Raw genomic sequence first — 113237 nt, 5'->3', positions numbered from 1 at the left:
ATGACGAAGACTGGATGACGAGGGTGCGACGAAAAGGGCCTGCGGATGTTTTGTTGGAGTGCCCCGTGGGCTTGTGTGTTGTTGTTTAGACTCCAAGTGCTTGGCGGTGTTCGGCGATGGTGGCATAGCCGTTGCCTAGCGTCGACTTCAGCCTGGTGTGGGTGTAGAAGTCGATGTAGTTGTCAATATAGTCTCGCATTTGTGCCACCGTCATCTTTTTGGTGGCGGGTCTGCCTTTGAGCAGTTCTTGTTTCATCGTGCCGAAGAACCCCTCGGTGCGCGCGTTATCACCACTTGTGCCTTTCCGTGACAGTGACGGGATGTATCGCCACCGCCTCTGGCACCATTCCCCTGTGGCGCATGCCTTGCACCCGGTGATGTTGTGGGCGTGGTCGGTAATCAGGTTGACCCAGCGTGTGCTGCGGTAGAGCCCTCCACGATCCGAGTGCAGGATCGGTTGCGCATCAGCAGGTTTTACCGCGTCGATCCGTTCAATCATCCCGGCAACCAGCTCATGGTTTGGCGTTTGTGACATGGTCACAGCAATGGGCATCCCGTCGAAGAAGTCGATGGCTGCTGACAAGTAGAGCCTGCCGTCACTGCAGCGGATTTCGCTGACATCGGTACCAATTTTCTGCCAAGGTTGATCCGCGTGAAAATCATGGGTCAACCCCTTACTGTGCGCATACCGGGTGAAATACTGCGAGTGCGCCACCTCAGGGCGGGCAAGGGTATGTGTCTCATTAGCAGGGCGCTCGTTATCGCCAATGAGCAGCAGGTTTGCCGGGCGGTGCGCGGTCTCGCCGGTGTATGAGGAGTACTTCGTGGATGCTTTTGCTGGTGGGTGGCAGCCGAGTGTGTCCATCAGCTCACGCACAATTTTTTCCGATATGCGATGCCCACCGCGAACAAGCCACGCGTGGATGCGCCGGTAGCCGTAGCTTTGCCCGCACTCATCGACTGCCTGGCGGATGAGTACTTTGTACTTGTCGCGGCGTGCCTTGCGTTTTGCCACACTGCGTTGGTGTTTGCCCTGGTGGTGATAAAACGATGACTCCGCGAGNCGCTTGGCGTTCGCGTTCCTGGGCGAGGAGTTTCTTTAACTCTGCAGGGTCATCAGGCAGCGCATCCATATCAGGGACAGGACCTGGGCCTGGCAACCAGGAATCTACCGGTGCCGGACGGGTTGCGGCGTTGTGCTTATCAGCGATGCGCTGTTGCTGTTTGGTGCGTTTGTTTCTGCGATCTTTGCTCACACGTTCCATTGTGATCGCGTAGACCTCGTCGAACGGCAGCGACGCGGCAGCGGCAACCTCTTGCGCGTCGGGCCAGTACCGCGAAGTCCATTTCCGCACTGACCCACTGGCGACGCCAACTTGGTCGCCGATAATTGCAAACGACTGTGTTGAGGTCACACGACGTGCAACCGCATCAGCGACTGTTTCCGGGGCATGCATACCCGGCTGCGGGCTAAGAGGGCGACCGTGACGTCTTTGCCTGACCCATAACCCGACCGTTGACCGAGAAGGGCGTTGGCCATAGCTTTCTTCCAGCCAATCGCCGATGCGCTTGTACGGCATGCCTTCAAGAAACTTATCAACTGCTTGCTCCCGGATCTCACGGGGAAAATGCGCGGACATCAGAAACCCTCTCCGCCCCCGGGGACACTCCAACTATTTGTCCGCGGTCCCAAATTCCGCGTCTTCGTCATCGCGTTCTCGTCAAACAGGCCAAAGCGCACCCCAACGGCACACCGAGCCGGGCCCGTGATCCCAGCGAACGCCGCAGCAACGCAAAACGCCCCGGGAAACCCGGGGCGTCAAGAGGGGAAGGAAGGTCTTAGAGCGAGATGCCGCGCTCTGCCAGCCAAGCGGCCGGGTCGACGGGCGTGGTGCCGTCCGGGTGGATCTCAAAGTGCAGGTGCGAGCCGGTGGAGAAGCCCATGCTGCCCATGCCGGCGATGTTCTGGCCGGCATGAACGCGCTCGCCGACTGCCACGTTGAGGGTCTGCATGTGGCCGTAGACGGAGACGGAGCCGTCATCGTGGCGCAGGCGAATCCAGTTGCCGTAGCCCTGCGCCGGGCCGGAGTCGATCACGGTGCCGTCCATAACGGCGAGGATCGGGGTGCCCGGGGAGTTTGCGATGTCCACGCCGTAGTGGAAGGAGCCCCAACGCGGGCTGAACGGGGAGGTGAATGCGCCCTCTGCTGGCTTGACGGTCTGCGGTGCGCGGGCGGCCTCGTCGGCCTTTGCTACCTCGTCGGAGTGTGCAACGGCCTTGTCCAGCTGGTCGGTCAAGTTGGTGACCGGCTTGTACTCGGAGATGGCCAGCACCTGCGGGGAGGAGGCGAGGGCGTCGGCGGTGGCGACGGCGTCGTCAACAAGCTGGTTGGTGTCCGCAGCCAGCTCGATGTCAACGTTGGAGGTCTGCGGGCCGTCTGCGGCCAGGGTTGCGGCGGCGGCGCCGGAGAGGCCGGCGGTGGAGACTGCGCCGGTGGTGACGGCGACCATGGCGACGCGACCCTTGTTCGGGGTCTGCTTGCGGTGCTTGCCGCCCTGCTTCGATGCGTTGTACATGTGCCCTCTTTGAAGCGTTCCGTTGGTCTGCGTTCCGCAACCTTCCCGGTAGCGGATCGTAACCTTCCTGTTATCTACGAGAGGCCACTGTAACGAATTGGTCTCGGCATGGCAAGCTGGATTCTAAAATTTTCTTAATCGTTTTCAGGTTGTTGATTCGTTACATAAATGCGCTCGCACGCGAGCGTGTAGCGCCTCATGCCCGGGCGGGCCCAGGACGTTGCATTTTGTTGGGAGTCGTCCGGGTATTTTACCGCCGCTGCGCGGGTACGCGGGGGAGTGTTGGACATCGGGCAGCGGCAATTCAGTGGCAAAGTTAACGACGATGAGCACCAATTCAAGCCCCCAAACAGGGCCCTCCTCGAGGCCGCAGCGGAGCCGCCCGCGCGTTACCTTGCGTGAACAGCGAGAATACAGTGAAGCAAGTGCGACGAGTGAGCCGAGTGAGCGCAGTGATGCCGACGGGCGCGGGCAGGCTCGCCGACCGCGTGGAGGCGTCGAGAAGCGCAAACGGCTGCGACAAGGCAACCGGACGCGTCGCACGCAGCAGCTGCGAGGCCGTCCCGAAAAGGCGGATGCGGTCCCGCAGACGTGGGGCGAGCGCATCCGCCACTACCTTGGCTTCGTGCTGGTCCCCAACGCGGTACTCGGGCTCGGCGCGATCGCGCTGTGCTTCGCGGTGCTGCTGATCGGTGGTTGGCCACTTTCGTACCTCCCGATGGCTATCGGCGAGACGTGGCTGGTCGGCCACGGCGTCCCGTTCGAGTTCGATGGCGTGACCCTCGGTGCGGTCCCGCTGCTGCCTGCGCTCGGCGCGATCGCCATCGTGGCTGCTCGCGTCCGCGCCGCGACCGCCCACCGGGTGAGCATCCTCGACCTGGGGGTGCTGCTCGCGCTCACTCTCCTCATCCCGCTCACGCTGTCCGGCATCGCCCTGTTTATGGTGTCGGACGCCTCGGCGGTCTACCCGGTCAGCAGCCCGCCCGCCGCGTTAGCGCTGCTCCTGCCGCCAGCGCTGCACTTCATTGGCTTCTGCTTCGGCCTCCGGACCGTGCTGTGGCGCGCGCTGGCCAAGCGAGGCGGGGTGCCGGAAGTGCTTATCGACGCCGCGCTCACCGCCCTCAACGCCATCCGGAACCTCGCACTCGCCGGCGGCGTCGTTGCCTTGGTCGTGCTGGCGCTGCACTACCAGCGGGTCGGCGACCTGGTCGCCGCCTACCCCAACCTCGGGGCCGCGGGTGGGTTGTGGCTGACGCTGCTGTGCCTGCTCTACCTGCCCAACGCTGCGGTGACGTCGATGGCGGTCCTGCTCGGCGGGTCCTTCGACTACGCCGGGGTGTCCACCTCGCTGTTCGCCTCCGGCAACGTCGCCCTGCCGCCGCTGCCGCTGCTGGCCGCGGTGCCGGAGAGCGTGTCGGCGTGGGCGCCGGTGTGCATGCTGATCCCGGCCGGCGTGATCCTGGCGTCGCTCTGGAAGGTCCGGCCGACGCTGGCGCAGGCGGGTGCGACAGGCGTCTGGGGCGGCGTGATCGGTCTGGTCCTCGGTGTGCTCACCTCCGGCGAGGCCGGCGCCTACGGGACCGTCGGCCCCACCGCGTGGAAGCTGGGAGTCCTCCTGCTCGGGTGGCTGGCGGTACTGAGCTTGCTGGTGTGGGCGGTTGCCGTGTTCCGCAGTGCGAAGCAGGATGACTAAGCTATGCCCCGTGAGTAGCCAATCATTGTCCGTTGCTGTGCTGGTTTCCGGCACAGGCAGCCTGCTCAAGGCGATTTTGGACGACATCCAGAGTCCGTACCGCGTCGATCTCGTCGTCGCGGACCAAGTGTGTCCCGGCATCGAGCGCGCGAAGAACGCCGGTGTGCGCACCGGGGTCGTGCCTGTTGGCGATGATCGCGCTGCCTGGGATAGGGAGCTCGCGGCGACCGTGGCCAAGGCACAGCCTGACGTGGTCGTTTCCGCGGGCTTTATGCGTATCTTGGGCAGCGCGTTCCTGGATGAGTTTGAAGGGCGCACAATTAACACTCACCCCTCCTTGCTGCCCGCGTTTCCGGGCGCGCACGCCGTCGAGGACGCGCTGGAGTACGGCGTGAAGGTGACCGGCTGCACCGTCCACTACGTGGATGCTGGGATGGATACCGGCGAGATCATCGCTCAGCGCGCGGTGCGCATCCAGGAGGGCGACACGAAGTCCACTCTGCACGAACGAATCAAGCAGGCGGAGCGCGAGCAGATTGTGGGTCTGCTGCGCGGCGCCACCATCTCCGACGGGAAGGTACTGTTCAATGGGAATTCAGATTAAGCGCGCGCTGATCAGCGTGTACGACAAGACTGGCGTGGAGGATCTCGCCCGCGCGCTCGGCGAGGCCGGCGTAGAGATCGTCTCCACCGGCTCGACCGCCAAGCGCATTGCCGACGCCGGCGTGCACGTCACCGAGGTCGCCGAGCTCACCGGGTTCCCCGAGGTGCTCGAGGGGCGCGTCAAGACCCTGCACCCGCGCGTGCACTCCGGCATCCTGGCGGACCTGCGCAAGGACGCCCACGCCGAGCAGCTCAAGGAGCTGGGCATCGAGCCGTTCCAGCTCGTCGTGGTGAACCTGTACCCGTTCGAGGAGACCGTCGCCTCCGGGGCGGATTTCGACGCTTGCGTGGAGCAGATCGACATCGGCGGCCCCTCCATGGTGCGCGCCGCCGCGAAGAACCACCCGTCCGTCGCCGTCGTGACCAACCCGTCCCGCTACGCGGACGTCATTGATGCTGTGAAGGGCGACGGCTTCGAGTTGGAGGACCGCAAGCGCCTCGCGCTCGAGGCGTTCACGCACACGGCGCAGTACGACGCCGCCGTTTCCTCCTGGTTCGCCGAACAGCTCGGCGCCGAGGGGGCTGCCGAGGGCGACGCACTGCGCTACGGCGAGAACCCGCACCAGGCAGCCCGCCTGGTCAACGAGGGCTGGGGCATTGCCAACGCCACCCAATTCGGTGGCAAGGAGATGAGCTACAACAACTACCAGGACGCCGACGCTGCGTGGCGCGCCGCCTGGGATCATGAGCGCCCCTGCGTGGCCATTATCAAACACGCCAACCCGTGCGGCGTCGCGGTGTCGGACGATTCTATTGCCGACGCGCACGCGAAGGCGCACGCCTGCGACCCGGTCTCCGCGTACGGCGGCGTCGTCGCCGCGAACCGCGAGGTCACCGTCGAGATGGCGGAGCAGGTCAAGCCGATCTTCACCGAGGTCATCCTGGCTCCGTCCTACGAGGACGGGGCGATCGAGGTGCTTCAGGAGAAGAAGAACCTGCGCATCCTGCAGGTCGAGCCGAAGCAGCCCGGCGAGGAGCGGAAGCAGATCTCCGGCGGCTGGCTGGTGCAGGACCGCGACGCCTACCAGGCTGAGGGGGACGCCGCCTCGAACTGGAAGCTGGTCGCCGGCGAGGCCGCCGACGAACAGACCCTGACCGACCTGGAGTTTGCCTGGCGCAGTGTGCGTTGCGTGAAGTCCAATGCGATCTTGATTGCGGCCCAGGGGGCGTCGGTAGGCATTGGCATGGGCCAGGTCAACCGCGTCGACTCGGCGAAGCTCGCCGTCGACCGCGCCAACACCCTGGACGAGGGCAAGAACCGCACCAACGGGGCCGTGGCAGCCTCCGACGCGTTCTTCCCCTTCGCCGACGGTTTCCAGCTGCTCGCCGACTCGGGCGTGAAGGCTGTGGTGCAGCCGGGTGGCTCCATCCGCGATGAGGAAGTCATCGCCGCCGCCAAGGAGGCCGGTGTGACGATGTACCTGACGGGGACTCGCCACTTCGCTCACTAATTTGCGGGGCACAGAATGGTATCCTACGTATACTTTTAAGGTCAGCCGTAAATAAACGGCAGTAACGTGACGTAGGGAGCGCAGATTCGTGTCCTCGCAACTTTCTTCGCAGCCGTGGGCGAAGCAAATTACCGCGGCGCTGATGGCCATGGGGATCTCCCTGCCGGTGATGCCGGCGGTGGAGGATCTCCCCGTCATCGGCGATGCGTACGTGCAGGCCTACAACGGCCTGCCCGACAACATCAAGCAACAGGTCCCGCCGCAGCTGCGGCCGAAGCAGCCCGGCCAGGCGGGGCAGCCGTCCCACGCGCCGGGCGCCGCCGCGCAGCCCGCCGTTGACCACCAGGCGGCCCTTGACGGGCTGGTACGCGCGGTGGAGGGGCACCACAACGGCCGCGTCGCCGTCTCGGTCGCGGGCAACGGCGCGCAGATCACCGCCGGAGACAACGCCGCTTACCCGGCGTTTTCCACCATGAAGGTGCCGCTGGCCATCGCCGCCCTGCGCCAGAGCCCGGGCTTTGCCAACGACGCCCGCCTGGCCATCACGGTCTCCGACAACGACGCCGCCTACCGCATGTACAACCAGGTCCCTGGCGCCGAGTCCGTCAAGGTGATCCAGCAGGCGGGTTCCGCCACGACGACCTCCGCGGCGTACGGGATGGATACCCTCTGGAACACCTCCGGCCAGGCGCAGTTTGCCTCCGGGCTGCGCTGCGTCGCGGGCCACGAGCCGGTGCTGGACCTCATGGGGCAGATCACCCCGGACCAGCGCTGGGGCCTTGGCCAGATTGGCGGTGCCCGCTTCAAGGGCGGCTGGAACACGCACGAGGACGGCTACGTGGCCCGGCAGTTCGGCCTGGTCCCGGGCCCGAACGGCGATGTCGCCGTGGCGATCACCGCGTTCAGCCACGGCGGCTACGCGGAGAGCACCCAAATGCTCAGCGAACTCGCACGCGGCCTTGACGGGATGCGCGGGACCCTGCCCACCGCGCGCTGCTAACCTCTTGTGAAACCTGCACACTCTGCAGGCCGAAATAAGAAAGGCGGTAGTGCGTGGTCGACCGACAACGCGAGTACGAGCGTGACCAGGAGGTTGACCCGCCTACCCAGGTCCTTCCCGCGCAGCAGGTCGATGAATATCAGGACGAGACTCAGGACGACGACCGCCGCGGGGCGGTTGGTACCTGGCTCGTCGGCGGTCTGGTCGGGGCGGCCGCGCTCATCATGGGGGCGCTCTTTTACACCTCGGTGAGTGGCCTCGCGCAGGGCGCGAAGCAACCCGAGAGTGTTACCAGCACCATGGTCGTGACGTCGACGCAGGTCACGGAGGTGACGACGACGAGGGTGGCGCCGGCTCCCGCGCCGACGAGCACGACGGCGCCGAAGACGTCGAAGACACCGAAAGCCTCAAAGACGTCGAAGAAGTCCTCGGCTGTGGCGTCGTCGAAGGCGAGCATGGGGGCGTCGACAAGCACTGCAACGGCGAGCAAGACGAAGAAGTCACAAGCCTCGAAGACGACCAAGACCAGCCCGACGACGAGCCGGTAGCGCACCCAGCTTGCGGTGAGGGAAATGCGCGGTGAATTTCAACATTTTGGCAGATGTTGATTTATCATTTCCCAGAACCCCCAATTTGCATACATGACCCTCGGCGCGCCCCCGCGCCTCGGGAAAGGCGCGACAATGAGCAGTAAGTACGGCCAAGGCGACGTGAACCCCAGCACGGAGCAGTGGGCCGCCGCGGACACCGAGACGGTACAGTTCTCGGGCCAGTACCCGCAGCAGCCCCAGCAGCAATACGCACCGCAGCAATATCCACCACAGCAATACGGACCGGCGTATGGCCAGGGGCAGTACCCGTACGACGAGGAGAATCGCCGAAACTGGACCCCGTGGCTCATCGCCATCATTGGGGTCCTGCTCGCGGCGATAGTGGGCGTGCTTGCGTACCTGTTTGGTTCCGGGGCGTTCAGCGGCTCGAGCGAGCCGGTGACCATTACGGATGTGGAGACCCAGACGCTCCAGCAGGAGGCGCCCGCCCAGCAGCAGGCCGAGGAGCCCGCCCCGGCAGCACCGGCGCCCTCGCGTCACACGTACTCGCATTACGCGGCCGATACCGGGGTGACCACCGGGCCGTTTGCCGCGAACGTGTACAGCGAGTTCGTCGACGCGTACAACAGTTCGGGCAGCACGAACGTCACGATCTCTGCGTACAGCCCCGCGGACGGGATACACCTACACCATGTCGTGCAGCGGCGGCAGCACCGTGTACTGCTCCGGCGGCAATAACGCCAGGGTCCGGATTTGGTAGCCCCTCTCCGGCTCGGCGTTGCGCTCGCCGCGTCCGCCTGCGTCTTGTCGTCCTGTACCGTGCCGACTGGGCCGCAGCAGGAACCACCGACAGTCGTGGTGAAGTCCACCGAGTTCGTCACGCCTCCGCCCGCGCCCGCACCTGCCCCGTCCACGACTGAGCACAGCGCAGCGACCCCAGACGCGCAGTCGCTTCTCGACGCCACCGTGCAGGCCGCCTCCGCCTGGGGAACCGCCGGCGCCGCCGTCTCCGGGCCGAACGGAGTAGTGGCCTCAGGGGAGCAGGGGGCGACCGCGGCGTGGTCGACGATCAAGGTGCCCATCGCGATCGCCGCGCTCCGCGCCGATCCCGCTGCCTCCGGCGACGTCGCCGCCGCCATCACCGCCTCGGACAACGCCGCTGCGGAACGGCTCTACGCCACCGCAGGTGCCGACGCGGTGGATGCGGTGCTCAGCGAGTCCGGCCTTACCGTGCCCGTAAATACGGCGAAGACTCGCCCGGAGTTCTCCACGTTCGGCCAGACCGCCCTCACGGTCAACGATGAAGCGCAGCTCGCTGACTCGCTCGCGTGCATTGCTGGCGCCGAGCAGGTGCTCCAGCTCATGGGGCAGGTCGACCCGGGCCAGTCCTACGGCCTGGGGACGCTTGGGGCCCTGTTCAAGGGTGGGTGGGGCCCGGACACAGCCGGCATGTATCAGGTGCGGCAGTTCGGGCTTGTGCCGCGCGCGGACGGGAGCTACGCGCCCGTGGCATTCACCGCGTTTCCCGCAGACGGCGCGTACGACACAGGGCAGCAGATGCTCAACGCGATGGCGCAGCGGTTGGGGGAGGGGACCGAGTTTCTGCCGGCGGCGCGCTGCCAGCCGTAAGCCCCGCTGCTACTCCGGGTTTCCCGACACCTTCGCCACCAGCTCCAGGGTGCGCTCGCCGCGGCAGGCGGGGAGCTCGGTGTGGAGCACGTCGAGCACGGCATCGGCGATCATGACTGAGGGGGCGGGTAGGGCATCGTCGACAAGCGGGTAGGGCGCCACACCGGTGTTGTCGCGCATCTCAATCGCGGCGAGCGTCATGTGGAACGGCAGCTCGATGCGCGGGTCGTCATCGCCGACGATCTGCGCGGCAAGGTCGCGGTAGATGCCTTCGAGCTTCGCGCGGGCCTCGTGGTACTCCTCGAACTCCTCCGATTCCAGCGTCGGCAGCTGGTAGAGGCGACCGATGTTCCAATTGGAAGACAGCAGGATGCGCGTCTCGGCGGCGCACAGCGCCCACAGCTTCAGCGCCGGCGACGCGTCCGACTCCGCCAAGTCCGAGGCGAGGTCCAACGCCGGCTGGATCGTGCCCTTGAGCAGGGTGAGGAAGATGTCGTTCTTGGAGGGGAAGTGGTAGTACAGCGACGCCTGGCGGATGCCCACGGCCTCCGCGATCTGGTGCGTGGACGTGGTGGAGAAGCCGCGGCGGGTGAACAGTTCCGAGGAAGCGTCGAGGATTTCGTCGCGGGCTGTCTTGCCGCGACGACGGGGGCTGTTCTTGCGGGGGCGACCCACGTTTCCGCTCATCCACTACTCCTCTCAAAACGGCGCCGGTCTGCAGGGAAGGCAGCGACGCGTGTGCGTTCCTAGTCTACTGCACGCCGCGGCCTTTCAATCGTTAGAAAGGTAGCGGCAGCGCATGAAAAAGCCTGCCCCGCACCGGAATCACATCCGGGCGGGGCAGGCTTTGGGTCGAAAACTCTACGCTGTTGACGTCAACCGCTGGTTAGCGGGTGGTGAACGGCAGAAGAGCCATCTCGCGCGCGTTCTTGACGGCGGTAGCAACCTGACGCTGCTGCTGCGGGGTCAAGCCGGTGACGCGGCGGGAACGGATCTTGTGACGGTCAGAGATAAACAGACGCAGGGTCTCAATATCCTTGTAGTCGACCTTCTCAATGCCCTTGGCCTTGAGAGGGTTCTTCTTCGGGCGGCGGGACTGCTCCATGCGCGCCTTGCGTTGGTTATTGCGCTTCATTGGTCAATTCCTCCTTACCACGAAGACTTACGGACGCCAGGCAGCTCACCGCGGTGAGCCATCTCGCGCATACGGACACGGGACACACCGAACTTACGCAGGTAGCCGCGGGGGCGGCCATCGCGAGAGTCGCGGTTGCGCACGCGCGACGGGGAAGCGTCGCGGGGCTGGCGGTTCAGCTCAAACTGCGCGTCCAGGCGGTCCTCGTCCGAGGTCTCCGGGTTGCGGATGATTGCCTTGAGCTCGTTGCGTCGCTCTGCGTAACGAGCAACGATCTCCTTGCGCTTCTCGTTCTTGGCGATCTTCGACTTCTTAGCCATTGATTATCGCTCCTCGCGGAATTCGACGTGCTTGCGCACAACCGGGTCGTACTTCTTCAGCGTGATGCGATCCGGGTTGTTGCGCTTGTTCTTGCGGGTGACGTAGGTAAAACCAGTGCCCGCGGTGCTCTTCAGCTTGATGATCGGGCGAATATCGTTACGTGCCATTAGATCTTCTCACCTCGTGCGCGGATCTTTGCCACGACGGACTCGATGCCGTCACGGTCGATGATCTTCAGACCCTTGGTAGAAACGTTCAGAGTAATGGTACGGCCCTCGGAGGGCAGGTAGAACCGGCGCTTCTGCACGTTGGGGTTCCAACGGCGCGAGTGGCGGCGGTGCGAGTGCGAGACGGTCTTGCCAAACTTTGGCTCGCGTCCCGTGACCTGGCAATGTGCCGACATGGGTTGACTTCTTTCTCTTCTGCCGCCCACGCACTGATCACAAGTGAGGATGACGCCACTGCAAAGCGGAGTGAGGGTCCGCGAGAGCGTCTGGTGCAATCGGTTGACGTAGGCGTATACGTGTACTTCGACAACAGCGAGAGTCAACGATACATGTTTAGCGCCAAATTTCCTAATCTCAGGCGATTTCGCTTCCCGGCCACACAGGGGGCGGAGCCTAGAGCCCTAATGCTTTGGCTAAACGCAAGGCGAGCACCGTTCGGTCGCGTGCTTTGAGTTTTCGGAGTAGAGCGGACACGTGGTTTTTCACGGTGCCTTCAGCCAGGAAAAGCGCACCGGCAATTTCCTGGTTGCTCATTCCACGTGCGACTTTTTCGGCGACGGAGCGTTCTGTGGGGGTTAGGATTGCCAGCTGCGGGTTTCCCGCTGCGTAGCGGGCGATCCGCGGGTCGAGAACGAGTCCACCTTGGGCGGTCGCGACGATAGCGTTTGCCAATTCTTCCGGGGAAACGTCTTTCAGGATGTATCCGGAGGCGCCGGCGTCGAGCAAGCTCTTGACCAGGTTTGCGTCATCAAACGTGGTGAGCACGAGGGTAGGGACGTGTGGGTTGCAGGCGCGAACGACCTCGAGCCCGTCGGTGCCCGGCATTGCAGCATCGGTGACCACCACGTCGACGTTATAGCGGCGGGCAAGGTTGAGCGCTTCTGCTCCGTCGGTAGTTGTTGCGGCGACTTCGACCCGGTCGTTGGTGTCCAAGATGAGCCTGAGGCCGCGCAGGAGCATCTCGTGGTCGTCGATAAGCAGCGCGCGTGTGGTCATGACTTCTCCTTCAGGTGCAATTCGATGCGGAACCCGCGGTCAATGCCGCCGTGGGCGAGCGTAGTGATCTCACCCCCGAGGCCTGCGGCGCGTTCGCGAAGAGACGTGATGCCGAACGCCTCCGGCCCGGCCATGCCGGTCCCGTTGTCAACCACGGCAAGTGAGCCATGATCAAGCAGGATCTGTGCTTTCGTTGCGTGCGAATGCCGCAACACATTTGTCAATGCTTCCTGGCAAAAATGCAGCATGAGCATACGCTCCTCGGTGGAGTGCTTTGCGCCCGTTGTGTGCGGGGCGTGGGTGAATTGCACCTCCAGCGAAGTTGAGGCGAATGACTCCGCTAAATGGGAAAGTGCGGACTCGATGTCTTCGTCCGGATGTGCGGCAGGCTTCATCGCCCGCACAGTTGCCCGCATCTCGTGCAAAGCTTCCGAGACACTAGCGCGTGCCCTCGCGATCTCACTATCGCGCTTTTCCGCGTCGGGGATGCGGAGTGCGTAGTCGAGGCTAAGCCCGATAGTGGTGAGGCGGTGCCCGAGGGCGTCGTGAAGCGTTGCGGCGATTCTCTCGCGCTCTTTCGCCATCGCCATGTCCTGCTGGCGCGCCTCGTGCCAGCGCTGCCGAGCGACCGTCGAAGCCAGGTTGAGTCCCGCTGCGGCTGCGGCAGCGCCGGAGAGTGTCTCGATCGCGACCTTGCTCACCGGGGCCTGGACCTTCAGCTGTGCGAGAAAAGAAGCCACGACGATCGCACCAGCGTAGAGGTACGCTGCACGTTTGCCCAGGCTCATATGTAACGCAACGACGGCGCACCACAGGACGAGGATGCTGATCGGGTTATTCGCCGTAGCGAAGACAGCGAACGCGCACAGGGAGAAGACCACTGCGGCAGCCTTATGCTCCGTCTTGCGCCACGCCACCCACGCCGCGACGGTGAGCAGGGCGACCGCAAAAAGTACTTCCTCTCGCGCGAGCGCGGCTGACGCGAAGTTGAGGTACAGCATGGTGGCGAACACCAGAATGCTGTCCAAAAGGTGGAGGTGGACACGGTTCATGGTGTCCAAACGTACCGGCTGACACCCATGACTCGGGTCATGGATTTTGGTGACCGCATCCACTATTTAAGCCAGTGTGTGCTCAATAAAGTCGTGCACCATGAACCCAAGAATTCCTGTTAACGCACTCGGTCTCGTGCTCCGCGCCATCATTGCTACGGGTGTGCTCATGGGCGCAAACTTCGCTCGGGTCCCGCTCGTCCCATACGTAGATGAAACGCTCCTGTTCTGCCTTACACCCGTCCTGGTGGTCGCGTTCGTCGTTGTGTGGGCGCGCTTCGTTGAGCGCTCCAGCATCAACTGGCGCGGGGCCTGGGGCCTTGTCGGCGGCACGCTCGTGGTGTCCGTGCCGATGCTCGTGGGGTGGGCGGTGCTCGCGGCGATCCTCGGGCCCGGGCCGGCGGTGCCAGAGGCAGTCGACGCTGGCGACTATCCGCTGGGCGCAGTATTGGCGTGGATCCTGGTGCGCGCATACCTGCTGCAAGGGATCCCCGAAGAGCTGCTTTACCGCGGCTGGCTGTTCGATCTCACGCGGCACCGAGAAACTCTCACCATCGTGTGGACAACGGCCGCCTTCACGTTGATTCACCTGACTTCTGCCGGTGGGCAACAAAGTGCGCTGGACCACCTCGTCTACCTGGTGATGCCCTTCGGGATGTCCATTTTGGGTGCGGCGCTGGTCTACCGCTTTGGTAGCTTCTGGTGGGCCGCAGGCTCGCACGGCGGCATGCACCTCATGCTTGCGGTATTGAGCTTGGCTTATCCGGTTGAGCTGGGCAACGTTGCATGGCTCGTGCTCGGCCTGGCGCAAGCGTTGGCTGGGGCGCTGGTGCTGTGGCGTCGAAAAGCAAACATGCGCGATTAGGGAAATGCACCCTGAAGCAGTATAATTCTGCAGGTTGTTCAGCAATCGCTGTGCACTTGACCATTTTCGCACCCAACTCAGGCACGATCCTCGCGGAGGAGACGACCTGAAGTTCAATCCTGAGGGAGACGAAGTATATGAAGAAGGATATTCACCCGGATTACCACCCGGTGATTTTCCAGGACGCGAACACGGGCCACAAGTTCCTGACTCGCTCCACCAAGACCTCCGACCGTACCGATCAGTGGGAGGACGGCAACGAGTACCCGCTCATCGTTGTCGACGTGACCGCTGAGTCCCACCCGTTCTGGACCGGCGCACAGCGCCTCATGGACACCGCTGGCCGCGTTGAGAAGTTCAACCAGCGCTTCGGTGGCATGGCTCGCCGTAAGAAGAAGTCCGCTAACTAGGCGTAAAGGAGGAATTGAGAAATGGCTACCCCGAAGTTTAAGAAGTCCCGCGCAAACACCCGCATGCGTCGCTCGCAGTGGAAGGCTGACAACGCCGCACTGCAGACCGTCAAGATCGACGGCCAGGAAGTTCGCATCCCGCGTCGCCTGGTCAAGGCCGCGCAGGCTGGCCTGATTGACGTGGAGCAGTTCTAAACGCAGCTCCACCGGAAGCCGGTTCCCTGACCTGGGGAATCGGCTTTTTTGCGGTCTTATGCACCAAAAATCATCGAGTAAGCCATAATAGAAACATGAAAATTCTTGTGGCCGATGATGAGCAGGCCGTGCGTGAATCCTTACGGCGCTCTCTTCGCTTCAACGGGTACGAGGTGTGCCTGGCGGAAGATGGCGAAGAGGCGCTGGATCTGATCCGCGCGGAAGAGCCGGACCTGACCATCCTTGACGTGATGATGCCTAAGCTTGACGGGCTTGGCGTGTGCCGTACGCTGCGTTCGTCCGGCTACGATCGGCCCGTGCTGATGCTTACGGCGCGTGACGGCGTGTCTGACAGGGTGGCGGGGCTGGATGCCGGTGCCGACGACTACCTTCCCAAGCCGTTCGCGCTCGAAGAGCTCCTTGCCCGCGTTCGCTCCCTGCTGCGCCGTGCCCGCGCGGATTCCATCGAGGGCGGCGACCACGAGTCCTCCGCGCTGAAGTTCGAGGACCTCACGCTCAACCCGGAGACCCGAGACGTCACGCGCGGCTCCCGTACCATCTCGCTGACGCGCACCGAGTTCGCGCTGCTGCACCTGCTGATGCAGAACCCGCGTCGCGTGCTCACCCGCCAGACCATCCTGGAAGAGGTGTGGGGCTACGACTTCCCAACCTCCGGCAACGCGCTCGAGGTGTACATCGGCTACCTCCGGCGCAAGACGGAGGCTGCGGGCGAGCCGCGCCTGATCCACACCGTCCGAGGCGTTGGTTACGTGCTGCGGGAGACTGCACCGTGATCCTTCGGCAATCAGCCGAGACTTACCAGCGCGATAAGGACGCGTGGATCGACGAGCAGGGGGGCGCGGAGGCGTCAGGTTTCCGCGGCTCTCGGTTCCTTGGGCTCGGACTTTCTCTGCGCCAGCAGCTCGTGGTGCTGACTGGCGTGATGGTCGCCTTCACCATCTTGGTCACCGCCCTGGTCAGCTTCTGGGCTGCCGCCACGACGATCACGAATTCAATGGATAGCGACCTCCGGGTGAAGGCGGATGCGCTGATGGACGAGGTGGAAAGGCATCCCGTCGATGAGCTTGAGGGGAAGATAGCGGCGTTTAAGTACTTCAACCCGCAGATCCACGCAGCGGTGTCGCCGCCGCAGTCCAATCGCTATTACGGCGATGCGATCGCGATCGGTGGGGCGTTCCACAGGGAAGCGGACGGCGAAGAAATCTCGGTCCGTACTGCGGGCGGGGAGCGCATCCTGGTCCTCCGCAAGGACGACGGCTCTGCGGTGGCGCTCGCCCAGCAGGTGGATCCCTCGCGCCGGCTGCAGGGCAGCTCCGGTGCGGCGCTGCTGGTCATCCTGTGCCTCGGCATTGCGATGGCATGGGCCGTCGCGTCCGTTGTCGCCGCGACCGGTTTGTATCCACTGCGCAGGCTGCAAAAAGCGGTGGACGAGGTGACCCGCACCGAGGAGCTCAAGCCGCTCCCGGTTGAGGGCGACGACGAGCTCGCGAACATCAGCCGCTCGTTCAACCGGATGATCCAGACGCTCCAGGACTCGCGTACCCGACAGACGCAGCTCGTCGCAGACGCGGGCCATGAGCTGAAGACGCCGCTGACGTCCATGCGCACCAACATTGAGCTGTTCATGATGATGTACAAGTCCGGCCACCAGGACATGATCTCGCCCGAGGAGCGCGAGAACCTGGAGCGGGACGTGCTGGCGCAGATGGAGGAGATGTCCACGCTGATTGGAGACCTCGTCGACCTTGCGCGCGAGGACTCTCCCAACACGGAGTTCACTGAGCTCCGTCTCGACATGATCCTGGAGGAGGCGCTGGACCGCGTGCGTCGCCGCCGCCCGGACGTCACGTTCCAGTTCCACGCCGACCCGTGGGTCATCATGGGCGACCACTTCGCCATGGGGCGCGCGCCGATTAACCTGATCGACAACGCCGCCAAGTGGTCCCCGGACGGCGGCACCGTCCGCATCTCGCTCAAGGCGGCCACGACGAAGGCGGTGCTGATTGTCGACGATTCCGGCCCCGGCATTGCGCCGAAGGAGCGCGCCCGCGTCTTCGAACGGTTCTACCGCGCCCCGGAGTCGCGCGCGATGCCGGGCTCGGGCCTGGGGCTGGCGATTGTGAAACAGGTACTCGACCGCCACGACGCCCAGATCTTCGTCGAGGAATCCGACGACGGGGGCACCCGCATGCGTGTTGTGTTCCCGGGGTGGCGCCCGCCCGCGGAGGACTAGCAAGCGCGTGTGCGCACGGTCGCGTTGCCCCGCTTGGTGGGAGGGATCTCACCGGGCGGGGTTTCGTCGATAAGCGGCATTGCACCAGTGCACAGCGCACAGGGAACGTTCAGATAACTTTAGGTGGAGTCTGTTCAGGCATCAAGACTGGCTCCAGCAGAAAGGTTGATAATTACCTCCATGACTTTTCCAGAGGATCCACGCAACCCCCGTCGCGCAGCGAGCGTCGGCTCGGATCGTGTTACCAGCAACACAGATACATCTCCCGCACTGACCGAGACGCGCCAGGGCCAGCCGACCGTGTACCACGTCGACCAGGTGCCAAGCGCGCCGGAGGGGGCTCGCGAGAAGCGTCGTTTCGGGGCGGGGACCGTCATCGCCACCGCCCTCGTCGCCGCGCTTGTCGGTGGCGCTAGCTCCGGGTACGTGGTGAGCAAAACCAACGACGGTGAGGAGAGCTCGTACAGCGCCCTGGAGGCGCCGGCAGCCCCGGCTCCGCAGAACGACCAGCAGAACGACCAGGGGGAGGCACACGCGGCGCCGAAGGGCTCGGTCGAAGACGTGGCGTCGCAGGTCCTGCCCGCCGTGGTCTCGATCGTGGTGCAGACGCCGCGTGCGTCGGCGGAAGGCTCCGGCTCCATTATCTCCTCGGACGGCTACGTGCTGACGAACCACCACGTGATCGCCGATGCGGCGAGCTCGCAGTCCCAGATCCAGGTCACGCTGAATGACGGTTCGCGCCACGACGCCACCTTCGTGGCCAGCGACGTGAACACCGACGTCGGCGTGATCAAGATTGAGGGCGTGAAGGACCTGCCGACGATGCAGTTCGGCGACTCCGACCAGCTCGCCGTCGGCCAGGAGGTGGTGGCCGTCGGCTCTCCGCTGGGCCTGTCCGCGACGGTGACCAGCGGTATCGTCTCGGCGCTGAACCGACCGGTGCGGGCGTCGCAAGGCGGTGGCGAGAGCTCGCTGATGGACGGCATCCAGACGGACGCCGCGATTAACCCCGGTAACTCGGGCGGACCGCTGGTGGACATGCACGGCAACCTCATCGGGATGAACTCCGTGATTGCGTCGCTGTCTGCGGGCGGCTACGGGCAGGAATCGCAGGGCGGCTCCATCGGCCTGGGCTTTGCAATCCCGTCCAACTTTGCCAAGCGCGTGGCGCAGCAGCTGATTGACAAGGGCAGCGCCTCTCAGCCGATGCTGGGCGTGCGAGTCAGCGCCATGGACATGGGCGACGACGGCGCCGTCGTCGCCGGCGTGGAGCCGAATAGCCCGGCGGAGCAGGCTGGCGTGCGTAGGGGCGACGTGATCACCAAAGTGGGCGACCGGCTGATCGATTCCGCCGACGCGCTCATCGCGGCGACGCGTTCCCACGACTTCGGCGAGACGGTCACCCTGCAGATCCGGCGGGAGGGGGAGGAGGCTCCCGTTTCCGTAGATGTGACGCTGAGTTCCGAGTAAGTTAAAGGACACTCCTCCGGTCGCGGGGCCGGAACAACGTCGAAGCGAGAGAGGGAAAGAAGGCACATGTCCACAACACTTGATGCGCTGGAAAACGTGGAGCCGGACGACGCGTTTTTGCGGGCCACCGAGCTCGCGGAGGACACTCCCGCCCCGTCCCGGGCCATCATCGTGCTCATCGGTGATCACCGCTACGAGGCCCCCGGCGACAACACGCACGAGATGGTCGCGGAGTTGCTGGGCGAGTACGGCTACCACGTCGATGGCGTGGTGCGCACCAAGTCGAAGAAGTCCGAAATCCGCAAGGTGATTGAGACCGGTGTGGTCGGCGGCGTCGACCTCGTGCTCACCGTCGGCGCGACCGGGGTCGGCCCGCGCGACAAGGCGCCGGAGGCCACGCGCGCGGTGATTGACAAGCTGGTGCCGGGCGTCTCGCAGGCGGTTCGCTCCTCCGGCCAGGCCTGCGGCGCCGTCGACGCGTGCACCTCCCGCGGCATCTGTGGTGTGTCCGGCTCCACAGTGGTGGTCAACCTGGCTCCGAGCCGGCAGGCGATTCGTGACGGCGTGGCCACCATCGCGCCGCTGGTGGACCACCTGATCTCGGAGCTCAACAGCTACACCGTGCAGAAATGACGCGGCAGCGGCGAAGGGCGCGGCGCGTCGCGGACGTGGACTACGACCGCACGGCGGACGCGCCGTTCACGGGGGCCGGGGGCGATGGCGAACGCGCGGTGTCCTTTGAGGAAGACGGCGACCCGGCCGCGGAGCTGACGGGGCGGGAGTTCTACGACTACGAGCGCCCGCCCCACCACGGTGGGGACTAGTTGCTGGTCGCGGGCGGGGTGGTGCTGCCTGCCTGCTCCGGGGACTGGCCGGCGAGCAGGTCGCGGATCTCAGTGAGCAGCTCCGTTTCGGTCGGGGCAGCGACGTCTTCGGGGATGCCCCGCTTTCGCTTCTGCATCTCATTGAGCTTGTTCATCGGCGCGACGATGAGGAAGTAGACCACCGCGGCGATGAGCAGGAAGTTGATCGCGGCGGAGACCAGCATGCCCAGGTCGAGGGCGGTCTCGGGGCGGCCCGGGATGACCGGAATCTTCCAGCCTTCGCCCACCTCGGCGTCGCCGAAGATGTTGAGCAGCGGGTTGATGATGGCGTCAGAGAACGCCGTGACCAGCCCGGTGAAGGCGGCGCCGATGACAACACCGACGGCCAGATCGATGACGTTGCCGCGCAGAATATAATCGCGGAAACCTTTCAGCATGAAACATGCACTCCTTTGCAAGAGCATTGCGTAGTGGGGGAAGAAACGGCACCGCCATGCGTGCGCATGGCAGGTGTCAAGGATACGCAGTTTATGCCGGCGTGCCAGCAGAGGCCAAAACAACGGCGAGGGGCATGCTTAACGACGCCGCCGCCACCGCCGACGCCTGCGACCGCCGCATCAGCACGAGCACCGTGCCCTCTTCGCCAACGGTGACAATGCGCCCGCCGGAGGCGACCGTCGTCGGCCCCTCCGCGATCACGTCCACGACGGCGCCGTGGTGCAGCATGGGCAGGATGTCCGGCTCCGCGAGCGCCACCGGCACCATGGTGAACGGCTCTCCTTCCGGCTGGCCCGCAACGAGCTCGCTCACCAGGTCGGGGCCGACGAGCCGGGTGGAGGTGACCACCTCGCCGGGCGCGGCGCCCGCGGCGAGGATGTGCCCGCTGGCCAGGGACTGCTCCCGCAGCGCGCCCTCCGGGACGACGCGTTCGGGCACCCGCTGCAGCTGCAGGTCCTCATCGGTGACGCGGGCGCCCGCGGCGACGGGGCGGGCGAAGGTGACAACCAGGGGGTCGGCGCGGGACGCGTTGAGCAGCGCGCTGAGGCCTGCGGCGCAGACGAGTGCGGCGGCGAGCGCGCGTCGGAGGAGCACGGAGCGTCGATAGCCCGGGGTGCGCAGGCGGTGGGCGAGTCCAGTGAGTCGTTGCGAGAGGTCCATGCATATTAGACGCAGCCGGACGCGCGGCGGTTCCCTCTACACCGAAATTGCCCGCCACCCGCGCGGCGTGATGATCGCGCGCACGGGGACGTCGTGCGCGTCGTGGGGGACAGCGTCGACGACCTCCTCGTCGTAGAGCACCGCCGCCGTGGGCACGTCCAGCCCAGCGAGCGCCCGGTCGTAATAGCCGGCGCCCTTGCCCAGCCGCATCCCCCGGGCATCGACGGCCAGCGCGGGAACCAGGAGCAGCGCGCAGGAGGAGAGGACGCGGGAGTTGAACCGGGCACCGGTCGGTTCCGCGACGCCGAGCGCGCCGGGCTGCGTCGCCCCGTCCGCCAGCGACCACGCCAGCACACAGTCCGGCAGCGAGATTGGGACGAAGACGCTCCGCGCGTGGCGGCGCAGCTGCGCGGCGAAGTCTGCCGGGCCTGGCTCGGTGGGGAGCGGATTGTAGGCGGAGATGTTGGCGCCACGTGCGCCGAACGCGTCGATGCAGGCAACAGCGTTGGTCAGGATCGCCGCGTCGAGCGCTGTCTTGCGGGCGGGGTCGTGGCGGAGCCGGCGGCGGAATTCGGTGTGGCGGGCGCGCAGGGCTCGCTTGTCCTCGGTTGGCGTTGGCATGGTGGCCCCCTTCGGGTTGGGCGGAGAACGTGGGTCGGAGCAAAATAGCAGCAACTGGCCATGTAGGCTCGACATTTATGCGGAATTCTAACGAAGTATCATCCGTGCCTTCCCATGGTGCGGTGAAGACGGTTGTCGTGCCGGCGGCGGGTATGGGTACTCGTTTTCTGCCGGCGACGAAGACGGTGCCGAAGGAGCTTTTGCCGGTGGTGGATACTCCCGGTATTGAGCTGATCGCGGAGGAGGCGGCCCAGCTGGGTGCGCAGCGCTTGGCGGTGGTGGTGGCTCCTCAGAAAGAGGAGATCATGGCTCACTTCGGCGAGTTTTCCACGCTGCGCGAAACGCTTGCTGCGCGCGGTAAGGACGAGCAGGTGGCAAAGGTCGCCCGCGCTGGTGAGCTGATTGATGCGATTTCGGTGACGCAGGATAAGCCGCTGGGGTTGGGGCACGCCGTGGGGTGTGCGGAGGACGCGCTGGATGATGACGAGGACGTTGTCGCTGTCATGCTGCCGGATGATTTGGTGTTGCCGGCGGGTGTGATGGAGAAGATGGTCAAGGTGCGCCAGGAGCTTGGTGGCTCGGTGTTGTGCGCGTTTAACGTCAGCCGTGAGGAGGTGTTCAACTACGGCGTGTTTAACGTTGAGGAGGTGGACACCGAGGTTGATGGTGTTGAGGTCAAGCGTGTGCGTGGCATGGTGGAAAAGCCTGCGGTGGAGGATGCGCCGTCGACGTTGGTGGCCACGGGTCGCTACCTGCTGGATCGGGCGATTTTTGACGCGTTGCGTCGGATCGAGCCGGGCAAGGGTGGTGAGTTGCAGCTGACTGATGCGATCGAGCTGATGATCACGGAGGGCCACCCGGTGCACGTGGTGGTGCATGACGGGAAGCGCCACGATTTGGGCAATCCGGGTGGTTACATCCCGGCGAATGTGGACTTTGGGCTGCACAACGAGAAGTATGGTCCGGCCCTGTACACGGCGCTGAAGCAGATTATCAGCGACTTCGAAGCGGAGAATCCCGATATTGTCCGCTAGTTCCCACTAGGATTGGTCCAATGCGCAGCGTTGAAGACCAGCAAGCAATGGTGGTAGACGCGGCGGTGACGCCTGAGCCGATCCGCGTCGGAATCCTTGATGCCCTCGGCCTCATGTGCGCCGAGGAAATCGCCGCAACCGCCCCGTTGCCCAGCTTTTCACAGGCAGCGGTTGACGGCTACGCCGTGCGCTCCGTGGACGTGGGCGGCACCGCGGGCCTGCGCCTCGCCGCGGAGCCCCCGGAGGAGCAGGACGGCGGGGAGACTACGGAACGCCGCACACCGCACCGCGACCGCACGCTGCCCGTGGTGGGGGAGGTCGCGGCGGGCTCGCAGAAGCCGCTTCGCCTCCAGCCGCGCCAGGCCGTGCGCGTTGCCACCGGCGCGCCGCTGCCAACGCTCGCGGACGCTGTCCTCCCGCTGGAATGGAGTGACCGGGGGCGCAAGCGCGTCACCCCGTCGCGCGCAGTGCGCACCGGCGACTTTGTCCGCAAACCCGGCTCGGACATCCAGCCGGGGGACATCGCCGTGCGCCAGGGCTCGGTGCTCGGGCCGGCGCAGATCGGGCTCGTGGCCGCCGCGGGGCGCGAGAAGGTGCTGGTCTACCCGCGCCCGCGCGTGACCGTGATGAGCTACGGCCTCGAGCTGGTGGACGTAGACCGCGACCCGGGCCTTGGGCAGGTGTACGACGTCGCGTCGTACGCCGTTGCAGCCGCCGCCGAAGAGGCCGGCGCGGACGTGGTGCGCGCGGGCATCGTCAACGCGGAGCCGCGCCGCCTGCGCGAGACCATCGCCGGGCACATCGCGCGGTCCGAAGTAGTCATCGTGATCGGCGCCGTTGGCGGTTCGGGCGCGGACGTCATCCAGGACGTGCTGCGCGAGATGGGGGAGCTCGACACGCAGCGCGTGGCCATGCACCCCGGGTCTGTGCAAGGCTTCGGCCTGCTCGGCGAGGAGCGTACGCCCGTCTTCCTGCTGCCGTCCAACCCGGTCAGCGCGTTGGTGATTGCGGAGACGCTGGTGCGCCCGGCGATCCGGCAGTCGCTTGGGAAGGCGAGCGTCGCGCGCCGCACGGTACAGGCCCGCTCGGTGCGCCACATTGATTCCATCAAGGGCCGCCGCGGCTACATTCGTGCGCGCCTCATGCGCGACATGGAGACGGGGGAGTACCTGGTGGAGTCGCTGGGCACACTCGACGGTAGCGCGGCGCACCTGCTTGCCGGGTTCGCCGAGGCCAACGCCATGATTCGCATCCCCGAGGACGTGCTCCAGGTGCGCCCGGGCGAGTTCGTGGATGTTGAATTCCTGCAGCAGCGCAGCTAGGAACCTGCCCCGGTGGACCTGTTTGCACTCTTCCGCGAGCCCACGCCGGGCTGGCCGGAAACGACGCCCGCGCTGCGGCTGGCGGACGGAACACACGTCCACCTGCGCCCGCTCAAATCCGGCGACGGTCGCGCATGGAGCGAAACCCGCGTGCTGGACGAGCACTGGCTCAAGCCGGTCGAGCCGACCGTACAAGGGACGTGGGCTGACGCGCACTCGCCGCAAGCCTGGCGTGCCAACTGGCTCAACCTGAAAAAGCTGGCGGCTGACGGGGTCGTCGTGCCGCTGGTCATCGTCGCGGACGGCGAGTTCGCCGGGCAGGTGACGCTGGGCAATATCCAGCACGGTGCGGTGAGCGAGTGCTGGATCGGCTACTGGGTCCACTCGCCATTCATGGGGCGCGGCATCGCGACAGCGGCGTGCGCGCTCGGCACGGACCACGCCTTTGCGAGGGTGGGCATGCACCGGGTGACGGCGACGTTCCTGCCGGACAACCCGGCGTCGAAAAGCGTGCTCCTGGCAAATGGCTACCGCGAGGAGGGCTACCTCCGCAAGAACCTGCACATCGACGGGCAGTGGCGCGACCACCACTTCGTGGCGCTGAACGCGGACGATTTCCCGCACACCGCCGTGGAGCGGCTGCGCGCGGCGGGGCGCGTTCGGCCGGTTCAGTAATTTTTCAGGCACAGGGTCCGGCGCGCCTGGCGGTGGGGCCGAGTGCGCACGGATAGCGTTGGGGCCAGTTCTGTGTACACACCCAATTGGTTGCGTTGAAAGGTGGCATTGCCCATGGGCAGCCCGAGCCTCATTCTGGTCCTCATTCTCGTCGTGTGGGTCATCGTGCTTGCGCCGATGATGCTGGGGAACACGAAGAAGATTCGCCGCTCTGGCGAGGGGTACGAGGAAACGCGCGTCCTGCACGAGGGCGGCACCGAGCCCGTCGTTGCCCGCCGCCGCCCCAAGCTCACGTCGGCCGATGTGCACCACCACACCACCGCCGAAGATGACGTCGAGCTCGTCGAGGCCGAAGAGGAGCAGGTGCTCATCGACGACACACCCACCCTCCGCAACTTCTTCCGCAAAGAGGTCGCGACCCAGGAGGACCGCCCCGTGGTCATCGACGCCGAGCCGGAGGACGAGGAGGCGGGTTCCACCGTCGTCGACCTTGACGAGGAGAGTGACGAAAAGGGTGACGAGGCGATTGACGGGGAGCCTCAGGGCGGCTCCACCGTCGTGGACACTGACGCGGAAGCCGACCGCTACGAGATGAGCGAGTCCTACGGCGCGCCCTCAGATTTCGGCTACGCCCCCGAGGACCCTGAGGACTCTGAGGGCTCTGAGGACGCAGACGACTCCTCCACCGCCGAAGTCGCACCTGAATCGGAACCCGAGCCCGATTTTGAACCGGATGACAGCGACCTGGCGTTTGCCAAGACCCGGCGTGGGCGCGGCGGCTACGACCCGGAGCGCGAGCGCACCGCAAAAGCGGACCGGTTCCAGCGCCGCCAGCGCACCCTGCTGGTGCTCATCGCCTCCTTTGTGGTCACTTTTGTCGTCGCGTTCGTCGTGGGCGGGTGGACCTGGGTCTTGCCCGCCATCACCGCCGGCCTGACTGCCTGGTTCCTCATCGTCCTGCGTGGCGTGGTGAAGAAGGAGCGCGCGCTGCACGAGCGCCGCGTGCGCCAGTTGCGCCGCGCCCGCCTCGGCGTTGACGTGGACCGCCCGCAGCCCACCCCCCGCGAGCGCCGCCGCGTCGGCTCCGTGATCCTGGACCTGGACGAGGAACACCCGGACTTCGACGCGCTGCCTGGCTACGTGCGCCCGCAGCCGCGGGAGGACGGCTACGGCGAGTACACGCCCCGCGCAAGCTAGTGACCTGCGGATTTCATGCTCTGGGGTGAAAGGAGTAACCTTTCAAACCAGCGAGGGGCTATAGCTCAGTTGGTAGAGCGTCGCGTTCGCAATGCGAAGGTCAGGGGTTCGATTCCCCTTAGCTCCACTGAATTCAAACCCCCAGGTGTCATGAACTAGCCCCCGAAAGTTGGACTGGTTTAATTCTAAGCGGTTAGGGGTTCAAGGGTCTGATTCCGATATTGCATCGGGGTCAGGCCCTTGAGTCGTTGTTGGATGCGTTCGGTGTTGTACCACCCGATGTACTCATCGATCGCCTGGTTGAACTCTGCGACGGTGTCGAAGACTTCACCGTGGTACATCTCTGTCTTCAAGTGTCCAAAGAAGTTCTCCATGACCGCGTTGTCGTAGCAGTTGGCTTTACGCGACATCGACTGCACACCACCGTTGTCGCCGATCAGGTCACGCCAGGAGGCATGCTGGTACTGGAAGCCTTGATCGGTGTGCATCATCCACCCGGGTTCAGGCGCACACGCCGCGATCGCCTTGGATAAAGAATCGGCGGTAAAGGCTGTCGACGGCGATGTGGCCACGGTGTGAGCGACGATGGAGCGGTCGAACAAGTCCATCACCGGTGACAAATACACCTTGCGGCCTTGGACCCTGAACTCGGTGACGTCGCTGACAAAGACGGTGTTTGGCTTATCCGGGGTGAACTTGCGGTCGAGTGTGTTGTCGGCGATGTGGCTGATCGTCCCAGCGTAGGAAACATAAGGCCTGCGTTGGCGGACCTTGGCTCGCAGCCCCATCTCGCGCATGAGTTTGTAGACGAGCTTGTGGTTGACCACCCAGCCCTGGTTACGCAGATCGAGTAGTACTCGCCGGTAGCCGTAGCGATGCTTGTTACGTTCGAAGCTTTCCCGAATCGCATCTTTAAGCGCGGCGTGCTTATCCGGTTGGCTGAGTCGTTTCTGGTGGTAGAAGAATGTCGACCGTGGGATACCAGCTGCCTCTAGGAGGTATTCCAAGCGGTGGTGCGACTTGAGAATGACGATCGCCTGGACTTTCAGGCGCGTCCCTGATTCCTCAAGTCCCGCAATTTTTTTAGATAAGCGTTTTCCGCTTCCAACCGCGCGATCTGACGGCGCAGCTGCTCTTCCTCGCTAAGCCGCTTCGGGACGGCCGAGCCTCTGGGCCTGCCTTTCGGCTTCGGTTTTAGTGCCTCATCGCCACCTTTGCGCCATTTCCACACCCAGTCTTTGACGAGTTGGTCTGACGACAGGCCAAACTCATGGGCAAGATCCATTCTTGTCTCGCCAGCAAGGTGGCGTTGGACAACTTCCTTTTTGATCTCGAACGAGTACTGCTGCTTTGTCGGTTTCTCCACAAGACATAGCCTGCCATGCAGCTGAAACCGACGGTACAACGTACGGACGGCGTATTTGGAGACACCCAGAGCATTGGCAGCGGCTATAGAGCCCATGCCTTGCTCGAAAAGCTCAACCAACTGCTCGCGCTGCCGCTCACTTAGCGAACTTCGTGCTCTCAAAGAAAACTACTCCCCACTAGTCGGTAACTGATTTCTCAGTCCAACTAATGGGGAGCAGTTCATCACGGCCTGGGGGTTTTTTCGTGTTCGTGCAGGTATTGGGGAACTTCGACATTATTGAGGTTCCGGACTGATTTGTTCGGGGTGATAAGCCAGCCTGGGAGGCTAGGTGCTCAGCTGTAGGAAAGCCGGACTTGTCGCCAGCGGTCATGAAGAATTTGGGCTGCCGTCATTGGTCCGATTCCCGGCATGGATAGCAGGATCTGAGTGTGGGGGATGTCGTTGATGATTCGATGACTTCCTGCTCGACTTGTTGGCGATGCTCACTTTGTGATGGCCTTGGGTTAATATGTGTGTTTAGTTGGAAATACTAGGGAGAAGGAGCTTCCATGAAGGCTAAACTCATGGCGGGCGCGCTTGCTGTAGGGCTTGTGGCGCCGTTGACTGTTGTTGCGGGACCGTCTGCTTTTGGTGAGGAAGAAACTGTTTCGGCATCGATGGCTGAGAGGCTGAATCCACGCCTGAAGGGAGGCGTTGCTTGGCTGGGGACGGATCTGAACAGCACGTTCATCGATGTGGATATGGCGGATGACTCCAAGTACGTGCGCTCCATCAAACTGAAGAAGTGGGATTCTCCGTACGATGTAAAAGTGACTACCGGGGAATATACCTTCTTCGACCTAAGGACTGAAAAGCTCTGGGTAGAGCCGGTTGAAGGCACGCGGTACCCATCTCGCTTCGAAATTGATTTTGAAGCTGAAGTGACATTCACTGACGGTTCCAGTGGACTGTTCCCTGGAAAGATTTCGGTGCCGGTTGATCCCAAGTTGGTCTCTTTGCTCGCTCGTCCAAAGCCAAAGGAATCTACGACGAGCACGAAGCCTGCCCCTACCGACACCGCGAAGCCAACGGCAACGGCGGAGCCAACGCCTACGAACACTAGCACCCCAGCTCCTCAGGGTGACGAGCCCTCGAATGACTCGGTCATCGATGTCATCATCGGCCTACTGGTCCTTGTCGGTCTAGGCGTGGGTGTCGCCGCACTGGCAGGCGCTATCCCAGGCGTGAAGATCCCACTTCCGCGCTAACTCGATTCTGAGAGGGTCTGCCACTACGGCAGGCCCTTTTCTTTTGTAGTGGATACGAGCGTCATCTCTGGGGCTGGCGTAAAGGTGGGTGAATGGGCGTCGAAAAGTGGGAAGAAGCTGTAGCGTGAGGCCGAGAGTGTCCGATTGTTTGTGTGCGGGGGCTTGGTTTACAAGTAGTCCGCGAATCGGTCGGGGTAAGCCACGGCTAGTTGGTTGATGGCTTGTTTCCACCCGGTGGCTTTCGCTCCTTCAATATAGCCGTTGCGCTCAATGTCGCGCTTCGCTTTCTTCGCCCGCTGAGCAGCACGTTTGTCCTCGATGTTGCAGATCATCAGCCAAAGCGTCTTCAGCGCCGCGGTATCGTTCGGGAACTGACCCCGGTTTCGAGTAGCTTTACGCAGTTCAGCATTCAGCGACTCGATCGAATTGGTGGTGTAGAGCACCCGCCTGGCCGCAGGCGGGAACTGCAGAAACGGCACGAACCGCTCCCAGGCGTCGCGCCAGACTTTGACCGACTGGGGGTATCTCCGGCCCAGTTCACTGGCCTCGAACGCATCCAGGTTGGCGCGTGCGGTCTCCTCGTTGTTGGCGGTGTAGACCTCACGTAGCGCGCGGGAGACAAGTTTGCGGTCCTGATAAGACACCCACCGGTTCGCAGCCCGAATCAGGTGCACAATGCAGGTCTGCACCATGGAATTCGGCCAGGTCGCCTCCACAGCTTCCGGCAGGCCTTTGAGCCCGTCGCAGCACACGATGAACACGTCCTGGACCCCGCGGTTGGCCAGATCTGCGCACACCGATGCCCAGAATGCGGCGCCTTCATTCTCAGCGATCCACAATCCCAGGATGTGCTTGATGCCGTCCATGTCGACACCAACTGCCATGTAGCAAGCCTTGTTGACCACGCGGTGGCCGTCACGAATCTTCACGCGTAGCGCGTCGAGGAAGATCACCGGGTAAAACTCGTCGAGCTGCCGGTTTTGCCAGATCATGACCTCTTCCAAGACCGCATCGGTAATGGTACTGATCGTATCCGGGCTCATATCCACCCCAAGCGTGGTCGCAAGATGGTGCTGAATATCGCGCACTGTCATCCCACCGGCGTAGAGCGAGACGATCATGTCGTCAAGCTCGGTCAACCGGCGTGCGCCTTTGGGCACCATGCGGGGAGTAAACGTGCCGGCACGATCCCTGGGCACGGTTACTTCCACCGCGCCGTAGCCAGAATTGACGGTCTTGGTGTACGACCCGTTGCGGTGGTTATTCTCCTGCGCGGTTTCGACCTGGGCTTTGGTCTTGCGGTCGGAATGGCCGTAGCCCAAGTGCGCATCCATCTCCGCCTGTAGACCAGCGTTGATCGATGCCTGGAGCAGGCCTTTGACCAACTCGCTTGCATCCTCAGCGGAGGTCGACAGCTCGCTGATCAAGCTGGAGAGTTCAGGGTTTTCCATCAGCTTCTCGCTGATCTCGTTGACCCTCGCCGGGTCATGGTTGTTCTTCGGTGACACCGTAGTCATTATCGGTGAAACTCCTTCTAGATGAGAGCCTCACACACAAACTTTCTGACACCCTCTGAGGCCATGGCTACGACATATCGAGTATAAAATCCGGCGACGAATGCGCTTCTGATTTCGCTGAAAACTCAGGAACAAGAAGTGGATCTCTATACTCCGATTGCGACCCAGCTCCAGATACCGCTTCTAACGACGATTACTACGTAGCCCCGCAAGCTCCCACGTTTGCCGCCAAGAGATACGTCGGCGTATCCTTACACCGCTATTATCGGCCCGACAGAAGGACCCCGTGACTACAGAGAAGCTCCGCCGCGCCGTCCTCATCGTCGCGCTGTTGAACCTGGCCTACTTCTTCGTCGAGTTCGTCGCGTCGCTCGCGATCGGTTCGGTGTCGCTCGCTGCGGACTCCGCGGACTTCCTGGAAGACACCGCGATCAACCTGCTCGTCTTCTTCGCGGTCGCGTGGCCGGCACAGCGCCGTCGCGCGGCCGGCAGCGTGCTCGCCGCGCTGATCCTCATTCCGGCGATTGCCGCCATTGTCATGGTGGTGACCAAGCTCATCAACCCGGTCGCGCCCTCGCCCGAGGGGCTGACCGGCGTCGCGGTCGGCGCGCTCGTCGTGAACGTGATTTGCGCCGTCATTCTGCTGCGGTTGCGGGACCAGGGGTCCTCGCTGGCCAAGGGCGCGTGGCTCGCGGCGCGAAACGACGCCCTGGCCAACCTCCTCATCATCGTGGCAGGCCTCCTCACGTTCGTGTGGTCCACCGCCTGGTTCGACATCGTCGTCGGCGCGATCATCGCCGTTATCAACCTGTCCGCAGCCAAGGAGGTGTGGGAGGAATCCCGCGAGGAGCACGCCTCCGTTGAAGAGGCCTTCGCGGATATGGAGGACTGCTAGCTCGCCGCCTCGTCAGCCCTCGCCGAGCTCCTCGGCGCTCCACACACCGGAGGCGCCGCGCCGCCACGTCCCAACGAGGTTGGTGTCCACGATGCCCACGGACTCCATGAGCGCGTACATGGTGACGGGGCCGACGAAGGTGAAGCCTCGCTTTTTCAAATCCCGCGCGAGCGCCTTGGACTCCGGCGAGGTGGTCGGCACCTCCTCGGCGGTACGGGGACGCGGCGTGGTTGCCGGTTTGTAGGACCAGATGAACTCGCCGAGGTGCGTGCCCTCCTCGCGCAGCGCGAGGGTCGCCCTCGCGTTGGTGACCGCGGCCTTGAGCTTGTTCGGGTTGCGGATTAGGCCGGGGTTGTCCATCAGGCGGTCGACGGACTCCATGGCGGCGACTTCGTCTGGGTCGAAGCCGTGGAACGCCTCGCGGAACGCGTCGCGCTTGGACAAGATCAGACGCCAGGACAGTCCGACTTGGAACCCTTCGAGGCAGACGCGCTCGAAGAGCGACGCTTCGTCGGTAAGCGGCATGCCCCACTCGGTGTCGTAATACTCGCGCAGGAGGGGATCGGTGGCGGCCCACGGCGGACGGACCAGGCCGTCGTCGCAGGTGATGGGCAGGGACTTGGGTGCTTCGTTGAAATTGCTCATATATATTTGACTCGATTTATGGCCGTTCGGTTCCATCGGTAGGGTAAATGACATGAACAGGCCTGCCGTTCGAGACTTCGCCCTCCTACTCTTACGCCTGGTCGTTGGGGCCGTGTTTGTTGCCCGCGGCTACCAGCACTGGTTCGCTGTCGGCATGAATAAAACTGCCGAACAGCTTGCGTACGCGGGGGTACCGCAGCCGCAGCTGAGCGCGTATGTGACGGGCGCCGTCGAGCTGATCGGCGGGACCTTCCTGGTGATCGGGCTGCTCACCACGATCGCGGCGTCGTTGCTGCTCATCCTCTCACTCGCCGCCGCCTACTTCGTGCACCTGGGCAACGGCTTCTTCGTGGAGCAGGGAGGCGTGGAGTACACGCTGGTGCTCGCCGCCGCGCTCTTCGCTCTCGTGGTCTTTGGCACGGGCCGCGCGAGCCTGGACGGGGTGCTCACCCGTGGTTAGCCACGAGGAGGTCCAGGCCGCGCTCTCCGCGCGTATCGACGGCGAGTCGCCCGGGCTTGACGACGCCATCGTGGACGCCCACCTGGCGCAGTGCGAGGAGTGCACCGCCTACTGGGAGCGCGCGCTTTCCCTCTCCCGGCGCATGAGCTTCGCCGAAGTGGACGGCGGGATGGCGCCGCCCCACGACCTCTCCGAGGTCATCATGGCGGGCGTGGACGATACGTGGCGCAAGCTCGAGCAGCGCCGCCTTATCACCCTGGCGATTGGTCGCGTGGCGCTTATCGCCGCTGCGGTGGTGTGGGCGGTGTGGGCGGTGCTGCTGCTGGTTCACGGCGGCGGTACGGACTCGCTGGAGACGTCTACGGCGGCCGTCCGCTTCGGTGTCGCGCTGGCGCTCGGCGTCACCGCCTGGCGTCCGCGCCAGATCCCGGGGGTCCTGCTCATCGTGGGCACGATGTTCACCTTTACCGCGGGCTTCGCGGTGCGCGACTGGGTGCTCTCCACCGGCGAGTTCGTGCCCAGCATTGTGCTCATCCCGCTGGTCACCCTCTTCGGGCTCGTATGGACGTGGGTGGCGGACCGCGGGATTGAAATCCGCCGCGCCTGGCATCTGCTGGACGCGAACCCCAGCTAGCGCGCTATTTCCAGCTGGGCAGCCACATGAGCGAGTGGTAGTAGTCCTCCGGCACCATGAAGCCGTAGAGGATGGGGGACCAGTACACGAAGCTGGCTACGACAAGGGCCAGGTACACGATCACGGCGAGCTGCCCGGTGCGTAGGTCCGCGCCGGCGATCCGCCGCACGAGCCGGTTGCCGCTCGGCGCGCCTTTCTGCGCCAGGTTGCCCAGCGCGAGCGCGAGCAGGACCGCGGTGAACGGGACGAGCGGGGCGGCGTAGAAGAAGTACATCTGGCGGTCGAAGGCGGCCAGCCACGGGAGGAAGCCGGCCATGAACGCCACCATCGGGACGATGACGCGGAAGTCGCGGCGGGTGATCCACACCCATGCGCCCCACAGCAGGATCGGGATGGTCAGCCACCAGATCACCGGGGTGCCGAAGAGGAAGATCATTTCCCGGCAGGTGCCGCCGTCGCCGCAGGCCAGGTCGGTGTTGGAGTAGTAGAGGATGGGGCGCGAGGCCACGAGCCAGGACCAGGGCTTGGAGTCCCACGGGTGGGAGTGCCCGGAGGAGGATGTCAGCGAGCTGTGGAACTCGAGCACGGAAAAGTGGTAGTACAGCCAGTCCGCGGCGGGGGAGGGGAGGTTAGTCAGCCAGGGCCAGTCGGAGTCGGCCACGGTGCCGTCGGCAACCGCGTGGCGGTATACGGACGTCTCGGAGGCGAACCAGGCGCGCCAGGACCAGATGTAGAGCAGCGCGGGGACGAGGACGATGGAGGCGAGGGCGGAGGGGACGTCGCGAAGCAGCGCGCCCGCCAGCGGCTTTTTCACCCCGTAGCGCTTGCGCAGCCAGAGGTCCCAGAACGCGGAGAGCAGGCCGTAGAACGCGATGTAGTACATGCCCGACCACTTCACAGCCATGGCCAGGCCGAGCAGGACACCGGTGGCGAAGCGCCACCAGCGGAAGCCCAGGCGGGGGCCGAGCGCGTCCATGCCGTCCAGCTTCCCGGTCAGGTAGGCGTCGTGCCAGCGGCGGTGCACCTGCTGCATGTCGCCGGCGAGCGTCCACGCCGCCGCGACGACGAAGAAGACCTCGAACACGTCGAGCATGCCGAATTTGGCGGTGACCAGCAGCACTCCGTCGAAAAGCGCGATGATGCCCGCGAACAAACCGATACTGGTGGACTGGCTCACGCGGCGCGCGATGAGGAAGACGAAGACGACGATGGCGGTGCCGAACAGCGCTGTCATGAGGCGCCAGCCGAGCGGGGTGTAGCCGAAGAGCTGCTCGCCCCACGCCAGCAGCTGCTTGCCCAGCGGCGGGTGCACGACGAGGCCGTACCCAGGGTTGGACTCGATGCCGCCGAGGACCGGGTTGATGTAGTCGCGCACCATGTCGAACGCTTGCGGGACGTAGTGCTTCTCATCAAACACCGGCGTGCCGCCCGACGTCGGCTGGGTCAACCCGATGAAGCGGGTCAGCAGTGCGAGCACGCCGATCACGGTCGCGGAGACGGTATCGCGCTTGGTCCACGGGACCGTGACGGGCGCGGACGGCTCGGGGCGCTTCGCGCGCCAGCGCTTCGGCGCAGGCGGCAGCGTAGGCGACGCGGGTGGGGCGGAAGCTGGCACTTGGGTACTCACGGACAAGGATCTTACTGGTTCGTGCGTATGCTTGGCGTTTATGGTTGCCTCCACAGATCTGCCCCAGGATTCGCTGCCACAGACCGGCATCGTGCTCGCGGCCACGCCGCTGGGCAACGTCGCGGACGCGAGCGAGCGGCTGCGCACGCTGCTCGAGCGCGCGGACGTAATCGCGGCGGAGGATACCCGGCGGACTCGCGCGCTGGCCGCGGCGCTGGGGGTCGAGCCGCGCGGCAAGATCGTCTCCAACTTTGACCACAACGAGGACGCGCGCACCGAGGAGCTGCTCCGGGACGCGCGGGCCGGGGTCGTGCTGGTGGTCACCGACGCGGGCATGCCGCTGGTCTCCGACCCAGGCCACTCCATTGTCGCCGCCGCGCACGACGCGGGCGTTCCCGTGACCTGCCTGCCAGGGCCGAGCGCGGTGACCACGGCGCTTGCCCTGTCCGGCCTGAGCGTGGGGCATTTTCTTTTCGACGGCTTCGCGCCCCGCAAGCCCGGCGCCCAGGAAACCTGGCTGCGCTCGCTGGTGGGGCAGGAGCGCGCCGTGTGCTTCTTCGAGTCCCCACACCGCATCGCCGCGACCCTGTCGCGCGCGGCCGAGATCTTGGGCGCCGACCGCCACGCCGCGGTGTGCCGCGAGCTGACCAAGACGTACGAGGAGGTCAAGCGCGGCACGCTGGGGGAGCTCGCCGCGTGGGCCGAGGAAGGCGTGCGCGGGGAGATCACCGTCGTTATCGAGGGCGGCACCAGGGCGGAGGAGAACCCCGAGGACCTGGTGGGACTCGTCCTCGAGCGGGTCGATGCGGGTGAGCGGATGAAGGACGCGTGCAAGGCCGTGGCCAAGGCGCACGGCGTGAAGACGGGCGACCTCTATAATGCGGCCCTTGCCGCGCGCGCGGACTAGACTGAGGACTAGACACAGAAGTACGCAGCGATAATGTCCCTTTACCAGATCCGAGTAAACATTGCGCTCGGTTCGTGCTGAGACTATTTATCAGATACCCTGCAAAGGTCATACGAGTTTTTCGATACTTGAGGAGTGATTGATGTCTCGGCGTGAGACTGGCTTGGATCCGCACGATCCGGGCGCAGAACCGCGGACTGCAGATCCGCAAATTGAGAACAACTCCACCGACCCCGCGCCGTCCGCGGCTGGTGAGCTCGTCTCGCTGCTGCAGGCCGATAGCGCCGGCGAACGTGGCAACTACCAGGACCCCGAAGAGCAGATCGAGCGCCAGGCCGATTCGGAAAACGCACCCGTGGACTGGGGCATTATCGCTCCGCTCGCCGTCATTATCGTCGCGATCGTGGGGTGGGGCCTGCTCGCCCCCGAGAGCTTCTCCGGCTTCGCCGACGCTGCCTTTGGCTGGGTCATCAACAATCTGGGCTGGGCCTTCGTGCTCGGCGGCACCGCCTTCGTGGTCTTCGTGCTGGTCATCGCCTGCTCGAACTTCGGCACCATCCGCCTGGGCTCCGCCGACGAGCGGCCCGAGTTTAAGACGACATCCTGGATCGCCATGATGTTCGCCGCGGGCATGGGTATCGGCCTGATGTTCTACGGCGCCTCCGAGCCGCTGGCCATGTACCGCGACGGCGTGCCGGGCCACGAGCCGCACGAGGTGGGCACCGCGATGTCGCAGACCATGTTCCACTGGACCCTGCACCCGTGGGCGGTCTACGCCATCATGGGTCTCGCAATTGCGTACTCCACCTTCCGTCTCGGCCGCAAGCAGCTGCTGTCCAGCGCGTTCATCCCGCTGATCGGCCAGAAGGCCGCGGACGGCCCGCTGGGCAAGCTCATTGACGGCTTTGCCATCTTTGCCACCATCTTCGGTACCGCCTGCTCCCTGGGCTTGGGCGCGATGCAGATCAGCTCCGGCCTCGAGGCATCCGGCTTTGTCCACGACCCGTCGAACGGCCTCATCATCGGCATTGTCGCCGTGCTGACGCTCGCGTTCCTGCTCTCCGCCATGTCCGGCGTGTCCAAGGGCATCCAGTGGCTGTCTAACACCAACATGGTGATCGCCGCGCTGCTGGCAATCTTCGTGTTCGTCTTCGGCCCGACCGTCGTACAGCTCAACCTGCTGCCGACGTCTGTCGGCACCTACCTGCAGAACTTCTTCGAGATGGCAGGCCGCACCGCCGAGAGTGCTGACGGCGAGGCTGGCGACTTCCTGTCCAGCTGGACCATCTTCTACTGGGCATGGTGGATCTCCTGGTCCCCGTTCGTGGGCACCTTCCTGGCTCGCATCTCCCGCGGCCGCACCATCCGCGAGTTCTGCCTGGGCGTCCTGCTCGTACCGTCCGGCCTGTCCACCGTGTGGTTCGCCATCTTCGGCGGCACCGCCATCCACATGGAGCAGACCGGCGAGTCCATCTACGCAGACGGCTCCTCGGAGCAGCAGCTGTTCAACCTGCTGCACTCCCTGCCAGGTGGCGTGGTGATGGGCGTGTTCGCGCTGCTGCTGCTCGCCACCTTCTTCATCACCTCGGCGGACTCCGCCTCCACCGTCATGGCATCCATGACCCAGAACGGCAAGTCCGACGCGAAGCCGTGGATCGCCGCGATGTGGGGTCTGGCCACCGCAGCCGTCGGCCTCACCCTGCTGATCTCCGGTGGCTCGGACGCGCTGAACTCGCTGCAGTCCGTGACCATCGTCGCGGCAACCCCGTTCCTGCTTATCCTCATCGCGCTGATGTTCGCGATTGTGAAGGATCTGTCCAACGACACGATCTACCTGGATAAGAAGGAGCAGGAGCGCTTCTCCCGCCAGCTGGCCATCGAGCGCCGCATGCACCGCGATCAGCGCGAGCTGAACGCGCGCAAGGCACAGGTCAAGCGCGCCTTCACGGGCAAGCGCAAGTAGCGCTCGCTCGCTTCTCGACGCCACCGCGTCACCGTCCCCAGCACCCCACCAGCCGGGTGCTGGGGATTTTTCATGCCCTGATTCGACCGGGCACGCGCGTTGATTATGCTAAACACCATGACTTCACCTGAGACCCCTACGGCCCCTGAGAACGTTCTTGTGTGCGTGGCCTGGCCCTACGCCAATGGCCCGCGCCACATCGGCCACGTCGCTGGCTTCGGCGTGCCCTCCGACGTGTTTGCCCGCTACCAGCGAATGCGCGGCAAGAATGTGCTCATGGTCTCCGGTACTGATGAGCACGGCACCCCGCTCCTGGTCCAGGCGGACAAAGAGGGCGTGACTGTGAAGGAGCTGGCGGACCGCTACAACGAGCAAATCGTCCACGACCTTGCTGGTCTGGGCCTGTCCTACGACCTGTTCACCCGCACCACCACGCGCAACCACTACGCGGTGGTCCAGGAGCTGTTCAAGGGCCTCTACGCCAACGGCTACATGGTCAAGGAGACCACCAAGGGCGCGATCTCCCCGTCGACAGGCCGCACCTTGCCGGACCGCTACATCGAGGGCACCTGCCCAATCTGCGGCGCCGACGACGCCCGCGGCGACCAGTGCGACACCTGCGGCAACCAGCTCGACCCGGCCGACCTGATCAACCCGGTCTCCAAGATCAACGGGGAAACTCCGGAGTTTATCGAGACCGAGCACTTCATGCTGGACCTGCCCGCCATGCACGACGCGCTCGCGTCGTGGCTGGAGACCCGGCAGGACTGGCGCCCGAACGTGCTCAAGTTCTCGCTCAACCTGCTCGAGGACATGCGCCCGCGCGCGATGACGCGCGACATCGACTGGGGGATCCCGATCCCGGTGGAGGACTGGCAGGACAACCCGTCGAAGAAGCTCTACGTCTGGTTCGACGCGGTCATCGGCTACCTGTCTGCCTCCATCGAGTGGGCCGCGCGCACCGGCGACCCGGAGGCGTGGAAAACCTTCTGGCAGGACCCGGCCACCGAGGGCTACTACTTCATGGGCAAGGACAACATCACCTTCCACTCCCAGATTTGGCCCGCCGAGCTGCTCGGCTACGCCGGTAAGGGGGCGAAGGGCGGCGAGTCCCACGCGCTCGGCGAGCTCAACCTGCCCACTGAGGTTGTCTCCTCCGAGTTCCTCACCATGTCCGGCTCTAAGTTCTCGTCCTCCAAGGGCGTGGTCATCTACGTCAAGGACTTCCTCAAGGAGTTCGGCCCGGACCCGCTGCGCTACTTCATCGCGGTAGCCGGCCCCGAGAACAATGACACGGACTTCACCTGGGACGAGTTTGTCCGCCGCGTGAACAACGAGCTCGCGAACGGTTGGGGCAACCTGGTCAACCGCACCGTGTCCATGGCGCACAAGAACTTCGGTGCCGTGCCCACCCCGGGACACCTCGACGACGCGGACCGCGCCATCCTGGACCTGGCCGAGCAGACCTTCGCCACCGCCGGCGAGGACCTGTCCAAGGCGCACTTCAAGGCGGCGATTACGAAGGTCATGCACGTCGTCGGCGAGGCGAACGCCTACATCGCGGACCAGGAGCCGTGGAAGCTGGCAAAGGATGACACGCAGCGTGAGCGCCTGGCCACCGTCCTGTGGACCGCCCTGCAGGTGGTCTCTGACTGCAACGCAATGCTCACCCCGTTCCTGCCGCACACCGCGCAGAAGGTCCACGAGACCCTCGGCCGCTCCGGCGTGTGGGCCGCGGAGCCGCGCATCGAGGAGATCACCGACGACGCTGACTACGACCTCATCGGCGTCGGGCTGCCGGAGAAGGGGCAGACGTACCTGACCATCACCGGCGATTACACCAGCCAGCAGGCGGTGTGGCAGCGCGTGGACATCGAGGCCGGCACTGAGCTTGCCAAGCCGAAGCCGCTGGTGGCCAAGCTGGATCCGGAGCTGGGGCAGACGGGCCCCGAGTGGGCGCCCGTCCAGTAGCAGGGTGACCGAGCAACGACCGCGGAAGCGCTCGCTGGAATTCGGCGGGCGCACGCGCACCTGGGTCGAGATCCCCGGCGGGGACACCGGCACACTGATACTGTTTTTGCACGGCTCGCGCCAGTCGGGCAACGTCGCACGCAACTTCACGGACCGCACCTTCGAGTCGCTTGGACACACTGTCATCTACCCGGACGGGGTGGGCCGCCACTTCAACGACCTGCGCCGCGGCTTCCGTGAGTCGGCCCGCACGCTCGGCGTCGACGACGTCGGCTTCCTCACCGCGCTCCTGGCGCGTTACCCCCACGAGCGCGTCATCGGCTGCGGATTCTCCAACGGGGGCCAGATGCTCATCCGCATGCTTACCGACGCCCCCGCCACCCTCCACGCAGCCGCCCTCTTCGGGGCATCCATGCCCACCGAGGAGAACACGCTTCCCCCGCGTGACCCTTCGCGAGCATGGCACCCGACCCCGATCCTGTGCGTGCAGGGGACCGCAGACCCGCTCGTCCCGTACGAGGGAGGCATGGCCGGCATCGGCGGCAACAACCGCGGCGTGACCCGCTCGGCGGTCGATTCCGCCGCGTACTTCGCGGCACGCAACGGAGCATCGTTTCGGGGCCGGACGCAGCTGAGCGAGCACATTCACCTCGATACCTGGGACGGGGATGCCCCGGTGCACCTGGCCACCATCGAGGGCTTCGGCCACATGGTGCCGTGCGCGAAGGACCTTGACCCGCGCCTGGGGCCGGGGACGCGCGAGGTGACGGGGGCGGGGCTCGTCGACAAGCTGCTTTGCTAGCGCAGGTGCAGGTAGAGGTCCGTCACGGTATCGGACACGAGCTCCTCGAAGCTGCCCGCGCCGAGCGGCTCGCCGGCGGCCTCGGCCTCGGCGGCGAACTCGCGCCACGCCCCAGAGAGTTCAGTGCGCGGGCCGGTGTGGCGGTGGACAAGCGCCGTCATCGCATCGAAGTGCGCCAGCTCGACGCGGTCGTCGCCGGTGTCGCCCGCGAACGGCTCCACCAGTGGCAGATCCTGCTCGTCCACCACAAAGCCGACGCCGACGTCGAAGGTGCCGTGAGGTTCGGACAAGATGTAGGCGCGCGCGGCCCCTGGCTCGGCGCCGGTGGAGATGAGGAACTCGCGCAGGTTGGGCAGAGCCTGGCCGGTCAGCGCGGCCATCTCGGTGGGGCTGACGGTGTCGCGCACAAGGATTGCGGTGTGCGCGGGGACGGTGACGCGATCAAAGGAAGCCATGGGCTTGAACCTAGCAAAGAGCTCACAGGAACTGCTGCACGAAGGCGGTGAGCTTGCCGGGCTCGGCGTCCTCGAAGCGGGCGTCCACGATCACCATGGGGGCGGCGTACTTCGGCTCGGCGGTATCGATGTCGCGGGCGACGACGAGGTCGGTGCCGTAGTCGTCGAAAAGCAATTGCCACGCAAAGCCGTGGTCGCGCACGAGCGCGGCCCCAAGCGCTGCGCCGAAGATGCGGGCGGTCTCGCCGCGCGGGTAGCCGCGGCGCACGTCCTCGGGGAGCCGGTGGTAGTACCCGAGCGTGTGCTCGAAGCTCTTCACCACCGCGTCGACGTCGCCGTTGATGCCACGGCCGGCGGCCTCGGCCAGGTCGCGGTCGAGCTGGGTGCGGGTCTGCGGGTCCAAATCTTGGAATGCCATAGGCTCTACTGTATGAGCAAAAAGAAGCCACGCCCCACACCAGTGCCCGCAGAGCGCGTCGCCAAGCTTATCGACGCCCACACCCACCTCGCCTCCGCCGGCGCCCGCACCCGCGACGAGGTCGATGCGATGGTGGCCCGCGCCGTGGACGCGGGCGTCGAGCGGATGTGCACCGTCGGCGACGGGCTGGACGAGGCCGAGCTCGCGCTGGCCGCGGCCCACGCGAACGAGCGCGTGTTCGCCGCCTGCGCGATCCACCCGACCCGCGCGCACGAGCTCGACGCGCCCACGAGAGACCGCCTGCGCGAAATGGTCCAGGACGAGCGCTGCGTGGCGGTGGGGGAGACCGGCATCGATACGTACTGGCTCAAGCACGACGCGGACGGCACCGCCCCGCTGGACGTGCAGGAGGAGGCGCTGCGTTTCCACATCGACCTGGCGGTGGAGAGCGGGAAGGCGCTCATGATTCATAACCGCGAGGGCGACGCCGAGCTCATGCGCATCCTGGCGGACGCGCCAGCCCCGCGCGAGGTGATGCTGCACTGCTTCTCCTCGCCGGTGGAGGTGGCGCGCGAGGCAATCGAGCGCGGCTACGTGCTGAGCTTCGCGGGCAACGTGACGTTCAAGCGCAACGAGGGCATGCGGGAGGCGGCGGCGCTCGCGCCGGCCGGCCAGCTGCTCATTGAGACGGATGCTCCCTACATGACACCGGAGCCGTTCCGGGGCGCGCGCAACGAGCCGTCGCTCATCGGGCACACGGCAAAGGTGGTCGCCGAGGCGCGCGGGATGGCGGTCCAGGCGCTCGCCGAGGAGGTCTCGGCAACGTTTGATCGCGTGTTCAACGTGTGACAAAAGTGGTGCCTGAGGAGGGAGAAGCGCCGAGTGGCGGCACGTTTGCGATAGGGCTGTGGAGTGCGACACGCGCGGAGGTCATAATCTTGTAAACCCCGCGCCGTTACCGTATTGTTACCGCAGTAGTACACGGTCGTATCACAGAAGGAACCATCCCCGCTATGTCCCGCACCACCTCCCGCACCCCCGCTGCACGGCGCGTTGTGGCCAGCACTGTGGCTGGCGCCGCGATCGTCGGCAGCGCCACCGCTGCCGTCGCCGCGCAGAAGGACATCACCGTCGACGTGAACGGTGAGACCACCAACGTCTCCACCTTCTCCGGCGACGTGAACAAGGCCCTCGAGGCCGCCGGCGTGCAGGTGAGCGACAAGGACGTGGTCTACCCGGCGCCGGGCGAGAAGCTGGCCAACGGCGACACCGTCACTGTGCGCACCGCCAAGCCGGTCGCCGTGGTGGTTGACGGCGTGGCGCAGGAGCTGACCTCCACCGCCGCCACCGTGGGCGACCTCATGGATGAGGCAGGCCTGGCGGCCAACGCCGCGACCGACGTGGACCGCGACCAGCCTGTGACCGAGGGGCTGAACGTGGATGTGACCACCCCGAAGATCGTGGCCATCAATGACGGCGGCAACGTCACCTACACCTCCGCCGCCGCGAAGACCGTCGGCGACCTGCTCGCCGAGCGCGGCGTGACCTTCGACTCTAACGACCGCCTCAACGTCGCCCTGGATGCGCCGGTGACCCCGAACATGCAGATCACGCTGGACCGCGTCGAGCTGCTCAAGGACCGCGAGATCATGGACGTGAAGGCCCCGGCCGAGTACGTCGACGACCCGGAGCTCGAGGAGGGCACCGAGGAGGTCCGCAAGGAAGAGGTCCTGGGCGAGAAGCAGGTCGTGCGCCACACCGTCGTGGTCAACGGCGTGCCGGAGGAGACCTTCATCGCGTCCGCGCACGAGACCAAGGAAGCGCGCCCGGCCGTGATCCACCGCGGCACCAAGAGGCCCGCCAAGTCCGAGCAGGGCAACACCGGCGCCGCCGCCCCGTCCGTCGCGGGTGGCTCCGTGTGGGACACCATCGCGCAGTGCGAGTCCGGCGGAAACTGGGCCATCGACACCGGCAACGGTTTCCAAGGCGGCCTGCAGTTCACCCCGAGCACCTGGGCTGGCTTCGGCGGCACCGCCTACGCCCCGAGCGCCAACCAGGCGACCCGCGAGCAGCAGATCGCCGTGGCCGAGAAGGTCCAGGCGGCGCAGGGCTGGGGCGCATGGCCCGCCTGCACCGCCAAGCTGGGCATTGGCTAGTCGCTCCGCGCCCCACCCGGCTGGGTAAGCTGGGTCCCCATGAGCCAATCCCACCTGCTGGGCCCCGTCGAGATCCGCGAGCTCGCCGCTGAGCTGGGCGTCACCCCGACGAAGAAGCTCGGCCAGAACTTCGTGCACGATCCGAACACGGTGCGCCGCATCGCCGCCGCCGCGGAGCTGACCCCGGACGACGTCGTCGTGGAGGTCGGCCCCGGGCTCGGCTCGCTCACCCTCGGTCTGGTGGACACCGCCGCCCACGTCACCGCCTTGGAGATTGATCCGCGGTTGGCGGGCCGGCTGCAGCAGACCGTCGAGAAGCGTGCCCCCGACCACGCCGCGAAGCTGACGGTGACTAACATCGACGCGCTCGCGGTGACCCGCGCCGATCTGGACGTCGCGCCGACCGCGCTGGTGGCAAACCTGCCCTACAACGTTTCCGTGCCGGTCCTGCTGCACCTGCTGGAAGAGTTCCCCACCATCCGCCGCGTGCTGGTGATGGTGCAAAAAGAGGTGGCGGATCGCCTCGCGGCCGCGCCGGGCTCGAAGATCTACGGCGTGCCGAGCGTCAAGGCCGCGTTCTACGGCGACGTTTCGCTCGCCGGCACCATTGGTAAGCACGTCTTCTGGCCCGCGCCGAACATCTCCTCGGGCCTCGTGCGCATCGACGTCACCGCTGATGCCGCGCGCCGCGCCGTGCGCCCCAAGGTCTTCCCGCTTATCGACGCCGCGTTTTCCCAACGCCGCAAAACCCTGCGCTCGACCCTCGCCCAGGTCTACGGCGCCCCCGCGGCCGCCGAGGAGGCGCTCACGGCGGCCGGGATCGACCCCGGACTGCGCGGCGAAAAGTTGGGGGTCGACGACTTCATCCGGCTCGGGGAGGTGCGATGAGCAACGGTGCGCAACGCTTCTCCGCATCCGCCCCCGGCAAGGTCAACCTGCACTTGGGCGTTGGCGAGGCCCGCTCGGACGGCTACCACGACCTGGTCAGCGTCTTCCAGGCGGTGGATCGCCGCGAGACGGTGACGCTGGTCGTGCAGGACGCGCCCCCGGTGTCCACCGGCAGCGTGGTCACCGGTATGACCACCACGTTCGGGGTGCGGCGCCCGGAGGAACACATCGACGCCCCCTTCAACCTGGCCTGGCGCGCCGTGGACGCGTTGGTGGACGAGTACCGCCGCAGCGGCGCGGAGATGGTCACCGCGCTGCCGCCGGTGCACATCGAGGTAGACAAGCAGGTCTTCGTCGCCGGCGGGATGGCCGGCGGCTCCGCCGACGCGGCGGCCGCGCTCGTGGCGGCGAACGCCTACCTCGCCGCATTTGCCGGCAGCGAGCTTGGCCGAGACACGCTTCACCGGCTCGCCGCAGAACTGGGCGCGGACGTCCCATTCTCGCTCATGGGCGGCACCGCGCTCGGCACCGGTCGCGGCGACGAGCTCGTGGAGATGCTCACCCGCGGCAGCACTCACTGGGTGTTCCTCAACCCCAAGGTGGGTATCCCGACTGGGCAGGCGTTCGGCCTGCTCGATGACTTGCGGCACAATGACCCCGCACTCGTCCCGCGCCTGGGCACCGCCACGGTAGCGCGGGCCCTGACGCGGGGCGACGCCCACGAGCTCGGCCGCGCGATGCACAACGACCTCGAGGCGGCCGCCACGACCATGCGCCCGATCCTCGTGGAGATCCTCGCCTTTGCCGGAGCGCTGCCCGGCGTCGCGCGCTCGATGGTGTCGGGTTCCGGGCCGACGATCGCGCTGCTGTGCCGCGACGCCGCCGCGGCCGAGCAGGTGCTGGGACAGGTGCGCGAGCGCTACCCGGACTACGAGTCCTTCGGCGCCACGGGACCTGCGCCGGGGGCACAGGCGGCACAGTAAACTCAGGTTCGTTATGGCGAATCTGATCAATCTGGAAAACGTGTCCAAGACGTGGGGGCTGAAGACCCTGCTGGACGGGGTCTCGCTCGGCGTGCAGACCGGCGACCGCATCGGCATCGTCGGCGTCAACGGCGGCGGTAAGACCACGCTGCTCGAGGTGCTCACCGGCATCGAGCCGCCGGACGCGGGCCGCGTGTCGCACAATTCGGACCTGCGCATGGCGGTGGTGACGCAGCGCTTCGACCTGGACGAGCAGCTCACCGTGGGCCAGGCGGTGGTGGAGCCGCTGGGGTTGCAGACGTTCGAGTGGGCGTCGAATAGCAAGGTGCGCGAAGTCCTCCAGGGCACCGGCGTCGCGGAGCTCGGCCTGGACACCCAGGTGGGCAACCTCTCGGGAGGCGAGCGCCGCCGCGTGAACATCGCCGCCGCGCTCGTGCAGGACCTGGACCTGATCGTGCTCGACGAGCCGACCAACCACCTGGACGTGGAGGGGGTGCAGTGGTTGGCCGAGCACTTGCTCTCGCGCAAGCTCGCCGTGGTGGTGGTCACCCACGACCGCTGGTTTCTCGACACCGTGGCTACCCTGACCTGGGAGGTCCACGACGGCACGGTCGACGTGTACGAGGGCGGCTACAACGACTGGACGTTTGCCCGCGCCGAGCGTGCCCGCCAGGCCGACGCGATTGAGCAGCGCCGGCAAAACCTGGCGCGTAAGGAACTCGCGTGGCTGCGCCGCGGCGCCCCAGCCCGCACCTCCAAGCCCCGCTACCGCATCGAGGCCGCCGAGGCGCTCATCGCGGACGTGCCCGCCCCGCGCGACTCGATCGAGCTCATGGCCTTTTCCAAGCAGCGCCAGGGCAAGGTGGTCATCGAGCTGGAGGACGCGCGCATCGACGCCCCCGACGGCCGGACCCTCGTGGACCACCTCACCTGGCGCCTCGCCCCGGGCGAGCGGATCGGCCTCGTCGGCGTCAACGGCTCCGGCAAGACCACGCTGCTGCGCACCCTCGCCGGCGAGCACACGCTTCACGACGGCAAACGCGTCGAAGGCCAGACCACCCGCATCGGGTGGCTGCGCCAGGAGCTCGACGACCTGGATCCCTCCCGCACCGTCATCGACGCGGTGGAGGACGTGGCCAACTACGTCCACGTGGGCAACAAGGAGATCTCCGCCTCCCAGCTCGCCGAGCGGCTCGGGTTCTCGCCGAAGCGGCAGCGCACCCCGGTGCGCGACCTCTCGGGCGGCGAGCGCCGGCGCCTGCAGCTGACCCGCGTGCTCATGAGCGAGCCGAACGTGCTGCTCCTGGACGAGCCAACCAACGACCTGGACATCGACACCCTCCAGGAGCTGGAAAACTTGCTCGACTCCTGGCCGGGCACGCTCGTGGTGATCTCGCACGACCGCTACCTCATCGAGCGCATCGCGGACGTCACCTACGCCCTGTTCGGCGACGGGAAGCTGACCAACCTGCCGGGCGGGATCCAGCAGTACCTGGACCGACGCGCGGCCACGTCCACGTCGTCGGGTCCCCTGGATTTGGGGGAGAAGGAGCACGGGGGCGTCGAGAAGCAACAGGCCCTGAGCTCGCAGGAGGCGCGAGAGCTGCAGAAAAGGATGAAGGCGCTGGACCGCAAGATTGCGAAGGCGGACGAGCAGATCGCCGCCTTGGAAGGCGAGATTGCTGCGATGTCCGCGCAGGACGCGCCCGACTTCGAGGCGATCGGGGCGAAGACGAGGCAGGTCGGCGAGCTGAAGGACCAGCGCGACGAGCTGGAGATGGAGTGGCTGGAGCTGGGTGAGCAGCTCGAGGGGTAGGGCGCGGTGGCGCGTAAGTCACATGATCGCCTAACATTACGTGGGTCACTTTTCCGCGTATAACGAAATGGGGGTCACCGCAATGGCCACTCAAGAGCAGCAGACCAGAGAAGCCGCGCAAGGCTCCGGCAAGGGGATCGGCGCGATGGTCGGCGCCGTCTTCCTCATGGCGACCTCGTCCATCGGCCCCGGGTTCCTCACCCAAACCTCGGTCTTCACCGTCCAGATGGGCGCAGCGCTCGGCTTTGCCATCTTGCTGTCCATCATCGTGGACATTGCGATCCAGCTGAACGTGTGGCGCGTCCTGGGCATATCCGGGCTGCGTGCCAACGAGCTGGGCAACATCGTGCTGCCGGGCCTGGGCTGGTTCATGGCGGCGCTGGTATTCATCGGCGGGCTGGTCTTCAACATCGGCAACATCGCAGGCACCGGCCTGGGCGTGAACGCCATGCTGGGGCTGGACCCGAAGATCGGCGGCGGCATCTCCGCGGCGATCGCCGTCCTCGTCTTCCTGTCCAAGCGCGCCGGCGTGGCGCTGGACCGCATTGTGGTGGTGCTCGGCGCCATCATGATCCTGCTCATGCTGTACGTGGCGATCGTCTCGCAGCCGCCGGTGGGGGAGGCGCTCAAGCAGACCGTCCTGCCCGAGCGCGTCGACTTCCTCACCATCACCACCCTGATCGGCGGCACCGTCGGTGGCTACATCACCTTCGCCGGCGTCCACCGCCTCATTGACTCCGGTAACTCGGGCCTAGAAAACATCAAGCAGATCACCAGCTCGTCAGTGCTGGGCATCATCGTCATTGGCATCATGCGTGTACTGCTCTTCCTCGCCGTGCTCGGCGTGGTGGCCACCGGCGTGGCGCTGTCCGAGGACAACACCGCGGCGGACGCCTTCTACCAGGCGGCCGGCGAGTTCGGCCTGCGCGCGTTCGGCCTCGTCCTCTTCGCGGCCGGGCTGTCCTCGGTGATCGGCTGCTCCTACACCTCGGTCTCCTTCGTCACCACGCAAGCGACCTCGGAGCGCACCCGCAACCTGCTTACCGTCTCCTTCATCGTGGTGTGCGCGGTGGCGTACCTGCTCATGGGCGCCGCGCCGCAGATGCTGCTCATCTTCGCGGGCGCGTTCAACGGCATCATCCTGCCCATCGGTTTCGCCGTGGTCATGTGGGCCGCGTGGCGCCGCCCGGACCTGCTCAAGGGGTACCGGTACCCGAAGTCGCTGCTCATCATCGGCTTCGTTGTGCTGCTCGGCTCCGTCGTCCTGGGCGTGATGTCCCTGACGAAGCTGGGCGCGCTGTGGGCATAAACCCGGCAGCCATGACTCCGGCGGAGGCGCGCGCCTACTTCCGCGAGCACAACGTCACCACGACCGCAGGCTTCGCGCCGGGCAACGTGCAGGCCAACCTGATCGCGGTGGACAAGCAGCACGCCTTCGATTTCCTGTTGTTCGCGCAGCGCAACCCGAAGCCGTGCCCCGTCATTGGCGTCCTCGAGCCCGGCCAGGTCAGCTCACACCTCATGGAGGGCGGCGACATCCGCACGGACATCCCCGCCTACCGCATCTACCGTCACGGCGAGCTCGTCGAGGAAACCACCGACGCCACCGAGTATTGGACGAAAGACATGGTCGGCTTCCTCATCGGTTGTTCATTCACGTTTGAGCGGGCGCTTCTCGACGCCCACGTCCCCGTCTCCCACATCGCCCAGGGCCGCAACGTGCCCATGTACCGCACGAACCTGCAGTGCGAGCCCGCCGGCGTATTCGCGGGCCCCATGGTGGTGTCCATGCGCCCGATCCCGGCCGGCCAGGTCGCAGACGCGGTGCGCATCACCTCGCGCTACCCGGCGGTGCACGGCGCGCCCGTGCACGTGGGCGACCCCTCCCTGATCGGCATCGAGGACCTCGGGCAGCCCGACTTCGGCGACGCCATCGACATCCCGGCGGGCGCCGTCCCCGTGTTCTGGGCGTGCGGGGTGACCCCGCAGTCCATCGTCATGCACTCGAGGCCGGACCTGGCCATCTGCCACTCGCCGGGCAAGATGCTCATCACGGACGTGCACGACGCCGAGTACCAGGTGCCCTAGCGTCCCCTAGGAAATCGTGGCGATCGTCGCGTTCGCCTTCACGCGCTCGCCCGCGGCCGCCGCCAGGGAGATCTGGCCGTCGCGGGTGGCCTTCACGCTGGACTCCATCTTCATTGCCTCGATGGTGGCCACGGCGTCGCCCTTGGACACCACGTCGCCGTCGGCAACGAGCCACTCGACGATGGTGGCCTCGTACTTCACCGTGACTGCGCCAGCGGCATCAGCCGCACCGGGAGCCGGCTCGGCGCTACCGCCCGCAGCTCCGCCGCCGGAGAGCAGCGCGACCGGCACGCCGACGGTGTGAAGCTTGCCGTCGATTTCGATGACCAGGGACGTGCGATCGTCGTAAATGTGCTCAATGTCCTCCACCTCGTGCTGCGCTGAGGGTGAGTAGTTGTGGTCGACCCAGTCGGTGTAGACGTCGAGCGAGTCGCCCGTGAGCTCCGGCGCGGTGATCATGTCGCGGTGGAACGGCAGGACGGTGCGCACGCCGCCGATGGAGAACTCCTTGAGCGCCTGCTCGGCGCGGCGCATCGCGGTCTCGCGGTCCGGGCCCCAGACGACGAGCTTGCCCATCAGCGAGTCGTAGTAGGCGGGGATGGTCCACCCGGTCATCACGCCGGAGTCGACGCGGATGCCGGGGCCGGTGGGCAGGTCGAAGCGGGTGATCGTGCCGGGGGAGGGGGCGAAGCCGTTGGTGACGTCCTCGGCGTTGATGCGGAACTCGAAGGCGTGGCCGTTGACCTCGGGGTCCTTCCCGGCGAAGGAAAGGGGCAGGCCCGCGGCGACGCGGAACTGCTCGGCGATGATGTCCACGCCGGTGACCTGCTCGGTAATCGGGTGCTCCACCTGCACGCGGGTGTTGACCTCCAGAAAGGAGACCGTGCCGTCCTCGGAGACGATGTATTCCACCGTGCCCGCGGACTGGTAGCCGGCCTGCTGGCAGATGGCGCGCGCGCCCTCCTCGATGGCGGTGCGCTGCTCGTCGGTGAGGAACGGCGCCGGTGCCTCCTCGATGAGCTTCTGGAAGCGGCGCTGCGTGGAGCAGTCGCGGGTGCTCAAGACGGCGACGTTGCCGTGGGCGTCGGCAAGCACCTGCGCCTCGACGTGGCGCGGGTGGACGAGGAACTTCTCCACGTAGCACTCGCCGCGCCCGAACGCCTCTTTCGCCTCGCGGCCCGCGGAGGCAAAGCCCTCCTCAATGTCGGCCTCGTCGAAGACGACCTTCAGGCCGCGCCCGCCGCCGCCGAACGCCGCCTTGATGGCGATGGGCATGCCGTGCTCGGTGGCAAAGTCGCGCGCCTCTTCCCAGGTCTCCAGCGGCTCCCCGGTGCCGGGCGCGAGCGGCGCGCCGACCTTGACGGCGAGCGCGCGGGCGGACAGCTTGTCGCCCAGCAGCTCGATAGCCTCCGGCGGCGGGCCCACCCAGCGCAGGCCCGCTTCCTCGACGGTGCGGGCGAAGTCGGCGTTTTCGGACAGGAAGCCGTACCCGGGGTGCAGGCAGTCCGCGCCGGCGCGGTAGGCGATGTCGATCAGCGCCGGGATGTTCATGTACGTCTCCGCCGAGGTCTTGCCCGGCAGGAGGTATGCCTCGTCCGCCACCTGGGTGTGCAGCGCGCCGGTGTCCGGCTCGGAGTAGACGGCGATGGAGCGGATGCCCAGGTCGCGGGCGGTGCGCGCGATGCGCACGGCGATCTCTCCGCGGTTGGCAATCAGGACGGCGGTAAGCGGCTGGTGCTGGGTGGCGTTAGTCATTCTTTTCCTCAAACAGTTCGAAGCGGATGGTGCCCCCGGGCGGGAGCTGGGTGGCAATGTCGACGTCCTCGTTGATCACCGTGGCGATGACCGGGTAGCCGCCGGTGACGGCGTGGTCGCGCAGGAACACGACGGGCTGGCCCGACGGCGGGATCTGCACGGAGCCGGCGACCATGCCCTCGGAGGGCAGCTCCTCGGTGCGCGCCCGCTCGAGGCCTTGCTCGGAGTCCAGCCTCAGGCCGACGCGGTTGGATTCCGCGGTGACGGTGTAGGTGGTGGAGAGGAACTGCTCGATCGCCGCGGGGCTGAACCAGTCGTCGCGCGGCCCGAGCACTACGCGGACGGTGCCCGTGGTGGTCGCGCCCTCCTTGCGCACGCGTAGCGGGTTGGACAGCAGCGCGTTCGCGGACTGGGGCCGCGTGAGCGACATGGCGATGGTGTCACCCGCGCGGATCGGATCGGGGCCGAGCCCGGAGAGCATGTCTGTCGCGGCGGAGTCCAGCTCCGTGTCGGCGATGAGCCCGCCGCGCACCGCAATGTAGGTGCGCATCCCCAGGCGGGCGGGCGCCACGACGACCTCCGCGCCGGCGGGCACGATCGTCGGCGTGGCCAGCAGGGCGGGGCGGCCGCCTACCGTCACGTCCGCGTCGGCGCCGGTGACGCAGATGACCGTCTCAGCTAGCGCCGTCAGCGTCAGTCCGCCGATGTTCTCCAGCAGGGTGGCGTTGCGCTTGTTGCCCACCGCGGCGTTGGCGGTGCGCGCGCTCGCCCGGTCCGCTGACCCGGACGTGGTCACGCCGAGGTTGCCGTTGCCCTGCCGGCCCAGGTCCTGGTAGAGGGTCTGCATGCCCGGGTCGTCCACGGAAAAGATGGGGCGGCGCGGCGGAGTGGCCAGGTGGTAGTGGCTCGTCTCGGTCGCGTCCTCGAGCGCGTCAACGGCACGGTAGTGAACCCGGTCGCCGGGTGCGACGAGCGCTGGCGGGGTCGCGGCGGAGTCCCACATCGGGGTGTGCGTGGTGCCGATGAGCTGCCAGCCGCCCGGCGAGGTGCGTGGGTAGACCGCGGAGAACTCGCCCGCCACGGCCACGGCGCCGGCGGGAACCTCGGTCCGCGGGGAAGTCAGCCGCGGCACGCTCAGCGCCCGCGCCGGGTCCTCCGGCACGCAGTAGGTAAAACCGGGGGCAAACCCGCCGAAGGCCGCGACCCACGTCGTGGAGGTGTGCCACGCAATCAGCTCGTCCACGCTCATGTGCAGGGATTCGGCCAGGGAGGCGGTGTCGGCGCCGTCGTAAAGCACTGCGATCTCCACGTCGCGGGGTGCGCGCTGCTCGGCGGAGCTCGGGCTTATCGACGCCAACCTGTCCGCCGCCTCACGCGTCGCCGTCGGGGAGTCGAACGTGAGGAGCACGGTGCGGGCCGCGGCGATGACGTCGGTCTGGCGCGGCAGCGGGTTCGCCTTGAGGAAGGCGTGCCAGTTCATCACGGTGGCCAGGTCGGGCAGGTCCACCATGAGCCCGCGGGTGCCTACTGGGGTGATGCGTACGCTCATAGGAAGCTCGCGATCGTGATTCCGGACTGGCCGAGCCGCTCGACCACGCTGCGGGTGAGCTCGACGGAGCCGGGCGAGTCGCCGTGGACGCAAACGGACTCGGCCTGCACCTGCACCTCGGTGCCGTCGATGGCGGTCACGGAGCCGGTTGCGGCGACCTGCAGGACGCGCTGGGCGACCTGCTCTGGGTCATGCATCACCGCGTTCGGCTCGCGGCGCGACACCAGCGTGCCGTCCGGGTTGTAGCCGCGGTCGGCGAAGGCCTCGCGGATCACGCGCAGCCCAGCGCGCTCCGCAATGTCGCAGGCCACGCCACCCGGGAGCAGCATGACGGGCAGGTCGCGGTCGAATGCCTTGATGCCGTCAATGACCGCCTTGGCCTGCGCCTCGTGGTGCACGATCGCGTTGTAGAGGGCGCCATGGGGCTTGACGTAGCGCACCTGCAGGCCCTGGGCGCGGGCGAGCGCGTCGAGGGCGCCGATTTGGTACAGCGTTTCGCTGGCAAGCATGCCCGGCTCGTAGTCCACGAAGCGGCGGCCAAACGCGGCCGGGTCGTGGTAGGCGATGTGGGCGCCGACCGAGACGCCGTGTTCCGCGGCGGCAGCCAGCGTGGCCGCGATGGTGTGGGGGTCGCCGGCGTGGAAGCCGGTGGCGACGTTGGCGCTCGACACCATGCCGAGCATGGCCGCATCGTCGGCGACGGGGTTGCCGGCCGTGGTTTCTCCCAGGTCGGCGTTGAGGTCAATGGTGGTGCTCACAGGCGGCATCCCTTCTCACAGCTGAAGCATTGAACGTGGGCGACGGAATGCATGGTGCGGCTCACACGAGGCGGGTGCTAGCTCGTGGGCCACAGGCAGATCCTGACACAGTTATACTCCGCCACGTATGCGGTGGGCTAAATCGGTTCGCCGTTGTTGATCTTGGCAATCAGCTCGTTGACCATCCGCCCCTGCTCTTCCAGCGATTCCTGCAGGTAATCGGACGCCTCCTGCCGGCGCTCCTCAAGCAGGAGCTCGACGAGATGCTCGTTGACGTCAATGAACTGGCGGTGAAACGTTGGCTGCTGCTGCACGATCGGCAGCGTGGCCAAGCGCAAGAAGGCGTCGAGCTGGTCCATCGTGTCGCCCAACGTCTTGGACCCCATCGCGGAGAGGACGACGTGGTGGAACGCCTGATTGATCGCGGAGACGAGGTCATCATCGTTCTGTGCGATCGCCTCCCGTGCTTCCTCGTTGAGCAGGGTGAGCCGCTCGATGTCGAGGTGCTCGCCCCACAGCAACGCCGCGGGCTCGATGGCGGCGCGGGCGCGGTAGGTGTCCGTGACAAACTCGGGGGAGGGGGTGGCCAAAAATACGCCGCGGTTGGGAAGTCGCTCGCACAGCCCCTCCGACGTCAGCATGGCAAACGCCTCGCGCAGCGTGTTGCGCGAGACGCCGAAACGTTCGGCCAGTGCTACCTCGTTGAGCTTCTGGCCAGGCGAAAACTCGCCACGCGAGATGGCGCGGCGAACTTCGGCGGCAACATTTTGGGCAAGCATGGCATCCGGCTCGAGGTGGGGAAGAAGACAACATATTTACGGTACTCGCTACAGCCGGGTGGAGGAGGGGAAACTCCCCCTTTTATGCACCGGGCCGAGCGCGAGCGCGTACATTGCAGACAAGCGTAGCGCAGAGTTGTTGAACAATTGGCGCGCAACCCCATCCGCCAAGTCCGGGTACGGTGGTCCTCATGATTTTGATTAACGTACGATTCAAGCCGCTTGATGAGCACGTAGAGAACTTCCGCGAGGTCGTGTCGGAGTTCACCAACGCCAGCCGCGCCGAGGACGGCTGCCTCTTCTTCAACTGGTACCGCTCCGAGGATGACCCGAAGGAGTACCTGCTCGTTGAGGCGTTCAAGGACGACGCCGCTGAGGCGCACGTCAACTCGCAGCACTTCAAGGACGCCCAGGAGCTGTTCCCGAAGGTCCTGAAGGAGACCCCGACCATCATCAACACGCTCATCGAGGGCAAGACCGAGTGGGACGAGATGGCGGAGTTCAAGGTCAACCGCTAGGTTGAGCATTTTGCTCGGCAGCTTTCATCCTGGGTACGGTGAAAGACATGAGCGAAGAACATGCGGCGAAGAAGCCGCCGAAGCTTTCCAAAAAGGCGTACGAGCAGGAGCTCGTGCGACTCCAGGCGGAGCTTGTGCAGATGCAGCAGTGGGTCGTGCGCACCGGCGCGCGCCTCGTCATCGTGATGGAGGGGCGCGACGCTGCCGGAAAGGGGTCCGCGATCAAGCGAATCACCCAGTATCTCAACCCGCGCACGTGCCGTATCGAGGCGCTGCCAAAGCCGACCGAGCGCGAGCAGGGGCAGTGGTACTTCCAGCGCTACGTCGAGCGGCTCCCAGCAGCGGGCGAGATCGTGATTTTTGATCGCTCCTGGTACAACCGCGCCGGCGTCGAGCGCGTGATGGGCTTCTGCTCCTCGCAGGAGTACCGCCGCTTCCTCCACCAGGCCCCGATTTTCGAGCGTCTCCTGGTAGAAGACGGGATCATGCTGCGCAAGTACTGGTTCTCGGTGTCCGACGAGGAGCAATACAAGCGCTTCCAGTCCCGCAAGGAGGACCCGCTGCGCCAGTGGAAGCTCTCGCCAATGGACTTGGAGTCCATCACGCGCTGGGAGGATTACTCCCGCGCAAAGGACGAGATGTTTATCCACACCGACATCCCGTCCGCGCCCTGGTACACGGTGGAGAGCGAGGACAAGAAGCGCTCGCGCATCAACGTCATCTCGCACCTCCTGTCCACGGTGCCCTACGAGCACGTCGAGGTGGACCTGCCGGAGATTCCGGAGCGCCCGGAGATCACCGACTACGAGCGCCCCCCGCGCGAGGAGTTCCGCTACGTGCCGGACGCCGCCGCGAAGCTGGAGCAGCGCCGCGTTGAGTCGGAAAAGCCCGGCAAGAAGCACAAGAAGGGCAAAAAGAAGAAGAAGTAGCGTTACTGCTTCGGGTACCCGCGCGGCGTGGACACGGTCGGGTCGCGCGGGATCCAGAACCTGAGTGGGGCGTCCGCGTTTTTGCTAATGCCAATGCGCGGCCCGGCCACCCATTCCGGCTCCGTCTCTCGCGGCGTGAGCTCAACTGGCGTCCCGTTGTCCGCGAGCTCGAGCCCCAGCGCCTGCCCTAAATTCCCTGGACCGCGCGCCAGATTTGCAAAGGGAATCCGGTTGCGATCAGGCCGCTGCCGTCGCTTCCGCGCCAGCGGCTCGCCCGCGATGACTTCGCCGCCGCGCATGAGGCAGCCCTGCCCGTCGCCCTCCGGCGCGCAGACAATGTTGCCGTTGAGGTGGATCCCGTACGACAGGTAGACGTACAGCCGCCCGCCCGGCCCGAACATGGCGGCGTTGCGGGCGGTCTTCCCCCGGTGCGTGTGCGCGGCCGGGTCGCTCGCGCCCGTGTAGGCCTCCACCTCGGTCAGCCGCACCGTCACGCCGCGGTGCGTGATCAGGCACCCCAGCAACTGCGGGGCGACGAGGTCAGCGGGTTGTGCGAAGTCGATCATTTGGCCCATTGGGCAAGCTTATCGACGGCCGCGTGCTCCCCATTCGTCCCAATGACCTCATGCGCAATCGCCTTGAGGTCCGGGTGCGCGTTCCCCATCGCGACGGCGGTGCCGGCGGCCTGCAGCATGGAGAAGTCGTTGAGGTAATCGCCGATCGCGGCGGTGTCCTCCTGCGCGATGCCGAGGGTTGCCGCCAGCGCGGTGAGCGCCGCGCCCTTGGACGCGGCGGGCGGCATGATGTCCAGCCAGTGCTTGGAGCTCACGAGCGCCTCGAGCTCCGGTACCGTCTCCCGGACCCAGGGCAGGCCGTCCAACTCGGCGTCGCCGTCGACGAAGAGGGCGATTTTGACGATGCGGTGCGCGGGAGCGTCGGCAAGCGTGCTGACCCGCTCGTTGGCCAGGTAGTACTTGTCCACCTCGCGCTGCACCTCGGTGGGGGTGTCGGCGAGCGTGAAGGAGGCCTCGGGCGTGCACATGACGGGGTGGGCGGTGAAGGGGGCGTGCGGGAAGGCGTCGACAAAGCGGCGCACGGTGTCCTCCGGCATGGTGATGGCGGACACGATCTCGCCCAGGTGCTGGACCACGGCTCCGTTTTCCGCGATAAAGGTGTCGGGTTCGTTGCGCGCAAACATGGAGCGCAGCGTGGCTAGCTGGCGGCCGGAGGCGGGGGCGACGGTGATGCCGGCGGCGCGCGCCCGGTCGAGCGTGTGCCAAAAGTGCTCGGGGATCGCCCCGCTGGGGGCGAGCAGCGTTCCGTCCATATCCAGGGCTACTAAGCGCGGGGCATTCATTCTTCACACCATACCCGCTGTCTCTACACCCGCACTCGCTGTGATGTGCAACACTAGGGAGTATGACTGAATCCTTGAACACCGAATTGCTCAACGTCGAAGCCCGCGGCACCACGGGCATCATCACGCTCAACCGGCCGAAGGCGCTGAACTCGCTCAACGGCGAGATGATTCACGGCATCTACACGGCGCTGCGCGCGTGGGAAGCAAACGACGCGATCACGCAGGTGATCGTCCGCTCGAGTTCCAAGCACTTCTGCTCGGGCGGCGACGTGAAGTACGCGCGCGAGGGCGTCCTCGCCGGAAAGACCGAGGAGATCAGCGCGTTCTTCGCCGAAGAATACGAGATGAACAACTACATTGCCAACTACCCCAAGCCGTATATCGCGCTGGTCTCCGGCGTGGACATGGGCGGCGGCATGGGGATCTCGGCGCTCGGCTCGCACCTGGTGGTGCACAAGGACGCGTTCGCCTCCATGCCGGAGATGAACATCGGTTACATCACGGACGTGGGCCAATCCTGGAAGCTGCAGCACCTGCCGGCCCGCCCGTCGCTCGCGCTCGGGAAGTTCCTTGGACTGACCGGCTACCGCATGACTGCGGACGACATGCTCGCGCTCGGCCTGGCCTCGCACAAGGTGGAATCTTTTGAAGGGCTTGTAGAAAAGCTTATCGACGAAGGCGTCACCGCCCTCGACGCCCTCGCCCTCCCCGCCGGCGAGAGCGGGCTTGCCCGGTGGTACGAGCAGATCGAGGAGGTCTTCGCCGGATCGTGGGCCGAGATTGAGGGGCGCCTCGACGCCGCCGGCGAGTTCGGCGCCAAGGTCCGCGAACTTACCGCGCAGGCCTCGCCCTCCGCGCTCGTCGCCGCGGCTGAGCTTTTTCACGCCAACGCCACCCAAGATCTCGCCGGCTCCCTGGACAACGAGCGCGTGCTCGGCGAGCTGATGCGCGGAGAGCCGGACTTTGCGGAGGGTGTGCGCGCGGTGCTGGTGGACAAGGATCAGGCGCCGTCGTTCGCGCCCCAGCCGTCGCCGGAGAAGTACAGGGAGGTGCTGAAGTAGGGGAGGTTAAATCAGAAACGTCTCCACTGCGCGGACGATCGAGTCCCACAGGCCGATGACCGAGTAGCTCAGGTCGTCGAGGGAGGCCTGCCACGATCGGGGCAGAATCTCCGTCGTCGGGGTGAAAAGTGCGTCGCGAAGGTCCTGCGCGCCGGAGTGCATGTTGTAGTTCAGCTGCGAGCTCAAATCCATGGCAGACATGCTACGCCGAAGTAGCGGTGTTGGCACCGCAGGAACTCCCTCTCTGAGCGAAAGTACGAACCGGGGTGTGCGCGGAAACTGGCACCGAACCAATCAAAGGTGTGATGTGTGCGCCGGGGAATGTCTAGGTGACACGCGGTTTTCTTTAGGGCGAACTCTCGTCATCGCGCGCGGCCGGGCGCGCTAATATAGGGGTGCATGTGGGTCTTCGGAATGCCCCCGAACCGAACATGATTCGTACACCAACGACCGTATTTGAGGACTACAGTGACACAATCAACTACCCCCGCCGCTGACTGGAACCACAAGCTCACCCTCGCGCAGGAGATGCTCCCGCTGATCAGCCAGCTGCACCGCGAGCACAACGCGGTCACGTCTATCTACGGCCGCCTGCTCCTGGGGGCCACGGACATCGACATCATCAAGGCGCACCGCTACGCGCGCCGCATCGTCGAGCGCGAACTGCCACTTGATGACACGCTGCCCATCCTGAAGGAACTGGTCAAGATGGACCTGGGTACCGCGTCGATCGACCTGGGCCGCCTGGCAAAAAACTACTCCCGCACGGATGGCAAGGATCTGCGCGAGTTCCTGGAAGAGGAGCTCGCCGAGGTCGTCGGGACCTCCTCTGAGCTGCAGGCTCGCGACGTTGTCCTGTACGGCTTCGGGCGCATCGGTCGCCTGCTCGCCCGCATCCTCATTTCCCGCGAGGCTGCCTACGGCGGCGTGCGTCTGCGTGCCGTCGTGGTGCGCAAGAAGGGCGAGGATGACATTGTGAAGCGCGCGTCCTTGCTGCGCCGCGACTCTGTCCACGGCGCGTTCGACGGCACGATCACCGTGGATAAGGAAAAGGAAATCATCTGGGCGAACGGCACCCCGATCCAGATGATCTACGCCAACGATCCGGCTGAGGTGGACTACACCGCCTACGGCATCAATGACGCGATTGTGGTGGACAACACCGGCGCGTGGCGCAACCGCGAGGGGCTGTCCAAACACCTCGAGTCCAAGGGCGTCGACCGCGTCCTGCTCACCGCGCCGGGTAAGGGGGACATCCCGAACATTGTCTACGGCATCAACGAGGGCATGATTTGCGACGAAAAGGTGCTGTCCGCCGCGTCCTGCACCACGAACGGCATTACGCCGGTGCTCAAGGTGATCAATGACCGCTACGGGGTCAAGCACGGCCACGTCGAGACCGTGCACGCGTACACGAACGATCAGAACCTGGCGGACAACTTTCACAAGGGCGACCGCCGCGGCCGCGCAGCTGGTCTCAACATGGTGCTCACCGAGACGGGTGCTGCCAAGGCCGTGTCCAAGGCACTGCCGGAGTTCGAGGGCAAGCTGACGGGCAACGCCATCCGCGTGCCCACCCCGGATGTGTCGATGGCGGTGCTCAACCTGGATCTGGAGACCGAGGTGGAGAAGGAGGAGGTCAACAACTTCCTGCGTCGCGTGTCCACGGACTCCAACTTGCGCCAGCAGATCGACTACATCCAGTCGCCCGAGGTCGTCTCGACGGACCTGCTGGGCACGACGCACGCCTCCGTGGTGGACGGCCTGGCCACGATCGCCTCCGGCAATCACCTGGTGCTCTACGTCTGGTACGACAACGAGTACGGCTACTCCCACCAGGTGGTGCGTGTGGTGGAGGAGATCGCGGGCGTGCGCCCGAAGATCTACCCGGAGCGCAAGGCTCCGGAAGAGATCAAGTAACTAGGGTCATGCGCCGTAAGCTCGCCGCCGTTGCCAGCGTGTTCGCGCTGGCCGTCTGCGGTGCGCACGGCACCGAAATGGGGCTGCAGGACGCCGCGCTCGCCGGGGACTTCACCGTCGCGGATGTGGCGGGGCCGGGAGTGGAGCGGGCGTACGTATTCTGCCCGTACACGGACAAGGCCGAAGCGCAGCGCCTCGGCTTCAACCCAGACGACGTGCCCGGCATTGACGGCGATGTCCAGGCTTGGGAGACCGCCTCCGGCATCGGCGTGATCGCAGACGGCCGCGCAAATATCGAGTGGTTCGACCCGCGCAACGTTGATGCCTGTGGTCCGGGTGTGGACCCTTACCAGGACATTGATCCTTCGGCGAGAGTGTGGACAGCGACGGAATCCCGCGAATACGCGGGCGGGGAGACCGCCGAGGTCACCGTCCTGCGTTTCGAATAACCTCGTCGTAGTAGTCGACCACCTGCTCTGAGGAAGCTCGCCACGTCCAGCGCTGCGCTTCCGCCCGGGCTGCGGTGGAAAGCTGGGTGCGCAATGCGTCGTCTTGGAGCACGCGCGCAATTTCATCGGCCCACGTGGTTTCCGGCGCATCTGGATCCACAAGGATGCCAGTTTCGCCGTCGTCAATGACAAAGGGCAGGCCGCCGGCGTTGGCAGCCACGACCGGAAGGCCCGACGCGAAGGATTCAAGTGCGGCGAAGCCAAGCGTTTCGGTGGCGGAGGGGAACAACAAAACATCGCCGGAAGCGTAGGCGGCAGCGAGCTCGGCCCCCGAGAGGTAGCCGGTGAAGACGGCCCAGTCGGGAGCGCTGGAACGTACCTCGTCGTAAAGCGGGCCCTCGCCCACGAACGCGATACGCGCACCAGGAACTCGCTTGCGGACTTCCTCCATGATGGGGAAGCAGCGCTCGACGGATTTTTCCGCGGAGATACGACCAACGAACATTACGAGCGGGCCGCCGCCCAGGCGCTCGCGCATTGACACTGAACGAGCCTCGGGGGTAAAGCGCTGCGTGTCGACGGCCTTCGGCCACAGTCGCACGTTAGGGATGCGATACTCAGCAGCTTTATCCATCATCGGACCGGATGTGACCAGATTGATTGCTGCACGGCCGTGGAACGTGCGAAGGCCCCACTTCGCAATGGGTTTGACCCACGGAATGCCCAGCTTGACGCAGTATTCCGGCACATCGGTGTGGAACGAGGCGAGCATGGGAAAAAAGCGCGAGATGACAAGCGATGACCAGCCAGCGGTCCAGATTGGGTTGACCGCGTGCACAATGTCGGGGTTGAACTCGCGGAGGCGACGAAACGCCTTTGGCCCGAGCACGCCGTGTTTGACCTCCGGGTAAACCTTCAGCGCCCGCGAGGGGATAGGCACGACCTCGAATCCCGCATACTCCGTGGGAGGGTTGCCCGGGGCGAAGACGATGACTTCGTGCCCCATCGCTGCCAGCTGGTCGAGATGGCGGGTGATGCGTGTGACTACTCCGTCGATTTTGGGCAGGAAGACCTCGCTGATAATCGCGATGCGCATGCGCTTACTGCTCGCCGGTCGGCACACCCGCGGTCTGCTTCGCCGTCCATAGCGAGCGCGCCGGGATCTTCGAGCGGTCCGCCCGGTCGGCATACTTGCGCGCCACGTCCTCGACCTCGGTGAGCAGGCCTTCCGCCAGCTTGGTGGGCTCGAGCCCGAGCCCGATAAAGGTGTCGTTCTTCACGTGTAGTTCGTTCTCGGCGGATTCCTTGCGCGGGTTCGGCACCATCTGCACTTCGGCGCCAGAGAGCTTTGCGACGAGCTGCGCCAGGTCCCGCACGCGGTGCGTCTCCGTCATCTGGTTGAAGATCTTCACGCGGTCGCCCTTGGCAGGCGGGTTTTCCAGCGCAATCTGGATGCACTTGCACATGTCCTGGATGTGGATGAAGGCGCGCGTCTGCCCGCCGGTGCCGTGAACGGTGAGCGGGTAGCCCACGGCGGCCTGCATGAGGAAACGGTTGAGCACGGTGCCGTAGTCGCCGTCGTAGTCGAAGCGGTTGATGAGGCGCTCGTCGCGCTGCGTCTGCGCGGTGTGGGTGCCCCAGATGATGCCCTGGTGGAGGTCGGTGATGCGCAGCTCGTCGTTCTTGGCGTAGAAGGCGAAGATGTTCTGATCCAGCACCTTGGTCATGTGGTAGACCGACCCCGGGTTGGTGGGGTAGAGGATCTCCTGTTCCACGGTGGTGCCGTCCTCGGTGTCCACCTTGATGTCCAGGTAGCCCTCTGGGATCTCCATCCCGGCGGTGCCGTAGCCGTAGACGCCCATGGTGCCCAGGTGGACGACGTGCACGTCCAGCCCGGATTCCACGATGGCCACGAGCAGGTTGTGCGTCGCGTTGACGTTGTTATCCACCGTGTATCGCTTCGCCCGCGGCGTCTTCATGGAGTACGGCGCGGCGCGCTGCTCGGCGTAGTGAATCACTGCGTCCGGCTGGAACTCCTGGATGAAGGCGAGCAGCCCCTCGTAGTCCTGCGCGACATCGAGATTGCGGAAGCCGATCGTGTGCCCGGAGATTTCGTTCCACGCCTGCAGGCGCTCCTCAATGGAAGCGATCGGGGTCAGGGAGGTCACGCCCAGTTCCTCGTCGATAGCGCGGCGTGACAGATTGTCCACAATCACCACGTCGTGGCCGAGGTCGGAGAGGTGCAACGAGGCCGGCCAGCCACAGAATCCATCCCCACCAAGAACCGCAATCTTCACTTCCGAACAACCTTTCCGTCAACACATGCAAAAGCTTGTCGACGCTGAGCGCGCCGACACCTCCGGTTCACGATACCCAGCACGCGCCTCCTTTGCTGAGTAAAACGACTCCGCTCGCGCGGAATTTGGCCCGCGTTCCGCAAACGTGCAGTTTAGGCATATCTGTAGTTAAATTAATGGAGTTACCTGTGTTGCCCTCAAGGAAAGTCTGGGAATTGATATGGTGCGGGGTTTTCGGAGCCGTAATTTCGCCGTAGCCACAGTCGTTGCTTGTCTCGCGTCCGGTGTCGTCGCCGTGCCGCCCACCTTGCTCCCGGTCGCGCACGCGGCCGACGTGCTTGATGAGGCAGCCGGGTTTGCGCTCTACGCCACGACGGATGATCAAAGCATCAACGCGCGACGGAGCTGGGGTGGGTTCTTCAAACTCGAGGATGGCGACTATGAGTCGAAATCGGTCCGGTCCGTGCGAATGTACTTCCTGCCTGACCGGGAAGCGAACCCGAACTACCCAACGCCAACGGGCCGCTATTCCAACGTGGATCGGTTCTTCCCCGCAGAGGAGAAATATCAGGTTCAGCTGAAGACGAACGGAAAGGTCACCGAGGACTTCGGCGCGCTGACGGGCTACGGGTTCGAGGACGCCCGCGGCTACAAATGGCTGGACATTACCCTGCCCAAGACAGTGACCATCGGCCAAGCGGAGGCGCTGTTCATCAGCAACGCGGCTGGCGCGGACACGTTGCCCTGGCGCGCATACAACTCATCCGTCGGCGCCCGCGGGTTTGCAGAGCCGCTCGATGCGCAGCCCGCCACCATCCACAGCAAGGTGGTGCGCGCCGACTCCTCCGAGCCGGCCGAGGGCGTCGAGGTCTCGCTTGTCGACGCCGACGGCAAACCCCTCCAAACCCAAACCACCAGCGCGGACGGTACCGTCACCTTCGCCGACGTGGAACCAGGCCGGACCTACACCATCAAGTCGGGCACGCTGGACGGGTACTTCGCCGAGCAGCCAGTCTCCCTCACCGTGGCGAGCGGCCAGGAATACACCCCGACCCCGATCGAGCTGACGCCCATCGGTGTGACGGGCCGCGTGATCGACGATCACCAGAATCCCGTCAAGGGCGTCCCCGTCTCCATCGGCGAGTTGGAAACCACCACGGACGCCAACGGAACGTTTACCCTCACCCACGTGCCGGAGGGGGAACAAAAAATCCGTGTCGGAGCCTCGACGCGCACGCTGCCTAAAAGCAGAGGCGTGAGGGTCGAGCCCACCGAGCACAACCGGGCGGGGGACATCCCCGTCGCTGCGAAACCGGGCACGATTACCGGCACCGTGGTCGATTCCTCCGGCACCCCCGTCGCCGGGGTAAAAGTACGCACCGGCCAGCATGAAACCGTCACGGATCGACACGGGAGGTTCCAGTTCCCTGACCTGAAACCGGGCCCGTACAACATCTCCGTGTCCGCGACAGAAACGATCGAGGGCGGCGTGCACCAGGGGGTGACCGTCGCTCCGGGCGAGACGGCGTCTGCGGACGTTCAGGTCAATCTGCTGCCCGGCGCGCTGTCCGGGGTGGTCGTCTCGGACCGCAATACCCCGATCGCCGGAGCCATGGTGAAGGTGCACCCTGAGGACGACCCGGCCCGGGCAGTTGCCGCCACCACAGACAGCGAGGGATTGTTCGTGGCCGCGGGCCTTGTCCCGGGTACGTACATCGTCGACGTGGTTGCGGATGGTTATACAGCGAGCACTACGAGCGTAGTGGTTTCGCCCAATGAGACTGAGGCGCTCGAGGTCAAGCTCACACCAACGCCAACGCCAACGCCCAAGCCAGCTCCCACGACGAAGAAGACCACACCGAAGACCACCACAAAGCCCAAGCCAACTCCCACCACGAAGAAGCCCGCGCCAAAACCCGCACCCAAGCCGACCCCCACCACGAAGAAGCCCAAACCCAAACCCACGCTCGCACCGGTTGAGAACTTCGGCTGGGGCGACATCGAGGTCCGCCCGGGCGAGATCGAGATCGCAAACCCCCAAAAGTCCGCCGGCAGAGGCGTCACCTTCGTCGTGGATGGGGTTACCCGCCAAGACGGGCAGCCGCTTCTCGACGCCACCTGGATCACCGTCGACCAGAACGGCACCGTCGCAGCAGCCCCGCAGGCAAATGTCGCCCCGGGGAAGTACACGGCGGAGATCCGCAACTCCACCGGAGGGCACAACGTTGTGACCATCACGGTCGGGAAGCCGCAGTCTGAGGCTGCGCTGTACGACGTGTCCTACGAACCGCGCACCGTCCGCGCGGGGGAGCGGGCCAGCAGCCCGAAGCCGGCCGCGACCCGCACGATCACCCCGGAGAAGTACGGCTGGCAGCCGTTGCCGGCGGGCACCGGGTACCGCATCATTGAAAACCCGAACGCGACCGTCGCCAGCGACGGCCGCGTGGAGCTGAAGGTGCCGAAGGACGCGAAACCCGGCAGCACCATCAAGGTGAAAGTCGCCATCACCTTCCCCGATAGGTCGAAGGACGAGGCGATCGTCCCGTTTGAAATTGTCAAGTCCCCGATCGCTGACCGCCTCGCACCAAGCTACGAGGCCGGAGTCCTAGTCGGGCCCGGGCAGCACACAATGATCACCGCGCACACCTCCAAGGGCGTGCCGGACGGCACCGAGTATGCGCTCGACGAGGACGCCGAACTTGGCGGGTGGGTCGTCGGAGTCAACGAGCGCACCGGCGCGCTCGACGTCACCGCCCCGTCTGCCGACGCCAAGCCGGTCAAAGTCCCGGTGAAGGTCCGCTTCCCCGACGGGTCGGAGCGCACCATCACCGCGAGGATCGGCGTGGCTACCGCATCGGCGCCGAAGCGGGGCACCACGCTGACCTACCCAGCAACAGTCTCCAAGACCGGCAACTCGGTGACCGCGGAGCCAAAGGGCTCCGTCCCCGAGGGCACCGTCTTCGTCCTCATGGACGACGCAGGCATGCGCGTCGACGTTGACCAGCGCACCGGCAAGGTCCGCGCCGATGTTCCCGCGAACGCGCCCGCCAACGCCACGTACACCGTCCGCGTTCGCGCCCAGTACCCGGACGGCACTACCGCGCTGCTCCCGCTCAAGGTCACCACCGATTCGCAAGCACGCCGTGACAGCAAGGACAGCAAAGACAGCAAGGGCACCGCGACCGCGCCGAAGGGGACCACCTTCGGTCTCTCTGAGAAGTTCAACGAGCCGGGGTGGTACGTGAGCGTCGATAAGCGCACCGGCAAGCTCTCGGTCGACGTGGACGACACCGTCACCAAGAAGAAGTCGGTGCAAGTTCCGGTGGTGGTCTCGTACCCGGACGGTTCGCAGCGGATCAAGAATGTCGAGGCCAACGCCCCGGCCCTGCAGACCGTGACCCCCACCCCGCAGGACGCGCCGTCGGGCGCATCGTCCGGGTACAGCTGGGTGCCCATCGTCCTCGGCCTCCTCGCCGCGATTGGCGGGGTGGGCTACGCCGCGTTCGTTAACCAAGACCACATTCGTCGGATGCTCTCACAGTTCGGGATCCGGATCTAAAAGGTGAATACCATGCATACTTCCCTGAAAACCGTTGCCATCGCCCTGTGCGCTTCCCTCACGCTCGGTGGCGTCGCCGTCCCGCAGGCCTCCGCAGCCACGGAGCAGCGAGAAATCTCCGTGCGCGTCCACGGCGAGACCCCCAACGCCGAGCAGGGGCGGATCGACGGCGAGGTCCGCAAGGACTCCCGCGCCCGGCTCGCCTACGTCCACCCCGCGGCCGCGGTGGGTATTCACGAGTTCACCGTGTACTCAAACATCTGGATCGATGGAAAGAACCTCGCACCCAACTGGGGCGCGTCAACCGACGTGCGCAAGGACGGCGGGGCGGACGTGATCACCTACACCTACACGGACGCCCGCTCGGACGTCGAGATCACGCGCACCTTCCGTATCTACGGGAACCGCATCGACGTCGACGTACGGGCGCGCAACGCGGGCAAGCAGCGCCGCCAGGTGGACATCGAGCTTGCCAACGAGCTGCAGAACCCCTATCAGGTGAGCGCCCGCGAGACGAAGGCGGACACCTACAAGGTGGGGCCGGAGTCCGAGGGGTACGACACCACCGTGTCCTTTACGGAGCCGAACTTTTCGGGCACGCGCGAGCAGCTGACACAGGAGCAGAGCAAGGGGATTGGCGAAGGGACACCGAAGCTCCAGGCCGGCGAGTGGATCGAGGTGCTGGATCCTGGCGAATCGGTGGAGGCGCGGGCGTCGGTAAGCGTGGCGGCGCAAGAGTCCGCGATTGACACGGACGGCGACGGGCTGCGCGACGAGTGGGAGCTCAAAGGCCTGAAGCTGGAGGACGGGACCGAACTGCCGATTCAGAAGTGGGGCGCCGATCCCGAGCGCCCGGACCTGTTCCTGCAGCTCAACTGGATGCAGGCAGAGTGGGAGACCCTGAACTGCGCGCGCAAGGACGACTTCGCGCCGACGGCGGAGGAATTTGAGCAGTTCGCCGGTTGCGCGACCGCCAACGTCAACTCGTACCGCCCTTCCACCTCGACCCTCCGCGACCTGGAGGACGTCTTTGCCAAGGAGGGCATCGCGCTGCATATCGACGCGGGCGAGACCTACCAGAGCGCCTCGCTTGCTGGCTACGAGGAGCCCCACGGCGGGAAGACCGAGCGCTTTCAGCAGTACTACTTCCAGGATAAGTCGCAGGCTCAGCGCCTGCTCGACGAGCGCGATCGCCTGCTTGGGCCCCGCAAGGCCGTGTTCCGCCTTGGCATCATCGGCGACAAGATGGCGGAGGGGAACCGTTCCTCCGGCGTCGCGCTCGTCCGCGATTCCGCCTTCTACATTGCGGACCACAAGGACATGACCACGCAGGAGCAGCTGCGTAACACGATCTTCCACGAGTTCGGCCACACGCTGGGCCTGGGGCACTCAGGGCCCGAGGTGCCTGACAACCCGCTCGCGGGAGATGTGTACGTGCCGGAGTACAAGTCCGTGATGAACTACCTGTACCAGTTCAGCTACTTCGACTACGCCAAGGAGCCGACCGACGCGAGGGTAAACGCCTGCGTCAAGGGCGGCGGGTGCGGTGAGCAGTCCGTCACCATCCCAGCTGACTGGTCCAACCTGGACCTGCCCGGCTTCAACATCGGCCAGGGCAATGTGACGACGGGCTCCGGGCAGCTTGACGACGACGACCAGTCCGAAAAAACTCCCCGCAAGCTGGCAGAAAACGCCGCCGTTGCCAACGTGGGCAAGGCTGGCTTCCAGATGGACACCACTGCAAGCGGCGACAACGGCATCGTGACCGCCAGCGAAGAGAACTTCGCTACAGGCACCATCAGCAACCTTGGCGCCGACGCGGAGCGGTTCACTCTGGTGGCCAACTACCCGGGCGGGCAGCGCTACACCGAGGAGATCACCCTCGCCGGGATCCAGGACAAGCGCTCGGAGCGCGAGGTGAAGATCCCGATCCGTAACGCGAACAGCATCAGTGGCCCGACCCTGCCGGTCAATGTGCAGATTTTCAACCACTCGGGTGAGAGCGTCTTCACCGACCGCTACGAGCTCTCGGTGCTGGACTACACCGCTGAGGAGGCGGAGCGCGTGCTCAACGACGTGCTCAAGTCCGACGCCTCGCCGCAGGTGAAACGGATGGCCAAATCCAAGCTGGACGGCGTGACCGATCGCGCCCCGGCGGCGGCCACGAAACTGAACACGAAGACGCCGACGGAGAAGCCGACCCGGCAGCAGGAGGAGCCAGTTTCTTCAGTTGCGATCGTAGTCGCCGTGCTGCTTGCGCTCGGCGGAATTGCCGCTGCAGGGGCCGGGTGGGCGCTGAGCCAGGGGCTCATCTAGCGCCAAGTGTGGTAAAAATCACTAAAAATAATGCGCTTGTCTCGCGTTGCACTGCGGGGCAAGCGCATTATTGACAAGCGTCGAATTGTCCATATCTGCCCTGGCTAAGGTATTCACGTGGCCTAAGAGGATGCCCAAGCCGAACCTTAATGAAGAAATTTTGACTTGTGCCAGTTAACGGCCGGACGCCGGCTCAATTCTGAGAAAAGGATTCCGATTGTATGAATTAGCCTTACAGCTTCTCATCTGATAGGACACCCCTCGGTGAATAATATGCACTCTAGGATTGTTCAACAGGCTGCGAAAGCTTCCGGACATTTTGATTTACCGATGTCTACGAATTGGCGATTGGTCGCGGTTTTGGAGCAAAGGGAGTTGTTAATCTGCGGTTTTGGGGTAGCTTAAGCAGTTGACACCAGAACTGAACTGATAAGCATTGGCTCATGTATCGACCGTGAATAGTTTTCATGCATCGGCGCATACATAGTCAGGGTAAAAACGTTGAGGAGCAGCCGCATGAGGAAGCTGGCATCACGCTGCATCGCAGTCGCGCTCGGTGCAGCGCTCGTCGTGGGCGGGCAGCCCGCGGTCGCCGGTGCCATCGAGGCAACAGTGGACGCTTCCCGCCTGACGCAGTTCTCCCACCACGACGAGGATTCAGTTGCGGGTACCCAGTCGAACACGCTGTACACCGACATTCTTGTCAACGGTGCCCGCATCATGGCGCCGGACAACGCGCCGGTCACCACGAAGGATGAGCGGGGCGCGCGGGTGACCACTGCTCAGTACGCAGACTCCGCGAGGGGAGTGCAAATCGAGCGGGTCGTGCGCACCACCGACACCGAGATGACGGTCGAGGTCACCGCCACGAATCAGGGCTCCGAGGACGCCTACTTCCAGCTGGACCTGACCAATTCCATCAACACCAACCGCACGCTCACCGGCAGTTTCGACGGCGAACGCTTCACCGTCGGCCCGGATCACGGCGGCTACGACACGTTGGTGGAGTTCGCAGACCCCGGTTTCTCCGGTGTGGCAAACAGCTTCAATGCGACCACCGCGACCGACGAGGTCGGCTACGTCGACCCCGACGGCGCACAGTTCCAGCGTGGCCGCTGGTTCCGCTCGGTTGACCCCGGCGACCAGCTCACGGCGAAGGCAACGATTACCTTTGACACGCAAGACTCCGCCGTAGACAGCGATCAGGACGGCCTGCCCGACCAGTGGGAGGAACAGGGCGTCACGCTTGACGACGGAACCCAGCTCCCCCTCAACGAATGGGGAGCAGACCCGCACCGCCCCGATGTCTTCCTGCAGCTGAACTGGATGGAATCCGAGTACGAAAAACTCGGCTGCCTGAACACGCCGGACGCCGAGCAGTGCGACACCGCGAACACCCGGACCTACCGCCCGCCCCGCCACATCCTGGATGAGCTGGCGGACAAGTTTGATGAGCACGGCGTTTCCCTGCACATCGACGCTGGCGAGACCTACTCCAACATCCCGAACTACGACACCCGCCACGGTGGACAGACCGAGGGATACGAGCGGTACTACTTCAGTAACTCCATCCCCGGCCTGCGCATGGTGGACAACGTCAACCGCCTGCTGGGCCAGCGTGCCTCCGTCTTCCACGTCGGCGTGATCGGTGACCAGATGAACCCGAGCAACTACTCGGTTGGCACCTCCCTCGTGGGCGATAATGGTTTTTACGTGGCCAAGCACAAGCGCATGACCGAAGACAGCCAGTTGCGCAACACGATCATGCACGAGCTGGGCCACAACCTGGGCCTCAACCACAACGGCTCGTTGAAGTTCGAGGGCAAGGTGCCAAAATCTGACTACCTGCCCAACTACAAGTCCGTGATGAACTACCTGTACCAGTTCTCCTACTTCGACTACTCGGACGTGGAGGCCGTGTCCGGCGGTCCGCTCCCGGAGGAGTGCAACCGCTCGGGCGTGAACTGCTACCGCGGCGACTACCGCGTCCCCGCGGACTGGGACAACTTGCTTATTAACTCCCTGCGCCTCGGCGGCCGCGTCGGTACCGCGGGCGTTGACGCGCGCAAGGTCGACACCGCAGCGCTCAAAAAGCTGGACAAAGAGATGGAGCGCGCCGACGCGAGCAGCGACCGCGTCGAGGTCGAGGTCACCGACGAGGGCGACCTGACCAGCGGCAAGCGCGGCGAGGTGACGCTCAAGCTCACGAACCCGGGCCTGGATCTGCACCGCTACGAGGTCGCCGTCGGCGGCACCACCCAGCGCGTGGTGCTCGGCGGCGTTCGCTCCGGCAAGAACACGACGACCATCACCGTGCCCGTCACACCCACGGAGCCGGGGGCATTGCCTCTCGACGTCCGCGCGACCGATGAGCTTGGCGACACCACCTTCGAGGACCGCTTCGCCGTCCCGGTTGCAGAGGACCCAAACGCCGACTCGACGCCCATGGGCGGGGCCGTGAAGTCGACCCCGGCGGTCGCGAAGGTGCACAACGAGACCACGCCGACCACCAAAGCAACACCGACCACGAAGGCAGCGCCAGCCCCCAAGGCAACGCCCAAGCCGGAAAGCGGCAGCAGCTCGGCGGCCATCGTCGTGCCGCTGCTCCTCCTGCTGGCCATTGCCGGTGGCGCAGCGGCGGCGTGGGCGAGCGGCCTCATTTAAACTCTTCAACAAAGCTCAACAGCGCAAGGCAGAACAATGAACTGGACAACGACTCCCATCGTGGCGTGCGCGGCGGTCACCACCGCCTTGGTCGCCCCGGCGGCGCTCGCGGCCGACACCGCCCGCTACACTCTGACGGTTGCAACCCCGGCCGGGCCGCTTGAACACGTTGACGTCGAGCTCACTGGCAGCGGCGGGTCGTTCCAGGCCACGACCGATTACGCGGGCAGAGTATCATTAGAAGTCCCGGTCGGCACGTACGCCTACCGTGCGACGTGGGACGGCGAGGAGTACACGCAGTCGGGAATCGAGCTCACTGCAGACCTGGAATCGAGCCTGATGATCCCGGGGCCGAGCCGCACAGTCGACTACGTGTGGAATGCAATCAACGTTTCCGCGGGGAGCCGCGCGACCGTGGTGCCGACGGTGACGGGCAACGAGAGCGGGGTCACCGTGGAGCGCATTGACGGCCCGGAGTGGGCAGAGGTGTTCACCGACGGCACGGTCGAGGCCATGCCCCCGGCGAACGAGCAACCGGGTGTGCACGACCTGATCGTGCGCACGTCGGCGGGGCAGGTCGAGACCATTCCAGTGCGCGTGACCGGACCGCAGGACCCGAAGGACGTGACGTACCCGGTGACGCAGGTACGGGTCGGGAGCAAGGTGCGGAGCGCGGCGCCGACGGTGACCATCTGGCACCAGGGGCGCGAGTTTTCCAGCCAACCGGTCCCGGGGGGAATGACGTTCCACACCGTCTCGGAGGGCGCGTGGGTGGACGCAAAGACTGGCCAGGTCACGCTAGACACCGCGGCGTCGGGCGCGAAGGCGGGCGATTCGGTCACGGTGCCGCTGGAAGTCGGCCTGCCCAGCGGCGCCACCGCTGAGGCCACGGCCGTCTTCCAGGTCAACGACCTGCCAACCGCGGAGCAGTTCCACCCCGGCTGGGAGACGCTCACCGCGGCGCCAGGGGAACGGGTGACGGTGAAGCAGACTGGTGACGCCGACGTTCCTGCGGACGCTCAGTTTGTGTGGCGCCGCGCGGACAACCCAGAGCTGAAGGGGTGGGCCATCTCCGTCGATCCAGCGACGGGCGCCGTCTCCGCCGCTCCGTCGGACACGGCCAAGGACGCAGACGTCAACGTGCGCGTGAGCTACTCGGACGGCTCTCAGTCGACGGCGCCGGTGCACCTCCGGGTGGCACCGAAATCAGCGTCCCAACAGCACACGCTGCGACCGGGGCAGGAGGAGGAAATTCTTGCTGGTGGGGGAACGGATGTGGTGATCGTCGATAGTGGCGGCGCAGACGTCGCCGTGGACAAACACGGAGCGGTGAAGGCGTCGGTGCCATCGGACGCGATGCGCGGTGCGGTGTACCCGGTCAAGCTGCGCGTCGACGGGAAGGAGACGACCGTCACCCTGACTGCGGACGCGCCGGACCAAAGCGCAGACTTCAGCAAGGCGTGGTGGATCCCGGTGGTGATGGTCGCGATGGTGGTCGCCGGAGCCGTGGGCAACTGGGCATGGACCACCTTCTCTGGGGGTGCCCGGTGAACCTGAGGGGAGCGGGGGCCGCCGCGATTGCTACGGCGATGATCGCGATGGGGACTACGAGCCCGGCGAGTGCGGGCGTGGAGGACATGCCCTTTGGCGTCCACATGACGCCCAGCGCCGACGACGAGGGGTTCGCGGTGATGGACATCTCGAAGGGGCGCACTACGACGTTTACGTTCGAGCACCCCTATTCCGTGGCGGGGATTATGGCCGGCAGCTTCGACGTCGCGCTGCGCGCCGACGGCGGCAGCGTCCGTTATCTGCCGAGCGCGACGAGTGTGCGCACATCGTCCAAAGGCGGCACAGATGTGGTCACGCTGACGCACGAAGATGCGTCGCAGGGCGTGAAGGTGGAACGCACGTTCACGGTGGGCAAGAAGTCCATGGCTGTCGACGTCACCCTGACCAACCTGCGCAACGAGGACCGCGAACTTAGCGTGGACATGAACTCGCGCATCACCGCCTACGGCAAGGACCGGGCGAGCTTTCGGGACGGCGCGTTTATGATCGCCCCGCGGGACGGCGGCTACGAGACGACGTTGCGTTACAAGGACCCCACGTCGTCCGGCGTCGCGACCGACAAGGACGCGACCACAGCCGAGGGCAAGGTCGGGAGCGTGGGCGCGGATGGCGCTTCGTTCCAGCGCGGGCGCTGGGAGCGGGCGGTTCCCGCGCAGGGCAAGCTGCACGCTAGCATGACCATGGACATCGCCACGCAGGGATCCGCGGTGGATTCGGACCGCGACGGGCTTCCGGACGCGTGGGAGCGCCAGGGCTTCACCACCGCGAGCGGGGAGCAGTTCCCGTTACAGGCGTGGGGCGCGGACCCGCACCGGCCCGACCTGTACCTGCAGCTCAACTGGGCGAAGTCCGAATGGGAGACGTTGGGGTGCGACCGCGAGCAGCGCTTCGGCGCGAGCGCGGAGCAATTCGGCGAGTTCGCGGCGTGCAATGCTGCGAACGCGAACGTGTACAGGCCGTCGAGAAGCTCTCTCCTGGAGCTCGTCGACCTCTTTGATCAGCAGGGGATTAACCTGCACATTGATGCCGGCAGCCTCTTCAACAACATCCCCAACTATGAGGAGCGCCACGGCGGCGCGACCGAGGACTTCGAGCCGTACTACTTCAAGGACGCCGACCATCACTCCCGCCTGGCCGCTGACCGCGACCGGCTCCTCGGTCCGCGCGAGTCCGTCTTCCGCGTCGGCATCATCGGCGACCAGCTGGCCAAGGACGATTACACCACCGGCATGGGGCTGGTGAGCGATTCGGTGTTCTACGTGGCGAAGCACGAGGGGCTGACGGGCCAGGACCAGGTGCGCAACACGATTTTGCACGAGTTCGGCCACAACCTGGGCCTGACCCACACCGGGTCCGCGCTGTCGGACACGCGCGTGGAGACAACTGACCTGCTGCGCCATTACGAGTCCGTGATGAACTACCTCTACCAGTTCGCCCGTTTTGACTACAGCGACACGGTGGCCAAGGGCAACGGCGACGACCCGCAATGCGGCGACTACACCTGCTACACTGGGGCCTACGAGGTGGCCCCAGACTGGGAGCACCTTGACCTGGGCGGCAAGTTCATCGGCAAGGTCAACGCCACCGCCGGCGCGGACGATTCCGTGGCCACCCACAACGACATGCTCGTGCGGGACCTGGAGATCGCGGCCGCCGAGCACAACGCGGGCCAGGCGGGCTTCAGGCTTATCGACGCCTCCACAAACTCCATCATCACCTCCCGGAACGACAACAGCGTCACTGCCCAGCTCCGGAACCTGGGATTGGACCTGGACGATTTCACCGTCGACGTCTCGTACCCCAGCGGGCACTACTCGGATACGATCCGCGTGCCCGGCCAGCTGGCGGAGACGCCGTCGGCGACCTTCGACATCCCGATCACCGGGGTGCAGCACCTCAAGGGCGCAACGATGCCGCTCGACGTGGCGGTGCGCAACAAGGACGGTGAGGAGGTGTTTGCCGAGCACTACGACCTGTCGCTCCTGGACTACTCTGCAGAAGAGGCGAAGCAGGTGCGTGAGGAAGTGCTTGCGGACCCGGATGCCCCGAAGACCCTGCGCGAGCTCGCAGAGGCAAAGCTGGGTGCGCCGATTGGGCCGACGGAGACGCCGTCTAACACTTCGGATCCCGCACGGGGGTCGAGCACCACCGACATCGTGATCGCGGTACTCGCGGCGCTCGGCGGTGTGATCGCGCTCATCGCGGGCGGCGCCTGGTCTGCGGGATTACTTCCGTTTTAGTGCCTGGTAGGGCCCGGTTCTGACCGTTTGTATTCTTTTGTTGCGCCCAATTTCCCCGGCTAGAATTGGTAATAGCACCACTTTCGGTAGGGAGGTCTTCGTGACATCGGCTGCAACACAACCAGCAAAACCGCACCAAAACGCGGATTCGGGAACGGTGACGCAGGGAGGGGGTGGCGAAGGGGCGTCGATAAGCAAGGGAAAGCTCATTTCGTTTTTCCTTGCGTTTATCGCACTCATCGTGGTGCTGCTGATTCCCATTGACAGCATCGAGTGGCAGGGACAGATCGCACTCGGAATGCTTGCGTTTGCCGTGATCATGTGGGTGACCGAGGCGGTGAGCTACCCGGTCAGTTCGGTGCTGATCATCGGACTCATTGCCATGCTCGTGGGGCTGTCGCCCGATCCGGAAAATCCGGGCGAGATTTTCGGCACGGGCCCGGCGCTGAGCATTGCGCTCGGGGGCTTCTCGTCGGGCGCGGTGGCGCTGGTCGCGGCCGCGTTGGCGCTGGCCACGGCGATGCAGGCGACGGGGCTGCACCGGCGCATCGCGCTCAACGTGCTCAAAGTTGCGGGCGAGAAGACGTCGCACATTGTCGCCGGCGCGATCGTGATTTCTATCATCCTCGCGTTCTTCGTGCCGTCCGCAACCGCTCGCGCGGGCGCCGTGGTGCCGATCCTCCTGGGCATGGTGGCCGCGTTCGGCATGACGGTGGATTCGAAACTGTCGGCGCTGCTGGTAATTACTGCGGTGCAAGCGGTGTCGATCTGGAACGTCGGTATTAAGACTGCTGCGGCGCAAAACCTTGTGGCCATCGGTTTCATTGAGGACCAGATGGGTCAGACCGTGTCCTGGGGCAAGTGGTTCCTGTGGGCCGCGCCATGGGCGGTGCTGATGTCGATTGCGCTGTACTTCATTATGCTCGCAGTCATGAAACCCGAGGTGGATCGCATTGAGGGAGGGCGCGAACTGGTGCAGCAGCAGCTGGACGAGATGGGGCCGATGACTGGCGCAGAGAAGCGCCTGACTGCGATCGCCGTGGTCCTGCTTCTCTTCTGGGCGACCGAGGGGTTGCTGCACCCCATCAACTCGTCCACGATCACGCTCGTGGCGATCGGCGTGATGCTCCTACCGGGCATCGGGGTGATGGACTTCAAGTACGCGCAGAACCACATCAACTGGGGCACGCTGATCGTGTTCGCGGTGGGCATCTCGCTCGGCTCGTTCCTCCTGAAAACGGGCGCGGCGACCTGGCTTTCGGAGCAGACGTTTGGCGCGCTGGGCATTTCCTCGATGCCGATCCTTGCCACGATCGCGATCGTGTCCCTGTTCAACATCATCATTCACCTGGGATTCGCGTCGGCGACGTCGCTCGCCTCCGCCCTGATCCCGGTGTTCATCGCGCTCGCTGCGACGCTCGACGTGCCGAATGGCGGCATCGGCTTCGTCATCATCCAGCAGTTTGTCATCTGCTTCGGGTTCTTGCTGCCCATCTCCGCCCCGCAGAACATGCTGGCCTACGGCACGGGCGCGTTCACCACGAAGCAGTTCCTCCGGGCGGGCATCCCGCTGACCATCGTGGCGTACCTGTTGATCTTGCTCCTTTCCGCGACGTACTGGAAGTGGATGGGGCTGGTGTAGCCGCCTAGTCGCCCTCCAGCACAAGCCCCAGGTGCAGCGAGTCCAGCTCGTGCGCGCCGGGGCCTTGTTGCATGGTCGCAATTTCACGACCGGTTGCCTCGGTCACTGGAATGAGCCATCCGAGGTTCGGGTCGAGCAGCGGGTCTGCTTGCTTGTCCATCGGGACGAACGTCACGGGACGTTCGTTTTTTGCGACAAGTTGCACCGGACCGTTCGCCTCCTGAAGAGCGGGGAGCGCGGCGGGCGTTGTCGTGATGATCACCATCTTTTCGTCGGTGTCGGGGGACAGGTTCGCGGTGTGAACGTGCAGGTGCGTGACCTCGAATCGCTCAAATTCCTCCGGGTACTCCACGAGTGGCAGGGTGGGGTCGCCCGCGAACAGTGCGCGGATTCGCTCAAGAAATGCCATGGTGCGAGTCTAACCGGCCTCCGGGAGCGGAATGTTGGCGTCGTCAAAGCGCAGGTTGTCCGGGTTGTCCTCCCATTCATAGTCGGGAAATGGTGCATCCACCGGTGGTGTGAGCCCCATCCACCATTCCGGTTCCGGGTGGAACGGAAAGCGCATGTCAAACTGTTCTTCGAGCTGGTCCAGCGCGAATTCACACTCGATGATGTCCTGATCTTTCTCGTATTGGTCCATAATCGCGTGTCCGCGCGCATGAAACTCCGCGGCCCGTTCGCGCCTGCGCTTAACTTCGCTTATCGACGCCCTCCACCGCGGATCCTCAGCACCCAACTGAGCGGTCAGCAGCCCGGAAGGCTCCGAAACCTCAAATGTGCCGTCCTCGTACAGCCAGATCGCATCCCCGGTTGCGGGGTCGACGACGTAGAAGGCGCGTCGGTCGGTCTTGAGGTTATGGTGCTTCTGGCAGAGGCAGTGAAGGTTATCCACGCGTGTTTCCCCTCCCTCAGCGAACGGGATGCGGTGGTCCAACTGGCACTGCTCCGCGGGGTGGTTGCAGCCGGGGTAGATGCACGTGCCGTCGCGAGCCTCCACGAGCGCCCGCATGTCTGCCGTCGGCACGTAGCTGGGTGTCGTGTTTTCGCGAACGCCGTCCAAGTCGGCGACGGAGGGCGGGGTCTGCGCGCACATCTCGTCGAACGCGACCGTGGCGTCAGGCTCAGTCCAGCCGAAGCCCGGGATGAACACTGGCTGCCCCGCCTCGCGCCCCTTCGGCGCGTATACCTGGATTCGCGCCTTCGCTGCCGGCGTGATCTCGCCGGTGAGCAGTTTCACCACGGTGTCGTGCGAAGACAGCTTGTGCTCCAACCCGCATTGCTGCACGAACGCGCGCACGGCGGCCAGTGTCGCGGTGTCCGTGGTCAGGTTCATCATGCCCTTTGTTATCCCACCGAAGTCCTCGAGGAAGAACTCGGCTCCGTGGTCCCGGCGGGCCTCGCGCTCCTTCCGCTTCTTCGGGTTGTAGCCCAGAGCCGGGTCGATGCGCCGGATGTGAGCCCGCAACTTTCGCGTGACGGCCGCGGGGTCGGGGAACGGCTGGCTCTGCCGGGTGGGCGTGAACTGTTCGACCAGGAAGTCGTCGATACCGGCGAGGATCTCCGCGTCGGCGTCGGGACCGAGCTCCTCCAGCTTCCGCCGGATCGCGGTCAGATGCCCCAGCGTGAGCAGCTTTTGCTCGTTGTGCAGCGCACGCAGCCGCGGCAGATCCGTCAGCCGGTGATATGACAGCACCGCGGAGCGGATGGCGGTGCGGGAGTAGCCCGTGGCCTGAGCAAGCTTATCGACGACCACGTCGAAGTCTTCGATGCCCACGCCGTCGTCGCTGAAGCGCGAGTACAGTGCGTGCTCCGATTCACGGAGGCTGCGGCCAAGGTGCGCATCGCTGTCGTGGGGTCTGTCTATTCGGAAGTAGGGGCGAGGTGGGGCTTGTTGAGCGTTCATGCCTTGCACTATAAACGTCGCACCCAACACTGGTTCGAAGATCGGTGGCAAAAATAGAATGTGCGTTCTAAACTATGCAGATGTGGTGCACAATTGCCGTTCGAACATAGGCGCAAAGAATGTCCGTGCGAACATAAAATGCTGCCCTGGAAGCGCGCTGGTTTTTACCGTGTCAGGACAAGGTCAACGTGCAGAAAACCGTTACGCTGGCACTATGGAAGATGCCGAAAAGGGCCCTGAGATTGCGTCGCGACGCGTCGACTTCGTGTTGCCCTACGGCATCGGCGAACCGGAGTTTCCTCCGTCGGAAGACACGATGCCCAATCCCCTCGGTCGCAGGAACCGGCTGGGCAAGGCCGGTTGGACGCTCGTGCTCAAGCGGCTGTTTGCAGACTTTTCCACGGACGCCATGGTGGATCGAGGCGCCACGCTGACCTACTACACGGTGCTGTCCCTCGCGCCCATGCTGGTCTCGGCGTACGCCATCGCGACCTTGCTACTCGGGCGCGACCCGGGGACGGTCGATCAGCTCCTGGACGGGCTGGTTGAGGTGTACGTGCCGGAGGCCCTGCGCGGAGAGGCGATGGATCTGATGGAGACGATTGTGGGCACTCCGTCGCAAAGCACTGTGGCGTTGATCGTCTCGCTGCTGATCTCGCTGCTATCTGCGTCGGCGTACGTGCGGAGTTTTTCGCGCAACGCCAACCTGGTCTATGGGCGCTCGGAAGGGCGAAACGTGGTGGTCACTTGGGTGACCATGTGGCTGATCACGCTGATGCTCGTCGTCGGTGGGCTGGCGATCCTGATCGGGACGCTGCTCACGGACGGCATCGTGCACAGCGTGCTTGGGCCGGTGGCGCGGCCGCTCGGTGTGGAGAATGTGCTGACCTACCTCACGGAGAAGTTCCTGCCGGTGTGGGTGTATGTGCGGACGCCAGTGATCGTGCTGATGGCGATGATCCTGCTGTCGCTGTTGTACTACTTCACGCCAAATGTGAGGCCGGGGCGGTTCAGGTTGCTGACGGTGGGGTCGTCGTTAGCCCTGTTCGTCGGCTTCTGGTTGTGGTGGGGGTTCGGGCTCTACATGTCCACGTTCGGCGTGCGATCCGCGTACGGGGCGTTCGGGACCGTGATCGCGGTGCTGGCGCTCGTGTGGGTGATGAACATCGTGCTGCTGGAGGGCGTGAAGGTGGACGCCGAAGTCCTCCGCGCGAAGGAGCTCCAGGTGGGGTACGACTCCGAGCGGAACATCCAGGCCCGGCCACGCTCCAGCGAGGGCGCCCGGTGGCGCCTGCAGCTGGAGCGGTGGATCGCGCGGACAGCGCGCGAGGTGAAAAACGCGCGGAACTAGCGGCTCGCGCGCACGGCGGCGAACGCCTTGTGAAGGAGGGCCTGGCTGTCGTCGCTCGGCGTGCGGAGGTGCCGCTTGAATGCCACACCCGCGGCGGACCCGTAGGCGCTGAGTAGCACGAGGACCTCGAAGGGGCCCAGCCGGGGTGCGCGCTCCTGTAGTGCGCTGACCACCGGATCCAGGATGCGCTCGCGGTCGTCGTTCGGGCAGGCGGAGCCACGAATCAGCTCAAGCCGGTCCGAGATGAGCAGCAGGGTCGACGCCGAGTGCAGCTTGACCCCCGTCGCCGGTGAGCGCGTCCACGCAGATCTGTTCGAACGCCTCGGTGAGCCCGAGCTCGGGCGGGAGGCGGCGAATATCCTCGCCGATCTCCGCAAAGGTGCGTTCCACAAAGACCAGCAGGGCGGCGTCCAGGTCCGCGAAGTAGTTGTGGAACGTGCGTGGGGACACTTCCGCGGCGGCGGCGACCCGGGCGACGGTGAGCTTCTCTGACCCCTGGTGCAGCAGGATGTGCGCCGCGGCGTCGGAAATCACCTCGCGGGTTGCCTGTTTCTTAGACTCGCGCAGGTTCATGGTGTTCCACCGTTTGCTGCAGGTGCTCGCCCTCAATGTCCAGGTTGGGCAACACCTTGTCCAGCCAGTTGGGCAGCTTCCACGCGCGATCATCCAGCAGGTACATGGTGGCCGGGATGATGGTCATGCGGACCACGAAGGCGTCGATAAGCACGCCCACGGCGAGCGCGAAGCCCATGGCCTTGATGAAGGGCTCGTCGATAAGCATGAAGGCGGCGAACACGGAAATCATGATCAGGGCGGCGGCGGTGACCACGCGCGCGCCGTGCTTGAAGCCGTTGGCGGTGGCGTTGCCGGCGGTCTTGCCGCGCGAGACGAAGCCCTCGCGCATGCGCGTGACCAGGAAGACCTGGTAGTCCATGGCCAGGCCGAACGTGAGGCCGATGAGCATGATGGGCAGGAACGACAGCAGCGGTTGCGGGTCGGAAATGATGCCGAACATGCCGTCCTGGAAGATCGCCACGGTGATGCCGAAGGTCGCGGCCATGGAGAGCGCGAAGCCGAGCGCGGCGATGAGCGGGACCCACAGGGAGCGGAACACGAGCATGAGCACGATGAACGCAAGCCCGATGACGATAGCGATGTAGGGGAGCAGCACGTCCTGGAGGCGCTGCGAGATGTCGTCGAAAATCGGGGTGACACCGGTGATGCCGAACTCGCCGCTGGTGCTGCCGGCGAATTCGGACTGGTAGTCGCGCAGCCGCTCGAGCGTCTCCGTGGTCGCCGGGTCGGTCGCGCCCGTGGTCGGAGTGATGAGGACCTGCGCGGCGTCCATGGTGTCGGTGGTCTGCACGATCTGCGCGTTCTCGACACCTTCGGTCTCGTTGAAGGCGGTCAGCGCGTCCTGGAACGCGGCGGCGCGATCCTGCTCGGCGACGTTGGCCACGTCAACGAACGCAATCATGGGGGCGTTGCGGCCGGGGCCGAAGGCGTCCGAGGTCATCTCGTACGCCTCTCGGGCCGGGGTGCCTGGTGACGCCGTGCCGTCGGTCGGCATGGCCAACCGGAGACCCGCGGCGGGGATGGCCAGGATGCCCAGCAGGGCGACCGACGCCAGCAGCATGACCCACGGGCGCTTGCGGATGATGCGGGCCCACTTCAGGCCCATCGTCGGCTTTTCGTCCTCCGGGTCCGGCACCTTCGGCCCCGGGACGCGGCCCGCAAAGACGCGGGTGCCCAAAAGGCCCAGCATCGCCGGCAGGAAGGTGGTGGACACCAGCACAGCGAGTGCGACCGTCGCGGCGGCGGCGTACGCCATGGTGGACAGGAACGGGATGCCGATGATGGACAGCGCGGCGAGCGCGATGAGCACGGTGAAGCCCGCGAACACCACGGAGCCGCCCGCCGTGCCCAGGGCCATGCCCATGGCGTGGGCGCGCGTGCCCTTGTCCATGGTGCGCAGCGCCTGCGCTAGTTCCTTCGGCGTGAGGTCGTTGAGGCCGGCACCGTTGATGAGCTCGTTGCGGAAGCGCGCCACGATGAACAGCGCGTAGTCGATGCCCACGGCCAGGCCGATCATGGAGGCCAGCATCGGCGTCATGTCCGAGATCGTGTCGGTAAACAGCGTGGCCAGCTGGACGCCGAGCAGGCCGACGCCCACGCCGATCACGGCGGAGAGCAGCGGCATGCCGGCGGCGACGAAGGAGCCGAACGTGATGAGCAGGACAACCGCTGCCACGGCCAGGCCGATCAGCTCGGAGGTCATGTTCATTTCCTGCGACTGGAACGCCATGCCGTTGTACTGCACGTTGAGCAGTTCGGAGCCGTCGTACTTGTCCAGCACGTCGGTGATCTCGCTGCGCTGCTCAGTCGAGATGTCCATGACCGCCTCGGCGTCAAAGGTGACGTCCACGGTGCCGGTCTTTTGGTCGGGGCTGACGGGGGAGAGCTGCGCGAGGTCCTTTGCAATCTGTTCCGGCGGGACGCCCTGTGCTGTCTTCGCCTCGGTCAGCTGCTGCTGCATCCCGCCTGCGGCGAGCACCGGGTTCACGATGGCGTCGGTATCGGCGAGTGCGTCGGAGGACTTCAGCTCACCGAGCATCTCGTCCACCTTTGCCATCACGTCCTGATCGGCGAGAGTGTGATCGCCCTCCGCCTGGATCACCACGGTGCCGGTGGGCGCGCTCGTGAGATCCGCGTCAGTGCCAAAGCGCTGGCTCATCTCCTCCTGCGTGATGGTGGAATCCATGTCCGGCATGGAGAACGAGGGGTTGGGCGCCTTGGCAAAGTTGGAGGCGAGCACCCCGGCGCCGATGAGGACAACTATCCAAAAGGCCAGGAACGGCCATACTTTTCGGTATGACCAGCTGCCTAGCTTGTACAGGAAATTCGACATGCTGCACAGCGTATGCAAACTTGCACGCAGTGCGCAAGGTGATACCTTGGGGCGCCGATACGAAAACGTTTAGGATGAAGCACATGACTGTTGAGCCGGAAATTGACGCCCGCGACGTCGCCGTCATCTTCGAAGGCGGAGGCACCAGAAACTCCTACACGGCCCCGGTGGTGGAGAAGCTCATCGCGGAGCACGTGCAGTTCGGCTGGGTTGGCGGCATTTCCGCTGGTGCGAGCCACGCGCTCAACTTCGCCTCGCGCGACGCGTACCGGTCAGAGAAATCCTTCACCGACTTCGTGGGCAACCCCGAGTTCGGCGGCTGGCGCACCATGGTCCGCGGCAAGGGCCTGCTCAACGGCGAGTTCATCTACGAGGGCTACGCGGACCAACTGCCGTTCGACATGGAGACGTTCCTTCGCACGGAGGAAGAGGTGCACCTCGAGGCCGTCCGTGCGGATACGGGAGAGACCGTGGTATACAACCGCGAGGACATGCAGACCATCGAACAGATCAATATCGCAGCACGCACCTCGTCGACACTGCCGCTCGTGATGAAGATGCGCGAGGTCGACGGTGTGCCCTACGTCGACGGCGCGCTGGGGACCTCGGGCGGCATCCTCATCCAAGCGGCGAAGGACGCCGGCTACTCCCGCTTTCTCGTCGTGCTCACCCGCCCGCGCGACTACATCAAGCCGCCGGAGAAGCGGCAGCGCGCTTTACGACGCATCCTGCGCAAGACCCCCAACGTCGTCGACGCAATGGTCGCACGCCCCGGCATCTACAACGCGGCGCGCGCCGAGGTGAAACGCCTGGAGGCGGCGGGCGACGCGTACGTGTTCTACCCCGAGCACATGGGGGTGGAGTCGACCGAGCTGAACGTGGACAAGCTGAAAGCCAACTACGCAGCCGGCCAGGAGCAGCTGGCGCGCGAGTGGCCCGCGATGCGCGAGTTCCTCACCCAGCGGGATTCCTAATCCGGCCCTAAACTTTGGCGCATGATTGATGCGCAAGACGTGGCCCTGATTGTTGAAGGCGGCGGGATGCGCAACTCGTACACCGCACCCGCCATCGTTCGTCTCATCGAGCAGGTGAAGTTCGGCTGGGTCGGCGGCGTCTCCGCGGGCGCCGTACACGCGCTGAACTACGCGTCGGCGGACGTGCGCCGCGCCCGCGCCGCGTTTACCGAGCTGGCCTCGCACCCGCACTTCGGCGGTGTGCTCAAACTGGCGCGCGGCAAGGGGTACTTCAATTCCGAGTTCCTCTACGGGCAGGCGGAACAACTCCTTCCGTTCGACTTCGCCACCTTCGCCGCGTCCTCCACTCAGGTGCACGTGGAGGCGATGCGCGCGGATACCGGTGACACCGTCAGTTGGGGGAGGGACGACTTCTTGCGCGACCCGTCGCTCGTCGCCAGGGCGGCCCGCGCGTCGTCGACAGTGCCCAAAGTCATGCCCATTACGCTTATCGACGCCGCACCCTACGTCGACGGCGCCCTCGGCACCTCCGGGGGCCTACTCATCGACGCCGCGCGCCGGGCCGGCTTCACGCGCTTCGTCGTCTTAGCCACCCGCCCCCGCGATTACTGGAAGAAACCGCTGGTCCAGCCTGCGGCCGTGCGGGGCATGTTCCGCCGCTACCCGGAGATCGGCAACGCGCTGCACGTGCGTGCCGGGCGCTACAATGCCGCCAAGCGGAAGATTCTCGCCGCCGAGCGGGCAGGCGATGCGCTGGTCTTCTTCCCCGACAACATGCAGGCCGAGTCGATCGAGCGCCGCCCCAGCAAGCTGCATCGCAACTTCGCTGCCGGCCAGGCGCAGCTCGAACGCGAGTGGGAACGGTGGGTCGAGTTCCTCGCCGCTCCGGCGCCTAGTCTGCGATAAGCGGCTCGATCGTCAGCTCGGGGTGCTCCTTCTCCACGAAGGCCAGCTTCCATTTGTCGCCGAACAGGGCGATAATTTCGCCGTCCGTGCGCGTGAAGATCTCCACGCCACGCTGGCGGCCCAACTCGTCGGCGGACTCCGCGTCGGTGCGGCGCGCCACGGAGTAGGGAACCGGCTCGGTGACGGTCTCCACGTTGTACTCCACCTCCATGCGCGCCTGCATGACCTCGAACTGCATGGGGCCCACGGCCGCCATCACCGGGGCGGCGTCGCCGCGCAGGTCGTTGCGCAGAATCTGGACGACGCCCTCAGCGTCCAGCTGATCGAGTGCCTTGCGGAACTGCTTGTACTTGCCCAGCGACTTCGCCCGGAGCGTGCGGAAGTGTTCGGGCGCGAACTGCGGCATCGGCGGGTACTGCACGTTCTTACCGGTGAAGATGGTGTCGCCCGGGGCCAGTGAGCCCGCATTCACAAGGCCGATGATGTCGCCCGGGTAGGCGGTCTCCACCGTGTCGCGGTTGCGGCCGAACACGGTCAGGGCGTATTTGGTGGAGAAGGTGCGGCCGGATTGAGCGTGCGTGACCTGCATGCCGCGGTCGAACTCGCCGGAGACCACGCGCATGAACGCCAGCGTGTCTCGGTGGTTGCGGTCCATGCCCGCCTGCACCTTGAAGACGATGCCGGAGAAGTCGCCGTCGAGGTCGCGCTCCTCCTTCGGGCGCGGGGCGGGCGCGATCGCGCACAAGGTGTCCAGGATCTGGTGGACGCCGAAGTTCAGCATCGCGGAGGCGAAGATGATCGGGGAGGTGATGCACTGCTCGAACAGCTCCTGGTTGTGCAGGGCGCCGTCCGCGGCGAGCAGCTCGACCTCTTCCACCGCGGTGTCCCACACCTCGCCCTCCTTGCCGGAGGCGTCGTCCGGGGCGTAGTGCTCCTCGGGCGCGATGGTGGAACCGCCGGCGGTGCGGATGAAGTGGACGTACTCGTCGGCCTCGCCGTCGTCGCTGATGTGGGCGAGGCCGCGGAAATCACCGGCTTCCCCGACCGGCCAGTAGAGGGGAGTGGGCTGCAGGTCGATTTCGTTCACGATCTCGTCGACAAGCTCGAGGGGCTCGCGGCCGATACGGTCCCACTTGTTCACCACGGTGACGATTGGCAGGCCGCGGGCCTTGCAGACGCGGAAGAGCTTCAGGGTTTGCGGCTCGAGGCCCTTGGCTGCGTCGATAAGCATGACTGCCGCATCGACGGCGGAGAGGACGCGGTAGGTGTCCTCGGAGAAGTCGGCGTGGCCCGGGGTATCCACCAGGTTGATCACGTAGGGCTCGCCCTCGTGCCCCTCCGGCGCGTACTCGAACTGGAGCGCGGAGGAGGCGACCGAAATGCCGCGGTCCTTCTCCATATCCATCCAGTCGGACACGGTGGACTTGCGGTTGCCCTTACCGTGGACGGCGCCCGCTTCCGAGATGATGTGCGCGTGCAGCGCCAGCGCCTCGGTAAGCGTGGACTTACCGGCGTCGGGGTGGGCGATGACGGCGAAGGTGCGGCGGCGCTTGGCCTCGGAAGTGAGAGAACTCATGCCGCAGAGTGTAGCCGCCAAGGGTTGGTGCGGAGGAATCGATTGGGCCTATACTTCACCTTTGTGAAGCGCTTGCTTTTCTTGCGATCGCTCGGGCCAGCACGGCTGACCGCGATCGGGTTCCTGCTGCTCATTCTGAGCGGCACGGGGTTGCTCATGCTCCCATTCGCAGAGTCGGGGGCGGAACACGCCTCGTTCCTGGCTGCGCTTTTTACTGCGACATCCGCGGTCTCCCTGACCGGCCTGGTCGTCGAGGACACCGGCACCTTCTGGAGCCCTGCCGGACAGGCCGTTATCCTGCTGCTCATCCAGCTCGGCGGGCTGGGAATCATGTCGCTTGCCTCGCTGTCCGGGCTGTTGCTCACCGGGCGGATCAGCTTGAAGGCGCGCAAGACCGGTGCCTACGAGGGGCGCCCCATCACTGCCGGAGGCATCCGCCGGACCCTCATCTTCACCTTTGGGTTCACGGCGATCGCCGAGGCCACCATCGCGGTGATCGTCGGCGCGCGGCTCATGGTGGGCTACGGGTACTCGTTCCGCCGCGCCGCCTGGGAGGGCGTCTTCCACGCCGTCTCCGCGTTTAACAACGCCGGGTTTAGCACCCACAGCGACAACCTCGTGTCCTTTGCGTCCGATGCCTGGATCCTCATGCCGCTAGCCGCCGCGCTGATCGGAGGTGGCCTCGGGTTCCCAGTGTGGGCGGAACTGGTGCGACTGGTGCGCCGGAAGTCCAACGCCGTCCACCGCATCTCCATTACCGCCCGCATGACGCTGGCTGCGACGGCGTTCCTGCTTGTCGCCGGCACCGTGTTCGTCGCGACGACGGAATGGACCGGCGTGCTTGCACCCATGCCGGTGGGGGTGAAGCTGCTCAATGCCTTCTTTGCCAGCGCGTCGCCGAGGACTGCGGGCTTTAACGCCTTTGATTATGGGCAGGCGCACCCGATCACGCTGATGGGCACCGACGTCCTCATGTTTCTCGGCGGAGGCTCGGCTGGCACAGCGGGCGGCATCAAGGTGACCACCGCGTGCGTGCTGCTGGCGGCGATGGCGGCCGAGTTCACCGGTCGCGAAAAAACGACGATCGGGCACCGGAGCCTGCCGCACTCGGTGACCAGGCAGGCGCTCGCGCTGAGCTTCGCGGGCGTCATGGTGGTCACTCTTGGCGTGGCGGCCCTGCGTGTCTTCGACCCGCAGTTCACCGGTGACCAGGTGTCCTTCGAGGTCATCTCCGCATTTGCAACGTCGGGGCTTTCCACCGGCATCACGGCGGGGTTGTCGTCGGCGTCGCAAATCGTGCTCTGCTTCATCATGTACCTGGGCCGCGTAGGCCCGACCACCCTGGTGGCGGCGCTGTCGGCGAAGATGCTCGATAGGCGCTTTAGCTACCCCGAAGAAAGGCCGTTCATTGGCTAAGTTATTTTCCCGCGCGACGATTGACATTCCGCCCGTCGTAGTCATCGGGCTCGGCAGATTCGGCACCGCCTTGGCCACCGAACTCATGGCGAACGGGGTGGAGGTGCTCGGCGTGGACTCCAGCGAGAAGATTGTCCGCGAGCGGGCGCCGTACCTCACCGAGGCGCTCGCCGCGGACACCACGGACCCGGAGGCGATGCGGCAACTGGGGATCGAGGATGTCGAGCGCGTTGTCGTCTCCATCGGCTCCCACTTGGAGGACTCCATCCTGACCACGTCCAACCTCGTCGAGCTGGGGGTGCAGGACATCTGGGCGAAGGCGGACTCGGAGGCGCACGCGCGCATCCTGCACCAGATCGGGGCCAACCACGTGATTCGCCCGGAGCGCGACACGGGCAGGCGCGTGGCCCACCTGTTGGGTGGGCACTTCCAGGACTTCGCGGAGATCTCCACCAACTACGGCGTGACAAAGATGGCGGCGCCCGCGTGCGTGACGGGGCGCCCGCTCGACTTGGGTGAGGTGTGGAGGAGCCAGCATGTCCAGCTCGTCTCGGTGAAGCGGGATGAGGGGTGGGCACCGCTTACCGACGGCACCCAGCTCACGCCGTCGGACCGCATCGTGGCGGCGGGCAGCCCGCGTGACCTGGAGCACTTCTCGCAGCACTGATTCGGCTGACAATGTTGCGGGGAGCGGTGTAGAGTAAAGGGGCGAAATTGTAGACGAATCAACAAAAGGGTTGTATCTATGAAGATCGGAATCTTCCTCGGCTCCATCCGCAAGGGACGCGCCGGCGAGGCCGTCGCCCGCTGGGTCTCGGACGCAGCTGAGAAGCGCGACGGCTTCGAGTACGAGCTGCTCGACCTGTCCGAGTTCAACGTTCCGCTGCTCGACGCGGAAATGGTGCCGGGCGCCGCAAACAAGCAGTACGAGGACGAGGCCACCACCGCGTGGTCCAAGGCGGTCGACGCTTGCGACGCCTTCATCTTTGTCACCCCGGAGTACAACCACTCCGTGCCGGGCGCGATGAAGAACGCCTTCGACGTGCTGGGCGCCGAGTGGGCCGGGAAGCCCGTCGCGTTCGTGTCCTACGGCGCTGATAACGGCCTTCGCGCGGTGGAGCACTGGCGCCAGATCGTTGCGAACTTCTCCATGTTCGGCGTCCGCAACCAGGTCGCGCTCTCCCTGTTCGAGGACTTCGCCGACGGCGCCTTCGCGCCCCGTGAGCAGAAGAACCAGTCCCTGGAGAACGTGCTCAACGACCTCGAGCAGGCGCTGTCCTAATCTAGCGCCCGTGGATCTCGTTCTGAGCCGCGGCGAGCCCGCGGGCGCAGACGAGGCGCGCGGCTTCCGCGGCCGTCTCGATCGCCTCGTTCCCGGAGAGCGGGCCGAGCACCCAGTCCGGCACGGGCGTCCCCTTCGGCGGGCGGCCAATGCCGACGCGGACGCGCACGTAGTCGCGGGTGCCCAGGTGCTCTGTGATGGACTTGAGCCCGTTGTGCCCATTCTCGTTGCCGCCCAGCTTCACGCGTACTTTCCCCGCCGGGAGGTCCAGCTCGTCGTGGATCACGACGATCCGCTCCGGCCGCACGCCGAACGCTGAGACGGACTCGCCCGACAGGTTCATGAAGGTGGTGGGCTTGGCAAACGTGACGTCGTCAATGTGCTGCACGAGTGCGCGGCACTTCGGCGCGGGGCGCAAATCTTTGGCACACTGGTCTACGGCCAGGAAACCGGCGTTGTGCTTCGTGGTCTCATATTCGGGGCCGGGGTTTCCCAGCCCCACCACGAGCCACTCGGTGTGGGGGCTGGCCGGTGGCTGGGATGTCAGTCGCTTCAGAAAATCGAACACGGGGACAAGCATAACCATGGACCTACCACGCATCGTCGCCGCACCGATGGCGGGCGGACCAACCACGCCGGCGCTGGTCAACGCGGTCAGCTTCGGCTTTCTCGCGCTCGGCACCTGCACCGTCGAGCAGGCTCGCACGTGGCTCGGCCAGTGCACACCGCCGTTTGGCGTGAACCTCTTCGTACCGCAGGTCGAGCCTTCGCTTATCGACGTCGAACTCATCGCCTCCGAACTCGGCACCGACGTCCCGAACGTGGATGTCACCGGGGGCTTTGAAGAAAAGTTCGAGCTCGTCCTGGAGGCCGCGCCACCCATTGTGAGCAGCACCTTCGGGCCGCTGGACCCGGAGCACGTGGAGCGGTTGCACTCCGTCGGTTCGGAGGCGTGGGTGACCGTGACCCGCATCGAGGATGCGTGGGAAGCGATGGGCGAGTCATGGAACGCCGACGGCGTCATCGTGCAGGGCCCAGAGGCGGGCGGGCACCGCAGCACCTGGTCGCCGCTGGAGGTTCCGGACACCCGCTACCTGGACACCATCGTCGAAGAGGTGGCGGACTTCGGTGCGCCGTTCATCGCCGCGGGCGGGGTGCGGGGGCCGGAGGATGTGGCACGGCTGCGGGATCTGGGCGCGTCGGCGTCGGCGGGGCGCTGCGCGCCGGTGAGCACGACGGGGCGGGGGTCGTCGTGGACGAGGTCGAGCGCGAGCGCGGTATCGGCCATGGAGTCGGTGCCGTGGGTGATGACGATTCCGGTGACGGAGGCGTCGTCAAGCGCTTTGCGCACGAGCGACCTCAAGGTATCGACCTCGGCGAGGGTGACTGAGGAGGAATCCAGGCTCGCGGCGTCGTAGGTGCGCACTGGCTCGGTGGTGCCGCTGCGGGAGACGAGCTCCTCGCAGGTCAGGGTGGGGACGCGCGCGCCGGTGGCGTCGGTGGTGGAGGCGATGGTGCCGCCGGTGGAGATGACGAGGACGAAGTGTTCCATGAGTCCTAGCGTGCCAGATGATGTTGTTGGTGTGGTGATACCGGGGCGATACGCTGAGTGGAATAAAGTGCAAACGAGAACCTACGAAGCAAATGCTGCCGCAAGGAGAATCAGTGAACGCACACAAACTCATCGTCGCCGTTGCCGCACTCGGGCTGACTGCGGGCCTCGCCGCCTGCTCCGATGATGGCGAGTCCGGCGCGGACACCAGCGGGTCCGCCAGCAACGAGCAGACCTCCGCCCAGCAGGCCGCCCCGGTGGCCGAGCTGCCGACCGCCGAGGAACTCAACGCCGTGCTGACCCGCGCGACCGACTCCGCCCTGCCGATCGGCGAGCGCGTCAACACCGTCCAGGGCGGCGACACGGTGCCCGAGCTTTTCGATGTCATGGCGCAGTCCCAACAGCAGTCCGGGGCAAACTTCCAGGTCGTGGACCCCATCCTGCCGGGCTACGGGCCGAACACGGTCCTGGCTACCGTGAACTTCACCCAGCCGGAGCAGCAGTCCGCGCAGCAGGCGGAGGACGTGGAGTTCGTCTTCGAGGACGGGCAGTGGAAGCTGTCCCAGGAGTGGGCCTGCACCCTGGTGACGAATACGCTGCCGCCGGAGCAGGTGCCGCCAATGTGCACCGCCGGCGCCGCGCCGACCGTGCCCGGGGACCAGGCCCCCGCCGACGCGCCGGCCGCGGATGCCCCGGCTGAGCAGGCACCGGAGGGCGATTACCAGGAGGCCCCGGCCCTGTAGTCCGTTAGTCCACTTCGTCGCGCCAGACCTCGCCGGTCCACATCGTGGACAGGGTGAGGATCCTGGCGCGTTCGTCGTTTGTGCGGATCCGCTCGCGCCACTGGCGGCGCACCCACCGGTCGTGGCTGGTGATGATCACGGTGCCCGCAAAGTCCAGCAGAGCGTGCTCGAGCTCTTCCGCCAGGGCGAGCGAGAGGTGGTTGGTGGGCTCGTCCAACAGCAGCAGGTCCGGGGGAGTGGAAAGGATCACGCCGAGGGAAACCCTGCGGCGCTGGCCCAGCGAGAGGTCCTCCAGCTTCGTGGCGGCCTGCGCCTCGGTCATCAGCCCCATCTCCACGAGGTCCGGGGAGTCGCCACCGGTGCGGATGGCAAACGCCTCGGCCGCGGTGACCGTCAGGTCGCGCCATGAGTCGTCCTGCTCAAGGCGGCCCACGCTGTACTCCTCCGGGATGAGGCACTCGCCGGAATACTCGGTGAGCGTGCCGTCCAGGATCTTCAGCAGCGTCGACTTGCCCGACCCGTTCGGCCCCTCCACCAGCAGCTGCTGTCCGGGCTGCAGCTTCAGGTCCAGCGGGGCGAGGCGATCCGGCACCGCGAGGCCCCGGGTCACCACCGCAGGCACGCCTATCGACGTTGCCGTGTGCTCCGGCACCCCGCGGAAGGACAGCCGCGCCGGCGGGGCCGGGACCGCTTCGCGCTGCAGCGCCTCCAGGCGAAGACGCGCGGAGCGGCGTCGGTTGCCCACCGTCTTCGCTGCCTTATCGGCGTAGAACTTCGCCGCGCTGCGCGTCTCGGTCTTGTTCTCGTGGGAGTGGAAGACGTCGTCCTCGCCCTGCTCGGCGGCCTTCTCCAGGCGCGCGCGCTCGTGCTCCTGGGCGGCGTAGTCGGTCTCCCAGCGTCGCCGGCGGTCCTCGCGCGCCTTGAGGTAGTCCGAAAACGCGCCGGAAAAGCGGGCGCCCTGGCGGGTCTCCTCGCCGAACCCGCCTTCCGCGCCGAGGCCGGGATCCAGGTCGACGATCCCGTCGCAGGCGCGGTCGAGGAAGTAGCGGCTGTGGGAGGCCACCAGCACGGGGCCCTTAAACGCCTCGAGCTCGCCGATGAGGAAGTCCACGGCCTCGTCGTCGAGGTGGTTCGTTGGCTCGTCGAGCACCATGGCCTCGACCGGGCGTAGCAGGAGGGCGGCGAGCGCGAAGCGGCGCCGCTGCCCGCCGCTCATCTCGCCGAGCGGGGTGGAAAGGGGCACGTTGGCCAGGCCAAGGCCGGCGAGCACGGTGGCGATGCGCGCATCCAATTCCCACACGCCGGACTGCTCCGCGCGCGCGAGCGCACGGTCAAAGTCGGCGGCGAGTGCGGCGGACGCGGCGTCGTCCTGCTCCGTGGCCATGGCCTCCCCGAGGCGGGTGATGTCGGCTTCGACGTCGCGGAGTTCGGCCACGGCGGCGTCGATAAGCTTGCTTGCGGGTTCAGTGAACGGCAGGGACGTCTCCTGGGCGATGAAGCCGGTGGTCGGCGGGGTGATGAGCTGGCCGGTATCGGCGGTGAGCTCGCCGGAGATGACGCCGAGCAGGGTGGATTTGCCGGCGCCGTTCTCGCCGATCAGGCCCGTGACGGAGCCGGAGGGGACGGCGAAGGAGATGTCGGTGAGTACTCGCTTGCCGCCGGGATAGGTAAATGAGATGCCATCGAGGCCGATGTGCAGCGGTGCGACCATGGGAAACTCCTTGAAAACTCTGGGGTGAGCGCTACGCGTCGTCGGACCCGTAGGTCACGGCCTCCGTGACGTCCTGCACCACGCGGTAGGCGGCGTCCTCGCCCGAGTAGACCAGGCGGGTGGTGGACGCGACCTGCCCGGACGTGGGCAGCGGGTGCTTCAAGTCCAGCGTAATACTGCCCTGCGAGTTCGTTGACGTGCTCTCCACGTCAAGCGTCTGCCCGTCCAGGTCCCCGGCGGCAGAGTTATCAATCTGCAGCGACTGCTGGGTCGGGCGCTCCTCCACGTGGACGTCAAGGTCGACCGCATCGCCCTCGAGCCGGGTCACCGTATAGGTTGCGGTGCGCAGCATGTTCGAGGTCCCGGTGACGCGGTTGCGCACGGTCCACGAGCCGCCCACGCCGACCGGTTCGTCCGGCAGCACCACGTTCATCGATGCCACGGCCAGCAGCGACTGCTCCACCGCTTGGCGCCCCCGCTCCTGGGACTCGTTCGGCGCCATGAGCTTCAGCGTGGAGATGGCGCCGGTCGACTGCGCCCGCCAGCGCATGAGGAACCCCTCCGCGGACGCGACCTCCTGGCTCAGCGGCAGGTCGGAGTGCTTGCCTTTTCCCACGGTGAACTCCACCGCAGCGTCCGCCGGGGACTCGTCCTCGCCCGGCTCCGGGGCGCTGCCCGCCGTAACGGCGAGCGGGAGGGTGGTGGTGGAGACGTCGACGCTGCTCACGTCCGGCAGGCCGGGGTCCTCGTGCGCTTGGTCCGCGGGCAGCACGTCCTGGCTGATGCCGGAGGACACCGCGACGGTGGTGTCCCAGGCGTTGGTCTCGTCGGTGTTCTCGCCGCCTTCGCCACCCAGCCGGTAGGAGAGCTGCTGCGGGGACTCGCCCGCGGCAACGACCTCCACGGCCGGGGTGTCCATGGCAAACGCCGGAATCCCCTTGAGCGGGTCCTCGTCCGCGGTGCCGCAAGCAGTCAGCGGGAGCAGCGTTGCGCTGAGCACCAGGCAGGCGGCGGCGAAACGGGGTCGGTGAGCTGGGCGAGCAGGACGCGCCGAGCGCGCTCGGGGAGGCAGAAACATCACACTTTGAAACTACCGCACCGCGACGACCCGGAAGCAACCACGGCTGCGTGCCCAGACCGGGCGACAGTGCGCCCGCGCGGAGCCGGACCCGCTACAGTTGACAGGCGATGCAACACAACAACAGTCACACCAATACGCAGGACCCGGCGTCCGCGCCTCGCGGCCCGCTCCGGGGGAGGTACCTGCCGCTCGTCGCCGCCGTCATGCTGGTCATCGCGGTGGCGGATCAGGCCATCAAACAGCTGATGGTCTCGTGGCTCGAGCCGGGGGATCAGGTCCCGCTGATTGGTGACTGGTTCCGGTTCTACCTGCTGTTCAACCCGGGCGCGGCCTTCTCCATGGGCCAGAACTCGACCTGGCTGTTCACCACGATCCAGCTCGCCTTCGTCGTCGGTGCGCTGCTCTACGCCCCGCGCTTGACCTCGCGTTTCGAGGCGATCGGTCTGGCCATGATCGCGGGCGGCGCCCTGGGCAACCTCATTGACCGCCTGTTCCGTGACCCCGGCTTCTGGTTCGGCCACGTCGTGGACTACATCTCCGTGGGCTCGTTCGCGGTCTTCAACCTCGCGGACGCCTGCATCACCGTCGGCACCGCCCTGTTCGCGTTGGCGGTGTTGACCTCCGACCACAAGGAGGCGCCGCATGCCGGGTGACTTCCGCAGCCTCCCCGTCCCCGAAGGCCTGGCCGGCATGCGCGTTGACGCCGCGCTGGCCAAACTCTTCGGCATCTCCCGCAGCGTTGCCGCCGAGATGATCGCGCAGGAGCAGGTGCTTATCGACGCCACACCGCCCCAAAAATCCGACCGCGTCATCCCAGGCGCCCTCATCGAGGCCACCCTCCCGGAACCCAAGCGAGCGCCGGAACCGGTGGCGGAGCACGTCGAGGGCCTGGAGATCCTCTACCACGACGCCGACGTCATCGCGGTGGACAAGCCCGTCGGCGTTGCCGCGCACCCGACCCTCGGGTGGGACGGCCCCACCGTTCTCGGCGGCCTGCAAGCCATGGGCTTCACGCTGCCGGACGCGGGTCCCCCGGAGCGCAAGGGCATCGTGCAGCGCCTGGATGTCGGCACCTCCGGGGTGATGGTGGTCGCCGCGAGCGTCCAGGGATACTCGGTGCTCAAGCGTGCCTTCAAGGAGCGCACGGTGGACAAGACCTACCACGCCGTCGTCCAGGGCCTGCCGGACCCCATCGTGGGCACCGTCGACGCGCCCATTGGCCGGCACCCGTCGTCGGGCTGGAAGTTCGCGGTGACTGACGACGGCCGACCGAGCGTGACGCACTACTCCGTCATCGAGGCCTTCCGCCGCGCAAGTCTGCTCGAGGTGCACCTGGAGACGGGGCGCACCCACCAAATCCGCGTGCACATGTCCGCGCTGGGCCACCCGTGCGTGGGTGACCCCATGTACGGTTCCGACCCGAACCTGTCCAAGCGTCTCGGGCTGATCCGCCAATGGCTGCACGCGAAATCGCTCGGGTTCACGCACCCGCGCACCGGTGAGTACATGACGGTCGAGTCCTCGTACCCAGCAGACCTTCAACACGCGCTGGATGTGCTGAGGGCGGGCTAGCATGCGCCATCCGCTTGCCGCAGCAGCCGCCGTGTTCGGGGCGTGTGCGCTGCTCATCGTCGCGTTGTACGCCGTCGGGATGTCTCACGCGCCCGCCACGCCGACGCTGCAAGGCGACGCGCTCGGCCCCGATCCGGGAGAGTCAGCGGAGGAGTACTTGCAACGCGCCGCGGCGACGCTTGACTCCGCGCGGAGGAAGAGCGCGCCGGGCGACTCCCACCTCGCCCTGGTCGCGTTCGACGCGCCGCAGTCCTGCGACGCGGCGGCAGCTGCGTACCGAGACGTGCCGCGCGTCAACGCGATCGTGCCGGAGGGCCTGCCGCCGAAGGACACCCCGGAGCCAGTCGGGGAGACGAGCGCAGGAAGGGGCGAGGTGTGCGAGCGCGAGGCGCGCCGGGCCGTTCAGCGCGAGTCAGGCGCTGGGCCGGACTGGGCGCAGGCTTCTGTGCTCCTCGCTGGCGCGGTGGTGACCGCGGACGTTGCAACGCTGTCGCGCCTCGCGGAATCGTCGCACGTGCGCTCAGTCGAGGTATTGCCCGCCGACGCGGTGTGGGGCGCAATCGCTGTGCGGAACCCGGGTGTGTATTCAGCGGGTTCGTAGGCAGAATCCAGGCTCGTCGTTCGGGTCCCAAGCGGGGGAAGGCGCTGGCCCGAAGTGGTCCGGGCCCGTGTATAGTTCAACGAAGTTGCACGCCTAAGCGCCCGGACTCTTCAGTTGGCTTTGCCGAAGACGCCGTTGGCGCGCCCGTTTGTGAGGAGAAGTTTTGGTTTCCGAATCCGGAATTGCCACCCCGCACGCCACCACCAACCGCCGCCGGTCGCTGAAGCTGCGCTCCGTCGCGGTAATCACCACCGTGTCGCTGTTTGCATCTGCCTGCGGCTTCGGTGGAGGAGACAACAGCAAGGACGCGGACGGCTTGCAGCCGGGCGACTACACCGTGGCGTCGGCGGAAGACGTCTCCGACAGCGTTGTGGTCAACGGCAGCATTGCTCCGGTTCGGGCAATGAACATCACCACGTCGGTGCAGTCCGAGGTGCAAAAGATCGCCGTCCAGCCCGGTGACCGCGTGCAAAAGGACCAGTTCTTGGTCTCTATGGACACCGAGCAGCTGGACCGGCAGCTTGCCGCGCAGGAGCGCCAGCAGGCGAACGCTCAGGCCGACGCCACCCAGGCGCTGCAGCAGGCAGAATCCCAGCTCAACGCCCACGACCAGTCCATTAACGACGGCACGAACCAGGCCATCCGCCAGGCACAGGCTCAGGTGGATCAGGCGCAGGCTGCATACAACGCGGCGCTCGCCGCAAACGGCGGTCGTTCTGCAACCCGAGTGGCCGACGTATTTTCCCAGATGGCGGGCAACCTCTCCTCGCACCTGCCGGGTAGCTCGAGCGGCGGCGCCCCGGAGGCTCCGGCACCCGCTGCACCGGCAGCACCCGCAGCCCCCGCTGCGCCAGCTGCACCTGGCGCGGGCGCGGTGGCGGTACCGGGCGCTGCCGGCGCAGACGGCGCGGCAGGCGCCGGTGCGGTCTCCCCGGAGGACCTCGCCAGCATGGCAGGCGCCCAGGGCGCGGGTGCTGCAGGCGCGGCTGGGGCCGACGCCGCGGCGAGTGCGCCGATGAGCGTCGATGAAGCGTACGCAGCGCTGCAGGATGCCCAGGCGGCGCTCGCGGCCGCGCAGACCCAGGCGCAGCAGGAGCGGGAGCAGCTGCAGGGGCAGGTGGACAGTGCGCGTCGACAGGCGGAAAGCGCCGGCATCTCTGAGAGCGACGGCACGCTGGAGTACCAGCTGCAGGAGGCGACGCTGTACTCGCCGCTCGCCGGCATCGTGACCGCGGTGGACGTGCAGGAAGGCGACATCCCGCAGGGCAAGCTGCTCAGCTTGGCAGATGATTCCAGCCTGATCATCAAGTCCGAGGTTCGCGAGGCCGACGTGCCGAACATCGCGCAGGGCAACCGCGTCGAGTTCACGTCGACCGCAACCGGCGACAAGAAATTCAAGGGGCGTGTAAAGCGCATCGCCCCGGCCGCTGACCGGAGCGCGTCGGGCAGCATGAGCAGCGGCATGGCAGGTGGCATGGCCGGAGGCGTGAACGCGGCCGGCGGAGCCAACGACCAGTCCAGCAGCGTGACCTTCCCCGTGGAGATCGAGGTCACCGGCGACAAGAAGGGACTCCTGCTCGGCGGTACGGTGCGCGCGGAGATCATCACCGAAGAGTCCCCGGACGCCCTCAACGTGCCTGTCGACGCCGTGTACGGCGACGATAATGACAAGAAGGTCCTGGTGCTCGCCACCGATGGCGACGACGCGAAGTCCGGCAAGGTGGAGGAGCGCAGCGTGAAGACGGGCGCCACCAACGACGTGGACATTGCCATCACCGGGGGCGACCTCAAGCCGGGCGACATCGTCATCAACTGGCCGGACGAGTACTCCGACAAAATCGGCGAGACCGTGGACATCTCCGATCCGAAGTTCGACCCGCAGCAGGTACGCGATGCCAAAGACGGCGCCAAGGACAGCGCGAATGACAGTGCGAATGACAAGGACGGGACAAAGTCCTCTGAAGCGCCGAAGTCTGAGCAGAAGGACGCCGCCGAGGGCGGCGAGGAAAAGTAGGGGAGCGCGCCGTTGAAGAAGTTCTCCCGAAAAGGAAAACACGCCCGCAGAGACGACGACAACGCACTCGACACTGCGCAAGCAGCGCCCGGCCAACCGGCCGGGACCGGGGAAGACGACGACCCGTTTTTCTTCGGCGCGGAGGAGGCCACCGGCGAGCAGCCGGCCGTCTCCACTACGAAGGAGCCGCCGAAAGCGCAGCCCGGGGAGCAACGGGGCGGGAGCTCGGTGATCGTTGGTGGGGAACGTGGGGGCGTCGATAAGCGTCCTGCTCCTGCGAACCCGATGGCAAACTCGGGCCTGCTCATTGACATGCGCGGGGTGGTGAAGACGTACAACGAGGGGGAGCCGAGCGAGCTGACCGTGCTGCACGGCATTGACTTTCACGCAAAACCGAGCGAGTTCGTGTCCATCGTTGGTCCATCCGGCTGCGGTAAGTCGACGCTGATGAACCTGATTGGCATGCTGGACCGGCCGTCCAAGGGCGCGTACGCGTTCAACGGCGAGCCGGTCTACGCCAAGGAGGACAAGGAGCTCGCGTCGTACCGCAGCAAAAACATCGGCTTCATCTTCCAGAACTTCAACCTCATCGGCCGCATCGACGCGCTGCAAAACGTGGCCATGCCCATGATGTATGCGGGCGTGGAACGAAAGGAGCGCGAGGAGCGCGCCGCGGAGCTGCTGGAGATGATGGGGATGGGTGACCGCATTCACCACAACCCGAACGAGCTGTCCGGTGGCCAGAAGCAGCGCGTGGCTATTGCACGCAGCCTGGCCAACGACCCGGACCTCCTGCTTGCCGACGAGCCAACCGGCGCACTCGATTCAAAGACCGGCCGCATGGTGATGGACCTGTTCCACAAGCTGCACAAGGACCTGGGCAAGTCAGTGGTGTTTATTACGCACAACCCGGAGCTCGCGGAAGAAACAGAGCGCGTCGTGGAAATGATGGATGGGCGCGTTGCCAACGTGCGCACGCCCGCCGGGCTGGGAATGTAAGGAAGGAGACGACACACCGTGAATATCCAAGAATCGCTCCGGCTGGCCGTCTCCAGCCTGAACAAGAACAAGCTGCGCTCGCTGCTGACGCTGCTGGGCATCATCATCGGCATCATGGCCGTGGTGATCATCATGACCCTCGGACGCGGCCTAGAGAACCAGGTCATGTCCGGCCTGCAGGGCGTGGGCACGACGACGCACCCGGTCGTGGTGCACGAGCGCCCCGACGAAGAGGAACAGTCCGACGACCCGTTTGCGGCCATGTCGCAGGCGCAGCCGACGGACGAGCGAGACTCGCTGACGCTGCAGGACCTGCAGGATATGCGCGACGCGTTCGGCGACCGCATCACCGGCATCGACGTCGACCTCTCCGGCATGGGCGAGATTGAAAACGGCGACAAGGACCCAGTGAGCACTACGATCAACCCGGCGCTCATGGATTCCATTGACATGCGCGGCGGCGAGGTCGAGTTCGGCCGCGGCATCTCCGATAAGGACATGCAGGGCCAGCGCCCGGTGGCCGTGGTGAGCCCAGAGCTTGTCGACGCCATGTTTGACGGCGACCCTGCCTCCGCCTTGGGCGAACGCATCGATCTGGTGCAAGAAGGCCAACCGGCCGTCTTCACCATCATCGGCGTGCTCGGCGACAAGACGGATGGCGCCGCCGGCGGCGGCGGAGCGTTCGGCGGGATGCAGTCCTACGCCGAGGCGTACATTCCCGTCACCGCGGCCGACCGCATCGGTCTGAACGGGGATTGGTTCACGTCCATCTCGGTGCGCAGCTCCGGCGAGGAGGAGGCGGCCACGTTCCAGAAGGATCTGCAGGACTACCTGGACCGCCAGTACCGCGGTAATGAAACCTACGAGGCCGAGGTCATCGACCTGTCCTCGTCGCTGCAGGAACTGACCAGCGTGTTCCGCATCATGTCCTCGGTGCTTTCCGCAATCGGCGGCATCTCCCTGCTGGTCGGCGGCATCGGCGTGATGAACATCATGCTGATTACGGTCACGGAGCGCACCCGCGAGATCGGCGTGCGCAAGGCGCTCGGCGCGACCCACGGCGACATCCGCACGCAGTTCATCGTCGAGGCGATGCTGGTCTGTCTGGTCGGCGGCGTCATCGGCGTTATCCTCGGCGGGGCAATCGGCATGATCGCCACCGCGGCGTTCGACGCATTCGTGTGGCCCCCGGTCGGTGCAGTGTTGCTTTCGCTGTTGTTCTCACTCGCCACCGGCGTGTTCTTCGGCGCCTACCCGGCGTCGAAGGCGGCAAAGATGCAGCCTATTGAGGCGCTCCGCTACGAGTAGACGGCGCCGTCGCGGCGAATCACACCCCCGTAATCACGGGGGTTTTGCCGTTTCTTGAGTCGGGTTAAGATGACCCGCATGGCCAAAAACTCCTCCTTCGTCCACCTCCACAACCACACCGAGTTTTCCATGCTGGACGGCATGGCCAAGGTGGACCTGCTGGCCGATGAAGTGGTGCGCCAGGGCATGCCTGCTGTGGGCATGACGGACCACGGCAACATGTTCGGCTCCAACGCCTTCTACCGGCGCATGGTCGACGCTGGCGTGAAGCCGATCATCGGCATCGAGGCCTACATGGCCCCGGCCTCTCGCTTTAACAAGAAGCGCCAGCTGTGGGGGACCCCGGATCAGAAGCGCGACGACGTCTCCGCGTCCGGCGCCTACCTCCACCAGACCATGCTGGCGGAAAATGCCACGGGACTGCACAACCTGTTCAAGCTGTCGTCCCTCGCCTCCTACGAAGGACAGCTGGGCAAGTGGCCCCGCATGGACGCCGAGCTCATCGCCGAGCACGCGGACGGCATTATCGCCACCACTGGCTGCCCGTCCGGCGACGTGCAGACGCGCCTGCGTTTGGGCCAATACGACGAGGCCCTGGAGGCTGCCGCGATGTGGCAGGACATCTACGGGCGGGACAACTTCTTCCTTGAGCTTATGGACCACGGGCTCCACATCGAGCGCCGTGTCCGCGACGACCTGCTGCGCATCGGCAAAGCACTGGACCTGCCCCCACTGGTGACCAACGACTGCCACTACGTGCTGGAATCCCAGGCGCCCGCGCACGAGGCGATGCTGTGCGTGCAGACCGGTAAGACGATGATGGACCCGGATCGCTTCAAGTTCGACGGCACGGGCTACTACATCAAGTCCGCAGAGCAGATGCGCGAGATTTGGGACTCCACCGTGCCGGACGGCTGCGACAACACGTTGTGGATTGCCGAGCGCGTCGGCGATTACGGCGAGCTCTGGGAGGACCACCCGCACGATCGCATGCCAATCGCGGACGTGCCGGAGGGCGAGACGCCGACGAGCTGGCTGCGCAAGGAGGTTCAGCGCGGGCTCGAGGCGCGTTTCGACGGCAGCGAGGTCCCAGAGGAGTACCTCAAGCGCGCGGAATACGAGATCGACGTCATCGACATGAAAGGCTACCCGTCCTACTTCCTCATCGTCGCGGAGCTGATTAAGCACGCGCGTGAGGTGGGCATCCGCGTCGGGCCGGGCCGTGGCTCGGCGGCTGGTGCACTTGTGGCCTACGCGCTGACCATCACCAACATTGACCCGATGGAACACGGCCTGCTCTTCGAGCGATTCCTCAACCCGGAGCGTCCGTCCGCGCCCGATATTGATATTGACTTTGACGACCGCCGCCGCGGCGAGATGATCACCTACGCCGCCGAGCGCTGGGGTGAGGACAAGATTGCCCAGGTGATCACGTTCGGCACCGTGAAGACGAAGCAGGCGATCAAGGACTCGGCGAAGGTGAACTTCGGCCAGCCCGGCTTCCAGATGGCAGACCGCATCAACGCGGCCCTGCCCCCAGCGATCATGGCGAAAGACATCCCGCTCGTCGGCATCACGGATCCGGAGCACGCCCGCTACACCGAGGCAGCCGAGGTGCGCTCACTGATCGAGACGGACCCGGATGTGGCCAAAATCTACGAGACGGCCCGCGGCCTCGAGGGCGTCGTGCGCCAGGCCGGCGTGCACGCCTGCGCGGTGATCATGGCGTCCGTGCCGCTCATGGACCACATCCCGATGTGGAAGCGCCCGGCGGACGGCGCGATCATCACCGGCTGGGATTACCCGGCCTGCGAGGCCATCGGCCTGCTGAAGATGGACTTCCTGGGCCTGCGCAACCTTACGGTGCTTGGCGACGCCCTGGAGAACGTGAAGAAGAACCGCGGTGAAACGCTCGACCTGGAAACGCTGGATACAGACGACACAGCTGTCTACGAGCTGCTCTCCCGCGGCGAGACCCTCGGCGTGTTCCAGCTGGACTCCGGCGGCATGCAGGAGCTGCTCAAACGCATGAAGCCGACCGGCTTTAAGGACATCGTGGCGTCGTTGGCGCTCTACCGCCCGGGTCCGATGGGTGTGAACGCGCACTGGGACTACGCGGACCGTAAGAACGGTCGCAAACCCATCACTCCGATCCACCCGGAGCTGGACGAGCCGCTGCGCGAGATTCTCGACGAGACCTATGGCCTCATCGTGTACCAGGAGCAGATCATGCGTATCTCTCAAAAGGTGGCAAATTACACGGCCGGCGAGGCAGATGGCTTCCGTAAAGCGATGGGTAAGAAGAAACCCGAGGTGCTCGCCCAGCAGTACGACAAGTTCTGGGGCGGCATGCAGGAGAACGGGTACTCCAAGGCAGCGATGGACGCGCTGTGGGGCACGATCGAGCCGTTCGCGTCCTACGCGTTTAACAAGTCGCACGCCGCTGGCTACGCGCTGGTGTCGTACTGGACGGCCTACATGAAGGCGAATTACACCGCTGAGTACATGGCGGCGCTGCTGACGTCGGTTGGCGACAAGAAAGACAAGTCCGCGATCTACCTGTCGGACTGCCGTCACCTTGGCATTTCGGTGTTGCAGCCGGACATTAATGAGTCGGAAGAGAACTTCATGGCTGTCGGCGAGGACATCCGCTACGGCCTCGCCGCGGTGCGCAACGTCGGCGCCGAGGTGGTGGAGTCGATCAAGGAAACCCGCCGCACGAAGGGCCACTTCACGAGCTTCTCCGACTACTTGGACAAGATCGATCTGTTGGCCTGCAACAAGCGTATCACCGAATCGCTAATCAAATCCGGCGCGTTCGACTCGCTCGGGCACCCTCGCAAGGGGCTCATGCTCGTGCAGGAGGACATGGTCGACTCCGTGCTGACCACGAAGAAGGCAGCGGACAAGGGTCAGTTCGACCTATTCGCCGGCTTCGGCGGAGACGACGGGCAGGAGAGTGGCTCGGCCGTGTTCACCATGGACATTCCGGACGACGAGTGGGACAAGAAGCACAAGCTCGCGCTGGAACGCGAGATGCTCGGCCTGTACGTCTCTGGCCACCCACTCGACGGGTTCGAGGAGGCGATTGCCGCGCAGACCGACACCGAGCTGACCACGGTCTTGTCGGGCGAGTTGCGCCACGGCACGGAGGTCACGCTCGGCGGCCTGATCTCTAGCGTGGACCGCCGCTTCTCCAAGAAGGACGGTTCCCCGTGGGCGATCGTGACCATTGAGGATCATCACGGCGCCCAGGTCGACGTTCTCCTGTTCAACAAGGTGTACTCCCTCGTTGCGCCCCAAATCGTCGAGGACAACATCATCCTTGTCAAGGCCCGCGTGACCATTCGCGACGAGCGCATGAGCCTCTTCGGCGACGACGTCAAGGTCCCCGAGCTTGGGCCCGGCCACGGCGCCGGCCTGCCGCTGCGTCTGACGCTGCGCACGGACCAGTGCACGGTGGAGAATATCGCGCGACTCAAAGACGTGCTGCTGAACAACCCTGGCGATTCCGACGTGTTTCTCAACCTAGTGAACGGGGACCACAGCCAGATGATGGTCCTGGGCGATCACCTGCGCGTGGAGCGCTCAGCAAACCTCATGGGGGACCTCAAGGCTACGATGGGAATGGGAATTTTGGGGTAGCTGTGCTCCGCTGGCCGAGATCGGTTGGTCCGGTGTAGATGGAGCTAGCTCCGTTTGGCGGTGGCGGGGTGGTGAATTGCCTGGTCGGGCGACGTTGTCGGTTGCAGATGGAGCTAGCGCTGTTTGGTGGTGGCAGGGTGGTGAATTGCCTGGTCGCGCGACGTTGTCGGCTGTAGATGGAGCTAGCTCCGTTTGGCACCGACCCACCGCGCTCAGAACCACCACGCCGACAACCGCAGCGCCCCCCAAAAAAACGCGCGGCCGTCCAGTGTCTAGGGTTTGATACCCGCCTGGGCGAGCATTGCCTTAAGTTGCTCCTGCATCCGCGGGTTCGACGCCACGACCAGGGAAAGCGCCTGGATCAGGCCGGCAAGCATCGTGATGGCGAAGTTGATGTAGGTGAAGATCTCCTTGCCGCGCTCATCAAGAATGCCCTTGTTGATCCACTCCGAGCTCGGACCCGTTGCGCGGAACGGGGTGGGCGTTGCGGTCACGGCCGGTGCAGTCACCGTCACCGTCACCGGTGTGGGACCGTCTTGGGAGGGCGACGGTGTGGCGGATCCGGTTGCTGACGCAGAGGGGCTCGGAGTTGCGGTTGCAGACGGGCTGGGCGTGGCAGTCGTGCCTGCCGGAGCCGTACCGGTTGTCGCGGAAGTTTCGGTCGTGCTTGGGTCAGTGCTCTTCGCAGAAACGGGGCTCAGACCTGCTACGGCGAGTGCAACGACGGTGGCAGCAGCAACGGGGTAGGTCGCCTTCACTTTGTGTCCTTCCAGTGGGAATAGAGAGAAAAAATCGGCGGGGCCTTCGAGTGAAAGCCCCGCCGAAGTGCCGCGTCTTAGAATACCTTCGGAATGTTCAGGTGCGGGATGCCGAGGTGGAACTGCGCGTTGACCATGTCGATGATCTTGTTTGCGCCGGTCGGGTCGGAAGCAACGATCAGGGTGGTGGTCAGGACTGCCGCCAGGGTGCCGGACACGAAGCCGACGATGTGGCCGTTGGAGGAGCCGGAGGACTTGCCGTTGTTCGGCTGCGGAGCCGGCTTGTTCGGGGTGGTCGGCTGAGTGGTCTCAGTGCCCTCGCCCTCGGTGTCTGCGGGAGCCTCGGCGGTCGGCTCGGAGGTCTCGGTAGCCGCGGTGGTGGGCTCCTCGGTCGGGGTAGCGGTAACCGTAGCAGTCTGGGTGGTGGTCGCGTCCTCAGCCAGTGCCGGTCCTGCCGTGATGGCCAGTGCGGTTGCAGCTGCGACGGCAGCGGTGGAAATACGCTTCATTAGTTTCTAGCTCCTCGTGAGAGTTTTGGTCCTGCGCCGAAACCGGGCTGAAAGATTACAGCTCGGTTACAGCGATGTCGTTAGAGAAAGTAGCAGGTTTCTTACGAAAAGGATAGTGCAGGGTGCCACACCATCCATTTGTTCAAAACGAGCTCCAGCTTAGCTGGGTTTGCTTCGCAAAACTACTGGGTCGCGGGCAAACGTCCGCGAAATCCCACTAGAAGGGAAGCTTGGGTGCGCCCGGAATCTGGCCGAGCAGCTGGTCAACCGGGTTCTGGATCAGGCCCAGGGAAACGCCTCCGGCAACGAGTGTCACCAGAGCGGCGAGCACGCCTGTGACCGCAGCGACAACCTTGCCCGCGGTGGAGGAGCCCTCCTGCTCGTCACCAGTCTGCTGATCCGGGGAGTCCGGTTTTTCTTCCGGCTTCTTTTCCGGCGCCTCGCCGGGCTCCTCACCCGGCGTCTCCGCCGGCTCCTCCGCCTTGTCCAGCAGAGATTCCACCTGGAAGAGCGTGGTGGTGCCGGAGACCTCGTTGCCCACGGCCAGGAGTGCTTCGCCGTTCGGGGAGTCCGCGGCCGGGATGAATGTAAGTCCCTCGGCGCCGAGGTCGCCGACCTTGGACAGGCCGTCGTGAAGCTGCTCCTCGCCCTCGTCGGCAAGCGCTTCCATGTTGATCGAGAAGTCGCGGTTGTTCACGTAGACCTGGTACTTCGGAGCGCTCGGGTCGGTGATGTCGTAAACCATCACGCCGCCGAGGCGCTCAAAGCCGATGAACGCGTAGGTGCGGCCGTTGACCTCGCCGACGGTGACGCCCTCCGGCTCCGGGCCCTTGTCGTCGGAGCGGGTGTCAAAGGAGGTTTCGGTGTGGTTCGAGTTGAAGTACTCGGGCAGGATGCGGGAGGTGATTTCCTCGAACTGCGAGCCGGAGTCGAAGACGCGCTTGCCATCCGCGGTGAAGATGGAGAAGCTGCGCCCGCCCAGGTTGTACAGGTCGTCGTAGCAGCCCTTCTCCTCGTTGAGGCCCATGGAGGTGGTCATGTTCAGGCGCCCCAGCTGCTCGTCGGACTGCAGCTCCTCGAGCTGGTCCGCGGAGAGACCGGCGTAGCCCTCGCAGATCGGAGCGACGTCCTTTTTGCCAAACTTCTTCAGGCGCGCCTCTTCGGAGTAGCCGTCCCAGTCGCGCGAGTCGCCCTCGTTGGCCAGGACCAGGTAAGTTTCGCCGTCGACGTTGTAGGCGGCAATGGAGTCTGGCTGCAGGAGGGACTTCACCGGCCACTTGGAGGTGTTGGTCGTGCCGTCCTTGTCGGAGGCGTCGAAAGGCACCTCGCGGCGGTCGGTGACACCGAGCGGCCAGATGTCCTCGACCTTGCCGGAGGTGATGTCCACGACAGCGATCGCGTTGTTCTCCTGCAGGGTCACGTACGCCTTGTTGCCGTCGACGGCGATGTACTCCGGCTCCAGGTTCTGCGCCTCAGTCTGAGAGGCGCCGACCTGGCCAAAGATGCGCACGCCCTTGTCCGCCAACGTGCCCTCGAACGCCGAAAAGTCGGCGGTACGGACCTTGTCCTGCGTTGGTGCGGCAACGTCGTGCTCGAGGCGGATGAGGGAGATGGAACCCTCCGGGTCAACCGAGTAGTCCTCGGCCGGCTCGCCTTCGTTTGCCACCAGGGCGTAGCGGCCGTTGGGGGTCAGGGTCACCATATCCGGCAGGGAGCCCACGCCCACGCGGCCGAGCACTTCGCCCGGCGTGTCCGCGCCGGCGTCGAAGAAGATGACTTCGCCGGGCTTCGTCTTGTCCTCGTCCGGCTCCACGGTCGCGACCGCCAGGCCGTCCTCGCGCACGGCGACGGAGTTGATCGTGGTGTCGTCGCCGCCGTGAACTTCGCCCACCTTGGTCGGTGCCGTCGGGTCGGAGACGTCGAGCACGTCGATTTTGCCCGAGTTCGCATTCACGGTGAGCACGCGCTTCGAGGCTTTGTGGTAGGCCACGATCTCCGCGCCGGACTCGTCGAAGACGCCAGCGTCGTACGAGCCGATCGGAGCGATCTTAGCGGAAGCATCCTTGGCCTGGTCGTACACAGGCTTATCGACGACCACCGCGCCCGCCGGGGCAACAGCAATCAGCGATGCGGAGAGCGCGGCAGTAGCCGGCAACGCGAGCAGGGCGCGGGAGCGGGGACGGCGGAGCGAAGGGAACATGCGTAGGTCTTTCTTGGAGCTGGCTTCGGACCGGCTTTGGGTTCGCCTGTCAAAAGCGTGGTCTGCGGTTGGGGGGTGTTCCTATATAGGTTGTCAACTCCGCGGGTGGGCTTGTTGGGGGTGTGAACGGCTTCTGCTTCGTCTCGTAGATGTTGTTTTGGGTACCTTGAGGAGCCGATTGGGCTTGCTGTGCAATCGGCTTGGATGGGGGTCTGGTGGCTTTAGGCTGCTGCGGCCTCCTGGATTGTGGGGATGTCTCGGTAGAGCTCGCCGTTTCGCATCATGGCGAAGAGGACGTTGAGGCGTCGGCGTGCGAGTGCGACGACTGCGGCGTTGTGTCTTTTGCCTTCTTTGCGTTTTCGTTCATAGAATTGCCGGGAACGCTCGTGGAATCTGATCGATGCAAAAGACGATTGCCATAGGGCGTTCTTTAATTTTTGTTGCCAGCGCGGTTGGGCGAATTCGACATAATGGACGTTCCTGATTGATTTGTCCGTGGTGATAGGCCTGCATAGGACGCTAGGTGCGCTGCATCGGGGAAGTCGGACATATCGCCAACGGTCATGAGGATCTGTGCTGCGCTACGTGGGCCGATGTCGGGCATGGATAAAAGAATCTCGGTTTGAGGAATGTCTTGAATGAGCTTGAGTACCTGTGCTTCTATTTCCTTGCGATGCTCTAGTTTGGCCAGTGCGTCTTTGGCGGACATTGCTACGCCAAGTTCGGCGTATTCTGCGCCGGCAATGGACACGGTCTGTCCGTGGATGGCAGCAAGCATGGCATCGATGACAGGCTCGGGATTGCGCGCTTTGTGACTGCGCGCAAAGGCTGCTAGGCGTGTTTTACCGATGCGTCGAATCTTGGTGGGGTCACCGTATTTCGCAAGTAGGTGGAGGATCCATTTTCGGTGAATCATCTGTCCGCGCAGAACATGTTCGAATGCAGGATAGGTTCCTACGAGCGCGGATCGCATCTGGTTAATCAGGCGTGTGTAGGCCCGGGCGAGATCTTCGTCAATACCGTTGAGTACTTTCAGCTGGATAAAGACTTCCTCAACGCGGTCGACACTGCGCAAGGAATCTGGAAGGTTAAGACCGGCATGGGCGATGACGTAGGCGTCGCGTACATCGGTTTTGGAGTTGCCGACGTGGATGCGAGAGAGCTGTCGCATCGCAAGCCCTGGTAGATAGCGAACATCTGCCCCCATGTCTTGGGCGACTGCGACGGTTAATCGGCCGATGTTGTTGGGTTGATCGACAATGACCAGGACCGAGGCGTTGTCGGTGAGGAATTTGCCGAAGAGCTTGCGTAGTGAGCCTTCATGCTGGTTGATGCGTTTGGATAGGACTTGCCTGCCTTGGGGATCGAGGACGCAGGCGTGGTGGAAGTATTTGCCGACGTCTACGCCAATGACGAAGTCATAGGCCATGGGTGTGTGCCTCCTAGCGATGAATGAGAAGTTGGACTATTTAAGCTTCATCACTGGGGTTGGTCGGACATACTTGGACTGGCACCCACATTACTGTGAGACCTCATACCACCTGGGCTGGGTCAGGTTCCTATTAGCAGTTTGAGTATGTCACTGTCTTCGGCGACATCACCCCCCGGATCATTTTCAGACAGGGACAGGAATAAGCCATACCGAAGCCAGTGACTAGTTCCCCTGTCCTTTCAGACGGAGGGAACGGAAGTAAACATAGCCCGCCCAATCGGGCGGACAGGTTATGAATCTTCGGTGCCCTGGGGTGGAACTGCTAACAACGTAATGGGGGGAGCGGGGGCAAAGTCAATAATTCGAGTCTGGCATAAGTTGCTAAGGATTGCCTAACCTAATACTGTTTCAAGTTAGGTTCCCGATCGGGAATCGGCAACGGAAGCGAGGCGGCGACGATGAACAGAAAACGTGGATCGACCAGAGAACCCCTCTCCGGAGGGGGAGTCGGGGACGCGGGCCCGGACGGGACGGGCGACGGCGACGCGGTGGCGTCGCAGACGGACGACGGGCGGTTGGTACACGTCGCACCGGTCGCAGCGGGTGGCCGACCATCCACCCGCGATATGCTCGTCGCCGCCGCGATCGGCGTCGCGGGGTCTCTCGTCGTCGTGCCCTTGACCTACCTGCAGGTGTTCGCCGGCATCGCCCACGTTTATCTCGTCGCGGCGACGCTCGGGTTGTGGTTCCTGCAGTGCGTCGTTCCCCTCATCGTCGTCCGCAAGCCTGGCGCGAGCCTCATTGCGTGCCTTGCCATGGGCGTCGTGTCCGCGGCGACCACCCCGTTCGGCGTCGCCGCGATCGGGGCGCTGATCATGGAAGGATTGCTCATCGAGCTTCCATTCATGGTCACCCTGTACCGGCGGTGGACGCGTACCCAGTTCGTGGCGTCGGCGATGTTGTTTTCCGCGCTGATGGGAACGATGGCCCCGCGCGCAGTTGGCGTCGACTCGCCGACCACGCCCATGACCCTGATCAGCTTCGCCGTAGCCTTTGCATCGAGCTTGGTGTTTTTGGTCCTGGGCTTTTCCGTCGCAAAGGGGCTTCGCAGCCGCGGGGTCACCCGGTGACCGGCGGAGCACCCGCGTGCGCTGGTGCGACACGCGGGACGGCCCCGGCCCGGTTACGGGTCAGTGGCGCTGGCGTGCGGCACGCCGATGGGCGATGGGCACCCGACATGGTGGATCTCTCCTTCGACTTCGGTACGATCAATGTCATCACGGGACCCGTGGGATGCGGAAAGACGAGCCTGGCCCACCTCATCGCTGGACTGATCCCCTCGCACATCCCCATCGACCATGCCGGATCCGTGCATATCGTTGATGTCGACGGCACCGAATGCCCCGTGGACGGGGACCGGGTCACCTTCGTCGGGCAAGACCCGGCGACGCAGGTGCTCACGCTTCGAGTCGTCGATGACGTATCCATGGCCCTCGAGTTTTCCCTCGTGGAAGCCGACATCGTCGCCAAGCGATCAGCCGCGGCCCTATCAGAGCTCGGGCTGTCAGAGCTCGCGGAGAAGGATCCGTGGGCTTTGTCGGGCGGGCAACGCCAGCGGATGGCCATCGCCGGCGCGGTGGCCAGTGCGCCGGAGGTCATGATCTTCGACGAGCCCGCGGCCCACGTCGACGAGGATGGTCGCCGGTCGCTGTTCGCCGCTATCCGTGATTTGCGGGCCCCGGGGCGCGTCATCCTGCTCATCGAGCACGACCTCCGCCCGTTCGACGGGTGGGTCGACACGGTGACGATCCTCGATGTGGACGGGAGCGTCGCCGCCCACGGAGCGCCGGATGGCATCGCGGTGAAGGGCATTGCGACGACGGCCGCGACCGCCGGAACGCCGGACGCCAGTACGCCGGGCACGGGGGTGCCGGACCGTCCCAATCCGGAATCGGAGGCGGAGGCCGTTCCACTGCTGGCCTTGACCGGAACCCACGTGGCCCGAGGCGGGGAGAGGATCCTGAACGGGGCCGATCTGACACTGGAACGGGGCGAGATTCATGCCCTAGTCGGTGCCAACGGAGCCGGTAAGTCCACCTTGCTGGCGGTGCTGTCGGGCCAGATGAAGGCGGGAGCGGACCTCCGGATTGACGGCGCGTCCGCCCGGCGCGTCCCCGACGCCTTCGCGTCGTTGGCGTTCCAGAACCCCGAGCACCAGTTCACCCGCGCGACCGTCGCCGCGGAAATCGACTCCGCGCTGGCCGGCACGGACCCGCACGGACCACTCGGTGCCGATGAGCTGCGGAAACTGCGGGAAGCCTTGTGCCCCCGGGCACTTGACCCCGTCTCGCCGTTCGTCCTGTCGGGCGGACAGAAAAGACGGTTGGGCATCTTCCTGGCGGTGGCGGCCAATCGCCGTTTGCTGCTTCTCGACGAGCCGTTGGCGCATCTGGATTCGCCGAGCTCGCGCATCGTACTGGATGCCCTAGCGGAATACGCAGGGGCCGGCGGAACCGTTGTGTTCACGTGCCACGACCGCCGTGCTGCGCGAACGTGGGCGGATCGGGCGAGCATCGTCGCCGAAGGGAAGGTCGCCTGGTCCGGTCCCGCAGCCGACGTGCCGGCTTCCCCGGAGTCGTCCCGGCGGGATCGTGCACTGCCCGCGGCCGGCGCACGGACGTCCTTGGACGAAAGCCCCTGGACCAGTGGATCCGCCGCTCGAAGGCGCGCGGGGTTGAACGCCATCACGATTGTCGCGGCGGTGATGCTCGTCCTCGTCGCCGGGCTGCTCTCCGGCGGAGACGCCGTTCTCGCTCTGACGGGGGTCGCGTTCCTCGCACTCGCTGCGATCGCGGAACGCGACGTTCGGGCGACGGCGGGGAAGGTCCTCCTCGTCCTGTTGATCGGGGTGTTCTTCGGCCTGCTCGGGTGGCGCTCCGAGTTCTACGGCAGTGGGGATCCGGCGGAGGCTGTCCGCCACGGCATCCATCACGGACTGCTACTGACGGCCGTGTTTGCGGGGACGGTCCTGGTCTCCGCGTGTATGCGCGTCGAGGAGCTTTTCGACGCCATGGTGCAACGCCTCCGGGTGCCCTACACATGGTGCACCATAGCGATTTCCGGGGTGAGCATCGCGGCGTTCCTGCGCAGCGAAATCCCCCAGCTGACATGGGCGATTAGATTGCGCTCGATGCGACCGGGGCAGTCTTTCCGCTCCGGCTTCATTCGCGCGACGACGCCCGCGCGCATCGCCTTTCCCCTGTTCGTCAGCGCCGTGCGCTGCGCCGAAAAGCTGTCCCTGACCCTGGTGATGCGCAACTTCGGCCGCCATCCGCGGCGTACCTTCCGCACCGATCACCCCTGGCGAGTGCGTGACGGTTTCGCGGCCGCAGCGTCCGCCGCGGCCTTCGTTGCCGCCCTGGTGTCCGCAGTGACTTGACGGGCACCCGGAACCGGCGGTCCCCGAGCCCGCGAGCGTTTCCGAGCCTGTACGGAGACGCGCCCCACCCAGTTGCTTCAACCCTTCAGACACATCCTCCGGGTCGCGCCATGCGGGCCCGGTCCGCCCGGCACCGGCATGGCGCCGACAACCGAAAGAGGTACCAGTGAACACGATCCGGACCATCAGCGACGTGCTTCGGGACAAGGCCGATGAGACGAAGAAGGGGATCACCTTCGTCGAGAATTGGCGGGACGTCCTCGTCCCGTACGGCCGGGTCCATGCGGAGGCGGTGGCGGCTGCGACTCGGTTGGCCGAAGCCGGCATCGGCCCGTTCGAGGTGCATGCAGACTCACTCGCCCGTGCTTGCATCGACTCAGGCACCGGGTACATCGACGTCAACGATTCGATCGACGCCCGCCGCGCAATCATGGCCCTCGACGGGGATGCTCGGCGGGAGGGGGTTCCCGTGCTCACCGGGTTCGGCCTGTGCCCGGGCTTGTCGACGGCCCTGTTGATGCTCGGGGCCTGCGCTGCGGGGGCCGAAGAGGTCCGCGATGTGCGGGTCGATCTGCGAATTGGCGCCGACCAGGAATCCGGGGCCGCGTCGGTCGAGTCGATGTTCCGGACCATTCGCGGCGGATACCGCGCGATGCTCGGCGGCGCCATCGTCGAAGTGCGGCGCAACCTGGTGTCGTCGCAAAGCGGAATCGGCTACGAATGCCCGGACATCGACGTCGTACGCGGGGTGTGCCCCTCGATCCTCGGATTTTCCTACCACGTCGCCTTCGATGCTCTCCCGATGAGTCGGTGGAGAAGATCCGCACGTCGAGACTGTACGCGATGCCCGTCGTCTCCGGTCTGCTCGCCCGTCTCGGGGCGGCCGTGACGTCGCGGAAGGCGCGGGCGAACGGCACTCCGCAACCCGCCGAGCTGGTCATCGCACTGTCCTCCGCCGGCGCGGGCGATGCGGGGTCGGCGGCCGAGACAACCGTCGTCCGGGCAACTGGCCCGGGTTCCTACAAAATGACCGCGGCCATTGCCGCCGCCACCGTTGCGTCGGTCGCGGGGAAGCCAGTCGCGCCGGGGTGCCGGGATCTCGTCAGCCACCCCCGGCTCCTCGAACCGGTCCTCGCCTTCGCCCGCGATGCAGGCATCCATATCGAAACGCCGCATGACAACCCGACCACGGGGCCACTGCCGGCAGCGGCCCACTGCGACACCAAAGAAAAGGAGAAACGATGACGGATCAAGCTGAACGGGGTGCGGCGATCGTCGTCCGCGACCTCACGAAGAGCTACCCGATTGCGGGCACAGCCGGCACCGCGCCCGAAGGCGGGGCAGGTGCTCCGCCGGACGGCGGGCGCAAGGGAAAGCGCGGCGCCCGGATGCGCAAGCATGTGCTCGACGGCGTGAGTTTCACCGTGCCCGCCGGGTCGATCGTGTCGTTCCTCGGCCACAACGGCGCAGGCAAGACCACCCTCATCCGAATCCTGTCGACGCTCATCACCGCAGACTCCGGCGAGGTGAGCATCTTCTCGCGCGATGTGAAAAAGGATCCGGCGGGCGTGCGTGCCGACATTGCCACCACCGGCCAATTCGCGGCGATCGACGAGAACCTCACCGGCCGGGAGAACCTGGAGTTCTTCGGGCGTCTGCGCGGACTCGACCGCGCCGACGCGGCCGCCCGCGCGACGGAACTGCTCGCGCAATTCTCGCTCGCGGACAGTGCCTCGACGCTGGCGTCGGCCTATTCGGGTGGCATGCGGCGCCGCCTCGACATCGCCGCGTCGCTGTGCGTCGTGCCCAGGTTGCTGTTCCTCGACGA

Annotated in this window: 105 protein-coding genes, 1 tRNA gene and 3 pseudogenes (1 of these 109 cut by a window edge); 67 read left to right on the top strand and 42 right to left on the bottom strand. The window is 65.5% G+C overall.

Annotated elements, in window-relative coordinates; all coding sequences use genetic code 11:
• Positions 1-85: 85 nt before the first annotated feature.
• Both CKJ84_RS03840 and CKJ84_RS03835 read right to left on the bottom strand, forming a co-directional pair.
• Positions 86-1015 carry a DDE-type integrase/transposase/recombinase gene (locus CKJ84_RS03840; RefSeq protein ID WP_095545992.1) on the bottom strand — a complete coding sequence of 310 codons (930 nt, stop codon included), beginning with the start codon at positions 1013-1015 and terminating at the stop codon, positions 86-88.
• An 824-nt stretch (positions 1016-1839) separates the two neighbouring features.
• The gene (locus CKJ84_RS03835) at positions 1840-2577 is read right to left on the bottom strand and encodes a M23 family metallopeptidase (protein WP_095277076.1); all 738 of its coding nucleotides are present in this window, start codon (positions 2575-2577) and stop codon (positions 1840-1842) included.
• Between the two features lie 625 nt (positions 2578-3202).
• On the opposite strand from CKJ84_RS03835, the gene CKJ84_RS03825 reads away from it, so the two are divergent.
• From CKJ84_RS03825 to CKJ84_RS03795, 7 genes are all read left to right on the top strand, one after another.
• On the top strand, positions 3203-4270 hold the full coding sequence (locus CKJ84_RS03825) for a DUF6350 family protein (RefSeq protein ID WP_095545990.1): 1068 nt from the start codon (positions 3203-3205) through the stop codon (positions 4268-4270).
• On the top strand, positions 4263-4874 hold the full coding sequence (gene purN, locus CKJ84_RS03820) for a phosphoribosylglycinamide formyltransferase (RefSeq protein WP_095545989.1): 612 nt from the start codon (positions 4263-4265) through the stop codon (positions 4872-4874). The genes CKJ84_RS03825 and purN overlap by 8 nt, the downstream gene beginning before the upstream one ends.
• Positions 4858-6384, top strand: coding sequence for a bifunctional phosphoribosylaminoimidazolecarboxamide formyltransferase/IMP cyclohydrolase (gene purH, locus CKJ84_RS03815; RefSeq protein WP_095545988.1), 1527 nt, complete (start codon positions 4858-4860; stop codon positions 6382-6384). The genes purN and purH overlap by 17 nt, the downstream gene beginning before the upstream one ends.
• Before the next feature lie 88 nt (positions 6385-6472).
• Positions 6473-7384: a hypothetical protein gene (locus tag CKJ84_RS03810; protein WP_095545987.1), complete on the top strand. Its 912-nt coding sequence runs from the start codon at positions 6473-6475 to the stop codon at positions 7382-7384.
• Between the two features lie 53 nt (positions 7385-7437).
• A complete protein-coding gene (locus CKJ84_RS12000; protein WP_133064051.1) occupies positions 7438-7932 on the top strand; it encodes a hypothetical protein in 495 nt (164 codons plus the stop codon).
• Between the two features lie 135 nt (positions 7933-8067).
• The gene (locus tag CKJ84_RS03800) at positions 8068-8673 is read left to right on the top strand and encodes a hypothetical protein (protein WP_095545986.1); all 606 of its coding nucleotides are present in this window, start codon (positions 8068-8070) and stop codon (positions 8671-8673) included.
• A 15-nt stretch (positions 8674-8688) separates the two neighbouring features.
• Positions 8689-9564 (top strand): hypothetical protein, encoded by an 876-nt coding sequence (locus tag CKJ84_RS03795; protein ID WP_233125474.1) that lies wholly within the window; start codon positions 8689-8691, stop codon positions 9562-9564.
• Between the two features lie 9 nt (positions 9565-9573).
• Here the strand turns inward: CKJ84_RS03795 and CKJ84_RS03790 are convergent, their stop codons facing one another.
• The 7 genes from CKJ84_RS03790 to CKJ84_RS03760 form a co-directional block, all read right to left on the bottom strand.
• Positions 9574-10251 (bottom strand): TetR/AcrR family transcriptional regulator, encoded by a 678-nt coding sequence (locus CKJ84_RS03790; protein ID WP_095545985.1) that lies wholly within the window; start codon positions 10249-10251, stop codon positions 9574-9576.
• A gap of 199 nt (positions 10252-10450) precedes the next feature.
• Positions 10451-10699, bottom strand: coding sequence for a 30S ribosomal protein S18 (gene rpsR / locus CKJ84_RS03785; protein ID WP_095277051.1), 249 nt, complete (start codon positions 10697-10699; stop codon positions 10451-10453).
• Positions 10700-10713: 14 nt separating this feature from the next.
• Positions 10714-11019 (bottom strand): 30S ribosomal protein S14, encoded by a 306-nt coding sequence (rpsN, locus tag CKJ84_RS03780; RefSeq protein WP_095277048.1) that lies wholly within the window; start codon positions 11017-11019, stop codon positions 10714-10716.
• Between the two features lie 3 nt (positions 11020-11022).
• Positions 11023-11187, bottom strand: a complete 165-nt coding sequence (gene rpmG, locus CKJ84_RS03775; RefSeq protein ID WP_006841072.1) for a 50S ribosomal protein L33 — start codon at positions 11185-11187, stop codon at positions 11023-11025.
• Positions 11187-11423 (bottom strand): 50S ribosomal protein L28, encoded by a 237-nt coding sequence (gene rpmB / locus CKJ84_RS03770; protein ID WP_095277046.1) that lies wholly within the window; start codon positions 11421-11423, stop codon positions 11187-11189. The genes rpmG and rpmB overlap by 1 nt, the downstream gene beginning before the upstream one ends.
• 217 nt (positions 11424-11640) lie before the next feature.
• Positions 11641-12243: a response regulator transcription factor gene (locus tag CKJ84_RS03765; protein WP_095545984.1), complete on the bottom strand. Its 603-nt coding sequence runs from the start codon at positions 12241-12243 to the stop codon at positions 11641-11643.
• On the bottom strand, positions 12240-13358 hold the full coding sequence (locus CKJ84_RS03760) for a sensor histidine kinase (protein ID WP_095545983.1): 1119 nt from the start codon (positions 13356-13358) through the stop codon (positions 12240-12242). The genes CKJ84_RS03765 and CKJ84_RS03760 overlap by 4 nt, the downstream gene beginning before the upstream one ends.
• 37 nt (positions 13359-13395) lie before the next feature.
• Between CKJ84_RS03760 and CKJ84_RS03755 the strand changes: the two genes are divergently transcribed.
• The 8 genes from CKJ84_RS03755 to CKJ84_RS11995 all read left to right on the top strand — a co-directional run bounded on the left by CKJ84_RS03755 (position 13396) and on the right by CKJ84_RS11995 (position 19313).
• Entirely contained in the window at positions 13396-14160 is a 765-nt protein-coding gene (locus CKJ84_RS03755) for a CPBP family intramembrane glutamic endopeptidase (protein ID WP_095535749.1), read from the top strand.
• Between the two features lie 137 nt (positions 14161-14297).
• A complete protein-coding gene (locus CKJ84_RS03750) occupies positions 14298-14570 on the top strand; it encodes a type B 50S ribosomal protein L31 (RefSeq protein ID WP_095277043.1) in 273 nt (90 codons plus the stop codon).
• A 21-nt stretch (positions 14571-14591) separates the two neighbouring features.
• On the top strand, positions 14592-14765 hold the full coding sequence (gene rpmF, locus CKJ84_RS03745) for a 50S ribosomal protein L32 (RefSeq protein WP_095277040.1): 174 nt from the start codon (positions 14592-14594) through the stop codon (positions 14763-14765).
• A 95-nt stretch (positions 14766-14860) separates the two neighbouring features.
• Positions 14861-15559, top strand: coding sequence for a response regulator transcription factor (locus tag CKJ84_RS03740; RefSeq protein ID WP_095535748.1), 699 nt, complete (start codon positions 14861-14863; stop codon positions 15557-15559).
• Positions 15556-17019 carry a cell wall metabolism sensor histidine kinase WalK gene (locus CKJ84_RS03735; protein WP_233125473.1) on the top strand — a complete coding sequence of 488 codons (1464 nt, stop codon included), beginning with the start codon at positions 15556-15558 and terminating at the stop codon, positions 17017-17019. Before CKJ84_RS03740 ends, CKJ84_RS03735 begins: the two co-directional genes overlap by 4 nt.
• Positions 17020-17199: 180 nt before the next feature.
• A complete protein-coding gene (locus CKJ84_RS03730) occupies positions 17200-18489 on the top strand; it encodes a S1C family serine protease (RefSeq protein WP_095545982.1) in 1290 nt (429 codons plus the stop codon).
• A 66-nt stretch (positions 18490-18555) separates the two neighbouring features.
• Entirely contained in the window at positions 18556-19122 is a 567-nt protein-coding gene (locus CKJ84_RS03725) for a molybdenum cofactor biosynthesis protein B (protein WP_095535746.1), read from the top strand.
• The gene (locus CKJ84_RS11995; RefSeq protein ID WP_133064050.1) at positions 19119-19313 is read left to right on the top strand and encodes a hypothetical protein; all 195 of its coding nucleotides are present in this window, start codon (positions 19119-19121) and stop codon (positions 19311-19313) included. The genes CKJ84_RS03725 and CKJ84_RS11995 overlap by 4 nt, the downstream gene beginning before the upstream one ends.
• Here CKJ84_RS11995 and mscL read toward each other — a convergent pair.
• The 3 genes from mscL to CKJ84_RS03710 form a co-directional block, all read right to left on the bottom strand.
• Positions 19310-19750, bottom strand: coding sequence for a large conductance mechanosensitive channel protein MscL (gene mscL, locus CKJ84_RS03720; protein WP_095545981.1), 441 nt, complete (start codon positions 19748-19750; stop codon positions 19310-19312). The two genes, CKJ84_RS11995 and mscL, sit on opposite strands and share 4 nt — an antisense overlap.
• A gap of 91 nt (positions 19751-19841) precedes the next feature.
• On the bottom strand, positions 19842-20471 hold the full coding sequence (locus tag CKJ84_RS03715; RefSeq protein ID WP_095535744.1) for an SAF domain-containing protein: 630 nt from the start codon (positions 20469-20471) through the stop codon (positions 19842-19844).
• 36 nt (positions 20472-20507) lie between these two features.
• Complete coding sequence (locus tag CKJ84_RS03710) at positions 20508-21092, bottom strand: 5-formyltetrahydrofolate cyclo-ligase (protein WP_095545980.1); 585 nt, start codon at positions 21090-21092, stop codon at positions 20508-20510.
• Positions 21093-21169: 77 nt separating this feature from the next.
• Between CKJ84_RS03710 and CKJ84_RS03705 the strand changes: the two genes are divergently transcribed.
• From CKJ84_RS03705 to CKJ84_RS03685, 5 genes are all read left to right on the top strand, one after another.
• Positions 21170-22126: a UTP--glucose-1-phosphate uridylyltransferase gene (locus tag CKJ84_RS03705; RefSeq protein WP_095545979.1), complete on the top strand. Its 957-nt coding sequence runs from the start codon at positions 21170-21172 to the stop codon at positions 22124-22126.
• 20 nt (positions 22127-22146) lie between these two features.
• Complete coding sequence (glp, locus tag CKJ84_RS03700) at positions 22147-23448, top strand: gephyrin-like molybdotransferase Glp (RefSeq protein ID WP_095535741.1); 1302 nt, start codon at positions 22147-22149, stop codon at positions 23446-23448.
• A gap of 12 nt (positions 23449-23460) precedes the next feature.
• On the top strand, positions 23461-24123 hold the full coding sequence (locus CKJ84_RS03695; protein ID WP_095537727.1) for a GNAT family N-acetyltransferase: 663 nt from the start codon (positions 23461-23463) through the stop codon (positions 24121-24123).
• 114 nt (positions 24124-24237) lie between these two features.
• On the top strand, positions 24238-25320 hold the full coding sequence (gene glpR, locus CKJ84_RS03690) for a gephyrin-like molybdotransferase receptor GlpR (RefSeq protein WP_095545978.1): 1083 nt from the start codon (positions 24238-24240) through the stop codon (positions 25318-25320).
• Positions 25321-25374: 54 nt separating this feature from the next.
• Positions 25375-25447 (top strand) — tRNA-Ala (locus CKJ84_RS03685).
• Between the two features lie 58 nt (positions 25448-25505).
• On the opposite strand, the gene CKJ84_RS03680 is transcribed toward CKJ84_RS03685, so the two are convergent.
• Positions 25506-26755 (bottom strand): IS3 family transposase gene (locus tag CKJ84_RS03680; RefSeq protein ID WP_369801163.1). Its coding sequence is split into 2 segments (ribosomal slippage): positions 25506-26407 and positions 26407-26755, totalling 1251 coding nucleotides; the frame shifts between segments, so codons are not numbered across the junction.
• Here CKJ84_RS03680 and CKJ84_RS12585 point away from each other — a divergent pair.
• On the top strand, positions 26702-26830 hold the full coding sequence (locus CKJ84_RS12585; RefSeq protein WP_255407227.1) for a hypothetical protein: 129 nt from the start codon (positions 26702-26704) through the stop codon (positions 26828-26830). The genes CKJ84_RS03680 and CKJ84_RS12585 overlap by 54 nt on opposite strands.
• A gap of 34 nt (positions 26831-26864) precedes the next feature.
• Here the strand turns inward: CKJ84_RS12585 and CKJ84_RS12670 are convergent.
• A pseudogene (locus CKJ84_RS12670) lies at positions 26865-27173 on the bottom strand (IS110 family transposase); the annotation flags it as partial.
• Between the two features lie 64 nt (positions 27174-27237).
• Between CKJ84_RS12670 and CKJ84_RS03670 the strand changes: the two are divergent.
• A complete protein-coding gene (locus tag CKJ84_RS03670) occupies positions 27238-27936 on the top strand; it encodes a hypothetical protein (RefSeq protein ID WP_095545977.1) in 699 nt (232 codons plus the stop codon).
• A 167-nt stretch (positions 27937-28103) separates the two neighbouring features.
• Here the strand turns inward: CKJ84_RS03670 and CKJ84_RS03665 are convergent, their stop codons facing one another.
• A complete protein-coding gene (locus CKJ84_RS03665; protein ID WP_095536537.1) occupies positions 28104-29453 on the bottom strand; it encodes an IS256 family transposase in 1350 nt (449 codons plus the stop codon).
• 286 nt (positions 29454-29739) lie between these two features.
• On the opposite strand from CKJ84_RS03665, the gene CKJ84_RS03660 reads away from it, so the two are divergent.
• Positions 29740-30348, top strand: a complete 609-nt coding sequence (locus CKJ84_RS03660) for a cation transporter (protein ID WP_095545976.1) — start codon at positions 29740-29742, stop codon at positions 30346-30348.
• 12 nt (positions 30349-30360) lie between these two features.
• Here CKJ84_RS03660 and CKJ84_RS03655 read toward each other — a convergent pair whose 3' ends face one another.
• The gene (locus CKJ84_RS03655) at positions 30361-30993 is read right to left on the bottom strand and encodes a DNA-3-methyladenine glycosylase I (RefSeq protein ID WP_095545975.1); all 633 of its coding nucleotides are present in this window, start codon (positions 30991-30993) and stop codon (positions 30361-30363) included.
• 52 nt (positions 30994-31045) lie between these two features.
• Between CKJ84_RS03655 and CKJ84_RS03650 the strand changes: the two genes are divergently transcribed.
• Together CKJ84_RS03650 and CKJ84_RS03645 are read left to right on the top strand one after the other, a co-directional pair.
• Positions 31046-31453 carry a DoxX family protein gene (locus CKJ84_RS03650; RefSeq protein WP_095535738.1) on the top strand — a complete coding sequence of 136 codons (408 nt, stop codon included), beginning with the start codon at positions 31046-31048 and terminating at the stop codon, positions 31451-31453.
• On the top strand, positions 31446-32087 hold the full coding sequence (locus tag CKJ84_RS03645) for a zf-HC2 domain-containing protein (protein ID WP_095535737.1): 642 nt from the start codon (positions 31446-31448) through the stop codon (positions 32085-32087). The genes CKJ84_RS03650 and CKJ84_RS03645 overlap by 8 nt, the downstream gene beginning before the upstream one ends.
• 4 nt (positions 32088-32091) lie before the next feature.
• Here CKJ84_RS03645 and CKJ84_RS03640 read toward each other — a convergent pair whose 3' ends face one another.
• A complete protein-coding gene (locus CKJ84_RS03640; RefSeq protein WP_369801152.1) occupies positions 32092-33720 on the bottom strand; it encodes a dolichyl-phosphate-mannose--protein mannosyltransferase in 1629 nt (542 codons plus the stop codon).
• Positions 33721-33754: 34 nt separating this feature from the next.
• On the opposite strand from CKJ84_RS03640, the gene rsmI reads away from it, so the two are divergent.
• From rsmI to CKJ84_RS03620, 4 genes are all read left to right on the top strand, one after another.
• Positions 33755-34621, top strand: a complete 867-nt coding sequence (gene rsmI / locus CKJ84_RS03635; protein WP_095545974.1) for a 16S rRNA (cytidine(1402)-2'-O)-methyltransferase — start codon at positions 33755-33757, stop codon at positions 34619-34621.
• 142 nt (positions 34622-34763) lie between these two features.
• The gene (locus tag CKJ84_RS03630; protein WP_095545973.1) at positions 34764-36584 is read left to right on the top strand and encodes a BCCT family transporter; all 1821 of its coding nucleotides are present in this window, start codon (positions 34764-34766) and stop codon (positions 36582-36584) included.
• A 117-nt stretch (positions 36585-36701) separates the two neighbouring features.
• The gene (gene metG, locus CKJ84_RS03625) at positions 36702-38555 is read left to right on the top strand and encodes a methionine--tRNA ligase (protein ID WP_233125471.1); all 1854 of its coding nucleotides are present in this window, start codon (positions 36702-36704) and stop codon (positions 38553-38555) included.
• A gap of 4 nt (positions 38556-38559) precedes the next feature.
• Positions 38560-39357: a PHB depolymerase family esterase gene (locus CKJ84_RS03620; protein WP_095545971.1), complete on the top strand. Its 798-nt coding sequence runs from the start codon at positions 38560-38562 to the stop codon at positions 39355-39357.
• On the opposite strand, the gene CKJ84_RS03615 is transcribed toward CKJ84_RS03620, so the two are convergent.
• Positions 39354-39812, bottom strand: coding sequence for a GyrI-like domain-containing protein (locus CKJ84_RS03615; protein WP_095276978.1), 459 nt, complete (start codon positions 39810-39812; stop codon positions 39354-39356). The genes CKJ84_RS03620 and CKJ84_RS03615 overlap by 4 nt on opposite strands.
• A 22-nt stretch (positions 39813-39834) precedes the next feature.
• Positions 39835-40230 (bottom strand): DUF3806 domain-containing protein, encoded by a 396-nt coding sequence (locus CKJ84_RS03610; protein WP_095276976.1) that lies wholly within the window; start codon positions 40228-40230, stop codon positions 39835-39837.
• 12 nt (positions 40231-40242) lie between these two features.
• Here CKJ84_RS03610 and CKJ84_RS03605 point away from each other — a divergent pair, with 12 nt between their 5' ends.
• The 7 genes from CKJ84_RS03605 (at position 40243) to CKJ84_RS03575 (ending at position 48161) form a co-directional block, all read left to right on the top strand.
• Complete coding sequence (locus CKJ84_RS03605) at positions 40243-41079, top strand: TatD family hydrolase (RefSeq protein WP_095545970.1); 837 nt, start codon at positions 40243-40245, stop codon at positions 41077-41079.
• Between the two features lie 164 nt (positions 41080-41243).
• Positions 41244-42386, top strand: coding sequence for a resuscitation-promoting factor (locus CKJ84_RS03600; RefSeq protein ID WP_095545969.1), 1143 nt, complete (start codon positions 41244-41246; stop codon positions 42384-42386).
• 39 nt (positions 42387-42425) lie between these two features.
• Positions 42426-43274, top strand: a complete 849-nt coding sequence (rsmA, locus tag CKJ84_RS03595; RefSeq protein WP_095545968.1) for a 16S rRNA (adenine(1518)-N(6)/adenine(1519)-N(6))-dimethyltransferase RsmA — start codon at positions 42426-42428, stop codon at positions 43272-43274.
• Positions 43271-44257: a 4-(cytidine 5'-diphospho)-2-C-methyl-D-erythritol kinase gene (locus CKJ84_RS03590; protein WP_095545967.1), complete on the top strand. Its 987-nt coding sequence runs from the start codon at positions 43271-43273 to the stop codon at positions 44255-44257. The genes rsmA and CKJ84_RS03590 overlap by 4 nt, the downstream gene beginning before the upstream one ends.
• 13 nt (positions 44258-44270) lie before the next feature.
• Entirely contained in the window at positions 44271-46073 is a 1803-nt protein-coding gene (locus CKJ84_RS03585) for an ABC-F family ATP-binding cassette domain-containing protein (protein ID WP_095545966.1), read from the top strand.
• Between the two features lie 145 nt (positions 46074-46218).
• A complete protein-coding gene (locus CKJ84_RS03580) occupies positions 46219-47382 on the top strand; it encodes an NRAMP family divalent metal transporter (RefSeq protein ID WP_198947128.1) in 1164 nt (387 codons plus the stop codon).
• On the top strand, positions 47373-48161 hold the full coding sequence (locus tag CKJ84_RS03575) for a putative hydro-lyase (RefSeq protein WP_369801151.1): 789 nt from the start codon (positions 47373-47375) through the stop codon (positions 48159-48161). Before CKJ84_RS03580 ends, CKJ84_RS03575 begins: the two co-directional genes overlap by 10 nt.
• A 6-nt stretch (positions 48162-48167) precedes the next feature.
• Here the strand turns inward: CKJ84_RS03575 and CKJ84_RS03570 are convergent, their stop codons facing one another.
• From CKJ84_RS03570 to CKJ84_RS03555, 4 genes are all read right to left on the bottom strand, one after another.
• Positions 48168-49916, bottom strand: a complete 1749-nt coding sequence (locus CKJ84_RS03570; RefSeq protein WP_095545964.1) for a biotin carboxylase N-terminal domain-containing protein — start codon at positions 49914-49916, stop codon at positions 48168-48170.
• Positions 49909-51465 (bottom strand): urea amidolyase family protein, encoded by a 1557-nt coding sequence (locus CKJ84_RS03565; RefSeq protein WP_095535723.1) that lies wholly within the window; start codon positions 51463-51465, stop codon positions 49909-49911. Before CKJ84_RS03565 ends, CKJ84_RS03570 begins: the two co-directional genes overlap by 8 nt.
• Positions 51462-52232 (bottom strand): LamB/YcsF family protein, encoded by a 771-nt coding sequence (locus CKJ84_RS03560; RefSeq protein ID WP_095535722.1) that lies wholly within the window; start codon positions 52230-52232, stop codon positions 51462-51464. The genes CKJ84_RS03565 and CKJ84_RS03560 overlap by 4 nt, the downstream gene beginning before the upstream one ends.
• A 128-nt stretch (positions 52233-52360) precedes the next feature.
• Positions 52361-53002, bottom strand: a complete 642-nt coding sequence (locus CKJ84_RS03555) for a GntR family transcriptional regulator (RefSeq protein ID WP_095545963.1) — start codon at positions 53000-53002, stop codon at positions 52361-52363.
• 191 nt (positions 53003-53193) lie between these two features.
• Here CKJ84_RS03555 and CKJ84_RS03550 point away from each other — a divergent pair, with 191 nt between their 5' ends.
• Positions 53194-53520 carry a putative quinol monooxygenase gene (locus CKJ84_RS03550; protein WP_095276950.1) on the top strand — a complete coding sequence of 109 codons (327 nt, stop codon included), beginning with the start codon at positions 53194-53196 and terminating at the stop codon, positions 53518-53520.
• Positions 53521-53567: 47 nt separating this feature from the next.
• Entirely contained in the window at positions 53568-54449 is an 882-nt protein-coding gene (gene ppk2, locus CKJ84_RS03545) for a polyphosphate kinase 2 (RefSeq protein WP_095537708.1), read from the top strand.
• 2 nt (positions 54450-54451) lie between these two features.
• Here the strand turns inward: ppk2 and CKJ84_RS03540 are convergent, their stop codons facing one another.
• Complete coding sequence (locus CKJ84_RS03540; protein WP_095535719.1) at positions 54452-55015, bottom strand: DNA-3-methyladenine glycosylase; 564 nt, start codon at positions 55013-55015, stop codon at positions 54452-54454.
• A complete protein-coding gene (locus CKJ84_RS03535; protein ID WP_095545962.1) occupies positions 55012-55806 on the bottom strand; it encodes an HAD family hydrolase in 795 nt (264 codons plus the stop codon). Before CKJ84_RS03535 ends, CKJ84_RS03540 begins: the two co-directional genes overlap by 4 nt.
• 62 nt (positions 55807-55868) lie before the next feature.
• On the opposite strand from CKJ84_RS03535, the gene CKJ84_RS03530 reads away from it, so the two are divergent.
• Positions 55869-56870 carry a 3-hydroxyisobutyryl-CoA hydrolase gene (locus tag CKJ84_RS03530; protein WP_095545961.1) on the top strand — a complete coding sequence of 334 codons (1002 nt, stop codon included), beginning with the start codon at positions 55869-55871 and terminating at the stop codon, positions 56868-56870.
• Positions 56871-56876: 6 nt separating this feature from the next.
• Here the strand turns inward: CKJ84_RS03530 and CKJ84_RS03525 are convergent, their stop codons facing one another.
• On the bottom strand, positions 56877-57062 hold the full coding sequence (locus CKJ84_RS03525) for a hypothetical protein (RefSeq protein ID WP_095545960.1): 186 nt from the start codon (positions 57060-57062) through the stop codon (positions 56877-56879).
• 276 nt (positions 57063-57338) lie between these two features.
• On the opposite strand from CKJ84_RS03525, the gene CKJ84_RS03520 reads away from it, so the two are divergent.
• On the top strand, positions 57339-58790 hold the full coding sequence (locus CKJ84_RS03520) for a glyceraldehyde-3-phosphate dehydrogenase (protein ID WP_095545959.1): 1452 nt from the start codon (positions 57339-57341) through the stop codon (positions 58788-58790).
• An 8-nt stretch (positions 58791-58798) separates the two neighbouring features.
• A complete protein-coding gene (locus tag CKJ84_RS03515; protein WP_095545958.1) occupies positions 58799-59239 on the top strand; it encodes a hypothetical protein in 441 nt (146 codons plus the stop codon).
• Here the strand turns inward: CKJ84_RS03515 and CKJ84_RS03510 are convergent.
• Both CKJ84_RS03510 and CKJ84_RS03505 read right to left on the bottom strand, forming a co-directional pair.
• Positions 59217-60335, bottom strand: a complete 1119-nt coding sequence (locus CKJ84_RS03510) for a glycosyltransferase family 1 protein (protein ID WP_095545957.1) — start codon at positions 60333-60335, stop codon at positions 59217-59219. The genes CKJ84_RS03515 and CKJ84_RS03510 overlap by 23 nt on opposite strands.
• A 4-nt stretch (positions 60336-60339) precedes the next feature.
• Positions 60340-61536: an NAD-dependent epimerase/dehydratase family protein gene (locus CKJ84_RS03505; protein WP_095545956.1), complete on the bottom strand. Its 1197-nt coding sequence runs from the start codon at positions 61534-61536 to the stop codon at positions 60340-60342.
• Between the two features lie 295 nt (positions 61537-61831).
• Here CKJ84_RS03505 and CKJ84_RS03500 point away from each other — a divergent pair, with 295 nt between their 5' ends.
• The 6 genes from CKJ84_RS03500 (at position 61832) to CKJ84_RS03475 (ending at position 75529) form a co-directional block, all read left to right on the top strand.
• Positions 61832-65095 (top strand): Rib/alpha-like domain-containing protein, encoded by a 3264-nt coding sequence (locus tag CKJ84_RS03500; RefSeq protein WP_095545955.1) that lies wholly within the window; start codon positions 61832-61834, stop codon positions 65093-65095.
• 12 nt (positions 65096-65107) lie between these two features.
• Entirely contained in the window at positions 65108-67411 is a 2304-nt protein-coding gene (locus CKJ84_RS03495; protein WP_095545954.1) for a hypothetical protein, read from the top strand.
• Between the two features lie 516 nt (positions 67412-67927).
• Entirely contained in the window at positions 67928-70075 is a 2148-nt protein-coding gene (locus CKJ84_RS03490; protein WP_095545953.1) for a hypothetical protein, read from the top strand.
• Between the two features lie 36 nt (positions 70076-70111).
• Entirely contained in the window at positions 70112-71626 is a 1515-nt protein-coding gene (locus CKJ84_RS03485; protein WP_095545952.1) for a YPDG domain-containing protein, read from the top strand.
• Entirely contained in the window at positions 71596-73887 is a 2292-nt protein-coding gene (locus CKJ84_RS03480) for a hypothetical protein (RefSeq protein ID WP_158221665.1), read from the top strand. Before CKJ84_RS03485 ends, CKJ84_RS03480 begins: the two co-directional genes overlap by 31 nt.
• Before the next feature lie 100 nt (positions 73888-73987).
• The gene (locus CKJ84_RS03475; RefSeq protein WP_243389092.1) at positions 73988-75529 is read left to right on the top strand and encodes a DASS family sodium-coupled anion symporter; all 1542 of its coding nucleotides are present in this window, start codon (positions 73988-73990) and stop codon (positions 75527-75529) included.
• Between the two features lie 4 nt (positions 75530-75533).
• On the opposite strand, the gene CKJ84_RS03470 is transcribed toward CKJ84_RS03475, so the two are convergent.
• Together CKJ84_RS03470 and CKJ84_RS03465 are read right to left on the bottom strand one after the other, a co-directional pair.
• A complete protein-coding gene (locus tag CKJ84_RS03470; RefSeq protein ID WP_095276911.1) occupies positions 75534-75938 on the bottom strand; it encodes a hypothetical protein in 405 nt (134 codons plus the stop codon).
• Positions 75939-75947: 9 nt separating this feature from the next.
• The gene (locus tag CKJ84_RS03465; protein ID WP_133065221.1) at positions 75948-77432 is read right to left on the bottom strand and encodes an HNH endonuclease signature motif containing protein; all 1485 of its coding nucleotides are present in this window, start codon (positions 77430-77432) and stop codon (positions 75948-75950) included.
• A gap of 214 nt (positions 77433-77646) precedes the next feature.
• Here CKJ84_RS03465 and CKJ84_RS03460 point away from each other — a divergent pair, with 214 nt between their 5' ends.
• Positions 77647-78783: a YihY/virulence factor BrkB family protein gene (locus tag CKJ84_RS03460; protein ID WP_095545950.1), complete on the top strand. Its 1137-nt coding sequence runs from the start codon at positions 77647-77649 to the stop codon at positions 78781-78783.
• Here CKJ84_RS03460 and CKJ84_RS12185 read toward each other — a convergent pair.
• From CKJ84_RS12185 to CKJ84_RS03450, 3 genes are read right to left on the bottom strand one after another with little or no spacing between them, the layout of a single operon-like run.
• Positions 78780-78956 (bottom strand): hypothetical protein, encoded by a 177-nt coding sequence (locus CKJ84_RS12185; protein ID WP_158221664.1) that lies wholly within the window; start codon positions 78954-78956, stop codon positions 78780-78782. The two genes, CKJ84_RS03460 and CKJ84_RS12185, sit on opposite strands and share 4 nt — an antisense overlap.
• A gap of 55 nt (positions 78957-79011) precedes the next feature.
• Complete coding sequence (locus CKJ84_RS03455) at positions 79012-79356, bottom strand: TetR/AcrR family transcriptional regulator (protein WP_095545949.1); 345 nt, start codon at positions 79354-79356, stop codon at positions 79012-79014.
• The gene (locus tag CKJ84_RS03450; protein ID WP_095545948.1) at positions 79337-81691 is read right to left on the bottom strand and encodes an MMPL family transporter; all 2355 of its coding nucleotides are present in this window, start codon (positions 81689-81691) and stop codon (positions 79337-79339) included. The genes CKJ84_RS03455 and CKJ84_RS03450 overlap by 20 nt, the downstream gene beginning before the upstream one ends.
• Positions 81692-81774: 83 nt before the next feature.
• On the opposite strand from CKJ84_RS03450, the gene CKJ84_RS03445 reads away from it, so the two are divergent.
• Together CKJ84_RS03445 and CKJ84_RS03440 are read left to right on the top strand one after the other, a co-directional pair.
• Positions 81775-82665, top strand: coding sequence for a patatin family protein (locus CKJ84_RS03445; RefSeq protein ID WP_095546396.1), 891 nt, complete (start codon positions 81775-81777; stop codon positions 82663-82665).
• 21 nt (positions 82666-82686) lie between these two features.
• A complete protein-coding gene (locus CKJ84_RS03440) occupies positions 82687-83571 on the top strand; it encodes a patatin family protein (protein ID WP_095545947.1) in 885 nt (294 codons plus the stop codon).
• On the opposite strand, the gene CKJ84_RS03435 is transcribed toward CKJ84_RS03440, so the two are convergent.
• The gene (locus CKJ84_RS03435) at positions 83558-85147 is read right to left on the bottom strand and encodes a peptide chain release factor 3 (RefSeq protein WP_095276900.1); all 1590 of its coding nucleotides are present in this window, start codon (positions 85145-85147) and stop codon (positions 83558-83560) included. The genes CKJ84_RS03440 and CKJ84_RS03435 overlap by 14 nt on opposite strands.
• Before the next feature lie 63 nt (positions 85148-85210).
• On the opposite strand from CKJ84_RS03435, the gene CKJ84_RS03430 reads away from it, so the two are divergent.
• From CKJ84_RS03430 to CKJ84_RS03420, 3 genes are all read left to right on the top strand, one after another.
• Entirely contained in the window at positions 85211-86563 is a 1353-nt protein-coding gene (locus CKJ84_RS03430; protein ID WP_095546395.1) for a TrkH family potassium uptake protein, read from the top strand.
• Positions 86556-87230 (top strand): TrkA family potassium uptake protein, encoded by a 675-nt coding sequence (locus CKJ84_RS03425; protein WP_095545946.1) that lies wholly within the window; start codon positions 86556-86558, stop codon positions 87228-87230. Before CKJ84_RS03430 ends, CKJ84_RS03425 begins: the two co-directional genes overlap by 8 nt.
• A gap of 78 nt (positions 87231-87308) precedes the next feature.
• A complete protein-coding gene (locus CKJ84_RS03420; RefSeq protein WP_095545945.1) occupies positions 87309-87845 on the top strand; it encodes an NADPH-dependent FMN reductase in 537 nt (178 codons plus the stop codon).
• Position 87846: 1 nt separating this feature from the next.
• Here CKJ84_RS03420 and pth read toward each other — a convergent pair whose 3' ends face one another.
• Entirely contained in the window at positions 87847-88425 is a 579-nt protein-coding gene (pth, locus tag CKJ84_RS03415; protein WP_095546394.1) for an aminoacyl-tRNA hydrolase, read from the bottom strand.
• Between the two features lie 4 nt (positions 88426-88429).
• Between pth and CKJ84_RS12435 the strand changes: the two are divergent.
• Positions 88430-88990: pseudogene (locus CKJ84_RS12435) on the top strand (nitronate monooxygenase); the annotation flags it as partial.
• On the opposite strand, the gene CKJ84_RS03405 reads toward CKJ84_RS12435, so the two are convergent.
• Positions 88936-89397, bottom strand: a complete 462-nt coding sequence (locus CKJ84_RS03405) for an asparaginase domain-containing protein (protein WP_095545943.1) — start codon at positions 89395-89397, stop codon at positions 88936-88938. The pseudogene CKJ84_RS12435 and the gene CKJ84_RS03405 sit on opposite strands and share 55 nt — an antisense overlap.
• Before the next feature lie 113 nt (positions 89398-89510).
• Here CKJ84_RS03405 and CKJ84_RS03400 point away from each other — a divergent pair, with 113 nt between their 5' ends.
• Positions 89511-90140, top strand: a complete 630-nt coding sequence (locus CKJ84_RS03400) for a hypothetical protein (protein ID WP_095278033.1) — start codon at positions 89511-89513, stop codon at positions 90138-90140.
• A 4-nt stretch (positions 90141-90144) separates the two neighbouring features.
• Here CKJ84_RS03400 and CKJ84_RS03395 read toward each other — a convergent pair whose 3' ends face one another.
• Together CKJ84_RS03395 and CKJ84_RS03390 are read right to left on the bottom strand one after the other, a co-directional pair.
• On the bottom strand, positions 90145-91851 hold the full coding sequence (locus CKJ84_RS03395; protein ID WP_095545942.1) for an ABC-F family ATP-binding cassette domain-containing protein: 1707 nt from the start codon (positions 91849-91851) through the stop codon (positions 90145-90147).
• A 31-nt stretch (positions 91852-91882) separates the two neighbouring features.
• A complete protein-coding gene (locus CKJ84_RS03390; protein ID WP_095545941.1) occupies positions 91883-92851 on the bottom strand; it encodes a DUF6263 family protein in 969 nt (322 codons plus the stop codon).
• A gap of 188 nt (positions 92852-93039) precedes the next feature.
• Here CKJ84_RS03390 and lspA point away from each other — a divergent pair, with 188 nt between their 5' ends.
• From lspA to dnaE, 7 genes are all read left to right on the top strand, one after another.
• Positions 93040-93585, top strand: a complete 546-nt coding sequence (lspA, locus tag CKJ84_RS03385; protein ID WP_095545940.1) for a signal peptidase II — start codon at positions 93040-93042, stop codon at positions 93583-93585.
• Positions 93575-94504, top strand: a complete 930-nt coding sequence (locus tag CKJ84_RS03380) for an RluA family pseudouridine synthase (protein ID WP_095534867.1) — start codon at positions 93575-93577, stop codon at positions 94502-94504. Before lspA ends, CKJ84_RS03380 begins: the two co-directional genes overlap by 11 nt.
• 1 nt (position 94505) lies before the next feature.
• The gene (locus tag CKJ84_RS03375) at positions 94506-95105 is read left to right on the top strand and encodes a hypothetical protein (RefSeq protein WP_095536811.1); all 600 of its coding nucleotides are present in this window, start codon (positions 94506-94508) and stop codon (positions 95103-95105) included.
• 163 nt (positions 95106-95268) lie between these two features.
• Entirely contained in the window at positions 95269-97119 is a 1851-nt protein-coding gene (locus CKJ84_RS03370; protein ID WP_095545939.1) for an efflux RND transporter periplasmic adaptor subunit, read from the top strand.
• 285 nt (positions 97120-97404) lie between these two features.
• Positions 97405-98118, top strand: a complete 714-nt coding sequence (locus CKJ84_RS03365; protein WP_095534973.1) for an ABC transporter ATP-binding protein — start codon at positions 97405-97407, stop codon at positions 98116-98118.
• Positions 98119-98136: 18 nt separating this feature from the next.
• Complete coding sequence (locus tag CKJ84_RS03360) at positions 98137-99426, top strand: ABC transporter permease (protein WP_095278017.1); 1290 nt, start codon at positions 98137-98139, stop codon at positions 99424-99426.
• Positions 99427-99504: 78 nt separating this feature from the next.
• On the top strand, positions 99505-103071 hold the full coding sequence (gene dnaE, locus CKJ84_RS03355) for a DNA polymerase III subunit alpha (protein WP_095546393.1): 3567 nt from the start codon (positions 99505-99507) through the stop codon (positions 103069-103071).
• A 272-nt stretch (positions 103072-103343) separates the two neighbouring features.
• Here the strand turns inward: dnaE and CKJ84_RS03350 are convergent, their stop codons facing one another.
• The 4 genes and pseudogenes from CKJ84_RS03350 to CKJ84_RS03335 form a co-directional block, all read right to left on the bottom strand.
• Positions 103344-103586 (bottom strand): hypothetical protein, encoded by a 243-nt coding sequence (locus CKJ84_RS03350; protein ID WP_143340303.1) that lies wholly within the window; start codon positions 103584-103586, stop codon positions 103344-103346.
• A 320-nt stretch (positions 103587-103906) separates the two neighbouring features.
• Positions 103907-104338, bottom strand: coding sequence for a hypothetical protein (locus CKJ84_RS03345; RefSeq protein WP_095545937.1), 432 nt, complete (start codon positions 104336-104338; stop codon positions 103907-103909).
• Between the two features lie 217 nt (positions 104339-104555).
• Positions 104556-106538, bottom strand: coding sequence for a choice-of-anchor I family protein (locus CKJ84_RS03340; protein ID WP_143340302.1), 1983 nt, complete (start codon positions 106536-106538; stop codon positions 104556-104558).
• 221 nt (positions 106539-106759) lie between these two features.
• Positions 106760-107967: pseudogene (locus CKJ84_RS03335) on the bottom strand (IS110 family transposase).
• A 461-nt stretch (positions 107968-108428) separates the two neighbouring features.
• On the opposite strand from CKJ84_RS03335, the gene CKJ84_RS03330 reads away from it, so the two are divergent.
• The 5 genes from CKJ84_RS03330 to CKJ84_RS03315 form a co-directional block, all read left to right on the top strand.
• The gene (locus CKJ84_RS03330; RefSeq protein WP_095545936.1) at positions 108429-109100 is read left to right on the top strand and encodes an ECF transporter S component; all 672 of its coding nucleotides are present in this window, start codon (positions 108429-108431) and stop codon (positions 109098-109100) included.
• A 107-nt stretch (positions 109101-109207) separates the two neighbouring features.
• Positions 109208-111409 (top strand): ATP-binding cassette domain-containing protein, encoded by a 2202-nt coding sequence (locus tag CKJ84_RS03325; RefSeq protein WP_233125468.1) that lies wholly within the window; start codon positions 109208-109210, stop codon positions 111407-111409.
• A gap of 166 nt (positions 111410-111575) precedes the next feature.
• Complete coding sequence (locus CKJ84_RS12430; protein ID WP_233125467.1) at positions 111576-112298, top strand: hypothetical protein; 723 nt, start codon at positions 111576-111578, stop codon at positions 112296-112298.
• A complete protein-coding gene (locus tag CKJ84_RS12425) occupies positions 112253-112654 on the top strand; it encodes a hypothetical protein (protein ID WP_233125466.1) in 402 nt (133 codons plus the stop codon). The genes CKJ84_RS12430 and CKJ84_RS12425 overlap by 46 nt, the downstream gene beginning before the upstream one ends.
• Positions 112651-113237 carry the 5' portion of an ATP-binding cassette domain-containing protein gene (locus CKJ84_RS03315; protein WP_095279057.1) on the top strand. The gene runs 457 nt beyond the window's last position, so 587 of the gene's 1044 nt are visible here — the first part of the coding sequence; it begins with the start codon at positions 112651-112653; its stop codon lies off the right edge, out of view. The genes CKJ84_RS12425 and CKJ84_RS03315 overlap by 4 nt, the downstream gene beginning before the upstream one ends.

The organism is Corynebacterium sp. NML 120412 (assembly GCF_002285155.1).
GTDB lineage: Bacteria > Actinomycetota > Actinomycetes > Mycobacteriales > Mycobacteriaceae > Corynebacterium > Corynebacterium gottingense.
The sequence above is the reverse complement of the archived record's forward strand: the minus strand, read 5'-3'. Positions and strand labels throughout refer to the sequence as shown.

Excerpts from the sequence above, each read along its gene's own strand:
- CKJ84_RS03375 (WP_095536811.1), top strand. The coding sequence starts at position 94,506 with ATGCGCCATCCGCTTGCCGCAGCAGCCGCCGTGTTCGGGGCGTGTGCG.
- CKJ84_RS03550 (WP_095276950.1), top strand. The coding sequence starts at position 53,194 with ATGATTTTGATTAACGTACGATTCAAGCCGCTTGATGAGCACGTAGAG.
- CKJ84_RS03450 (WP_095545948.1), bottom strand. The coding sequence starts at position 81,691 with ATGTCGAATTTCCTGTACAAGCTAGGCAGCTGGTCATACCGAAAAGTA.
- mscL (WP_095545981.1), bottom strand. The coding sequence starts at position 19,750 with ATGCTGAAAGGTTTCCGCGATTATATTCTGCGCGGCAACGTCATCGAT.
- CKJ84_RS03510 (WP_095545957.1), bottom strand. The coding sequence starts at position 60,335 with ATGCGCATCGCGATTATCAGCGAGGTCTTCCTGCCCAAAATCGACGGA.
- rpmF (WP_095277040.1), top strand. The coding sequence starts at position 14,592 with ATGGCTACCCCGAAGTTTAAGAAGTCCCGCGCAAACACCCGCATGCGT.
- CKJ84_RS03330 (WP_095545936.1), top strand. The coding sequence starts at position 108,429 with ATGAACAGAAAACGTGGATCGACCAGAGAACCCCTCTCCGGAGGGGGA.
- CKJ84_RS03490 (WP_095545953.1), top strand. The coding sequence starts at position 67,928 with ATGAGGAAGCTGGCATCACGCTGCATCGCAGTCGCGCTCGGTGCAGCG.
- metG (WP_233125471.1), top strand. The coding sequence starts at position 36,702 with ATGACTTCACCTGAGACCCCTACGGCCCCTGAGAACGTTCTTGTGTGC.
- CKJ84_RS03515 (WP_095545958.1), top strand. The coding sequence starts at position 58,799 with ATGCGCCGTAAGCTCGCCGCCGTTGCCAGCGTGTTCGCGCTGGCCGTC.
- CKJ84_RS03630 (WP_095545973.1), top strand. The coding sequence starts at position 34,764 with ATGTCTCGGCGTGAGACTGGCTTGGATCCGCACGATCCGGGCGCAGAA.
- purN (WP_095545989.1), top strand. The coding sequence starts at position 4,263 with ATGACTAAGCTATGCCCCGTGAGTAGCCAATCATTGTCCGTTGCTGTG.
- CKJ84_RS03590 (WP_095545967.1), top strand. The coding sequence starts at position 43,271 with ATGAGCAACGGTGCGCAACGCTTCTCCGCATCCGCCCCCGGCAAGGTC.
- rsmA (WP_095545968.1), top strand. The coding sequence starts at position 42,426 with ATGAGCCAATCCCACCTGCTGGGCCCCGTCGAGATCCGCGAGCTCGCC.
- rpmB (WP_095277046.1), bottom strand. The coding sequence starts at position 11,423 with ATGTCGGCACATTGCCAGGTCACGGGACGCGAGCCAAAGTTTGGCAAG.
- CKJ84_RS03525 (WP_095545960.1), bottom strand. The coding sequence starts at position 57,062 with ATGGATTTGAGCTCGCAGCTGAACTACAACATGCACTCCGGCGCGCAG.
- CKJ84_RS03345 (WP_095545937.1), bottom strand. The coding sequence starts at position 104,338 with ATGAAGCGTATTTCCACCGCTGCCGTCGCAGCTGCAACCGCACTGGCC.
- CKJ84_RS03725 (WP_095535746.1), top strand. The coding sequence starts at position 18,556 with ATGTCCACAACACTTGATGCGCTGGAAAACGTGGAGCCGGACGACGCG.
- CKJ84_RS03565 (WP_095535723.1), bottom strand. The coding sequence starts at position 51,465 with ATGAGCGTACGCATCACCCCAGTAGGCACCCGCGGGCTCATGGTGGAC.
- rpsN (WP_095277048.1), bottom strand. The coding sequence starts at position 11,019 with ATGGCTAAGAAGTCGAAGATCGCCAAGAACGAGAAGCGCAAGGAGATC.
- CKJ84_RS03530 (WP_095545961.1), top strand. The coding sequence starts at position 55,869 with ATGACTGAATCCTTGAACACCGAATTGCTCAACGTCGAAGCCCGCGGC.
- CKJ84_RS03600 (WP_095545969.1), top strand. The coding sequence starts at position 41,244 with ATGTCCCGCACCACCTCCCGCACCCCCGCTGCACGGCGCGTTGTGGCC.
- pth (WP_095546394.1), bottom strand. The coding sequence starts at position 88,425 with ATGCTTGTCCCCGTGTTCGATTTTCTGAAGCGACTGACATCCCAGCCA.
- CKJ84_RS03380 (WP_095534867.1), top strand. The coding sequence starts at position 93,575 with ATGCCGGGTGACTTCCGCAGCCTCCCCGTCCCCGAAGGCCTGGCCGGC.
- CKJ84_RS12425 (WP_233125466.1), top strand. The coding sequence starts at position 112,253 with ATGCCCGTCGTCTCCGGTCTGCTCGCCCGTCTCGGGGCGGCCGTGACG.
- CKJ84_RS03405 (WP_095545943.1), bottom strand. The coding sequence starts at position 89,397 with ATGGAACACTTCGTCCTCGTCATCTCCACCGGCGGCACCATCGCCTCC.
- CKJ84_RS03650 (WP_095535738.1), top strand. The coding sequence starts at position 31,046 with ATGAACAGGCCTGCCGTTCGAGACTTCGCCCTCCTACTCTTACGCCTG.
- CKJ84_RS03420 (WP_095545945.1), top strand. The coding sequence starts at position 87,309 with ATGAAGATCGGAATCTTCCTCGGCTCCATCCGCAAGGGACGCGCCGGC.
- CKJ84_RS03470 (WP_095276911.1), bottom strand. The coding sequence starts at position 75,938 with ATGGCATTTCTTGAGCGAATCCGCGCACTGTTCGCGGGCGACCCCACC.
- CKJ84_RS03585 (WP_095545966.1), top strand. The coding sequence starts at position 44,271 with ATGGCGAATCTGATCAATCTGGAAAACGTGTCCAAGACGTGGGGGCTG.
- lspA (WP_095545940.1), top strand. The coding sequence starts at position 93,040 with ATGCAACACAACAACAGTCACACCAATACGCAGGACCCGGCGTCCGCG.
- CKJ84_RS03765 (WP_095545984.1), bottom strand. The coding sequence starts at position 12,243 with ATGACCACACGCGCGCTGCTTATCGACGACCACGAGATGCTCCTGCGC.
- CKJ84_RS03835 (WP_095277076.1), bottom strand. The coding sequence starts at position 2,577 with ATGTACAACGCATCGAAGCAGGGCGGCAAGCACCGCAAGCAGACCCCG.
- CKJ84_RS03365 (WP_095534973.1), top strand. The coding sequence starts at position 97,405 with ATGGCAAACTCGGGCCTGCTCATTGACATGCGCGGGGTGGTGAAGACG.
- CKJ84_RS03535 (WP_095545962.1), bottom strand. The coding sequence starts at position 55,806 with ATGAATGCCCCGCGCTTAGTAGCCCTGGATATGGACGGAACGCTGCTC.
- CKJ84_RS03440 (WP_095545947.1), top strand. The coding sequence starts at position 82,687 with ATGATTGATGCGCAAGACGTGGCCCTGATTGTTGAAGGCGGCGGGATG.
- CKJ84_RS03570 (WP_095545964.1), bottom strand. The coding sequence starts at position 49,916 with ATGACTAACGCCACCCAGCACCAGCCGCTTACCGCCGTCCTGATTGCC.
- rsmI (WP_095545974.1), top strand. The coding sequence starts at position 33,755 with ATGGTTGCCTCCACAGATCTGCCCCAGGATTCGCTGCCACAGACCGGC.
- CKJ84_RS03395 (WP_095545942.1), bottom strand. The coding sequence starts at position 91,851 with ATGGTCGCACCGCTGCACATCGGCCTCGATGGCATCTCATTTACCTAT.
- purH (WP_095545988.1), top strand. The coding sequence starts at position 4,858 with ATGGGAATTCAGATTAAGCGCGCGCTGATCAGCGTGTACGACAAGACT.
- CKJ84_RS03480 (WP_158221665.1), top strand. The coding sequence starts at position 71,596 with ATGGACCACCTTCTCTGGGGGTGCCCGGTGAACCTGAGGGGAGCGGGG.
- rpmG (WP_006841072.1), bottom strand. The coding sequence starts at position 11,187 with ATGGCACGTAACGATATTCGCCCGATCATCAAGCTGAAGAGCACCGCG.
- CKJ84_RS03755 (WP_095535749.1), top strand. The coding sequence starts at position 13,396 with ATGAACCCAAGAATTCCTGTTAACGCACTCGGTCTCGTGCTCCGCGCC.
- CKJ84_RS03455 (WP_095545949.1), bottom strand. The coding sequence starts at position 79,356 with ATGAACCTGCGCGAGTCTAAGAAACAGGCAACCCGCGAGGTGATTTCC.
- CKJ84_RS03540 (WP_095535719.1), bottom strand. The coding sequence starts at position 55,015 with ATGATCGACTTCGCACAACCCGCTGACCTCGTCGCCCCGCAGTTGCTG.
- CKJ84_RS03495 (WP_095545954.1), top strand. The coding sequence starts at position 65,108 with ATGCATACTTCCCTGAAAACCGTTGCCATCGCCCTGTGCGCTTCCCTC.
- CKJ84_RS03555 (WP_095545963.1), bottom strand. The coding sequence starts at position 53,002 with ATGCTTGCCCAAAATGTTGCCGCCGAAGTTCGCCGCGCCATCTCGCGT.
- CKJ84_RS03580 (WP_198947128.1), top strand. The coding sequence starts at position 46,219 with ATGGTCGGCGCCGTCTTCCTCATGGCGACCTCGTCCATCGGCCCCGGG.
- dnaE (WP_095546393.1), top strand. The coding sequence starts at position 99,505 with ATGGCCAAAAACTCCTCCTTCGTCCACCTCCACAACCACACCGAGTTT.
- CKJ84_RS03560 (WP_095535722.1), bottom strand. The coding sequence starts at position 52,232 with ATGCCGCCTGTGAGCACCACCATTGACCTCAACGCCGACCTGGGAGAA.
- CKJ84_RS03485 (WP_095545952.1), top strand. The coding sequence starts at position 70,112 with ATGAACTGGACAACGACTCCCATCGTGGCGTGCGCGGCGGTCACCACC.
- CKJ84_RS03435 (WP_095276900.1), bottom strand. The coding sequence starts at position 85,147 with ATGAGTTCTCTCACTTCCGAGGCCAAGCGCCGCCGCACCTTCGCCGTC.
- glp (WP_095535741.1), top strand. The coding sequence starts at position 22,147 with ATGCGCAGCGTTGAAGACCAGCAAGCAATGGTGGTAGACGCGGCGGTG.
- CKJ84_RS11995 (WP_133064050.1), top strand. The coding sequence starts at position 19,119 with ATGACGCGGCAGCGGCGAAGGGCGCGGCGCGTCGCGGACGTGGACTAC.
- CKJ84_RS03705 (WP_095545979.1), top strand. The coding sequence starts at position 21,170 with ATGCGGAATTCTAACGAAGTATCATCCGTGCCTTCCCATGGTGCGGTG.
- CKJ84_RS03655 (WP_095545975.1), bottom strand. The coding sequence starts at position 30,993 with ATGAGCAATTTCAACGAAGCACCCAAGTCCCTGCCCATCACCTGCGAC.
- CKJ84_RS03715 (WP_095535744.1), bottom strand. The coding sequence starts at position 20,471 with ATGGACCTCTCGCAACGACTCACTGGACTCGCCCACCGCCTGCGCACC.
- CKJ84_RS03340 (WP_143340302.1), bottom strand. The coding sequence starts at position 106,538 with ATGTTCCCTTCGCTCCGCCGTCCCCGCTCCCGCGCCCTGCTCGCGTTG.
- ppk2 (WP_095537708.1), top strand. The coding sequence starts at position 53,568 with ATGAGCGAAGAACATGCGGCGAAGAAGCCGCCGAAGCTTTCCAAAAAG.
- rpsR (WP_095277051.1), bottom strand. The coding sequence starts at position 10,699 with ATGAAGCGCAATAACCAACGCAAGGCGCGCATGGAGCAGTCCCGCCGC.
- CKJ84_RS03605 (WP_095545970.1), top strand. The coding sequence starts at position 40,243 with ATGAGCAAAAAGAAGCCACGCCCCACACCAGTGCCCGCAGAGCGCGTC.
- CKJ84_RS03445 (WP_095546396.1), top strand. The coding sequence starts at position 81,775 with ATGACTGTTGAGCCGGAAATTGACGCCCGCGACGTCGCCGTCATCTTC.
- CKJ84_RS03710 (WP_095545980.1), bottom strand. The coding sequence starts at position 21,092 with ATGCCAACGCCAACCGAGGACAAGCGAGCCCTGCGCGCCCGCCACACC.
- CKJ84_RS03750 (WP_095277043.1), top strand. The coding sequence starts at position 14,298 with ATGAAGAAGGATATTCACCCGGATTACCACCCGGTGATTTTCCAGGAC.
- CKJ84_RS03670 (WP_095545977.1), top strand. The coding sequence starts at position 27,238 with ATGAAGGCTAAACTCATGGCGGGCGCGCTTGCTGTAGGGCTTGTGGCG.
- CKJ84_RS03610 (WP_095276976.1), bottom strand. The coding sequence starts at position 40,230 with ATGGCATTCCAAGATTTGGACCCGCAGACCCGCACCCAGCTCGACCGC.
- CKJ84_RS03790 (WP_095545985.1), bottom strand. The coding sequence starts at position 10,251 with ATGAGCGGAAACGTGGGTCGCCCCCGCAAGAACAGCCCCCGTCGTCGC.
- CKJ84_RS03665 (WP_095536537.1), bottom strand. The coding sequence starts at position 29,453 with ATGACTACGGTGTCACCGAAGAACAACCATGACCCGGCGAGGGTCAAC.
- CKJ84_RS03615 (WP_095276978.1), bottom strand. The coding sequence starts at position 39,812 with ATGGCTTCCTTTGATCGCGTCACCGTCCCCGCGCACACCGCAATCCTT.
- CKJ84_RS03465 (WP_133065221.1), bottom strand. The coding sequence starts at position 77,432 with ATGAACGCTCAACAAGCCCCACCTCGCCCCTACTTCCGAATAGACAGA.
- CKJ84_RS03730 (WP_095545982.1), top strand. The coding sequence starts at position 17,200 with ATGACTTTTCCAGAGGATCCACGCAACCCCCGTCGCGCAGCGAGCGTC.
- CKJ84_RS03800 (WP_095545986.1), top strand. The coding sequence starts at position 8,068 with ATGAGCAGTAAGTACGGCCAAGGCGACGTGAACCCCAGCACGGAGCAG.
- CKJ84_RS12585 (WP_255407227.1), top strand. The coding sequence starts at position 26,702 with ATGCAGCTGAAACCGACGGTACAACGTACGGACGGCGTATTTGGAGAC.
- CKJ84_RS03325 (WP_233125468.1), top strand. The coding sequence starts at position 109,208 with ATGGTGGATCTCTCCTTCGACTTCGGTACGATCAATGTCATCACGGGA.
- glpR (WP_095545978.1), top strand. The coding sequence starts at position 24,238 with ATGGGCAGCCCGAGCCTCATTCTGGTCCTCATTCTCGTCGTGTGGGTC.
- CKJ84_RS03460 (WP_095545950.1), top strand. The coding sequence starts at position 77,647 with ATGGAAGATGCCGAAAAGGGCCCTGAGATTGCGTCGCGACGCGTCGAC.
- CKJ84_RS03740 (WP_095535748.1), top strand. The coding sequence starts at position 14,861 with ATGAAAATTCTTGTGGCCGATGATGAGCAGGCCGTGCGTGAATCCTTA.